Raw genomic sequence first — 115343 nt, forward strand, 5'->3', positions numbered from 1 at the left:
GTATAATATCAACGAAGCTGGGCACTTGTAGCCAATCTCATTAGGGGGAATATGATGAAAAAAGCGAATAGTTATTGTGGTTTATTATTTGGAGTAGGAATTTTTTTGTTAATTATTGGTATTATTAACGTGGTTGCTTTTAATATTAATGAATTTTTCGAAGGTTTTAATAAAATAATGCTATATTTCGTCTTTTCAGTTGGTAGTTTGCTATTATTTTTAAGTTTTGTCATTAGTAAAATTCTTGACAATATCGAGGGAGAGATGACCCAACTAAGGGACCGTGTGTTAGAGCTAGATATAAAGGTTAATGAGCAGAAGAGGAAGTATTAGTTCTTACCTTTGAAAACAAGAAGATAAAAATAGAGGCTGTACCAAAAGTGTCTGACACTTTGTTTTTTGGACAGCCTCATTGCATTATTTTCTCGAAGTAACCTCATAAATTGCAAACTTTAAATAGTCACCTTCATCGGCACCAAGTAATGTGGGGTGATCAATGCCTGCGCCGCTCCAGTGAATTTTCCGTAAGATCTTCTGAGCATCAAAAGCTGCATCCTGAACCATTTGGATAAACATATCAGGATGTACGTGATAAGAACAACTTGCTGTGACAAAATAGCCGCCTTCTTTTACAAGCTTTAAGCCATTAAGGTTTACATCTTTATATCCACTATACGCTTTGTCAACGGTACGTCTTGATTTTGCAAATGCAGGAGGGTCAACGATGACAACGTCCCACTTTTTCTCTTGTTGTACTGACTCACGTAAATAATCAAAGGCATTGGCAACAACAAAATCAATATTTTCAGTAAAACCATTTAACTCGGCATTACGTTTGGCTGTTTCAATGGCATGTTCAGAAATATCGACGGCAGTCACATGTTTAGCTCCATAAGAATAGGCATTAAGCATAAATGAGCCTGTATGCGTAAAGCAGTCTAGTACGGTCGCATCAGGTGTAATTAATGGTTTGATAGCAGCACGATTTTCCCGTTGATCAAAGAAAAACCCTGTTTTTTGTCCACCTTCAATATCAACAACATATTTTACACCATTTTCTTCGATTTCAATTTCAGTAGGAGATTCCCCGTACCAAAATCCTTTTTCTTGTTCTAAGCCTTCTAATTCACGAACATAAACATCATTTCGTAGATAAACGGCTTTAGGATTGAAGACTTCAAGAAGTCCTTTTAAGATCCAATCTTTTCGAACTTCCATTCCGAGTGAAACGATTTGAACAACAAGGACATCCTCGTATTTATCAACAACGAGTCCAGGTAAAAAATCAGCCTCACCATAAACAGCACGACAAGAACGTACTTCAGGGATAAAGCGTTCGCGATGCTGCCACGCCTTGCGAATTTTTTCAATAAAAAATTGCTCGTTAATTTCTTCATCTTGATATGTTAAAAGTCGGACGATCATTTGCGATTGCGGATTGATATAGCCTTTTCCTAATAAGTGATTTTGGTGGTTATAAACTTCTACGATATCACCAGGCTCGTACTCTCCCTTAATTTTTGCTACTTCACTTTGATATACCCAAGGATGACCTTCCTCAAGGCGTTTTTTTCTTTGTCTGTTTAAAATAACTTTTGCCACATGCTCAACTCCGTTTATTAATGTAGAATGTAGAATAAATTAATTAATCACATTTACTTTGAATTCCTATGTATTTTAGTATAACCCTCTCATCATACAGAAATAAGCATTTGTTGGCAATATTGGTAGTGTATAATTTGTCCTTCATTTATGGTAAGATAAATAATTATAAAATAGGAGTGGAAAACTATGATTCATGAGAAGTGGTTGAATACACCAACAATTAAGTCTGTTAAATGTGTACATACAAACGCTAAAAAATATACAGTGAGCTCTGCGTTAACTGTAGGGAAAATGTATGATGTGAAAAATGAAACTGAAGAGTTCATCTTTGTCATCGATAACACAGGAAAAGTTGGCGCTTATTACAAGGATTATTTTGAGCTGTAGGGTGGTGTTTTGCCACCTTTTTTTATAGGAGGACTAAGGAATGAAAACTGCTTTATTAATTGGAGCTACAGGGTTAGTAGGTAAAGAATTATTACATAAGTTATTGGAATGTGATCAATATGAAAAAGTGATTACAGTTACCCGAAGACCAATAGAGGTAGTGAATGATAAGCTAGAGCAACTTGTAATTAATTTTGATGATTTAGATAAGTGTAGAAAACTTTTTGAAGTAGACACTGTATTCTGTACATTGGGTACTACAATGAAAAAGGCAAAAACGAAGCGGAATTTTGTCAAAGTTGATTTTGATTATCCTGTGAATGCTGCCAAATTAGCTTTGGACCGTGGCGCTTCCCAATTTTTTATCGTTACCGCCATGGGTGCTAATCAACATTCGCCGTTTTTTTACAATCAAGTCAAAGGAAATGTTGAAGCTGCCATTGAACAGCTAGGGTTTCCAACCCTCTATATTATTCGCCCTTCCCTGCTAATTGGTCATCGAAATGAGGGACGATTTGGTGAAGATGTTGGGCAGTTTATCACAAAAGCTTTACCTTTTCTATTTAAAGGACCATTGCAAAAATACCAGCCGAACGAAGCGCGTTCTGTAGCGAGTGCAATGCTCAATCTTTCTTTAAAAGAACAAACTGGTACATTTATTGTAGAATCAGAATTAATTGAAGAATACAAATAAAATGCCAAGCCATGAAAATTTCCAATAGTAATTTTAGAAATAGCAGTTTTGCTATTTCTTTTTTTTATGGAAATTTAATGTTGACAATTTATTCAAGAGAAGTTACGATAAAAGTGTATTAACTGTACTATTTTAATTAGTACGGATGATACGCGAGTAAAGGCTGGAGAGGGGTATTTAAGTGATAACAATAAATAATTTAAATCATTCTTTTTTCATTGGTAAGAAAAATGAAGAAAATGAAATGAATGTCTTAAAAAATGTTTCAATGACAATCAAACAAGGTGAGGTTGCTACGATTGTAGGAAGAAGTGGTTCAGGAAAATCAACTTTACTTAATATAATTTCAGGCTTTCTAGCGCCTACATCTGGAAACATAAAAATAAATGATATAGATGTTACGAATTTTAACGAAAAAAAATGGGCAAAGTTTCGCCTCGACCATTTAGGATTTGTCTTTCAAAGTTTTCAATTGATACCTAGTTTAACGACCTTTGAAAATATTGAGCTACCACTAACGCTTAAAGGAATATCACCTAAAGAAAGAAAGCAATTAGTCATTAATATGCTTGAAGAAGTTGGCTTGCAAAACCACGGTAACCATTTTCCGAATGAGTTATCTGGTGGACAGCAACAACGTGTAAGTATCGCCCGTGCCTTAATTACAAATCCTTCAATCATATTGGCTGATGAACCGACTGGTAGTTTAGACTCTGAGACTGAGAGGGATATTCTCCGGTTAATCAAAAAGTTAAACCGTGAGAAGGGCATTACGTTTTTTATTATTACTCATGATGATCATGTAGCATCTATTTCAAGTCGAACTTTCCAACTACATGACGGTGTACTAAGCGAAAACGGAGGCGTTTTATATGAGGCTAAATGATCAAGTAAAATTTATCCGTAGAAATATGAAAAAAAATAAAATGCGTGTGTTTATGACAGTGTTAGCGACGACAATGGGCTGTGCTTTTTTAATCGTACTGGCTTCAGTAGGGTTTGGTGTTCATCAAAGTATTACGAAAGAAATGACCGACTATCAAATCTTAACTGAACTTCGTGTGCATGGAAAAGAAGTTGGCGGTGAATTTTCAGGGATAAAAGAAGACGACATTGAAAAGTTGAAAAAATTAGATCAAGTAAGTGCGGTTGTAAGTAGAGTGCACGTTTATGGGAATTTGAGCGCAGAAGTTGATGGAATATTAACTCAAACGAATACGATATTGACGAATATGGAAGAAGAAATGAAAGCTAATTTTGAACTCTCAGAAGGGCGAGTTCCACAATCGAAAAATGAAATTATCGTAGGCTCCCATTTTGCAAAAGGGTTGTTAACCGAAGAGCAAATCAAGCAACAACAACTTTTTTATGAAAAGGGTGAAGGTGAACTCCCTTCAGGCTACACTGGAGATCTTCTTGGGAAAGAACTAACATTTACGATGACGAAAGAGGTAGAAGGGAATTTCACAACTGAACAGCTTCAATTTACGATTGTAGGGATCTCCAAACTTCCATCAAGGGACTGGATGGAGGATAGAGCCTTGTATATAAGCAATGAATATAATCAAGAAATCCTTACGAATACTACTGTAATGGAGGAAGAGTTAGAGCATAGAAAACGCCATCCATTTGATGAAGTAAAGGTGTATGCTGCGAGTTTGAATGAAATTGAAGATTTGAGTAAATCGTTAAAGGATGACGGTTATCACGTTTACTCAATCTCTGATGAGTTAAAGGGGATTAATTTATTTTTTACTGCACTAAAGGCAGGACTAATTTTTGTAGGTACAATTACGGTAATCATCGCCTCGATAGGTATATTTAATACAATGACGATGGCAGTTACCGAACGTACACAAGACATTGGAATTATGAAAGCGATTGGAGGATGTCCTTCGTTTATTCGTAAAATGTTCTTATTGGAATGTGCGTTTATTGGGATCCTCGGTTCGATTATAGGTGTAATTATCTCTTATGTAATCAGTTGGGCTGCAAATTTCATAATTCCTCTTATACTAGAAGCTGTTACTGACAGCGGCCCGATTGATTTTACGTTTTCAGCTATTCCGCCTAGTCTTGTGTTAATAGCCGCCTCTATTAGTATTGGCGTAGCCATACTATCTGGGTTACGCCCTGCAGTTAAGGCAACGAATATCAATGTATTATCAGCATTGAGAAGAGAAGTATAGAGATATGAAATTTAGTAGGAAGGCTATAATTACTAGCATTGTGATTGTAAGTTTGATCCTTATCTTCGGATTGTTTAAGGAGGACTTGTGGGAAGTAAACGAGGCTTTGTTAAAGAAAGAAGTTCTTTCTATTGATGAAAACATTAAACATATAAATTTACAAGAGGTTACACCATTTGAGTGGGATGTTATGTATTCCTTTGCCCCATATACGTCGAAGGATCAGATATATGATGTTGTAGGATATAAATGGGATAAAATTACGGAAACAGTTAGTGAAGGAATGAACCAAATTGTTTTTTTGAAAGATGGAAAGGTAGTTTGTTATCTTTATGGGTATCCAGAAAATAACGGATACGGTATCTATTTTTTAGGGGAAAATTTTAAGGGTGTTGCATCGAAGTTAAGTGTAAAAGAGGATTTGGATTTTCAAGTAACTCGAAGTAATGGTGTCATCTATCTGCAGGCAAATAAATAACTTTAGATGGTAGACACTTGTGAGTTCCCCTACCTTTTTACATTCAATTAATAAATGAGCCTAGAGACAATTCTCTAGGCTCATTTATTGTTTAAGGTGAACAATTTATAAAAGTTAATACGATTTTGTAGTAACAAAAGATACATTAGATAGGATTTTTATCCTCTAAAAGAGAATTTATTATTGAAGCAATGCGGCTTTAATGAAACGGTTTTCATCTTCAACGAGTCCGCAGCTAGCACATTGTACCCTTTTATCAGGGCCAGTATATCGTAAGTGGTAAGGTTCAAGATTATCAATTGGATTGTAACTCCCAGTGTTCGCATCCATTTTCACAGCAGTAACAACTTGATCAATGATGTTAAACCTGCTTCTAGCTTTACAAGAAGGACAACGATAAGCAGTCATAATGGTAACTCCTTTCAATAAGTTGTTATATTTAGTATAACTAACAATATTTACATTATGCGGTGGAATGTTTGTACGGTAGACGTTTTAGAGTTGAAAATGATTGAGGAGGAAAATGCTATGCCATATGTAAACATTAAAGTAACGCGGGAAAATGGGAAGGGGATTACCATTGAAGAAAAAAAACAACTCATTCTTGGGGCAACAAAACTGCTTCAAGACGTATTAGGGAAAAATCCAGCAACAACAATCGTCATCATTGATGAAATTGAAACAGATAATTGGGGTATCGCCGGACAAACCGTAACAGAAAGAAGAAAAGAAGGCAATTGATCCTTAAAATTGGACAAAAACATTCGAAAATTAGTAAAGTAGTTTAAGGAAATGACCTATTTACTAAATGTTTTTTAATTTGGAACTTATAGAGGATCATAGAAGGGAAGCTGTTGAAGAGATGAAAAAAGCACTAATTTTAGGTGGAACAATGTTTTTTGGAAAAAAGCTAGTTAAAAACTTACTAGCAGCTGGAGTAGACGTCACAATTGCAACTCGTGGGAGAACGGATGACGGATTTGGAGAACAAGTAAATAGAGTTACGATTGATCGTGGTGACCGTAGTTCTTTAGAGCAATTGGCCACACAAAACTGGGACGTTGTCTATGACCAGAGCTGTTATTCTCCACAAGAAGCATTAGATATTAGTGAGGTATTGGCTAATAAAGTTGGCCGTCTTGTTTTTACCTCGACAGCAGCAGTGTATGAAGGTGGAAAAGGTTTAACGGAAGACCAATTCGACCCTTATCACTTTGAAATAGGGGAACTTAAAACGAGAGAGCATTATAAGGGAGTTTTAGGTTATCAACTTGCAAAACGACAAGCAGAGGCAGTGTATTTTCAAAAAGCAAATTTCCCTGTCGCTGCTGTTCGTCTACCATTTGTCGTTGGCGAAGATGATTATTCTGAACGATTAAAATTTTACGTCGAGAAAGTGAAAAATGCAGAAGAAATGTATATTCCTGAACTGAATAATGTGTTAGATTTCATCACCTCTGACGAAGCCGGCCAATTTTTACATTGGCTTGGTAATAGTGATTTTGCTGGACCAATTAATGGCGGCGCTAAAGATGAGATTACCTTTAAAGAATTTATTGAAATGATTGAAGAAATCATCGGCAAAAAAGCAGTCCTTACGAAAAATATAGAAGCCGCTACTCCTTACGTATTATTTACAGCATTTGCGTTAAGTGTTGAAAAAGCTGAAGAACTAGGCTACCATTTTCCTGAAGTTAGAGAATTTTTACCAAAGTTAATTAGCTACTACTCGTAAGAAGGAGCTGGCTTTCCAGGATATTTGGAAGCCAGCTCTTTCTTTTCTTAACTTTCCAATGCAAAAATAGTATAAATAGTTTACAATAGGTAAGGTTGATTGATAGAGATTACGGAAGGGAAGAGTTGAAGCAAATGACGAAACATTCAGTCGAATTGTTAGCACCAGTAGGTAACTGGGAGTGCCTTCGTGCTGCAGTAGCAAACGGGGCAGATGCAATTTTTTTCGGCGTCGATAAATTTAATGCGCGTGTACGTGCGAAAAACTTTCAAATGGATGAATTACCAACAATCATGGCCTATTTGCATAAATACAATGTAAAAGGCTACGTGACTTTTAATATATTAGTTTTCGAACAAGAATTAGAAGAGGCGCGTATCTTAGTTAATGCTTGTATTGATGCAGGTGTTGATGCCTTAATTGTTCAGGATATGGGATTAGTTGAAATGATCCGTGAAATTTCTCCTGACTTTCCAATTCATGGTTCTACACAAATGACGGTGACTTCTACAGAGGCAGTTGAATTTTTAAAGCCGTTTGATATTGAAGTAGTCGTTTTAGGGCGGGAAAACAACCTAAAGCAAATCAAAACAATTTCCGATAAAACAAAGGTACCTCTCGAAGTATTTGTTCACGGGGCACTTTGTGTATCTTACTCAGGACAATGCCTAACATCAGAAATGTGGGGTGGCCGTTCTGCCAACCGTGGAGAATGTGCACAAGCATGTCGTCTTCCCTATGATTTAATTGTTGATGGTGAAAGAAAAGAAATGGGGAACATTGCTTACGTATTATCACCAAAGGATCTAGCAGCGATTGAGCTAGTTCCTGAATTGATAGAGGCTGGAGTATCTTCGCTAAAAATTGAAGGCCGCATGAAGTCTCCTGAATATGTAGCAAACGTAGTAAGTAAGTACCGTAAAGCTGTTGATGAATATATATCTGGAAGAGACTATACACCTTCAAAAGAAGATTTACGAGAGCTTGAGCAAAGCTTTAGTCGTGGTTTTACGTACGGATTTTTAAAAGGAACAAATCATAAAACGTTATTGGACGGAACATTTCCAAAAAGCCGAGGTGTTTTATTAGGAACTGTTAAAAAGATTTTAAAAGATGCAGTCGTATGTGACATTCAAGCTCCGCTAAAAAGAGGAGATGGAATTGTTTTTGATGCAGGACGACCGGATCTAAAAGAAGAAGGCGGACGTATATATGATCTTCGTAAACAAGGTCGTAAGCTTGAAGGTGAAGTACAGGAAGGCGTAATTGAAATTGTCCCTGGACGTCATGATGTCAATTTAACGAAAGTTCATGTCGGTGATAAAATTTGGAAGACGAGTGATCAAGAATTAGAAAGACGCCTCCAGAAGACATTTGAAACAGAATTAGCATTTCGCGCCTTTCCTATCAAGGTGAGAGCAACAGGAAAAGCTGGTCAACCTTTAGTTACTCAATGGATCGATGAAGAAGCTGGTATTTCTGTAGCTGTTCAATCGAGCATAAACTTAGAAGAAGCTCAAAAACGTCCATTAACTAAAGACTTTTTATTAGAGCAATTTGGTCGACTTGGTGGAACCATCTATGAGTTAGCTGACCTTCAGTTGCAGGTTAGTGGCGATGTCATCGTACCTATGAAAGAATTGAATAAAATGCGACGTGATGCAGTAGAAATGCTTATAAGTAAAAGACTAGAACCAAGAAAATACACAAAGAACGAAAATGTCTCAGTTGCAAAGAAAAGAGTAGCAAAAGGCAAAGTTGGAACGCAACTAATTTCTTTATGCCGTTCGTTAGAGCAAATTGAAGCATCTTGTAAAACAGATGTAGACTATATTTATGCTGATTTTGAATTTACAAAAGATTATCCTCAAGCTGTAAAAGTGGCTCGTCACTATGGTAAACCGATTGCACTAGCAACACCGAGGGTGCATATGCCAGGTGAACAAGGAATTCTAAATCAAATCTTACGGGCTGAACCAGATGCAATTTTAGTAAGGAACCTTGGATCTGTACAATATTATCTTGAACAGAACATAGATTTACCATTAATCGGTGATTTCTCGCTTAATGTTGCGAACCATAAAGCTGCGGAAATGTTCTTAGAAAGAGGGTTAGAAAGAATTACTCCTTCTTACGATTTAAACATTCAGCAAATGGTTGACTTGCTAGGGGAAGGACCTGCGCATGAAATGGAAGTTGTAATTCATCAGCACTTACCGATGTACCACACAGAGCATTGTGTATATTGTACGTTTTTAAGTGAAGGTACTGACTATACAAATTGTGGAAGACCTTGTGAAGAACATCGAATTTCTTTAGAAGATCGTGTAGGCTTCTCGCATCCTGTTCGAGTAGATGTTGGTTGTCGAAATACAGTCTTTAATGCAATTGAACAATCGGGAGCAGAATATCTTTCTCATTTTCAAGATCTAGGCGTAGGACATTATCGTGTTGAATTCTTAGAGGAAGACGCTAAAAAAGTAACAGAAGTTCTTTCTTTATACCGAGAAGCTCTTCAAGGGAAACGTACTGGGACTAGTGTTTGGAAAAGCTTGAAAGCAACCAATCAATTAGGGGTAACAAGAGGTCAGTTGGTTAAATAAACTAGGGAGAGCCGAATTGGCTCTCTTTTTCTTGATCTAAGAATGTAAATTCTGGGGAAACACCTTTAATTAAACGGATGCCCAACACCATTTGGTCTTGGTTACATAAGCTAATATTGACTTGTACGTTATTAAATAGAAGGGAAGTTGCTATATGATGGAAAACGGAGAGAACCACCAAAAACTAATGGAGTTAGTAGTTGATAAGGTGTTACAAAAACATGGGGTCAAGAATCAAAAGCCTCGACTTGATCAGAATGATAAAAAGAGAATTGCAGAAGTTGTAGAAAATATAAAAGCTGATGTAGAGAAATTTTTAGAAAATGCAAATAATACAAAAACTGAAAAAGATTTTTCAGGAAATAACTTTTCTGAAAACACCGTGCAACCAGTTATAGAAAATGTTGTAAAGAAAACTCCTTCGTTTTCGAGTAATAACGATGTAAAAGCAGTGAAAACATTTTTTAATAGAACTAAGAAATAAGACCTCATTTTTGAGGTCTTATTTTTTTAGGGCTAACATAAATGTGCGTTTAACTTAGGATATTTGTCCATTCGTAGAACAACTACCTAACATATAGTAATAATGTAAAAATAAAAGGAGGTATTCTTCATGAACCAAGAAGTTTTTCGTTCAAAGGGAAAAAAATCAAATTGGTCTGCATTAGATTGCAAACCTCACCCGTTATGTCCACCGAAACAAGAAGATGAGACTCAAGCTGCGGATCAAGTAAATAAAACATTACAATTATCAGAAGAGTATATTATCATCAAAGATTCCTGTGATGTTACAGTAAGTACAACAGATACAAAAGCTGCTGTTTCGTTACAAGCTTCTTTACAGGCGGTCATTGCGATCATCATCTCAATCTCGATTGCAGATAGCTCAAAAGCTGAAAAAATTACTCAGGAGTTGCTACAATCTTCAAAGATTAAACAAGTAACGTACCAAAAAACAATCATTGAAAATTCTAAAGATGTTGATGTAACAACAACTGATACTCAAGTTGCTGTTAACATTCAAATCTTGCTTCAATTATTGGTAGCGTTAATTGCTAGACTAGATATCCTTTAAGTAAAACGGGTGTCTTTTCAAGGCTGACTTTGGGTCGGCCTTTTTTTGCGTGAAAGCTTCGGCTTGGAAAACATGTTCTCCTTGAGAAAATAAGCTATAATATTTTTATAAAGGATGTTTTGGCATAGGTTGTTGTTTTTCAATATGTAGACAGGGCATTGCATCAAGTTTGGCTGGCATCTTTTCTAACTTATGCGGGTAAGTAAGGCAAGTGACCTGATGTAACTCATAAAGTTTGAAAATAGCAACAAAGTTTACGAAAAGAGCCTTTATACAATGAAACGCTGGAGGGGAAAATGAGGGACCATAAAGATGATGATTTAGATGAATTAGAGGATCCTAATTGGGAGCCTTCGCCTGAAGACTTTTTATTTGAAGAAATTGATGAAGAAGAACAGAAGCAGAAAGACGATAACCGTAAAAAATGGGTAAAAGGCATCTCAATTGTCGTTGCCGCAATGTTAGTTTTTCAAATTGCAGGTGTATTTTTTAGTACGTTTAGCATCGATGCGATTCGCTTTTTACAGACATCTTATCGACTTTCGCAATTAGAGGAGGTTAAAGAATATAAACAGGCTGTTGTCACTGTTCAAGGTGAACGTTCAAGGGGAACGGGGTTTTCAATCTCCGATGATGGCTTAATTGTCACCAATCACCATGTTATTGAAGGACAGAACAAGATTATGGTCGGTTTCCATCAAGGGGAACTGTTTGAGGGAGAGGTAATTAGCAGTTATCCGGAAATCGATATTGCCTTTTTACGTGTATCAGGAAAAGACCTTCCTTATCTACCGCTAAGTGAAAACGCTGGTTTGAAAAACGAAAATATCTATGTCATTGGAAATCCATTATCATGGACTCAAATTGCTAATGAGGGTGAGATATTAGAGAATGAGGATCTAACCATTATTTCTGCGCCAATCTATCGCGGGAATAGCGGTAGCCCTGTTATCAACATGGAGGGTGAGGTTGTTGCTGTGGTTTTTGCCAAACGACGAACAACTGCATACGGAGGAAAGTCCGTGGGATTAGCAGTGCCGATTGAAATCGTTTTACGCCATATGCCAAACGGAGATTACTCTCGCTGAGTAATTTCCGTTTTTTTAACCTTTATATCCTTTAATGAAGTTCATAATTTATTATTTTCGCTACTAAGCTCGATTAAGGTAATGATGAAATTCACCCACTTACATCAAATTGTGTTTCTAACCACTCTAAAAGTTGATCCTCACTCTCAAAAACAATTGGATCAAAGTTGTAATTGGTATCGACTGCTTTGAGCTTGTTATTTTCAATAGTAAAATCCCAACCAACTTCTTTGGCATCTTGCGTGAGGATAACTATTTGCATTACTTGTTCAAGATTCATACCTAATGCCCCCATATCGTTTTACTTTGTATTAGTATGCACCTTCATATGAAATTTTTATCAATTTATATGTGCTATTTAGTGTTCGATTAACATATTTCATTACTAGCGGGACTTATAAATAGGGGTGTATTTATGAAGAAAAAAAATACATTGAGAGTTGCTTTAAACGGGAGTAAAGTTCTTAATCAAAATGTAACAACCTTATCAGATGGTCGAAGTGTGAGTATTCAACTATGGAGGGAAGCAGGAAGTACGTACGTTACGTATTTTTTTTCAATGGAGGGGTTGGAAGAAAAATCAAAGGAAGAACTCTATTTGTATTTAGCTAATCAGGGAATAAATCTTGAAATACCTTTTTCAAAAGGGAGAGTAACTGTTCAAAAATTCCTGAATGAAAGTAAAGAGCAGTGCTGGGGAATGACAATTGCTGGAGGTCGAAATGAATGATAAAAAGAAGTAACCCCCTTAAGTGTTCACTTAAGGGGGTTATCACGCTAGGCGACTCAACCATGCCATCCATCATATTATTATTTTAGAAAACACAACCCATTTATTATTAAATTGTTAGACTAATAAGCAATTTAATCAATATGATGTTGTTGTTTCCTTTTGTTAGGGTATTACATTTTCGCTGTTCAGTATGGAAGCATTCCGCAAGCTTTTAACTATTTCCTTTCAATTAGTTTCTAGCTTATCGATGTGCTACAGGAGTGAGAGCAGAACAATTAAATTTCCAGGGTTTAATTGTTAACTTTGCACTTCTACATGTTAAACTAGGTTAGCTAACTAGATCAGTAAAGTTTCCTTAAAAGTGTTTCTCGGTAATTGCAAGGAAACTTTGTTTCTTCTTGCTCATAGCGTGCGCACTTTTTAAAGCAACTTTTGGATGCTTATTACTTACTTAGCGTACGATAAATCTTTTTAAAACAGGTAAGCGGTTTCAAGGAAACCAACGCGTGGAATGATTGAGTCACCTAGGGTGATAACTTATTTATATTGTTCTCCTTTCTTGACTTTAGTATAACACGGTTTTTACAAATAATGTATGAAGAATTTGTGAAAAAATGGTAATAAAATCCAAGCTGAAAAGTATGGGTTTTATTACCATTTTGTTGTTAGACTAGCTTAGTTGTCCAAGATTCACAGTTCCAAATATCATTAACTACGTCTTGGTAAAATTCCGGTTCGTGACTAATAAGCAAAATACTACCTTTGTAGTCTTTTAATGCTGCTTTTAATTCAGCTTTTGCATCTACATCTAAATGGTTTGTTGGTTCATCGAGAACAAGGATATTTGTTTCTCGATTGATTAGTTTGCAGAGACGAACTTTGGCTTTTTCCCCACCACTAAGGACAACTATTTTACTTTCAATATGCTTCGTTGTTAATCCGCATTTAGCTAGAGCGGAGCGCACCTCGTACTGGGTAAGGGAAGGGAACTCATTCCAAACCTCATCAATACAAGTATTGTTGTTGCTAGTTTTTACTTCCTGCTCAAAGTAGCCAATATGTTGGTATTCACCAAGTTCTACACTACCACTTAGTGGTTTGATTTCTCCCATAATGCTACGTAGCAATGTCGTTTTACCAATACCATTAGCGCCTACTAACGCAATTTTTTGACCTCGTTCCATCCGAAGGTTTAGAGGCTTAGATAGTGGACTATCATAACCAATCACTAGGTCTTTTGTTTCGAAGATAAGTTTACTAGTTGTTCGTGCCGGTTTGAAACGGAACTCTGGTTTTGGTTTTTCCTTGGATAATTCAATAACATCCATTTTATCTAATTTCTTTTGGCGTGACATCGCCATGTTTCTAGTTGAAACACGAGCTTTGTTACGGGCAACAAAATCTTTAAGTTCAGAGATCTCTTGTTGTTGACGTTTGTAAGCTGACTCGAGCTGTGATTTTTTCATTTCATAGACACTCATAAAGTGGTCATAATCTCCGACATAACGGTTCAATTCTTGGTTTTCCATATGATAAATTAGGTTTATTACGCTGTTAAGAAATGGAATGTCATGTGAAATTAGAATAAATGCATTTTCATAATCTAATAGGTAGCGTTTCAACCATGAAATATGCTGCTCATCTAAATAGTTCGTTGGCTCGTCCAATAGTAAAATATCGGGCTTTTCTAAAAGTAACTTCGCCAGTAATACCTTCGTTCTTTGACCACCACTAAGATCTTGAACGTCTTTTTCAAGACCAATGTCGTCTAAACCTAGACCACGGGCAATTTCTTCAATTTTTGCATCAATAACATAGAAGTCATTGTTTGTAAGCATGTCTTGAATCGTACCCATATCATCTAATAGTTTCTCTAACTCCTCAGGAGTCGCCTCAGCCATTTTGTCGCAAATTTCATTCATTTGTGCTTCGAGATCAAATAAATACTTAAATGCAGTTTTTAGGACGTCACGCATTGTCATGCCACGCTCTAATACCGTGTGCTGATCAAGGTAACCAACACGAACGTTCTTTGACCACTCAACTTTACCTTCGTCAGGCTGCAACTTCCCAGTAATAATGTTCATAAAGGTTGATTTACCTTCACCGTTTGCACCGATTAATCCAATGTGTTCACCTTTTAAAAGACGGAAGGAGACATCATTAAAAATAGCACGATCACCAAAGCCATGACTTAAATCTTTCACTGTTAAAATACTCATGATCTACACCCTTTATAGTAGGGGATTGCCCCCAGTAAATTTTTTCGCATACTTTATAGATTATAAACGAGAATGGCTTAAGTTTCAAAAGGATAATTTGTAAGTTCACGTGTTTATAGGGAAAAAAGGCAAGTATCTAAGAAAAAGATAGAGAAGCAATTTGTTGTTTTCTATCGAGAATATAGGTAATTGGTATCCTTTAGCTTTAGAGAAAGTTTACAAAAATAGACAATAAAATTAAAGCAGTATTCAGGCAGCATTCGAAGAGATTCTAAGAAACACTGTTAAGCATGTTTTTTTAGGTCTTTTTTTGTTTGTAAACGTCTTTAACATAACACTTTTTTTATGGAAAATTAATGTAAACTTTTGTCCGAAAAATAGTTCAATTTATAGAACAAAATCACTATTAACATTATGTTTCGTTTCCCTTAATATTTAATTGTGGATAATCTTCTGAATATTCCATAAATTAATTTTTGAGGAGGAGTTATATGAAAAAGATTAGTAAAAAAGTTTTAGCGTTATCATTAACAGGTTTGATTGCTTTTGGTGCTATGGGTTTGCCAGTTGGAGCTGTTGGGAACGGCCCGAACTACAACGGAAATGAGTCAATTCAAACATCTATCCTCGTTACATATGATCAGATGGTTGATTTTCTTAAAAAACAAGAGGCTAAACAAAAAGCTTTAGAGCTTGAGGTGATTGGTCAATCGGTTAAAGGAAGAGATCTATACCTTGCGAAATATATATCAAATGAAGATAATCCAACGATTGCGTTTTTAACACAGCAGCATGGAAATGAGCAACTGGCAACAGAAGGGGCTCTAGAGTTTCTTAAGCATTTGGGGACAAACAAAATGAAAGGTGTCTTAGACAATGTCAATATTCTCATCATTCCAATGCTTAATCCAGATGGTGCGATGGGTGATGTAAACTTCTCCACTGATAGATATATAGCAGATGGTGGTCGACACCTTACTCGTACAAATGCATATAATTATGACTTAAATCGTGAGCATGATAAAGCATTTGAAGATATGCAACCGGAAGCACGTGCATTACATGAAAATGTACTAGATAAATACGATATTGATTACTTGATTGATTTGCATCACCAAGGAACTCAAAGTGCAATCGATGGTAAGTATGTTTCAGGGTCAATTTTATATCCGACCAACAGTAAGGTAAGTTCAGATGTTTTAGAAAAGTCTAAAAAGTTAGGTGCTGTCGTTTATCATGCAATTGAAGCAAAAGGTTGGGGACTCCTTGGCAAGTACAATGGAGGTAATACTGAAAATATCGGCAGAAACGGAATTTCAACACGTTATGGCGTTGCGACCCTTTTATTTGAAATGCGAGGGATGTCTGACCACACCAGTTCATCATCTGTCCTTGGGCAAAAAAGTAACGGATATCTCATTCAACAGTCAATTTTAACACTTGAATCTACTGTTAGAGCCATTTCTGACGGGTCGATTGCAACAGCTGACACTAGTTTTTGGGATACGCTTCCATTTCAAAGAAATATAAATTCGTGGGAAGAAGCAGATGAGGAAGGTAATGAGTAATTTGTAAAGAAAAGGCTGTCTCTTGTATTAGAGACAGCCTTTTAAAAGTACTTATTTTTTCACAGTTTCTAAATATTCATCATAGGTCATTTGCTTATCAACTAAACCATTTGGCGTAAAGTCCATAATTCGGTTAGCAATTGTTTGGATGAACTGATGGTCATGTGAAGAAAAGATCATTGAGCCTTTAAATGCTGTTAAACCGTTATTAACTGCTGTAATTGACTCTAAGTCAAGATGGTTCGTTGGCTCATCTAAAACTAACACGTTCGCACCACTTAACATCATTTTCGAAAGCATACAACGAACTTTCTCTCCTCCTGATAGGACACTTGCTTTTTTCAGTACTTCTTCACCAGAGAAAAGCATTCTTCCTAAGAAGCCACGTAAAAAGCTTTCGCTATCATCTTGAGGGGAGAACTGACGTAACCAATCAACTAGATTTAGGTCACAGCCTTCGAAGTATTTGGAGTTATCTTTCGGGAAGTAAGCTTGAGAAGTCGTTACACCCCATTTGAATGAACCACTATCAGCTTCCATTTCACCCATGAGAATTTTGAATAGAGTTGTTTTCGCAAGTTCATTTGGACCAACGAGGGCAATCTTGTCGCCTTTGTTCATGATAAAAGAAACATTGTCTAATACTTTTTCGCCATCAATTGTTTTCGTTAAGCCGTCGACGCGAAGCAGGTCATTCCCAATTTCACGGTCAGGTGTAAAACCAACAAATGGGTAGCGACGTGAAGATGGACGGATGTCATCTAAAGAAATTTTGTCTAGTAATTTCTTACGAGACGTTGCTTGCTTTGATTTTGATGCATTAGCACTAAAGCGAGCAATAAAGTTTTGAAGTTCTTTAATTTTTTCTTCTTTTTTCTTGTTCGTATCCGAAGCCATTCTGCTCGCTAACTGACTTGATTCATACCAGAAGTCATAGTTCCCAACATAGATTTGAATTTTACTGAAGTCTAGGTCCGCGATATGCGTACAAACCTTGTTTAAGAAGTGACGGTCATGGGATACAACAATAACCGTATTTTCAAAGTTGATTAGAAATTCTTCCAACCACTGAATCGCTTTAATGTCCAAATGGTTCGTCGGCTCATCTAGTAAAAGAACATCAGGCTTACCAAAAAGTGCTTGGGCAAGTAACACTTTTACTTTTTCTCCACCAGATAAATCAGCCATTTTTTTATTGTGTAAGTCTTCACCAATCCCAAGACCTTTTAAAAGGATGGCAGCCTCAGATTCAGCTTCCCAACCGTTCATTTCAGCAAATTCGCCTTCAAGCTCAGCAGCCTTCATGCCGTCTTCATCAGTAAAGTCCGCTTTCATATAAATGGCATCTTTTTCTTGCATGACTTCGTAAAGACGAGCATGTCCCATAATAACTACCGTCATTACATCGACATCTTCGAACTCATAGTGGTTCTGCTTTAATACTGCAAGACGCTCACCAGGGCGCATATGAACATCGCCTGTTTGTGATTCGATTTCACCTGATAAAATTTTTAAAAACGTTGATTTACCCGCACCATTGGCACCGATTAATCCGTAGCAATTTCCAGGTGTAAACTTAATATTTACATCTTCGAATAATTTTCTATCTCCATAACGTAAGCTAACATTTGAAACAGTAATCATGTATTATTATTCCTCCATCAGTCAATATCCTTAAAATTATACCAGATAAATAGACAGAGGACAAAAAAGTTTACAAAAATCGCGTTTCATTGCTATAGTGGAGATATATTTAGAATTGCGAAATAATATAGGTGGTGTTTAGTTTGAGTGAATATTTAATTGTCTTAAACAAAGATGAAGATACGATTTCGTTTGTGAATTTAGCGACGAATAAGGTTGAAAAAACAATTGAAACTGATTTTAATCCCCATGAAGTGGTAGTAACACCTGACGGAAAAAAGACGTATGTTACGTGCTCCCTTGGCAATAAAATAAACATTATTAATAATGAAAGTTTTGAAATCGAAAAACGTCTTGAACATCCTGATTTTAATTTTCCGCATGGGTTAGGAGTAACGCCTGACGGGCAAAAAGTATATATGGCCTCAACATACAGCGAAAAAATATTTATCATCAATACTCAAACAGATGAAATTGAAAAAGTATTTCCTACATATCAAAAGCTCTCACACATGATTTCGTTTTCACCAGATGGAAAAACGGTTTACGTTCCAAACATCGGTAGTCATAATGTGACTGTTGTAGACGTAGAAAAAGAGGAGATCGTTAATCATTTTCCAGTGGGACATGGTCCAGAAGGGGCAGCTGTACACCCGAATGGAAAATATTTATACGTGGCAAATCAAGAAGACAATACGTTGTTTGTCATTAATGTCGAAACCCTAGAAGTTGAGCATAAGCGTAGAATTGGATCTGTTCCGATCCGAATTGTATTTTCACCAGACGGCAAATATGCGTTAATACCAAATCGAGAAAGTGGGGACCTTTCTATTATCGAAACAGAACATGAATTAAAAGGGAAGGTAAGACCTTGGGAAGTGAAGCGCATTCGTGTAGGTGTATGGCCAGGTGGTACGGTCTTTAACGAAACGGGCGCATATGCGTATGTCGCAAATAATAAAACAAATGATATTTCAGTGATAAATATGACGACATTGAAAGAAGAAGGAACCATTGAAGTTGGTGTGCATCCAGACGGAATTGCTTATTTGAAAAAGTAATGGCTTGTAAACTCCAACCAGAATATAAATGAATAAAAAAGATCACTAAGAGAGAAGCTTTTCTCTTTGGTGATCTTTTTTACTTTTCAAATCAACTTAATCCTCCTCATTAAATCTAATTACTTCTCCCCCTGGCATGAGCATTTGTCGCTTTAACTGCTGCGCCTATGAGTTCAGAGAATTTTCCATCTTCTAATACCTTCAAACCTGCAGCTGTCGAACCGCCGGGTGTTGTCACTTGCTTTCTTAACTCACTCGGAGAATAACCAGCCTCTAGCATCTTAGCAGATCCAGCAACCATCATTGTTACGAGCTTACGAGCTTGCTCGTTGCTAACACCATACTGAACTGCAGCCTGCTCTAGTGCCTCGCAAAATAAATAGACAAAGGCAGGAGCACTTCCAGTAATCGCAGTTAAATCATGCACTTGTTCTTCTGAAAGTTCTTCGTACTCACCAATTGCTGCTAAAATCATCGAAATGAATTCACGGTGTTGGCTGTTTACAAATTTTCCACACACATACGTCGATATCGAGGCTTGAAGCTGTGCAGCTGTATTTGGCATGATCCAACACACAGGTGTTCCTTTAGGGAGCTGAGCTTCCATGAAGGTTGTGTCAATGCCAGCCGCAACGGTAATCACAAGTTGTCCACTTAAAAGAGGGGAAAGGTCTTGAAATAACCTTTCGTGGACACTTGGTGGAGCAGCTGAAATGACGACATCTGCTTGGCCTACCGCATTGCGCCAATTATCAGTTGTGTTAACTCCATATTTTTCCGCTAGTTTCAATCGTCGCTCGGAATCAGCATTATTTGAAACTGTAATAACTACTTTTGTATCGGTTTGTGCTGCTAATCCAGAAATAATCGCTTCTGCCACTCTTCCAGCACCAATCATTAAAATATGCATCGATCCACGTCCTTCCATCATCTACAATAGCAAAATGGAGCAGTGAATGAAAGGATAGTGGTCCTACGTGACTATATCTATCGCAGAGCTTGTAGCGATCATTTTGTTTAAATCGCGACAATATCTTCGAGATAGATCGAAGGAACTAGGAACATGAAGCGGCTTGAAATAGGGACGGAAATCTGTTCTTTCTTCAAACCAATCGTGAGTATCTGTATAAGAATGGCTAACGTCTGCCCATGCCTTCTCTAGACTAGGGCTATAGACAGTGGGCTTGGTTGGCTTGCATGAAAGACTTGCTGATTGTAATGGTTGACTTTTTTTGTTCGTAAACATTTCTGGCCAATAATCATTTCTTGATCCAGTATGGGGAACAGATGTTGCAAACGAGAAGATATCCTCATGCAAATTTTTTATTCCAAATAATAGACAATAAAGCTTTTTACCAATCTCGACTCGGTGATGAACATTCGAAAAGTCTGAGACAGTTTCCCCTGCTAAGCGATTTTTCTTCCCTTTGATCGTAAAGGGGAATAAGACATAGGTGAATTGGAGCCATTCTTGAAGTTTAAAGAGAATATTATCAAGTACCTTTTCCTTATAGATGGGGTGTTGGATAATACGCTTTTCAATATAGTTTTGTTCATTAACGATTAAGGCAACAGTAAGTAGCTGGCTATCTTTTTTTTCTAAAAAATAGGCCCAGAACGGTTGCATAAACCTTGAAACATGAAAGGTTGGAAGTAGGTAAAATAAATTTTTGTTTTTTAATTTGCTAGCTTCATAGAGCAATAGCTGCGGATAAACATCATGGAAAATTAAAGCATTGGCCCGTTCCAAGAAGGAAAAAAAGTGATTGCTCGACTCCGTAGCGATTATTTTTGGTAATATGCTTCCCTTTAAATCGGTCATATTCCAGCCACCATTCCTAGAGACAAGGTGGGCAAGGAAAGCCCAGTGAACTTCTGGATGCTTTTGATAGAAATTGAGGTAAGCTTTTGTTCTAGTTACATTGTTTCGATTTAATACCTTTGTCTTATTCTTAATATCGCTTATAATCATTCGATCAAATTGAGTTAAAGCGGTAGGTGTAGGTTGCGTCAACGCTAATTTTTTTTGAATGTTTTCTAATAGGGTTTCGTTGAAAGTTAAACGATCCCACGTTTGCTGACTATTTTTTTCGTATTTGGTAGATTCATAAGAATCAAATAAAAAGTCTAGACCGTATTTTGGAAGCTGAATTGCTTTTGTCAGTAAATTTTTCACTTGAAATCCCTCCATATTGTAAATTATGAAAATTAATCTTGAATGTTCTTAGAGGGGCATTTGTTTAAAACGTACATAGAATATGGTGATATTGAAAATGGAGGGGAGTAATGGAACCGATTTTTCATTTTAATCCACCAATTGCGGAGGCGACATCTGTTAGCGAACCTACTATTAGTACAGATGCTGTGATTGGAAAGGGTTCAATCATTGTAGGGGATGTAAGAATTAGTGAACATGTTTTTATTGGGTTTCAAAATCTAATCCGCGCAGATTCTTCGGACGCTTTTTACCTTGGTCCATATTCAAACATTCAGGATACAGTCGTGATTCATGCATCGCCAAATGAATATTTAGAGTTTGCAGGTCAAAAGTGGGGGGCTTATTTAGAAGGCTACAATACGGTTTTGCATCAAAGTGTTGTTCATGGTCCCATTTTTCTAGGGTTTAACACATACATCGGCCAAAGTGTCTCGCTAAACCATGTGATTATTGGTAGAAATTGTGTCATCATGCATGGGGCAACAGTTGCAAATGATGTAATAATTGCCGACCATAAATATGTGGCACCGGGACAAACTGTGCGTGAACAAAGTGAGGCCGACGTTCTACCAGAAGTTCCAGAGAAATATAAAGATTTAAATAGGAGAATTGTTGATCATTACTTTCGGTTAGGCAAGTCGTATAAAAAGCACACAAAATTATTTAAGTAATCAAAACGGGAGTCCCTCAATTGGACTCCCTTCCGTGTTTTAACTAGCCGGTCGCTTTTCAAGCTTTACTAGATGTGTGCGTTTGAATAATTTTGTTCTTGAGAGAGAGTAAATGGCTAATGCAACCCAAATAAACGAAAATGCTAGTAAGTGAATGCCGCTAAAGGATTCCTTAAATAAGAATATACCAATGAATAATGTAATCGTTGGTGCTAGATATTGTAAAAAGCCAATCGTGGCTAGGGGAATACGCCTTGCACCGATGGCGAATAAAAGCAACGGTATCGCAGTTGCAGCTCCAGCGCCTACTAATAATCCGAAAGTAGACAAAGAGTGTAAATAAAGAGCGTCAGTAACACTAGAATAGAGAAACGTTAAGTAAATCAGTGCAATTGGTGTAACAATCATGGTTTCAACTGCAAGCCCAGTTAATGCTCCAATTTCTACTTTTTTCTTAATGACTCCATAAAAAGCAAAGCTAACTGCTAGCAATAATGATATAAACGGTACTCCGCCTGTGTAAAGTGCTAGAATAAACACTCCGACTGCAGCGAAGGCAAAAGAGATCAATTGAGCCCGCGTTAATATTTCTTTAAAAAGACCATTGCAAATACGACGCTAACTAAAGGATTAATATAGTAACCGAGGCTGGCTTCCACTAAGTGCCCATTGTTTACAGCCCAGATATAGGTAAACCAATTGATACTAATAAAAAATGATGCGAACGTAATAAAAAGCAACTGCCTTTTATTTGCGAAGATTGCCTTTAACTCAAGAATAAAGGTTGGTACTTTTCTCACAACTAGTAAAATGGCAAACATAAATACTAATGACCAAATTATTCGGTGCGCTAGGAGAACATCAGCTGGAACCTCACTGACTAATTTCCAATAAAGGGGCAGAACTCCCCATAAAACGTAAGCACTAAAGCGGCTAACATTCCAACTCCATGCTGATCTAATTTGTTTTTCACGGCAAGCCCTCGCTTCTTCAAGTTTCCTACACACATTTTACCGAGTGAAAGTGAAATAGTAAATGAAAAAATTTCGGAATTCGAAAAAAATAACAACTTTACGTAAATTAGTTTAAGGTATAAACTGTTTAGGGGGTAAACTACTTTAAGGAGCATTTAAATGGACCAGCAAAAAATGAAAGAGCTCATTGAGCAATATGCGAATGTGTATTTATTCGCCACCAAAAAATTAGAAACATTGATTTCTGATAAGGTAATCCCAATGTCGATGGAACAATTTGGGATCCTTCGTTTCCTTTATTTAGATGGGGAGCAGACGTTAAAAGAAATTGCTGAAAAATCTGGCGTACATAAAAGTGCGATAACTGCAAAAGCAGTCCGACTTGAGGAAAAGGGGTTGATTGTTCGAAAAAACCACCCTGAGGATCGTCGTTCTGTTTTTTTAACGTTAACTAAAGAAGGAGAGGATGTCTATTTACATTCTGAAGAAGCGATGATTACCTTTATTTCCGGCTTCTTTGAACAATTGGAACCAAGTGAGGTAACTGTCTTTTTAAACGTATACGAAAAAATCAATAATCTGATTAGAGAGAAAGAGGAGACTGACAGATGATAAGAAATTATCGGTGGGTTTATATTTTACCGCTATTGTGGATTGTAATTGGTGTGTTACTGCATGTGAATGCTCCTAATCTAGAACAACTTGTGCGGGAAAAAGGACAGATTTCTGTACCGGATGGTTACCCATCCAAGATTACGGCAGATATCTTGCAAGAGCATGGCGGAGCGACAGGAGAAGCTGTTCTCGTAGTTTACCACGATGAAAAGGGATTAAATACAGAACAACTAGAAAAAGTTGAACAGCAAATGGAAACGATTGGTACCCATTTAGGTGGTGCAAAAGTAGAAAATATAATTACACCATTTGATACCGATGAGCAAAGAGAAATGCTAATTAGTGAAGATGGGACAACGTTAATGGTTATTTTAATGGTGAAAATGGGCGTAACCGAAGTAACCTATGTGCGACCGGAAATTGAAAGAGCTGTTCAAATAGAAGGTGTTTCTTCATATTTAACAGGTTCAGCAATAATTGCTGAAGACGTTATTATAAGTTCTGAAGAAGGTTTAGCAAAACAGAAATTATTACAGTGGTATTTGTCTTAGGAATTTTACTATTTGTATTCCGTTCTTTATTAGCACCACTTGTCCCACTCATTACTGTAGGGGCTTCCTATTTGGTAAGTGTTCCAATCGTTTCGTATATGATTGAATTCTTAAACTTTCCAGTTTCAAACTTCACGCAGATTTTTATTGTAGCGGTATTGTTCGGAATTGGAACAGATTATTGCATTCTTTTGTTAACTAGATTTAAAGAAGAACTTATTTTAGGGAAAAACCGGGTCCAAGCTATGGTAGATACCTATAAAGCCGAAGGGGCAACTGTTTTTTACAGTGCATTAACAGGATTTATTGGCTTTTTTGCGATTGGATTTGCTGACTTTGATCTATACCGTTCAGCCGTCAGTGTTGCGGTAGGAATTGTCGTTCTGATCATTGGACTTTGGGTCTGGGTCCCAACTGCGATGCTATTATTAGGTGAAAAACTTTTCTGGCCGGCCCGCGGGAAATTATCGAGTAAGAAAAGTTGGCTTTGGGATAAACTTGGGAACTTCTCGGTTTACAAGCCAGGATGGACATTAGTTGTCTTAGCATTATTACTAGTTCCAGCCTTGTTGTTCTATCGCGGAGCAACCTCGATGGATACCTTAAATGAAATTGGGAATGAATTTGATTCGGTCTATGCTTTTGAACTAGTTTCTGAGAATTTTAGTGAAGGTCAAGCGTTTCCTGTTAATGTCGTTTTGGAAAACGATGAGGAGTGGAATCAACAGCAGTGGATGCCTTATATTGAACTCGTCACTCAGGAGCTTGTAAAAATAGAAGGTGTGAAAGAAGTTCGTAGTGCGACTCGGCCAAGAGGTGAGAAGGTTGAAGAGTTTACCATTCCGTACATTGTAGGTGAAGTAGATGACGGTTTAGAGGAAATCGTAGAGGGGCTAGAAGAGGTTCGAGAGGCGCTCCTTGAAATAGCTGATGAGCTTACAGGAAGTCAAGGTGATATGAGGACTGCTCAGCAAGATGTCGGTCAGCTTGTCAATGGGACGAAGGAACTTCAAGGGGGAGCAGAGCAACTTCAGCAGGAAATGGATAAAGTAAGTGCTGGAACCAAGCAATCGGCAGCTGGCTTAGCGCAGATAAATGAAAGTGTTGTTGGTATTGCAGCACAAATGGGGCAGTTAACCGCAGGTGGTATGCTTCCACCTGAGCTGACTTATGCTATAAATGCTTTAGCAGATGGTTTAGGTCAAGTTAGTGGAGGATTAGCAGAAGTTCAAGGCGGTTTAACAGAACTTGGTGCAGGTCAAGACCAGTTAGCTACAGCGAGCGGTGACTTAGCCTCTGGTATTGGTGAAGTACGTAAAGGTCAGGGTGAAATTGCTGGTGCTTTCGGTGATATTGAAGATGCTTTTGGCGAGTTAGCGGATGGCATGATTGAAATCGCTGATGGAATTGAAGAAATTGAAGATGGGTTAGTGGAAGTTCGGGAACTCTTCCAAGAAATCGCAGCGCAAAGAGTAAATCCATTATCCGGATTTTTTATTCCAGCCTCAGTGTTTGAGGATGGAGACTTAGACCCGCTTTGGAATACATTCACAACGCCGGATCGAAGAATTGCTAAGTTTGATGTGATTTTAGATATTTACCCTTATAGTAACGAAGCAATTCATGTTGTTAGTGAGATTGAAGAGAGAATGCAGATTGCCTTAAAAGGAACGCCATTTGAGGATAGGCGTTTTTCAATCGGTGGCTTAGCCAGTGTCAACCGAGATTTAAAGACTATTTCTGATGAAGATTTCAATCGAACTGCACTCATTATGCTGTCAGGTATTTTCATAGTTCTTGTCTTTTTGTTACGTTCCCTAGTGATGCCTCTATATATTATGACATCATTAATTATCACATATATTGCATCAATGACATTTACGGAAATCATCTTTATCGATATTTTGGGTCACGCAGGAATCAGCTGGGCAGTACCGTTCTTCGGCTTTGTAATGCTGATGGCGCTTGGTGTTGATTACTCGATCTTTTTGATGGGACGCTTTGGTGAATTAGTCAGGGATTTGCCGCTAAAAGAAGCATTGGTTAAGGCCATGGGACAAATCGGAACTGTGATTTTGTCAGCAGCGATTATCCTTGCTGGTACATTCGGTGCGATGATGCCTTCTGGTGTGATGTCGTTACTACAAATTGCCACACTTGTTTTAACAGGATTATTGCTGTATGCCTTTGTCATGTTGCCGTTATTCATTCCAGTCATGGTACAAATGTTTGGAAGTAAAAACTGGTGGCCATTTAAGAGAAAAATATAATTATAGAGAGGCTGTCCCAAAACAAAGTGTCAGACACCGCTAGGCACCGAATATAGACATATGAAAAATCTGTACGTCTATATTTAGTAGGATCCGCGTGGTGTCAGACACTTTTGGGCCAGCCTTTTTTGATGCTACATAAAAAAAGATGTTTAGGCTTGGACGTTGTCGGGAAAAGAAAACTACACTACTTCTTAGGAGGGTGAAGAAAATGAAACAAGAAAAACAAGAAAAACAACAAATTGATGAAATGATCAATGAAGGACTCGGTGGAGGAACGATTGATAATGAGAAAGATAGAAAACAGTTAGAAAATCCAATTTCCAAAAAGAATACTGAGGACACTGATAAAGATCTAAATACAATGACGGCTAATTTTGCCGATATGAAAAAGCTAGGTAAGGAAATGGAAAGTATGGAAACAAAAAAAGAAATCAAAAAACAGGGATTAACGTCTGATCCAATCCAAGAATAGCATCCGCTTTTGCGGGTGTTTTTCTTAAAGATAAGAATGTATAAAATTTCAACGTAATAACTGTCTAGCTCCAAGACACATCGATGAAGTTACTTCATTGCAGGTTTTGCGACGAGTAAACGTAGTGACGCAGGAGCACCGCCCAGCCCCTCGAGGTCAAATAACCTTCGAGAATAAAAGTGAAAGAGCACACTTTTTTTCTCGAAGAACATTTGCTAGTCGGGGCTTAACAGGGCGCTTGCGCTTTTCTTATTACCGAATGAATTGAACGTAATGGTTTCTAAGTTTTACTCATAGTGTTTTCTAACGAAATAACTACAATCAACTCTTTTGGTAAAGTGCCTAGCATGGAAACATATGTTATAGTAATGGGTAGCGAAAGTTTGAAAGGATGTTTTTCATGAAAAAGTAGTTTTATGTGAGAAGCCCTCTGTTGGTAGAGATATTGCCCGAGTGCTTAACTGTTCCAAAAAAGGTGACGGATATTTAGAAGGTCAGGAATATATTGTAACGTGGGCGCTAGGTCATTTAGTGACGTTAGCAGATCCAGAAACGTACGATGATAAATATAAAGCATGGAAGTTAGAGGACTTGCCGATGCTTCCAAAGGAATTAAAGCTTGTAGTAATTAAAAAGACAGGAAAGCAGTTTCAAGCAGTTAAAACACAATTAAATCGCAAAGATGTCAGTGAAGTGATCATTGCGACCGATGCAGGTCGTGAAGGGGAGCTCGTTGCTAGGTGGATTATTGAAAAAGCAAACGTTAAAAAGCCACTGAAACGACTTTGGATTTCTTCAGTTACCGATAAAGCGATAAAAGATGGTTTTAAACAATTAAAGAGTGGTAAGCAATATGAAAACTTATACCATTCAGCAGTGGCCAGATCAGAAGCGGATTGGTTTGTTGGGATTAATGCTACTCGTGTGTTAACAACCAAACATAATGCGCAACTATCATGTGGGCGTGTACAAACGCCAACCATTGCGATGATTGCAAAACGAGAAGAAGAGATTAAGCAGTTTAAGCCAAAAGATTTTTACGGCATTACAGCTCAAACAGATCAAAAACTGAAACTTGTGTGGCAAGACCAAAAATCAAATGATTTGAAAACTTTTGATAAAATGCAAAGTGACGAGCTTTTAAAACAGTTAAAACATCATAAAACAGCTCAAATTATTAGCGTGGAAAAAACAGCAAAAAAAAGTTATGCACCACAACTATATGATTTAACAGAGTTACAACGGGATGCGAATAAAGCTTTTGGCTATTCAGCCAAAGAAACCTTGTCCATCATGCAAAAGCTTTATGAGCAGCATAAAATTTTAACTTACCCAAGAACCGATTCTCGTTTTATTTCTACTGATATTGTTGCAACCTTAAAAGATCGTGTCAAAGCCTGTGGCATAGGACCGTATTCCAAGCCAGCTGCGAAAGTGTTACAGTCATCGATTAAAACAAATAAGTCGTTTGTCGATGATAGTAAAGTTTCGGATCACCATGCAATCTTACCAACTGAGGAGTTTGTTAATCTTACAAAGCTTACGGATAAAGAATGGAAAATCTATGATCTAGTGATTAAACGTTTTTTAGCGGTACTTTCTCCGCCATTTTTATATGAACAAACGAAACTGAAGGCGAAGATTGGTCAAGAAATTTTCATAGCTAGCGGAAAAATCATTCAAGCCCTTGGTTGGAAAGAAGTCTATGAAAATCGCTTTGATGATACTGATGAAGAGGATTTAAAGGATCAACAGCTTCCTGATATCTCTAAAGGGGATCAGCTACCTATCCTTTCAATTACTCAAACGAAAGGGCAAACGAAGCCGCCGGCACCGCTTAATGAAGCAACGTTGCTCTCAGCAATGGAAAACCCTGCAAAATACATGCCTTCTAATGATAAAGAGCTTGCTCGTATGCTTGGGAAAACAGGTGGACTAGGTACCGTAGCGACCAGAGCAGATATTATCGAAAAGCTATTTAACACATTTTTGATTGAAAAAAGAGGTAAAGATATTTTTGTAACATCCAAAGGAAAGCAGCTTCTTGATCTAGCCCCTGAAGACTTAAAATCACCAGCCTTAACTGCTGAATGGGAAATGAAGCTCGAGGCAATTTCTAAAGGTCAGCTTAAAAAAGATACATTTATTAATGAAATGAAAAGCTACGCAAAACTGGTTGTAAATGAAATAAAAAATAGTAAGGAAAAATTCAAGCATGACAATCTAACTGGAAGTAAATGTCCAGAGTGTGGCAAGCCGATGCTTGAGGTGAATGGAAAACGTGGCAAGATGCATGTTTGCCAAGATCGTGAATGTGGCCATAAAAAAACAATCTCACAAACAACGAATGCTAGATGTCCAAACTGTAAGAAAAAACTTGAACTTCGTGGTCAAGGTGAAGGACAAATTTTTGTCTGTAAGTGTGGTCACCGCGAAAAGCTATCGACGTTTACAGATCGAAGAAACAAAGAGAAGAATACAAAAATCTCGAAAAAAGATGTTTCTAAATACTTAAACCAGCAAAAGAAGGCAGATGATGAGCCGTTTAATAATCCTTTTGCTGAGGCACTAGCAAAACTGAAAAAGTAATTATTTAGATGAGGATAGGGGAGTGAAGCTTTGATTCGAAAATGGCTACTCGTTAATGCGCTAACGATTTGTTTAATCGTGGGGTGGAGTTTTTATCAAGGCTCCGACTCCTACTATATTTTATCTGCAAAAATCATTTCGCAAGTAGCATTTGTTTTGTTTTTGGTGAATATCAACATGTATTTCGTTCTACTTTTAATTCGAAAAGGAAAAGATCGAACCGTAAAGGTTAAGCTTGCTAAAATTACAAAAGTGATGATGAAGTACCACATTCCAATTGCAGTTACTGCTGTAGTGCTTATCGTTTTTCATGCGGTGCTGATGATGTCAATCCATACTCTAGGGTTGCAAAACCTGAAAGTAATCAGTGGTGTTTTAGCCTTTATAGTCCTATTGATTTTGCTTTTTAGCGGTGTATTAAGAAAGTTAAAATCTTCAGGGTTTAGAAGGAAATTTCATTATCGTATGGCGTTTATCTTTTTCGGTTTTATCATTGTTCATATTTTTATGATCTAGATTTAACGGATAGAGACATACAGAAAGAAGAAGCAACCATTTGTATACGGTTGCTTCTTCTCTTTTTTTGTAACGCTCTTTTCTAAAATATTGTTGCTACTAGCTTTAGGTCGTAACCAAGCGAATGCTTGGTTCTTCACGCTTAGCGTGAAGCTTTTGAGAATAAATAAGCCATTGGGACAAATAAATTTGTCCCCAAAAGCTTATTTATTCTCAAAAGACGACCTGAAACCAACAAAATTTACGAAAAACAGCCTTTTGTAGACATTTGCTCCTGCGATTACTCGTCGCACAGAAAACCATTGCTCCTGCGGTTACTCGTCGCACAGAAAACCATTGCTCCTGCGGTTACTCGTCGCACAGAAAACCATTGCTCCTGCGGTTACTCGTCGCACAGAAAACCATTGCTCCTGCGGTTACTCGTCGCAAGGAAAACCATTGCTCCTGCGGTTACTCGTCGCACGGAAGAGTGACTGCACCAATTATGAATTCTTCAGCTAAACAGATTATTGTGGTTCATGCTGCATAAGTGAAAAACGATTTATGCGAACCTCCCCCTAATTTAAAAACCTCACATGGCAAATTAAGCCATTTTCAATTTTATAAACAGCAACAACATGTCTTTCTTCAGTAGAACCTCTTGATCCTGTTACCCGTTCTTCGTCAAGAACGTAATTTTCTAAAACAATTCGAGAAACTAGGCGGCAATGTAGATTTGGACTTTCTTCAAAGAGCAGTTCATAACGCTTTCGCATTGCTTCTTTGTTTTCCATTAACACATTCCCCGCACCATCTTCTACAAAACATGTTTCTGCGTAACAGGCCATGAACGCTTCTAGGTCTCTGTTATTGTATGCTTCTAATTGTTTTTGTGCAGGACTTGCAAAATCGATCATATGATAACCCCTAATGTATGTAATCACACTATATTATACACATTCAAGAATAGTTTGTACTAAGAAGACAAAAATAGAAAAAACGAAACAGGAGTTGGCCATGAAAGAAAAGGTAACCAGCCTAAATCACCCTGAACTAGAAGAGAAAATCGCAAGAGAACTTGCAGGTATGACGTTTACTAAAAATTTTCGTTCTCACACTGCTGAGGAATGGTATGTATTCCTCCCTAGTTATTCAGATCCTGAAACAACTGGAGCTGTTGGAAAGGTAATTATTCATTATGACCTACTAGGAAATCGTGATATTTTTATTAACACAACTATTATTTTTGATGACCCTACACTGTATGAGCCTTCGGTATATCCACTTGTTTATGCGATTGCTGACGAATTAGTTAACCGTTTGGTAGGTTTTGCAAATACCCTTCTTTCTGTTCATGCAGGAGCGAACTCTTTTCAAGCTGAATATGTCCGTTAGGAGAAAGATAGCACTTAATTCCTAGTTTATTTCACCATATAACTAGCTTTTTTGTACATACTAAATTTGTGTTTTAGATTCATTTAAATATCGTTATTTTAGGAGTGTTTAGCAATGTACCGTTTATATACACACAATGATTTAGATGGCGTTGGTTGTGGCATAGTGGCCAAGTTAGCTTTTGAAGGGAATGTTGAAATTCGCTACAATTCAGTTATGGGATTAGATTTTCAGGTATCACGATTTTTAGAGAAACCGAAGAAGGATGATTTACTTTTTATTACCGACTTATCAGTAAATGATAGTAACGAAAAAGGGTTAAATGATTATGTAGGAAAAGGTGGAAAGGTCCAATTAATTGATCACCATAAAACAGCTATTCATTTTAATAATTATAGCTGGGCAAATGTTCAAGTTAAATATGATGATGGTCGATTAGCCTCGGCTACAAGTTTATTTTATGATCATTTGAAAAAGGAAGGTTATATCAAACCATCAAAATCGGTTGAAGAATTTGTAGAACTAGTACGTCAGTATGATACATGGGAATGGGACCAAAACGGAAATACACAAGCTAAGCGTTTAAACGATCTATTTTTCATGCTTTCAATTGATGAGTTTGAAGAACGGATGGTTGACAGGTTGAAAAAGAATGAAACGTTTGCTTTTGATGACTTCGAAGAAAAAATGCTAGCGTTAGAGGAAGAAAAGATCCAACGTTATGTTCGCAAGAAGAAGCGTGAGTTAGTTCAGTCGTTTATTGATAATTATTGTGTTGGAATTGTTCATGCTGAGTCGTATCATTCAGAGCTCGGGAATGAATTAGGAAAGGATAATCCTCATCTCGATTACATAGCAATTGTCAGTGTCGGGGGGAAACGGATGAGCTTACGCACAATTCATGACCATGTTGATGTCTCGGAAATTGCTGGAGTGTACGGCGGGGGAGGACATGCCAAAGCTTCTGGTTGTTCATTAACCCCTGAAGCCTATGAATTTTTTGTCGCAGAGCCATTTAAAATAGAGCCAATGAGAGCCGATGCTTTCCGTAATCAATACAATCTAAAGAACTCTTTATACGGCTCTCTTTATGAGAATCGAGATGATGATCAATTTTTTGTTTATTCTTCCGAGGAAGAGCAATGGGTTGTAGAACTAAATGGATCACCTCTAGATGAGGAGTTTTTATCTTTCCAGGAAGCGGAGAACTTTATTAAACGCCATTATTCAGCATGGCTTGTAAGAGATGAAGTCTTTGTCCAATTCCTAATGGAGAATGTCATTGAGCTTAAGCTTTATGCTGCTGAACAAGGCGATATTGCTCCTTATCTCTTAAGTGGGGAAGGAGATCAGGAATTATACTCTCATTAAAAAGATCGAGGACGATATATCGTCCTCGATTCTTTGTACGTACCTATGACAGGCATACTATAATTCGATTTATATGTCTTAAATACCACGAATCATCACAGTTTTTGTTTCCCGTAACTGATGCTGTGCCTCTTCTAATTGATCTCGTTGTTCAGGCGAAGCTTGTGCTAATAACTCATTAATTTCCTCATCTAATTCCATAATCTGATTCATGATAAAAGGATATTCTGTTGGGTCATTTTGCTGAATTAATTTCACATCTAGTAATTCTTTATGAGCACTTTCAATTGTTTCATGTGCTCTGGATAAATAGCTATCAATTTGATCTTTTTGTAGCAATGTGATCGCCTCCGTTTGAACTTCATACCTTTTCATTATTTGTTCACTTTGAAGCTTTTATGCAAGGCTGTTTACGAAAAGAGCCTTATGCAAAAAGGCTTTTCACAAATTATGTAGCTTTTGTGTTTGCACGTCTTACGAAAACCTTGCAATATAATTAATTGGTAAGAGAGATACAAGTGTTTCTTTTTTTTGATCTGCCAGTTTACAGTAGCAACCTAGCAAAACAGGTAAAGTCACCACCAAAGGTGAATTTTTGCGAAAGATGTTTTATGAAAAATGAATCGGGTATAGCTTACTAAGGGCAACGATAAAGGAGGAACTCGTTTTCAGGTAAGGGAATAGCAAAATGGACAAGTCTATAACACTATAACTTTACAAGGAGTGATGATATTGGATAATCAAAAAGGATTAATTATCGGGACATTAATTGGTAGTGCGGTTGGGGCAGCAGTCGCCGTACTTACAACACCAAAATCAGGACCAGAGTTACGAAGTGATATAAATGAACAGCTTGAATACGGTAAGTTAAAGGCCGAGGATGCAGCGATATTATTAAAAGAAAGAATGGAGGCATTTACTGAAATAATTGAAGAGAGCTCATCAAATCTTTCTGAAACGGTAGTAGAAGAAGCCAACCAGATTGTTCATGAGGTAAAAAGAGCACTAGAATTACTCCGAGAACAAGATGACCTTGATGCGACAGAAATTAAGAAACTGGTGAAGAGTGTGATATGAGATGAAGTTTCATCAGGTAAAGAAATTGGAAAAGCTGTAAACAAAGAGCTAGAAGTTATGAAGAAAGAAATTGATATGTTAGCAAAGAAAATTTCATAACAAAATTCAACATTTAAAGGAGTGTTAGTTTTGTTGCACAATATTAAAGAGTTGAAGAAGTTTGATATTACAGCCATGGATGGGCCAATCGGAACGGTTCACGACTTTTTGTTAGATGAAAAGGACTGGGAAGTGCGTTATGTAGTCGTTGACACCATGAAGTGGTTACCAGGGAGAAAGGTATTAATCTCGCCAATGTCAGTTACAGAATTTGATTTCGTAAATGGAAACATCAAGCTTTCACTGACTAAGGATAAAATTAAAAGTAGTCCACCGCTTGAGACAGAGTTGCCATCAAAGCAATACGAGGCAAATTTCGTTCATTATTATGGTTTAAGATCATATTGGAGTGGAGATAGTTTTCAAGGAGAATTTACAGATTCAACGGAACTAACAAAGCAGCTTTCAGAAATTGGTGCTGAAAGAGAACTTGTAGGAAATCAGACGTTACGGAGTTTTGTAGAGGTCTCAGGATATACAATTGAAGCTGTTGATGGACCAATTGGTCATGTTGAGAACTTCGTGATCTGTGATGAAACATGGAAGTTGCGCTATCTAGTCGTCGATACAAAAAATTGGTGGATCGGCAAACATGTACTTATCGCTCCACAATGGATCACTTATGTGAACTGGTCGGATCAGGTAGTTCGAGTAGAGTTACAAAAAGAAGCAATCAAAAATGGTCCTGAGTATGACCCTGAGAAGGGAATTACAAGAGAATTTGAAGATGAATTATTTACAAAATATAATAAGTCGAAGTTTTGGCTATAAAAAGGAAATGGCGAGGAGAAACTTCCTCGCCATTTGATGTTCATAAACTATTTATGAACATCAGTGTAAATAGCTAGTTAATTAAAGCCTGAAGTGGAGCCGGAATACGCCCACCTCGTTTAATTAACTTGTCAGAGTTGAAAGGATTAACACCCATAACTGGTGCTCGACCAAGAAGGCCACCGAATTCAACCATTTCTCCTTCTTTCTTACCTGGGACAGGAATAACGCGAACTGCAGTCGTTTTTTTATTGATCATTCCGATGGCTGCTTCATCAGCGATCATCGCTGATAAAGTCGCAGGGGAGACGTCGCCAGTTACAGCAATCATATCAAGTCCTACGGAACACACGCATGTCATTGCTTCAAGCTTTGATAATGTTAAAGCACCATCAGTAATCCCACGAATCATGCCGTTATCTTCGCTTACAGGAATAAAGGCACCACTTAAACCACCTACATAGGAACTGGCCATAGCACCACCTTTCTTTACAGCATCATTCATTAACGCCAAAGCAGCAATTGTCCCATGTGTACCAACGCGTTCAAGACCTATTTCCTCCAGAATTTCCGCCACACTATCGTTAACAGCATTTGTCGGGGCAAGTGATAAGTCCATAATTCCAAATGGAACATTTAACCTTTCCGCAACAACTCTACCAATCAATTCACCAGCCCTTGTTATCTTAAAGGCCGTTTTCTTGATGATTTCGGAAACACCACCGAGATCAACGTCAGGAAAACGCCGGAGAGCATTTAGAACGACCCCTGGTCCACTAACACCAACATTCAATACGACTTCACCTTCACCAGAGCCATGAAATGCCCCGGCCATAAACGGATTATCTTCAACTGGGTTACAAAACACAACGAGCTTTGCACAAGCCAAGCCATTTTGTTTTTTGGTTCGCTCTGCAGCATCTTTTAATATGTACCCCATTTGACGAACCGCATCCATATTAATCCCTGTTCGCGTTGTCGCAACTGAAATAGAAGAACAAACACGTTCAGTTACGCTTAATGCCTCAGGGAGAGCATCTAGGAGTGTCTGATCTCCTTTAGAAATGCCTTTATGAACCAGTGCCGAATAACCACCGATAAAATCAACGCCTAGTACTTTTGCAGCTTTATCAAGAGTTTTTGCTAGTTCAATTGCTTGTTCTTTTGTTGCATTTCCTAAAATTTCAGCGATAGGAGTAATTGATATTCGCTTATTAATGATCGGGATTCCATACTCTTTTTCAACTGTTTCAGCAACGGTTTTTAAATCCTTAGCGTAAAAGGTAATTTTCTCATAAACGCGGGTGTTCATTTTTTCAAAGTCTGAGTCAGCACAATCGCGTAGACTAATACCCATTGTCACTGTACGTATATCAAGGCTTTCCATTTGAACCATTCTAATTGTTTCTTGCATTTCTGCTAGTGCAATATTCACTCGTAACGCCTCCTCTTAGACTCGATGCATAGCTTTAAATAAATCTTCGAGCTGAATGTTAATTTTCAAACCCATTTCATGATTAATAGGTTCGAATTGTTCTTGTAGCTTATTAAGGCTATCAGTTTCTGATACATCTACTAGCATCATCATTGTAAAAAAATCTTGGAGGATCGTTTGACTAATATCTAAAACATTCACGTTATTCTTGGCCAAAACATTCGTTACCTTTGCAATAATACCTACTTGATCTTTACCAATCACACTTACAACTGCCCGTTTCATTCATTATCACCTCAAATTTTAATGGTTACCACAAACTTTAATGAATTAACTCGATAAAGTTTCTAAATACAAAAAAGATTGGATCTCTCCAATCTCACGGGCAATCGAATAACGTACACAAAAATATGTAGTGGTTACTCTTCTGTCCTTTTGCCTGAGATTGTGAATCCTTCGGCGCCGCATTACTACGGACTCTCCAGAAGCTGCTCCTACTATAGTTTGATCCATAGTATTCATCGCCTGCTTTTTTAAGATAGTATCAAGATATTGTGAAATAGTCAACAAATTATTTTGAATTTTTAGGGAACTAGGATAAAGTTCATAACACCTAAATAGCCATATTAAGCTTCCTAATGACGATAAATTGCATTATTAAGAAAAAGAGCACCCAAATGGATGCCCTAAATTGTTATTGGTTTATTTCTCGTATTTTTTGATCTGATGGGAGGAAGAAGGTTAGCAGTCCAAGTAAAGGTAACGCGACAACAAAGAGCATTGTATTCGTTAAGCCGATCCAGTCTGCGATAGCTCCTAAAGCAACTGAACCAATCGCCCCCATTCCGAAAGCTAAACCAACAATTAACCCAGATACCATACCAATTTTACCTGGAACAAGCTCTTGGGCATACACGACAGATACCGAGAAACTAGACAAAATTATAAATCCGATCGCGCCAAGCAATAGATAGGACAAAATAGGTCCAACATGTGGTAAAAGCAACGCCAATGGAGCGGATCCTAGCATCGATAACATTAACACGTTCCGTTTTCCATAACGGTCGGCTAACGGTCCACCAGCAAATGTTCCAACAGCTCCAGCGGCCAAAAAGATGAAGATATAAATTAGTGCCCGGTCGACATCAATATTAAACTGTTCCATTAAATAAAAGACGTAAAAGTTTGAAATACCGGCATGGAACCATGAACGAGCAAAAACAAGAAATACAAGAAGAGTAATCGCATATACAATAATTTTCTTCGTTTCAGGGCTACGTGCAACTTGGGCTTTCTGGGCAACCTTTTTCTTTGCTATTAATTGAACTTGCTCTTGATACCATTTAGCAATGTAGATTAATAGTCCAATAGCAAGAGCGGCAACTAAGGTAAACCAAATCGCCCCAAACTGCCCAAACGGGACAATAAGTAATACGGTGATTAATGGGGCTAATGCTTGACCGGCATTACCACCAACCTGATAGATGGATTGCGCAGTACCTCGTCGTGGCCCAGCAGCCATATAAGCGACACGTGATCCTTCAGGATGAAAGGTTGCTGAACCTAGACCGATAAAAATAACCGAGAGAACGACAAGCCAGAATGACGGTGCATAGGCAAGACCTAATACTCCGAAAACGTAAAACCTAGGCCAATGGGTAAGGCGAATGGTGATGGTCGTTTGTCCGTATAGTAGCCGACGACTGGCTGGATCAGTGAAGATGTTAAGTTTAGCGCAAAAGCAATTAAGCCGAGTTGGGTAAAGGAAAGTCCCATTGATTGTTGTAATATCGGGAACATAGCTGGAACAACCGCTTGAATAGCGTCGTTAAGTAAATGAACAAAGCCGATAATTAAAAGGATGTTATACATCGTTTTTTGTTCGGGTAAGGCAGTTGATAATTGTTTTTGTTGTATGGCCATATGTGTTTCTCCTTATTTAGATAGTCTAAATATATCTTACCATTTTATGAAAAATCTTTGAACAGAAAATAATGAATATTAGTATTGAACTATCATTCTAGTGCTATTTTGGTAAGATCGTATTTATGAGTGTAGAGTGTAAAGTGTAGAGTTTGTAGATAATGCTTCGGAGCAATCTTACATTAACTTTCAACTTTACACTCTACCCTAGTAAAGGGAGTGATTTTCTTGTCAAACAAAGAGACTTTAATGATTATTGATGGTATGGCTCTTCTTTTTAGAGGGTATTATGCCACTTCATATAGCGGGTATATAATGAAAACATCCAAAGGTGTCCCAACGAATGCCATTTATGGCTTTGTGAAGTATATGCAAGATGCGATTCGCACATTTGGCCCGACTCATGTTTTATGCTGCTGGGATATGGGAGCGAAAACATTTCGAAATGAGCTTTACCCAGCTTATAAGGCAAATCGTGGCGAGGCACCAGAAGAGCTAATCCCACAATTTGATTTAGTAAAAAAAGTCGTCGAGAGCTTTAATATTCCAAACGTTGGAATTGAAGGGTTTGAAGCAGATGACTGTATCGGTACGATTGCTAAAAAATATAGTCAAGAGTTGCATATCCAAATCCTAACAGGTGATCACGATAGTCTACAGCTTATCGAGGAGAATATCCATTCCATTATCATGAAAAAGGGTATGTCAAACTATGAAGTCTACACATTAGAAAAGCTGTTAGAGGAAAAAGAACTAACACCCGCACAATTCATTGACTTAAAAGGATTAATGGGAGATACAAGCGACAATTTTCCTGGTGTTAAGGGAATTGGCGAAAAAACCGCGATTAAATTGTTGAAAGAATATCAATCAATCTCTGGTATCCTAGACAATTTACCAAGTCTTTCAAAAGGAATTCGCACTAAGATTGAAACCGAATTGGAGATGCTTCATTTGTCTCGTAAATTGGCGGAAATTCATTGTGAAGCTCCTGTAGATATTGAACTAGAAAAATGTCTTCGAAACATTGATGAAAACAAAGTAACAGCGATGCTTGAAGAACTAGAATTTAGTCGCCTTCTTAAAGATAAATCGTTTATTGAAGGATTAAAAATGGATATTCAGCCACTATGTTAGTACAAAAAATGGGTCAACACTTCAAGTGTTTTACCCATTTTTTTCTATACTTTTTTAAGGGAAAATCATATAGTATTGAAACCAATTATGTTATGATCATTTTGTTGCTTTTTAGAGAAAGCTGTTTTCGAATAGAATGTTGCTTTTCAACCACATAAAGTTAGTGAATAGCCGCAAAGTTTACGAAAAGAGCATTTGAGCAATACAAAACAAACGGTTATAGAGGGGGTTTTGATATGAAGATGCGCGTTTCGGCTGTTCAATATCATTTACACACAATTTCTAGTTTTCAGGAGTTCGAGGATCAAGTAACTCACTATGTGAAGACTGCTGCAGAATTTAAATCTGATTTTGTCCTTTTTCCAGAGTTTATTACAACCCAGTTAATGTCAATTAGGGGTGCTTCAGAGGAACCAATGACGATCCAAGACTTACCACAGTTTACGCTGAGTTACCACCAGATTTTCAGTACACTAGCTAAACAATACGGAATGCATATTATTGGTGGCACACATGTTATTGAAAAAGAAGGAAAACTATATAATGTTGCCCACATGTTTTATCCAGACGGGAGAATTGTTGGTCAACCAAAGCTTCATATCACTCCTACTGAGGTTGAAGAATGGAATATTCATGGTGGCGATGGCTTACAAGTGTTTGATACTGACAAAGGTCGAGTGGCAGTATTAACGTGTTATGACATTGAATTTCCTGAAATTGTTCGAATGGCCAAAGCTATGGGCGCAGATGTTATTTTCTGCCCATCTTGTACAGATGATTCTCACGGTTTCCACCGAGTTCGTTATTCTGCACACGCTAGAACAATTGAAAATCAAATATATATAGTTACAACTGGTACAGTAGGCTCACTGCCAACTGTTGATTTTATGAGAATGAACTACGGTCAAGCAGCAATTATTACACCAAATGACGTCCCTTTTCCTCAAAAAGGTATCCTCAATGAAGGGGATATAAATAACGATATGATTATTACTGGTGATCTTGACCTATCCTTATTATACGAAGTACGTGAAGCAGGTTCTGTGACAACATGGCGCGATCGTAGGACTGACCTATATCCTGATTGGGAACAATTGACAAACAAGGGTGAAATGATCGGTTAGTTTTAAAGTGTATAGTGTAGAGTGTAGAGTTGAGTTAGTAAGGCTTCGTTGCTTTACGGTCAAAAACTCTACACTTTACACTCTAAACTCTACATAGGAAGGGTGTCATTCTTGTACAGAAAGGAAATATTTCATTTTCACGAGGGGAAGCCGTTTAAGGTTGTTGTAAGAAACTATCAGAAAAATGATTCTGAAAAGTTAATCGAAATTCAACGAGAAAGCTTTCCACCGCCTTTTCCGTCAGAGCTATGGTGGAATGAGGAGCAGTTAACTAACCACGTAACACTTTTTCCAGAAGGAGCTTTATGTATTGAAGTAGATGGAGTGCTGGCTGGATCAATGACAGGCTTGGTTGTCACATTTGACCCAAGTCATCCACAACATACCTGGGAAGAAATAACCGATAATGGCTATATTCGAAACCACGAACCAGATGGAAATACCTTGTATGTGGTGGATATCTGCATACGACCTTTGTTTCGTAAGTATAAATTAGGAAAAATTTTAATGGATGCTATGTATGATGTCGTTGTCCATAAACGGCTGGATCGCTTGTTAGGTGGCGGAAGAATGCCAGGTTATCACAAGTTTTCTTCTGAATTGACTCCTGAACAGTATTTAGATAAGGTTGTTAAAGGTGAAGTGAAGGATCCAGTTATTACATTTTTACTTCAGTGTGGTCGAACTCCTGTAACAATCGTAGAGAATTACCTAGAAGATGAAGAATCTCAAAATTATGGTGTGTTGATGGAATGGAAAAATCCATTTAAACGAGTATTTAGCTTGCCTAAAGGGTAGGCTTTTTTCTTTGGTTTTTCATATAGACATTTTGTATAGGTAAACTTCACATAAAGGCTACCAGCGATGAAAATGATTTTTTTGAAACTATTTACTCAAAGGAATCGTCTATATAAGAAAAGGGTGGGTGTATTATGAAAAATATAATCAGAGTAATCGTTTTCGTTTTCATCATCTCAATGTTATTTGCATGTAGTGGGAGAGAGCAATCCCAGTCTTCGTCTGATTATGCGTCAGAAGGCCCGATGGAATCATCTGAGGAAAAAGCCTCAGATGGTTATGGTGGTCAAGCTGACGATTCGGTTCATAATCGAAGCTACAACGAAACAGAAAGAATGGTTATCTACAACGCAAACCTTTCTTTAGAAGTAAAAGATTTTCAAGTGACCGAGGCATTTATCCAAGAAAAAGTGGCTACTTTAGGAGGATATATTATCGAATCTTCCATTTATCATACTGGTACTGACCAAATGAGTGGTAATTTGGTTGTGAAAATTCCACAAAAACACTTTCACAGTTTTATAAACGAAGTAGAAACGGCGAGTGTAAAGGTAATCGATCGAACCGTGAGTGGGAACGATGTTACAGAGGAATTTGTTGATTTAGAATCTCGACTACGTTCAAAACGAGTGGTCGAGGAACGCTTGCTTAGTTTCTTGGAAAAAGCAGAAAAAACAGAAGATCTCCTAAAAATATCGAGTGATCTTGGAAGAGTTCAAGAGGAAATTGAACAATTGCTCGGTAGAATTCAGTACTTAAAAAATAATGTTGACTTCTCAACGGTTTCTATTTATTTGAATGAAAATAAAATCAATGTGGCTACTCTGCAAGAAACGGAAAATCTAAATACGTGGGTTAAAGCGAAAAGCTTATTTATGGACAGTGTTAACGGGATTATTTCGTTTTTCTCAGTGATCATTGTTCTAATGATTGGTTTAAGTCCTATTTTGGTATCGGTGTTTATCGTAGGCTTTGTCATATTGTTACTCCTAAGGAAAAAGAATAATAAACCTTTTGAAGGCTAAGCCGTTCAAAAAATCATGCCACTTTTTCATGTGAGGAAAAAGTGGCATGATTTTTTAGAAGATAAGAAAAAGTACTCGATGTCTAACTTCAAGCACCTTTTGCTTTTCTTATCTGCATTGGGGCAGTAGATGATTGTAAAATACCTAGGAGTATTATTCAAGAGATGAAGCTACATCAATTAGGGTTTTTAGTTCTACAGGCTTTTGATGCCAAGATAATAGTTGAAATCATCTTTCTCTATGAATAAGAAATCAAAGCCTGAACCAATATCAGTCCGATAAATGGCTTTACTTCCATCCTTTAGTTTAACGGTTTCTCCTGAGATCCCTTTTGAGATAGGTTGATAAAAAGTGTCAATCTGCACCTTTGCTTGTGAATGTTCATTATAATAAGTAACTGTAATATGTTTTTGTGCTTCGCTATAGCTACCACCGGAATGAGTAACTTCAAATGGGAGATACCTCGGTAATAAGACTTTCTTATGAAATTTCCCCTCAAACTTAGAAACGGCTTCCTCTATTGTATACTCTTCTCCTAGTGGGTTATCAGGAGTAATTCGTTTTATCCCATCTAACAATTCATCAGCTTGGACAAGGTTTATAGGTGTAGCGAGTATACATAAAAACAAAAAGAATATGTTACTTATTTTCATGATCATGGCTCCTTTCGTTTTTTTATTGTAGTGTTATTAAATTTTGTTTAACAAGCAGATTTATTCCAACGATTAACGTAGAAAGATTTTTGATTTTGTAAGTCAAGTGACAAATATCATCATTTTCAAAAATATTTATTACCTATTATTAGTACTAGGTGACAAATGTAACTTGTGTTTATAGTCGTAAATTTGGTAGGATTTTATTTGTATAAGAGAATAGAGAATGCTTTCTTTGAGAAAATAGAAATACTTGGTAAAAAGTTACTATTTTTCTTGAAAAAAACTGGTTTTGAGGAAATAAATTTTGAGGGGGAGCTCAAATGAATATACCACAATTAAAAATTGCTCACATGACACCAAAGGTTCCAATTATGCAGGGAGGAATGGGAGTTGCCATTTCATTAAGCGGTCTAGCTTCAGCTGTTGCTAATGCAGGTGGAATAGGGATCATTTCAGGAACTGGTATTCCAATTGACGAAATGAGAGCGCAAATTCGTAAAGCTAGAGAATTGACAAATGGTGTTGGCTATATCGGAGTTAATGTTTTGTTTGCCATGACTGATTTTGCTAATACAATTAAAGCTGCTATGGAAGAAAAAGTTGATTTTATCATCTCAGGAGCAGGGATTTCTCGCGATATGTACCAGTGGGGCAGAGAATACGGCGTTCCAGTTATTTCAATTGTATCGTCTGGAAAGCTCGCAAAAATTTCACAGAAATTAGGTGCAGCGGCGGTTGTTGTTGAAGGGTTTGAAGCAGGTGGACACCTAGGAACAGATCGCCCGTTATTTGATATTTTACCGGAGGTTGTGGCGGCTGTTGATATTCCGGTCATTGCAGCTGGTGGAATTATGAATGGAGAAGATATTGCAAGAGCCCTAAAAATGGGAGCGTCAGGTGTTCAAATGGGAACTCGTTTTGTCGCTAGCGTCGAATGTGACGCGCCAGAATCTTACAAACAAAAATACATTGATTGCCAAGAAGGTGACACGGTATTAGTAAAAACAACGGTTGGTTTACACGGTCGAGCGATTAAAATGGATTTGTTGAAAGAGTTAATAACCTAGAAAAAATTAAAATTGAAAAATGTCATTCTTGCTTAAAACAATGTAATTATCAATTTTGTACACTTGACTCGTTAGTTCAAGCTGTCAAAGGGAATGTTGAGAATGGAATTGTATTTGCAGGAGCAAGAGTTAGTGAAATAAAAGAAATTTTACCGGTTCAAACAATCATTGACGATTTAATGGACTCATGTGAAAGATCGTTTGCACTAAAGGCAGTTCAGTAAAGATAGAAACGAGTAGAGGAAATAGCCTCTACTCGTTTTTTTTACTAGGTAAGAAAGTATAAAATTTCAACGTAAAAACTGTGCTTCATGTAGTAACTCTAGGAGTAACACACGTTGTGAACGAGGTCAGTAGCTTTTGTCGGGGCTACCCAAAGAAAAAGGACTACACTTTTTCCCTGGGCGCTTGCGCTTTTCTTACTCTTTTGCAAATGTAATTGTAGCAATCGCATCATGGACATGGATTGATTCTTCATTTCGGCATTCTACCGTAAATTCCTTTACAAGAGGGTTCTCATAAAGATCAGCGGCAACAAGGCGAACCATGTCTTCAACAAATCTTGGATTCTCATAAGCTTTTTCTGTAACCATTTTTTCATCAGGGCGTTTTAACACTGGGTGCAATTTGGCACTAGCGTTTGATTCGGCTGCTTCTAAAAGGAACTTCTTCCAATCTTGATTAGCAATACTGTCTGAATAAAGAACAGTATCGATCCTTACATAGCCGCGTTGATTATGAGCACTATATTCGCTAATTTCCTTGGAACATGGACATAGTGTTGTAATTGCTGCAGTTAATCCAGTTTCATAGATACATTGATCCGTTTCAACGTCATACGTAACAGTAATTCTCGCGTCAGCATGCATTAAACCTATTTTTGCTAAGGCTGGACTTTTTCTTTCAAAAAACCATGGGAATGTAACTTCAATCGTTGCCGACGTTTGTTCCATTTTTTCAGCTAATTCCTTCGTGAAACTTCTTAATTGTTCAAATGATAGAACAAAGCCAGCTTCGTGATATTGGTGTAAAAGCTCAGTTAGGCGACTCATGTTAATTCCTTTTGACATTTGCTTTAAACTTGTTGTTAACGCAAATGTGGCGATCGTTGTTTGAACTTTCGGTTCTAGTTCAGAGTGGACAATTACCGGATGCTTTACATTGCTAATTCCAACTGAATTAATGGCAAAAAGAAAATCATCTGGTTTATTTTGCAAATCAGGCATCTCGGCTTTCTCCGTAGGCTTTGTACCCTTTATTGGTGGAACAGATCCGAAACGCTTATGTCTTTCTGCTTTCGAAGGCAGATCTACTGTTTTTATCATAAGTATTAACCCTCACTTTTCTTTCTGAAGTTCAAAATAATTCATTTGCTTTCATTATAGTAACAATCTTCGTATTGTACAAAAGATATGAACTGCCACTATAGGTTTTTACCTAAGCAAATCTTTCAATTCTGTTTCAACTGTTCTCTATACCCCTTTTTCTGCATATTTTAAATCAAAGGAAAGTTAGGGGGTAAATATTGTGAACCGGTTTGCATATTATAGCGAAGATCCTGAGCAGGTCGAAGAATATGTAAAATCAATCTTGCCGTTTATCTCTGATATTCGTGAGTTTGAGATGTATTATATCGAACAAACGCCATATATCGAAATAATTGAAAAAAGCGGATACTTGCACCGTCGGGTATTTTATAGCCGAAAAGAATATGAAGCAAGTGTGAAAAATTCATACCGGAAATTCGTTAAAAAGCTCAGCTACACGTTTATCTTACGGGATGATACGTTAAATGAAGTTTGGTTAAATACGAGTGGGAAAATGATTGAAACGTTAAATATTCTTCACATGCTTGGGATTAAAGAATTCCATCATTATCGAAATAAAGCTACTTATAAAGCTACGAACCTTGTTCCTAACCATGATTTTAATGTCCTTGTCGAAGATGTGGATGAAAATAAGCTTTTTCTAGCAAAATTTCGATTTCCATATGCCTGTAAACGAATTAAGGCTGTGGAATATATTCAACAATTTGGCTATCTAAAGCCGTATGCGACGAAATTTGAATACGGTGAAAACCTGACCTATTTTGATAAAAATTCAATTCGTGAAGCTGAAGCTTATGAGTATGCAACGAACAATTTATTTTTATTTGAGGATGAGGAAATTAATTTAAAAACAGGAATGATGATTATTGAAGAGGTGGCAAAGTTGTCAGGAGGAGATGTAAATATTGTTTTAATATCTCCGTAGATAATCATAGGCCTGTATTCCTTTTCATACATTGTATTAATGCAAAGGTGAGGAGGAAGGAAGTTGCGAAAAGTAATTCAAAGTTTAAAAGTGAATGAGACAATTAAAGAACACTTTTTGCTCACTAGTCTACAAACGAAGCTTGGTAAAAATGGAACCTATTTTGAAATGACATTAGCCGATGCTTCAGGTGAAATTAAAGCAAGAAAATGGGATCTATCCGAAAAAGACTATCAGCTGTATGATATTATTCACAAAGAGCTTCCCCAAGTTGTCCTTATCAAAGGATTAACCCGACAGTTTCAACAATCAATGGATTTGAAAGTTTTTTATATCATTCTTCCAGACATTGAAACATCGATTTCCATATCAGAATTTCTACCATCTGCACCAATACAGGTTGAAGAGACGTTTCGAGAACTAGAAGAAACGATAACAAGCTTACAAAATGAGACGCTACGAAGAATTGTAAATGAAGTGTTTTATTTATACAAACCTTTTCTCGCGCAATATCCTGCTTCAATACATGGGCATCAAGGGTATGGGGGATTACTTTGGCATACGATGAACACAGTGAGAGTTTGCGAGACAGTTGTTGGTCTATACCCAAAAATGTTAAACCGTGACCTCTTAATAAGTGGAGCCATCCTACATGACCTAGCTAAGATAAAAGACTATAAACTTGAAAAAGGGATCGTTACAAAAGTCACCGACAAATCAAAGTTTATAGGCCACATTGTTACAATGGCTCACGATATAAGGGAAACAGCACGAATGTTAAATATTGATGTTCACTCTCAAGAGGTCGAGTTATTAGAACATATGGTATTAAGCCATCACGGAAAAGCAGAGTATGGCAGTCCAGTTGAGCCGACAATCCCAGAGGCATTCGCGCTTCATTTAGTGGATGCGCTGGATACAAGACTAGGTGTTGTTCACCATTTGTGGGAAAAAACTCCGCAAGGGGAATGGTCTGACTGGTCGAAAGTACTTGAGAAAAGATTAAAGAAGGTAACGTTAGAAGGATGACTTTTCATAAGTCATCCTTTTTCTTATAATAAGGTGAGGTGAAAAAAAATGGCAAAAGAGAAGAAAACGAACGCGATGCGATTATTAGATAAAGAGAAAATCACATACGAGACTTATACATACGATAGTGAAGATGGGAAAATTGATGGTGTGTCTGTTGCCCACAAAATATCGAAGGACATTCACCTGGTCTATAAGACATTGGTAGCCAAAGGTGCTAGTAAGGAATACTTCGTCTATATTGTTCCTGTCTGGCATGAATTAGATTTGAAGAAAGCAGCCAAAGCCGTTGGCGAAAAGAAGATTGAGCTGATTCCGGTAAAGGATATATTAGGCATAACAGGGTATATCCGTGGTGGCTGTTCGCCAGTCGGTATGAAAAAGCTTTTTCACACAGTCATTGATGCTAGTGCTGAGAGTTTACCATCCATTATTGTAAGTGGCGGCAAAATCGGAATTCAAATCGAGCTAGCCGTAGAGGATTTGTTGAAAGTTACAAAGGGTGCTTTAGCAGAGTTAGTTATAAAGTGAATATAGAAAAAATGTAGAATGTAGAATTATCGAAGGGGCATCGAAGAAGCGCTAAGGCTAAAGACTACATTCTTTATTTTACTTTTAAGAGCTGATAGTTGTGTTTAGGCTCTTTTTCTTTGTGTTCAATTAGTACCATTTTGAAGGCGAGTAAGCTCGTAGTTAATAAAACTAGCAATGTTCCGGCAATTACACCTGGCCAATGCCAGTAATGCCAAAAAAATCCTAAGTAGAAACTGCCAAGGCTCCCACCGACATAATAGGATGTTAGGTATAAGCCTGATGCGGATGCCTTTGCGAAGAAAGCACGTTTACTTACCCATGCATTTAAAGCTGAATGAGCAAAAAAGAAACCAAAGCTTAGTAGTAATAACCCAGCGATAATTGCCGGTAAGTTAATAAAAAGCATGATCACAGTGCCGGTTACCATGAGGATAATCCCTAGTCCAATCGTTACACTTTGCGACCATAATAAAGCCGTTTTTCCTGCTAGTGTTGAACTAATCGTACCAGGCAAATAGGTTAAGAATAACACACCAATAAAAACGGTCGGAAGTAAAAATGGCGGAGCAGTCAATAAATATGTGACATAATTATAGAGTCCTACAAAGATAAAGAAATGTAAGCCTCCAACCAAAAAGGCAAGTTGGAGATTTTGATTTTTTAAATGCTTAAAATAGTCACCGACGGCCTTATGACGCTCGAATTTTCGTGTTTTAAAATAGCTTGAAGGCGGCAGCAACTTCATAAATAAGACGAAAAAAACCAGGCTGATCAAGCCAATCAAAATAAATGAAATTCTCCAATTAAAGATCTCTGTGAATACCCCGCTTAATACTCTACCACTCATTCCCCCGATGGAGTTCATGCTAATGTAAATGCCAATAGCGACACCTAACGCTCTTGGAGAAAATTCTTCTCCTATATAAGCAATGGCAATTGTTGGTATCCCAGCAATAAACGCTCCTTGTAAAATGCGTAAGACTAAAAGACTATGAAAGCTTTGAACAAATGCAATCGCAAACGTAGTAAGTATCAAAAGAATAGTTGCCACCATCATTACTTTTTTTCTTCCGAGAGCATCTGAAAGTGCACTAAAGAAAAAGAAAAATAGTGCGACACTAAGCAAAGCTGATGAAACAGTTAAACTAGAGGCTAAGGGAGATACAGAAAATTCTAAACTAATTAATGGTAATATGGGTTGTGTGTAATATAAATTGGCAAAGGCGATGAAGGATGCTAGGCCAAGAGCAATTGAAGCTTGCCAAAATGCTTTTGATTTTAATTCGATCAATTTTATCACCTCTTCGTAGTTGATTCTAATCTTACAGTCGCTAAAGAGATAAATAAAATATATAATATTTATAAATAACATAAATATTATTTATGGAGGCTGGTATGGAAATTCGTCAGTTACAATGTTTCTTTGAAACAGCAAAATCGAATAGTTTCACAAAAGCAGCGGAAAAGCTGTATATCGCTCAGCCAGCTGTCAGTATGGCTATAAAAAAATTAGAGAAAGAGCTAGGGATTACCTTGTTTCATCGACATGATCGGGCTGTCCGATTAACTGTGGAAGGCGAGCGCTTTCTTATTCATGTTCAAAAGATTTTTGATCAATTAGAAGAAGCCAGGCTAGAGATGGAAGAATTACGTGGGTTAGAAAGAGGTGAAGTGAAATTAGGGTTACCTTCAATGATGGGGTCGTTTTACTTCCCAAATATTATCGTAGCCTTCAAAAAAGCTTATCCCCATTTAAACATCTCGATTATTGAAGATGGTACAAAGCAAATTCAAGCGAATATTGAAAATGATACAATTGATTTAGGTGTTATTATTTTAGACGAAACGACAAAGGAACTTGAATCAATTCCAATTATTAATGAGGAAATGGTTGTTTGTGTTCCGGCAACACACAAACTTGCTCAGGGGAAAAGTATAACCTACGAGCAATTGGCAGGAGAAGCTCTCGTTTTGTTTAAAGAGGGCTACTTTCAAAGAGACATTGTCATCAACCATATTCAAGATTTGGGACTCGTTCCGAATATTGCCTTTGAAACGAATCAAATATCGCTAACAAAGTCTTTAACAAGAAAAGGGTTAGGGGTAACGTTATTTTTGAAAATGGTGATACAAGATGATAAGGACTTTGTCCCGTTATCGTTGACGCCACCTATTACTTTGTCCCTTGGCCTTGCATGGAAAAAAAGGACGTATCTATCAAAAGCTAACGAAGCTTTCGTAGATTTCGTCCGTAATGAAAAATGGGTTCTTTAGTTTTGAGGTATGAGTTTAGAGTTATGTTTGGATTTGCTAATCACCAATACTGAAAACTTGTACCTATTTTTTCGAAAGTTTCTCAACGATTTCGTGCAAATCTCCGGGTTTTAAAAATTCAATTGGAGAAACATTCTTCTCAAACTGAAACATATCGCCTTCGATGAGAACGACATAGCGGTCATTTACTTTTGCTATGTGGATAGAGTCACCGAAATCGGCAAGAAGCCCCTTCACTGACATATGATCCAGTTTTAACTTCAGCTCAATTTCCGGAGCATGCTCGATAATTCGGGTTGTTGCCTCAACAACTTGCTCTTCGGACCATCTTTCTTGAAGTTCTCGCTTTGGGCTCGTTGCCCATACTTCTAAGTCACTTTCCGCTTGAACACGTTCCTCAGAAGGTTCAGTAAAAACATTGTCAATATCTTCGTAAACTAAATCGACCATTTGCTGCTTTACAATCTCAGGCATTGATTTTTCATACGTGACTCCTTTTAAGAAGTCCTCAAAGTAACGAGAGTGGGAAGCTTGATGGATTTTTAGCTCACCTGGCTCTAACATTCCTTCCTCAGGCATGTAAGGATATTGAATTGATTTCATATTTTTTGTTGTAATGGCCATCTCAACGTTATTAATCAGTGTCTTATCATCAGTGATTGATGCAACTTTTGGCTCGAAATCACATTTCATAACGAATACAAAAGGCTCATCAAAGTACTTGTTTAGTTTTGCTGTAGCAATGATTAATACGCCGCCCCTAACTGCGGTTGTATCGGTATAGGTTTGGATGAGTTCACGGCATCCTTTTGAAAACTCGTCAATCTGAGTAGCGTTTCGGATACGGTTGAACAAGTTATAGTTTGGATTAGAGGCTAAATCATAACCAGGCTCAACGATAAACCGTCCAATTTTTGTTGGCACTTGCTCGGATTTTGGATGGCGCTCAACTTTACGCTTTGTAATTTTCATCAGCTCACCATTTAAGAATGGTTTAAGCGCGCTTTCTGAATACTTGTAATCATCTAGTGTTGCCAACTGTTTGTAAGATTTATTTGCTTGTTCACCAGTACCTTCTATATTAATAATTGAAAATGAAAGGTATTGAATATCAAAATCCATGATTTTTTTCACCTCTTAAAAAATAGAAAAGGACGATTGTCAATAGACAAAGTCCTTTATAACAAGCTTAGAAACTATAAACGTTTTTAGTATATGATGTCTAGCGCAAGCACCCAGCCCCTCGAGGTCAAATAACCTTCGAGAATAAAAGTGAAAGAGCACACTTTTTTCTCGAAGAACATTTGCTTGTCGCTGCTCCTGCGGTTACTCGTCGCAAACAAACCATCTGCTCCTGCGGTTACTCGTCGCAAAGCAGAGAAGTAACCCGAGGAAGTTCCTTTGCTACCCAGGGTGCTTGCACTCTTCTTAACTATAAAACTTCTTTTAATTGATATTGTTGGTAGATAAATTGTATCGAAGCGGCATTAAATTTTTCAGGCTGGTCAATGTTACATACATGACCTGAATCCTCAATACATTCTAATGCCAACTTGTCGTTTTGACCAACCAACTCTTTTACTGGTGGAAGGAATAAATAATCTTCTTTGCCCATTACAAATAATGTAGGGATATTAAAGAAGTCTCGTTGAAGCTTACTTAAAAATGGATTGATCGCTCTTGTGACAGAGAACCATTTAATAAATTCTTTTTGACACATTTTTTTTGCTTGATCAACAAAGGCATTTCGAGATTCCGTATGGGTCGACCTAGGCATGATAATCCATGCAAATAAGCGATAGAGCCACATGTAAGGAATGAAGTGCTTCCCTAAATTCCCGACTGTTATAAGGAAATTGGTACGAATATCAAGCTTAATTACTGCGCCACCCAGTATCATTGAGCTAATCCGCTCTGGATGTTTTTGAGCCATTGTTTGAACAACAATAGTTCCTAGTGATATCCCAACAAAGTGTGTTTCCTTTATGTTTAGATAATCTAACACTTCAATTACATCATCAGAAATTTGGACAAAAGAATCTCCTTTTTGCCAACGGGACTTCTTTGATTTACCGTGACCTCTTAGATCAATCAGGAGGACATTGAAGTGTTTTCGAAAATCTTTTATTTGTTTAAAAAAAGTGTTAGAGTTTCCGCCTGCACCATGAATAAACGTGACCCAAGGCTTTTCTTCGCTGTTAAGGTATTCACGATAATATAGCACGTAAACAACACCTCGCTTTTCAATAAAATACTCTAGCTATTATAACACGACTTTACTAGAATAGGGGAATTGTACAAACTAGTAATATTTAGATGATCAATGATGTAGTAATAGCAAGGTAGAATGGGTGTTAGTAGGGAAGCGATATAGAGGCAGTCAGGTAGGAGGGCTCTATGACCGTTTTTTTAATAAATGTAAAATATTATCGCGTAGAATGGTTTTGCGGACCGCATTCTCCTAATAAATGTAAAATACAGTCTCGTATAATGATTTTGCGGACCGCACCCTCCTAATAAATGTAAAATATAGTCTCGTATAATGATTTTGTGGACCGTATTCTCCTAATAAATGTAAAATATAGTCTTGTATAATGGTTTTGCGGACCGTATCCTCCTAATAAATGTAAAATATAGTCTCGTATAATGGTTTTGTGGACCGCACCCTCCTAAAAAATGTAAAATACAGTCTCGTATAATGGTTTTGCGGACCGTGTTTTCCTAATAAATGTAAAATACAGTCTCGTATAATGGTTTTGCGGACCGTGTTTTCCTAATAAATGTAAAATACAGTCTCGTATAATGGTTTTGCGGACCGTGTTTTCCTAATAAATGTAAAATATAGTCTCGTATAATGGTTTGCGGACCGTGTTTTCCTAATAAATGTAAAATATAGTCTCGTATAATGGTTTTGTGGACCGTGTTCTCCTAATAAATGTAAAATACAGTCTCGTATAATGGTTTTGCGGACCGTGTTTTCCTAATAAATGTAAAATACAGTCTCGTATAATGGTTTTGCGGACCGTGTTTTCCTAATAAATGTAAAATATAGTCTCGTATAATGGTATTGCGGACCGCGACATCCTAATAAATGTAAAATATAGTCGCATATAATGGTATTGCGGACCGCAAATCCTAATAAATGTAAAATGCAGTCACGTAGAATAGTTTTACGGACCATGCTCTCCTAAAAAAATGTAAAATTCGGTCGCGTAGACCTAATCTACCCGTTCCCTTTGAATTAATGTTAAACCAGATCTCGAAGATGGGTTCTACTTGACCCTGGTAACCAAAATGGTAGTAAGCTAATTGATAATATGGTACAAGTAAGTAATGATTTACTTTTTTTGAAAGGTATTTTTTTCAAATAAGGCGAAATATAATGAATAAAGTATGTTACATAGAGAGGAAGAGGTTCATGAATTTTCAGGATTATGAATATGTAAGACCAGATCTTAACAAAATGGAGGTTCAATTTAACGAGTTATTTGAGAAATTTTCCAATGCGAAAACGTTTGAGGTGCAGGACGAAATAATGGCAGGTATTAATGAGCTGCGAAACGAATTTGAATCAATGTCGCAACTGGTTTACATCAGACACACGATTGATACAAATGACGTATTTTACAAAACAGAGCAAGATTACTTTGATGAGGTAGATCCGCTATACCAAGGTTTTGTAAACAAGTACTATGAGGCATTATCGAACTCGACTTTCCGGGCGCAGTTAGAAGAAAAGTGGGGAAAGCAATTATTTGCGATGGCGGAACTTTCGCAGAAGACATTCTCACCTGAGATCGTTGAAGATTTACAGCTTGAAAACAAGCTTTCAAGTGAGTATACAAAATTGATTGCGTCTGCAAAAATCGATTTTGAAGGGGAAGAAAGAAATTTATCGCAATTAGTACCGTTTCAATTGTCGACTGATCGCGACATGAGAAAAAAAGCGATGGAAGCAAAGTATAATTTCTTTTCTGAAAATGAAGAAAAAATTGATAATATTTATGATCAGTTAGTAAAGGTCAGAACAAAGATCGCGCGTAAACTGGGTTTTAACAATTTCGTTGAGCTTGGCTATGCAAGAATGAACCGGATTGATTATAACGGTGAAATGGTTGCCAACTTTCGTAATCAAGTAAAAGAATTTATCGTACCAGTTGCTAGTCAGCTAAAAGAAAGCAGCGTGCGAGAATTGGCGTTAAAGAATTAAAGTATTATGATGATCGTTTTGCTTTTAGTACTGGAAATGCGACGCCAAAAGGTGATCCAGAATGGATTATTGCAAATGGAGAAAAGATGTACCAGGAATTATCTAAAGAAACAGACGAGTTTTTTACATTTATGAGAGAAAAACAGCTACTAGACCTTGTTAGCAAAAAAGGCAAAGCTGGTGGTGGATACTGCACGTACATTTCTAAGTTTTCATCTCCGTTTATTTTTGCGAATTTTAACGGGACAAGTGGAGATATCGATGTATTAACTCATGAAGTGGGGCATGCGTTTCAAGTGTATTTAAGTCGAGGCTTTGCTGTTCCTGAGTATCACTTCCCGACATATGAAGCTTGTGAAATTCACTCTATGAGTATGGAATTCTTTTGCTGGCCGTGGATGGAGCTATTCTTTAAAGAAGATACAGATAAATACAAGTTCCATCATTTAAGTGACGCTTTACTATTTATTCCATATGGCGTTAGCGTAGATGAATTCCAGCATTTTATTTATGAAAATCCGGATTTAACTCCAGAAGAACGTAAGCGTGGCTGGAGAGAAATTGAGAAAAAGTACTTACCACATCGAAACTACGCTGAAAATGATTATTTAGAGCGCGGTGGTTTTTGGCACCAACAAGGTCATATCTTTAATAGTCCATTTTATTACATTGACTACACGCTAGCGCAAATATGTGCGTTCCAATTTTGGAAGCGCGCTAATGAAGATCAAGATGGAGCATGGGCTGATTATGTGACATTATGCAAAAAAGGTGGTAGTCAATCATTTACCGAACTTGTAGCAGTGGCGAACTTAATCTCACCATTTAAAGATGGTTGTGTAGAGTCAGTTATAGGTGAGATTGAAGGATGGCTTAATGGGGTTGATGACAGTAAACTATAAAGCGATTATTCTTTTTGATGGGGTTTGTAACTTTTGTAACAGCAGCGTGCAATTTATCATTAAGAGAGATAAAGATGCTTACTTTCAGTTTGCTTCTCTTCAAAGTGATATTGGACAAAAGTTAGTCAAAGAACACTCAGTGCCAAAAGAGATAAACAGTCTTGTTTTAATTGAAGATGGGCGTTATTTCCTAAAATCGACTGCAGCTTTAAAAATTTGTAGAAATTTAAATGGATATTGGCGTCTATTTACGGTTTTTTGATCATTCCAACTCCAATTCGTGATGTGGTTTATGAATTTATTGCAAAGAATCGTTATAAGTGGTTTGGCAAAGGAGATAGTTGCTCGCTCCCGAGCGCTGACATTCGAAAAAGATTTTTAAGTTGATTTCCAATGTGGGATAACTTAGGTCTACCTTGTAAATAGTTTTTACTTCGAAAGTTCACTTTCTATATCAAGTGAAGTTTGCGCAAAATAATTTATTTTGAAAGTGAACTTCCATTAGGGTTCTACCCTTTAAATAGGTAAACATCGAAAGTTCACTTTCTCTTATCAAGTTTAGGTAGCGCAGAATAGATTTATATTCTTAATGGTGAAAGTGAACTTTCTTAGGTCTAACCAAAAATGGTTAGGCCTTTTTGTGGGGCAAATTTATTGGAATGAAGTTTAAATGGATAAAAATAACTTTTTTTGCAAATGATACTCTAGAATTTAATAGATAGGAGTGATTTAAATGAAGAGATTATCAGTTAGTTTTTTCATAGGTTTTTTATTATGTATGAGTATAGTGACAACAACCCATGCTCATATGGATTGTGAGGGTATTAATGAAGTTGAATTAACTGAAGCTCAAAAACAAGAGCTAGAAACGCTAATGAAAAAAATTTTTTCTGATAAACAAGAAGTAATTAACAAGTACGTTGAGTATGGCGTTTTTAATGAAGAAACAGGACAAAAGATGGTCGAGAAATTTGATAAACGTTTCGAAATATTAAAGGAAAACGGCTTTATACCAAAGTGGGATAAATATTGTAAGGAAAAAGGAAAGCGTAGTCACAAAGACCATTAGGATACGATAAAAGCTTGGAGTAAACCCAAGCTTTTATTTTTTTAAACATTTAGCCGAGAAGACTTCTGCATAAAGTCATAGGGCTTGTGAAAAATAGGGATAACTGAAAGAGGAGAAGGAGAGAGATAAATAAATGGCAGTAACATTGGCAGACGTAAAAGAAGCGCGGGAGAAGATGAAGGGAATCGTTCATGTCACACCACTTGATTATTCGAGTACGTTTAGTGAACTTGCAAATAATGAAGTTTTTCTCAAGCTAGAAAACCTTCAGAAGACAGGATCATTTAAAGTAAGAGGTTCTTGTAATAAGTTGTTTTCGTTAAGTGACCACGAGCTCCATAGGGGGGTAATTGCTGCTTCTGCAGGTAACCACGCCCAAGGAGTCGCATATTCAGCGAAAATGTTAAAAATACCTTGCTCGATCGTTATGCCTAAAGGTGCTCCATTAAGTAAGATTGAAGCAACAAAGCGATATGGGGCTGAAGTTATCTTAAAGGGAAGTAGTTTTGATGAGGCATTGCATTTTGCGCTTCAACTGCAAAAGAAAACGGGAGCTTCATTTGTCCATCCATTTGATGATGAGGCAATCATCGCTGGGCAAGGAACAATAGGATTAGAACTTATTGAACAACTACCAACTACTGAGGCAATTATTTGTCCTGTTGGTGGTGGAGGCTTGATTGCAGGGATAGCTTTCGTAGCTAAGCAACTAAATCCAAACATAAAAGTCTATGGTGTTCAGGCATCAGCATGTCCTAGTATGAAACATTCATTGGTAGCGAAAGAGCCCATTGAAATTGAGGCGGACCCGACAATGGCAGACGGTATTGCAGTAAAAAAACCAGGTGTACGAAACTTTGATATCGTTCGTAACTATGTCGATGATATTTATTGTGTTGATGAAATGGAAATTTCTCGTACGATGTTAATGGTCCTTGAACGAAACAAGTTGCTTTTAGAAGGTTCAGGAGCGACCGCTTTAGCTGCATTACTTTATAAAAAAATTCCAATCGAAGGTAAAAAGGTTGTAGCGATCTTAAGTGGTGGGAATGTCGATGTGAATTTTATTTCGAGAATAATTGAACATGGAATGGTGGAAGCTGGTCGCTTTGTCCATTTTTCAACAATCCTAAAAGACAAACCAGGACACCTTCAGGAAGTATTGGGACTAATTTCAGAGCTCGGGGGCAATATACTATCTATTTCCTTACAACATGTTGGTGAGAAAATATTCCCGGGTTATGCTCAACTACTATTATCTATGGAAACTAAAAATCGAAACCATATAGAACAAATACTGACTCAGTTGAGGGAGAGGGGCTATGAGTTAGACGTCTTATTGTAAGCACTTTTCTTTGTTGCATATTACGTTATTAAGAAATTCACTCATATGAATAAATATAAAAATGTTGCGCATACTTCTTTCGAGGTGAACAATATGAAAAAATTATTAATGGTAGGAATTCTTTGTTTTATGATGGGAATTCAATTAATCGAAGTTGAAAACGTATCGGCAAATAGTGACGACGATCTGGTTATTCATATTATTACGACTGAGTTTGAATCGGAAACTGAAGATGGAAAAGAAATTGAGGTATATCGTTGGGATCCAGGTACCATTTTTGTACCTAAAGGAAAAGATGTTACGTTAAGTTTTATGGTGTAAAAGGGAAATCACATCCGTTTTATATTGAAGGAACTGATGTAAAAGGAAATGTAAAAAAAGGCGAGGAAACAAGAGTAAAGGTTAACTTTTCTGAGGAAGGCATATACCGAATTGTCTGTACCGCCCATGAAACCTTGCAACAGAAATGGACCAATGATTGGATATATCGTCGTAAGATAAGTAAATTAATGGTGAAAAACAGGAAAAACCGAGCGAAGATTCCTCATCTTGGCTCGGTTTTTAATACTTTATATGGAATTAAAGTATAAGAAAAGGTAGGCGGTTCCTCGCCAGTTTTTCTAATCTTATGATAATAATAACTTAAAATTTTGCCGCGATAATGTCTCTGTATCCTCTTAATTCCTTAAAAAACAAAAGCCCTACCTCTCTTTTATCATTACGGCTCCTTGGCCGTGCACTTATAATAAGGCTAGCTAAGCGTTAAAAGATGCCAGACGATTTTACTCGTAAATATTAAATATGGTTTATATATGTCATGTAATTAATTTACGTAGGAAAGAAAATCCAATAACTTTAAGTGTGTTCATAAGCAATAGAGTTAACTATAACATATTCATATAAATAAAGCAACTAAATCAAGTCTGTTTTATCTCTGACGCCATTCTATCTCACCAGATTTAGTTCTTTATCTATGTTCACTTTAAAATTGTGCTTTTTATAAAAGTGAACAAGGCGCTCTTTATGATCCCAGTCGCGTTTCACAATATCACCTGTAATAGATGCAATATTTTGGTCTTTAGCAAGTTCCTTTAAATAATTTATGCAAATTGAGCCATAACCCCTATTTTCCTGGACCTTTAATATCACCTATATGAATGGTGTTTTCATCGGCATAGGAGGCCTGAATTGAAAAGTCCCAGTTTCCACGAAAGGCACTTTCACAATCATTGAGCATTATTTTGCAGTTATCACCGTCGTCTGCAGCATAAATAATCACCCAATTATTTTCCTTTGTTTGTTCAATTCCGATTACCTGCCACTTCTTAGCAATTTCCTTTAGGTTATCCTGAATCCGAAACATTTGAAACTCAAGATCTTCAATTTCTTCCTTTAATTCATCTTCATTTTTGGTTTCTCGCTCATCAAGAAAAGCGGATTTGAAAGACATTTGGTATTGCTCCTTCCTTATTGTTCTTGATCCACTAAGGGGAGTGTTTAAAGTATCGTTATGCCAAAAGTAGTGAAAATGTTCTTGTAATTAGCTCTAACTACAAACAACAGTTATCTATTATACTAGAATATATGTAATTTAGCAAACGTTTTATAAATTACATGAGTGTTGAATTATATTTGAAAAACCGATAAAATAGGTATGAATAATAAGTTTTAGGGGTGTACAATATGATTAAAGAAATTCCGATTTCCTATGTAAGAACAAACCAAGTATTTTTAGTTGCACTAACGGGAAGTTCGATCGTTTTCCAAAGCAGTTGGCTTTTAGTAATAGCATTCCTTTTTGTAGTTTTTCCTTTAATGTTTGGTCAAAAGGGAAATCTAGCTTTTCAAATAGCCAAACGAATGTTTCCAAAACCTTCGAGTGGAAAAACAGAGGCAGCAGAACTCCAGAAGTTCAACCAAACAATTGCTGCTGTATTACTTACAATCGCCCTGATTGTCCATTTTTTATTTGATAGCTGGATTGCATGGCTTTTTGTAGGTATGGTTACAGTTGCTGCAACGATTGCATTACTCGGTTTTTGTGTAGGTTGTTTTTTATATTTCCAATTTAAGAGATTTAAATTTAAAGTAAAGAAAGTTTGATCTGATGTTTAGTAATAGCAAGAAGTAAATTAACGGAAAAATACAAACACCTCTTTTCTCAGGCGAATGCTTGTCTTTCTTGAAGTGCTTTAGAGAGGGATTGAAGCAAAAAAAATTATTTACCCAAATCAAAAGGGGAGAAGTTTTTTATGGGAAAAATCTATATAATTCACGAAAATAGTGAATGGACTACTCATTTAACAAAAAGATTAGAAGAACTTGAGTTGCCTTATGAAGAGTGGCATCTCTCAAAAGGAACAGTGGATTTGGGTTCGGTTGCACCTGAAGGGGTTTTTTATAACCGGATGAGTGCGTCATCACATACAAGAGGCAATCGCTTTGCTCCGGAACTAACTGGAGCTATGTTAGCTTGGTTAGAACGAAATGGAAAAAAAGTGTTCAATGGTAGTCATGCTCTTCAGTTAGAACTTAGCAAAGTAAACCAATATATGGCCCTTAACTTAGAAGGGATTGAGACACCGAGAACCATTGCAGCAGTAGGGAAAGAACAGCTAATAGAAGCAGCGAAAACATTTGCTGGTCAGAAATTTATTACGAAGCACAATCGAGCTGGTAAAGGTTTAGGCGTCCAATTATTCATAGTATTGAGAGTTTAAGAGATTATGTTTATAGTGAACAATTCGATGAGCCGGTCGATGGTATTACACTTATCCAACAATATATTGAAGCGCCTGAACCTATTATTACAAGGTGTGAATTTATTGGTGGGAAGTTTTTGTATGCAGTGAACGTAAATACAACAGAAGGCTTTGAACTTTGTCCGGCTGACGCTTGTCAAATAGGCGATTTGTTTTGTCCAGTAGGTGAAGTACGGGAGAAAAAGCCAAAGTTTGAAATTGACTCAGAATTTCATCATCCAATCATTAAGAAATACGAACGATTCCTTTCTGCCAATCGAATTGATGTAGCAGGAATTGAATTTATCCGTAATAAAGAAGGAAACATTTTTACGTATGATGTGAATACGAACACGAACTACAATCCTGAAGCTGAGGTAATAGCCAATCGATATGGTATGCTAGAGTTGGCAAAGTTTTTGGGCTCTCAGCTTGCAAATGCTGCAAAGAAGAACTAGAGAAAAATTCTCTAGTTTTTTTGTTGAAATCTTCTGGAAATTTAAACTTAAATGCTATAACGTTAAGGAGAGAAAATCTTTCGTAGGGGGAGAATAGATGGGCATTCATTTTCGAAAAAAGGAAGAATGGTTTCACTTTTTTGATGCATCGGGAAATGAAATAAGACGGAAAACAGAAATTCGCTTTGATCCACTAACACAAGAAACTTCAAGATTAGTTTTTGATCCAGGAATGAAGGTAACTCCTCCTGATTATTTTGAGGAAGCAGAAAAAACAGGAGGAGCTAATTGTCCTTTTTGTGCGGACAATGTTTTAAAGCTCACACCAGTATTTCCAAATAGAATTTCTGAACAAGGAAGAATTGCTGTTGGGGATGCATTACTATTTCCAAATCTGTTTCCATATAGTAAACATAATGGAGTTGTCATATTTTCCAAAAAGCATTATGTACAATTAGAAGAATTTACGGAAACGATGATCCGAGATGCCTTCATGGCTGCAAAACAATATATTGAACGAGTAATGGCTAACGATGAAGACGCCAGATACGCTTCGATAAATTGGAATTACCTACCTTTAGCCGGTGGAAGTATCCTCCATCCCCATCTACATATTATCGTGTCAGAAACGCCGATGAATTATCAGGATAAAATGAACAAGTATACTTCTAGCTATGAAAAAGAACATGGTGAAGATTTTCTTGAAAAGCTGTATGTTACAGAGAAAGCTTTAGGAGAAAGATGGATAGGCGAAAAAGGGAACGTTGCTTGGATGCATGCATTCGCACCGAAAAGTCATAATGATTTTATTGCTATTTTTCCGCGTGTATCTACAGTGTCGGAACTTAGTGAACAGGATATTTTCGATTTTGCCAGTAGCTTAAAAGGGATTTTTGCTACATTAGCTAGTCAGGGGTTTGCTAGTTTTAATATGGCCCTTACCTTCACTGAGCATAGCCAAATTCATGCGAGACTAATTCCTCGTCTAACAGTAGGTGCTCTTAGTACGAGTGACATGAGTTTCTTTCAGGCGTTACAACAAGAACCACTAAGCTATAAAGTTCCTGAAGAAGTAGCAAAAATAGCGAGAGAATCCTTTAAAAATATCTAAGGGTCGTTTCAAAACTGCAGTTGAGCCTGCAGTTTTTTTTGTTTAGGATTTTTGAGTTTTCCTACCTGTGGATAAATTTAATTACAGTAATAGTCTAGCTCCAGCGCTTTGTTCTTTCGCGAAACAATTCTTCATATCATTTTGATTGTAAGTTAATATTTGGTAGGATAGTAGAAGTGGTTATACAATAACTCGATAAATTGTAAAAATAAGGAGTTTTACTGATGGCAAAAGTAATTTTATTTGATTTAGATGGAACATTACTCCCGATGGATACAGATGCTTTTGTAAAAAGTATTTAGGGCACTTAGCACCGAAAGTGGCACATATTATTGATCCAGAGCCTTTCTTAAAGGCATTGTGGGCTGGAACGGAAGCGATGATGCGTAATCTTGATCATGAAAAAACAAATGAAATGGTATTTGAAGAAACATTTTTACAACTAGTGAACTTAAAGAAAGAGGATATTTGGCCAACGTTAGACGATTTTTATACGAATGTCTTTCCGACCCTATCCCATCTTTCTTCACCGACACCATTAGCTAGAAAAGTAGTCAGTACTGCGTTAGAACGCGGGTACCGAGTTGCAGTAGCTACAAATCCGGTGTTCCCTAAAGCGGCTATCCACGAGCGTTTAAACTGGGCAGGAATTGCAGATATGCCTTTTGAGGTTGTGACTGTTTACGAAAATAGTTCGTTTACAAAACCTCATCCAGAATATTATCAAGAAATTTGCGATCGATTAGAAGTCAACCCAAAAGAATGCATTATGATCGGAAATGATAAACAAGAAGATTTGGCAGCATCTAAAATTGGCATGAAGACTTTTTTAGTAGAGGATTATGTCATTGATCGTGGTGAGCCTGTTTATCCAATTGACGATCATGGCACGCTCGAACAGTTACATGAAAAACTAGTCAATAGAGAAGGGTTATTCAAGGAATAAAAATCGTATGAAAGGTGGGTTTCAAGATATGGAGAAAGGTTTAGCTGTCATTCCTAAATTAGAAACTGATCACTACCTTTTAAGAGGAATGACACTTGAAGATACTCCAACCATGTTCGTTTTTATGAGTGACCTAAACACGATGAAATATATAACATCAAATCCCGTTCGTACAGTTGCTGAGCTAGCCTCGAACATTGAACAAAGTTTAAAAAACTTTAAAGAGACGAAAGAAATTCCATGGGTGATCGTTGATAAAGCTAATGGAGAGACGATTGGGATGTTTCGCTTTCATAAATTAAATTTATGGCATAAAAAAGCAGAAATGGGAGTTGTGATTAGGGAAGATTATCAAAAAAAAGGGGTAATGTCAGAGCTTTTAAGCACAATCCTTCCCTTTGGTTTTCATAATCTTGGCTTAAATCGAATTGTTGGCGATATCTTTGCTGAGAATCAAGGCTCTGAAAAATTGTTACATAAGTTTGGCTTTCAAAAAGAAGGTCAATTTCGCCAAACGGATTTTGATGGTAGTCGTTTTCACGATACAGTGGTATTTTCGTTATTAAAAGACGAATTTATAAAAATAGAGCGTTCTTGACTACATATTTTGCCGAATACCCACTTCTTTTTAGAAGTTTTGTCACATAGGAGGAAAAGCAATAGCTTCATATTTAATAGTATAGAAACAGCGGATTTTTCCTGGCAAACTTTGAGAAGAGGTGGAGGTAACATGTATACAATTAAAGATGTTTCGAAACAATTAAAAGTTTCGGTAGGTAATTTAAAGACTTGGGAAAATGTATTTGCAGATTTTTTTCAAGTGAATAGAACGAAATCTGGTTCAAGGATTTATGGTGAAACAGAAATTACGATTATAAAGAAAATTAAGCTCATGAAGGATAAGAATTTGAGCGATGAAATGGTTAAATTTATTTTAGAAACGAATGATCAATGCGAAAATCGTGAAGTGCCTGAGGAAATTCAAACCGAGTATGACTTGAAGTATGCAGATATCGTAGCTTTGCAGACTGAAACCGTTCAGGCTGTGAAAAGTATCTCAAATTCTATCGATCAATTCAAAGGTGAATTCATTAATGAAGTCAAAGAAAAATTGACGAATGAAGTAAAAAAAGAAATAACAAAAGGTAATTCGATTACAGAGGGCCTCGTACAAACGTATTCAAATGAAGTGCTTGATACGTACAAAAAAACTTCTGGACAAATCACAAGGCTAAAACGCGAAATCGAAAGAGAACAAGAAGAGAAGCTCTTTTTACAAAAGAAAGTTGAAGAAAGGGAGGAGCTCTTCCAAGAGTTTGTTCAAAGTTATCGTCAATCAGCTGCAGCGATTGAGGAACGAAATGAAAAAAGAAAGCTGTCCTATTGGTTAAATTTAATTACCAAAACAGCAAAACCGAAAATGTAATGTAGAGATGAGTCGGGCGTTGAACGCCTGGCTCATCCTTTTTTGTGAAAATGAAAACCCTAGGCTCGGCCTAGGGTTCCAAAAAGCTTCCAGCGAGGTATTAAAAAAACTCCACCGTGGTGCTAAAATATATTTGGTTCGCCAACCAATATATCAAGCAAACGGGGGAGTTTTATGTCAAAAGACATTAACAGTTTAGCACATACAAAATGGAATTGTAAGTATCACATTGTATTTGCACCAAAGTATAGAAGACAAGTAATATACGGAAAATTAAAGAAAGATATAGGAGAAATATTAAGAACATTATGCGAAAGAAAAGGAGTTGAAATAATCGAAGCAACCGCATGTAAGGATCATGTACATATGCTAGTAAGTATTCCACCCAAAATAAGTGTGTCCTCATTTGTTGGGTATTTAAAAGGAAAAAGTAGTTTGATGATCTTTGATAGGCACGCAAATTTGAAGTATAGATATGGAAATCGGAAATTTTGGTGTACTGGCTTTTATGTAGATACGGTAGGAAGAAATAAGAAAGTCATTGAAGAATACATTAAAAATCAAATACAAGATGATATAGTCGCAGAACAGTTAAGTTTATTAGAGTACGTTGATCCATTTACAGGAGAAGAAGTGAACAAAGGAAAGAAGAGGATAAAATAGGCCTTTGAGGTCTGGCCAGTAGAAGTAGTACAAATGGCGAACCGTTCAGTAGCCCTTTAGGGCCTGGTCAGTAACAAAGGCTTTCAGCCGCAGAACAAACCACCCGTTGTCACGGGTGGTTTTGATTGTTTTGGTTAAGAAAAGAAAGATTATTGTACTTAGTTAGTATAACTTTCTACATAGATCCTTGCGATTTTTCCTGTCTTCCTTTAACGTCCAACCCCTCGAGTCGAATAACCTTCTAGAACGAAAGTGATAAGCGCACTTTTTCTCTGGAAGACATGCAGTTTTAAATTGCAGACTTCATGTTCCAAGGATAGCTGTTGGAACGCCACAAGGCATAAAAGTGCGAAATTCATGTTCCAAGGATAACTGTTGGAACGCGACAAGGCATTTCGGGTTAACCGGGAGATTCATCTTGTCTTATTTCCTATCAAGCATTTCCTTCGTTAGATTGGCGATTGTCTTGCCAGTTGGGAGATTTTCGAGTCTACTTTTTGGATCGTAAACCTTTTGTGAAGGCCAAAGTCCGTGGTGGCCTGAGAAGATGAAACTAATTAAACAAGCGAGAAAAAAGTATTCGGCTCCTTTACCGTCAAACATTTCAACTGCTAATATAAGGCAAGCAATTGGAGTGTTTGCTCCACCACAGAATACAGCAATTAGGCCAATCGCAGCGAGAAAAGACATTGGTAGTCCAACAATTGAGGATAAAGTATTGCCGAGCGTAGATCCGATAAAAAATAATGGAATTGCTTCTCCCCCTACGAATCCAAACCCCATTGTCACTGCTGTAAAAATAAGCTTGCCCAGAAAGGCAAACGTGGGAACAGTTTCTGTAAACGATTGTTCAATCATATCTAAACCACGTCCGTTATAATCATAAGAACCAACGATGAGCGTGAAGGCAACAATGAGAATTCCACCAACAAATCCTCTTAGCATATGGGACTTTAAATGTTTTTCAGAGAAGTTTTGTAGATAATGCCTTAGTTGACAGTAGAGGATACTCACGAGACTAAATAATAAACAGACAAAGAAAAACTTTCCGAAAGTAACTATAGTTAGCTCTGGAACTTTTTCTATGATGAAATGTTCATGTCGATAGCTCCAAAACTGGGTTGCAACTAGGTGCCCAACAAAACTGCCTGTAAAACATGGGACAATCGCTTCATATCTCAACCTGCCGATAGAAGCCATCTCCATTCCGAAAACAGCACCAGTAATCGGTGCTCCAAAAGCAGCCCCAAATCCACTGCTTATACCCGTCATCATTAAAAGGTTTGTATCAATTGGCGTCACCTTAAATAGTCGATTTACCGTTTCAGAGATGCTGCCCCCCATTTGAATCGCTGCACCTTCTCTTCCAGTGGAGCCTCCAAATAAAACAGTAATAAAAGTACCGAGATAAACAATCGGTCCCATTCTTCGATGAACCTTACCATGACTATGAATTTGATCTAGAATGAGATTGTTTCCTTTAGCGGATGATTTACCGTATTTTTGATAAATATACCCTATTAGGACACCACCGAGAGGAAGAAGATAGATTAATCCTGGGTGAGCCATTCTGGTGTTACCTAAAAAATCATTCGTATTTAACAGAATTGCTGTTGTGGAACCGGTAATCGCCCCGATCATACTGCCGAATATGATCCATTTGAAAAGGAGCGAAAGAAACGTAAGGTAATTTGTTTTCTTTAACTTCAAAGCAAGCACCTCATTAGGACTAAGTCTCCTGTTCTTTTGGATTGGCTGCTTTCTCTATTTACTAACCAAGTTGTTTGAAAATGCACGATTTATGTGCTTTGAATAAAATCAATACGTCTATAGAGTCTCCTTGATTGTTATTTTTAACCAAAGCTTTTATGTTGATTTGACCATGGAAGGCCAATAAACGCACACTAGACTTTTTTCTAGATTTTTTCGTATTCCGTTGTTCATATTTAGTTCATATTCTCTTGTTATAATGTGAGGGTTAAAGGATGTGATCACAATCAACAAAGGATGGTTGAAAATTACTTTTGCAGTCGCCATTTGTTTCGTCATTATCTTGTTAATTATGAATAAACAACTAATTCCGGTGTTCATGGCAGGAGATCTAGAACAATTTATTAGCAGTGTAAACGAACAGTTTCTACCCATGTTCATCATCACGTTTATTTTAATGATCATTCATAACGTCATAACAGTTATACCACTAATATTGATACTTACCGTTAATATCAGTTTTTACGGGTTTGTTTGCGGTTTAATTTGGAGTTGGTTAGTTAGTATTTTAGGAGCAACATTAATTTTTGTAGGTGCCCGCTATTTCTTTAGAGATTTTCTAGAGAAAAGAATTAGTGACTCAGTGAAAAGTAAGGCAGAAGAGAATGGTTTTATGTATGTGTTATTGGCACGGATTTTCCCTTTTGTCCCAACAAATCTAGTGAATATTATTAGTGGAGTAAGCTCGATTAGATTTAAAGATTTTTTTATTGCGACGAGTATTGGTAATTTGATTTACTTTTTCACTCTTTCATTAGTACCACTTGGTCTTGCATCTGGAAATAGTGATTTGATTATTTTAATTTCAGTATTTCTTATTGTAGCTGCTTTTCTTTATAAAAGACGAAAACAGAAAACAGAAGATAATCTCAAGAAAAAACAATTAGTTTAATAGATTAATTGTTTTTTGTTTTTCTTCTTAATGAATTTTATATTCATTATTATTGCTATTATGTTTTATATGAAGTTGTGTTAATACCATTCGCAATTCAAAATAGTTTGATATAGCTTATTAAGATAATTATGAAATTCACTCTTCGAGTAAAAATTTAATATGATGTTCATATTTAGTTCATATTGAAATGATAAGCTACAAGAGTTAAAGAGCACAGGATTGATAATGATAAAGTTAGGATTTCTACATTTGTCAGAATAGATAGGGGAACTTAAATGAAGAAGGAAAGAGATAACCTGTAGTAGTAGCGCTTTTTAGGAAAGATAAGAACTACTTTACTCATGTAAAGGAGCAATCAACATGAAAAAGTTAACGTTATTAGTTATTGATGACGATCCAAATATTTGTGAATTAATTCGATTATATAGTGAGAAGGCTGGATATGAGGTGCGACATGCAAATGACGGCTTAACAGGAGTAGAGATTTTTTACGAACTAAGACCTGATCTAGTCGTCTTAGATATTATGCTACCTGGTTTAAGCGGTTGGGAAGTTTGTAAGGAAATACGTTCGGACTCCGAAGTGCCAATTATCATGTTAACTGGGAAAGGTGAAAGCTACGATAAAATAAAAGGATTGGATTTAGGTGCTGATGATTATGTGGTCAAGCCCTTTGATCCCAAGGAGCTCTTAGCTCGGATGAAAGCGGTATTGAGAAGGTATAACATTTTCAATGGTGATCAAGATATTATCACCTTGCCCCATCTGATTATTAATATGAAGCAGTATCAAATCACTTGTTATGATGAAACAATGACAGTGCCTCCAAAAGAAATTGAACTGCTTTTTTATTTGGCAACGCATGCAAATCGTGTATTTACGAGACAACAATTATTAGATCAAATTTGGGGCTATGATTTTGAAGGTGACCCTCGAACCGTTGATGTTCATATTAAACGTATTCGTGAAAAGTTAGGAAAAGCGAATACAGACTGGGAATTGAAAACATTAAGGGGCATCGGGTATAAATTTGAGGTGAACACACCATGAGAGTGAAGTCGAGTATTTTTACAAAGTTATTTTTTACACATGTGGTGAGTTCGATAGCAGCATTTCTCATTTTTAGTACCGTATTTTATCTCTTGTTCAAAACGATTTAAAGCAAGAATTTCTTACTACATTACATGGGCAGCATGAACAGGTGGAGAAGACGCTGCAATTAGCCTACGAAGATGTAGATAATAAAGAAGCAATAATCTCAACTTTGGGGTTTATGAATGACAAAGCTCATAAAAGTATTTATTTATATGGTGAAAATGGTGAATTGCTTAACGTCTTTTCAGACGCAACAGAAGTATTAACCATTGATCAAGAGTTTATAGAGACAGCACTTGACGGTAGCACAGTTCATGAATTTGTTAATGAAAAAGGGCATCGAATATTTTTAATGATTTCGCCATTAGCTAGTGGAAACGCTGAATTTCAAGAAAAAGTCTTGGTGATTGCTTTACATGGATATGATCCGGTGGCTAAAAGTATTAAAGGGATGTTTTTATTAGCTGGCCTTATTACAACGATAGTAACGACTTGTTTCTTATTTTTATTATCAAAGAAGTTTTCAGCCCCATTAAGGAACATGAACCATGTCGCCATGGAGTACGCGAAAGGAAACTTTGGAAAAAAAGTGAAAGTAACAAGCATCGACGAAATCGGTCAACTAGGGGAGACATTAAACCATATGGCCAAGGAATTGGCAAGCTTAGATTCGATGCGAAAAGAGTTTGTTGCGAATGTTTTCTCACGATATGCGTTCACCTTTAACATCAATAAATGGCTTTGTTGGAGCCATGTTGGATGGAACAATTCCAGAAAATGACCAGAAGCGATATTTGCATTTAATGAAAGATGAAACTGAGAGATTAATTAAACTTGTGAATGACTTGTTGGATATCGCTAGAATTGAAGCCGGTCAAGTTTCCATTCACCCAAGAAACTACAATGTCTCAGAACAAATTCGTAAATTAATTGCTAAACTTGAACCGCAATTATCAAAACAGAAAATTGACATTGAAATCCAGTCAAATGAGGAAGACGATCTTTATATATTTGCTGATAGAGATCGCATTGATCAGGTTCTTGGAAACTTAATTGAAAATGCAATTAATTTTTCAAACAATAAAGGTCTAGTGGTGATCACATTGTCTAAAATCGAAAAAGAAGTGCAGATCTCCATTGCAGATCATGGTCCAGGTATTCCAAAAAAAGAGCTAAAGTTCATCTGGGATCGATTTTTTAAAGTAGATAAAGCTCGTAGTCAAAAGGTTGGTACCGGTATTGGTTTATCAATTGTAAAACATATCATTGATTTACATGGAGCAAAAATTGAGGTGCAAAGTGAACTTGGAAAAGGAACTGTGTTTTCAATTTCATTACCAACTGCAACTAATAACACTAAAAATGGAGGATTAAACGTATGATAACAATTTATACTACCCCAGGGTGTTCGTCATCTAGAAAAGCGAAAGCTTGGTTAATAGAACATAATATTGAATTTATCGAAAGAAATATGTTAACACACCGACCGACAATCGAGGAAATTAAAGCGATGGTTGGGAAAACAGAGGATGGCGTAGATGAGATTATATCGACGAGATCACAAATATTCAAAAAGTTAGGATTGGATTTAGAGACGGTTTCTATCCAGAAATTATTTACTTTTATAAGTGAAAATCCGTGTTTTCTTCGTAGTCCAATCATCATCGACGAAAAACGGCTATTGGCTGGCTATAGCGAAATTGAAATTAGACGTTTCATTCCAAGGAAGATGCGTAGATTTAATTTACAACAGGCACAGCTCTCTATTAATTAATAAAATCAAATGCTTAACAAGCGGTAAGTTTTAAACAAGTGAGTGAATTTCATAATTATCATTAGTAGCCTAAAATATTGAATTATGTAATAAAATAAAGCTTCACGCAAAGCGTGAAGAACCAAGCGTTCGCTTGGTTACGACCTAAAAGCTAATAGAATAGCAACAATCTTTTAGAAACGTTTTTTTCTCAAAGATTGTTGCTTTCAATCTAGTTTGTAAATTAAATAGAATATATATAAAGGTCTCAGGGACAACATTTCTAACATTAGATGTTGTAAGCGCAGAAATATCGATTATATATTGAATTTGTTCATAAAGCACCATTGTTTACGAAAAGAGCGTAAAATAAAACCAATAAACATTAAAGTATCTCTTTAATGTTTATTGGTTTTTATTTGTCTATGGTAAGCAGTTTACAAAAAAATTATAAGAATGTTCTCTTGATAAATACCCATCCCATATAGGAAATAAAAAGAACAACGGTAATGATTGCAGATTTACGAAAGCGTCTTTTGAATACTGGTTGATCAGCTTTTGGAGCGAAAAGCATTCGGACTACGAAGAAAACAGTCGTTATGATACTAATAGTCAAAATACTACCAAGGATAATATGGGCTAAAATAGTTGGATCCATAATTTTAGCTCCTTTCAGGATGAATTTTTATAAATAGTATCACGGTAAAAGTATTTGAACAAGCGAATTTATAAAAAAATACGGTTAAAACAGATTAGTTCACTTTTTTGTAAATTTCTTTATATAGACTTTTTGCCGTATCGCATTTGAGCACTTTGCCATTTACGACAGAAAAAGGACCTTGCTTGCAGGTTTTACATTCACCAATACAGCCTTTACGCTTCACTTTAATATCAAGATCGAGTTCTTTTATTTTTTATAAACCTTTTTTGTTTTAAAGTCATTCTCTTTGCAAAAATAGACTTTTTCCATTTGTGATTCACCTCGGTATTCGTTTAAATGAAAATGATTATCACTTGCTTTGATTATAGCAGATTTTTTCCACGAATCACACGGTTATTTTCTTGTTGTTTGTATGTAAAATTATGTAGTGCTTATGCGGGTGTAAACGCTACCATTTTCTTAGAATTTCAACAAGGGGCTAGACTTAGTTTAGCCAACCTTTCACAATTTCAATTTCTTGTTCATGAGTAAAGTTTTCATCATCTGGAGTTTCTAAGATTAGTGGAATGCCTTTAATTACAGAAGAGGCGAAAAAGTTTGACCATTGAGTTTCTTTGATAAAGCCATCTTTAAGATTGGCATGGCGATCTTTCCGTTTCCCGGAAGGGTATTTAGAATTGTTTAGGTGGATCGCTTTTAAATGTTGAAAGTAGCCAAGCTCAAGTCCTTTGTTTGCGATTTCATCCCAATTATCACCATTCCACAAGCCACTTGCAAAAGCATGACAGGTATCAAAGCAAAAACCGACTTTTTCAGGATAGTCGGTAAGTTTTCGAACATGAACATTTCCTCCAGTGTAATTCCCATGTTCGTTCCTGCTCCAGCATTATTTTCAATTAATAATAATGCCTTTCCGTGCCAATCCTGTAAAACAGTATTTAAAACATGAATCATTTTTTTATATCCTTCTACAGTCGCCTCACCCTTCATGGCTCCAAAGTGTACGACGATTCCGATAGAGCCACACGTGTAAGCAATCTCCAAATCGTTTAGAATCGAGGTGATTATTTCGGCTTCAAGTTCCTTATTTTCCGAAATTAACTTAGTTGGATAGGGTGTATGAGCGATGGAAACAATCCCTTTTTCCTCGCAAAATTGCGCGCAACTTTGAGCAGAAGCCTTATCAAATTGCTTTATAGAAATACTTCTGGGGTTTTTAGGGAAGTACTGAAAGGCAGTTGCACCGATTGATTTTGCATTTTTAGCTGCATGTTCGTAGCCATTTCGAATACTAACGTGACTACCAATAAACATGGTTTTCACCTCCTTATTAGTGCTGACAATTAGGACAATAATATGTCTTTTTGGAAGAAACAGTTTCTAAAATAATCTTTGAACCACATTTATTGCAAGGTTCGTCCTGGCGATCATAAACAAGTGTTTGATAGTTTCCAGTAAGAGTATCCCCTTCAAAAAATGGATGATCCATATAGCCGCCTTGGTTGATGCCCCGTTTTAACGCCGTGTTAATTCCTTTATATAAATTGTTAATTTCCAGATCATTTAGCTCGTTCATTTTTCTAGTCGGAAGTAAACCGGCATCATAGCAAATCTCATCAGAATAACAATTTCCAATCCCAGAAATGAACGACTGGTTTACTAACGTTGTTTTTCAAAACTCCCCGTCTTTTTTTGATTAACTGAAGGAAGGAATGCAGTGAAAAGTCTTGATCTAATGGTTCTGGACCTAGCTTTGTCAATTGCTCATTTAATTGTTGATCGTCTATCAAATGTAAATAGCCGAGCCGAAGTCCTATAAAATATAAATGTCCTGAAGGAAACGTAAGGATCACTTGTTTGGTTCGATTTGGGCTAGTTTCATCGGACCCGAAAAACATCCAGCCGCCTAGCATTAAATGAAGAATTAAGTTTTTGCCGGAGCTAAGCTTAAAGATAAGGTATTTTGCTCGCCTTTCAACTGCAACAATAGAACTATTGGTAACCTCCTGCAAAAACATTGGAGCAGAGATGTTAATTGACTTTTCCCGGTTGATTTCAATGTTTGTAATCTTTTGCCCACTGATTTTTGCAGTTAGCAACTTTTTGTAGGTTTCCATTTCTGGTAATTCAGGCATGTAACAAATCTCCTCTCAGTAGTATAGGTTAAGTATTTAGTTAAATTAGGGAATTTATGAGAATTTCAATTTTAGATCGTGTAGTTTTTGACTATCTATAGAAAAAAGGGAGCGTCAAGACAAATGATGTTGTCTTGATGCTCATTTTTTTGCAAGTATACCTGTTTTTAGTGCTTTTTGTTTGGGAAATTATTAAATTGAAATGCTAAATAATAGAGAAAATACGTGTTTTTGTATAAGTTTGGCGACTTGTGAAGGATTGTGGAAGTTTATGTAGAATTATAGTAGTAGTGTTTTACAAGACTAGGAAGACTAATCATTTTTGGAGGGGAATTATGAGTAGCTTAAGAGTAGCTGTGTGTGACGATTCATTGTTAGTTAGAAAGAAATTAAGAGCGAGCTTAGAAGAACTTGGGATGAACGTAGTTCTTGAAGCTACTGATGGTGCTGAAATCATTGAAAAATTGAAAGGTACTAACGATATTGATGTTCTTTTTCTAGATATTATCATGCCAAACAAGACGGGAATTGAAGCCTTAGAAGTAATAAAAAACGACGAACGAACGAAAGCAATCAACGTCGTAATGGTTACATCTGTAGGGACATCAAAACATGTGAAAGAGGCTGTTAAGTTAGGTGTCTATGATTTTATGCAAAAGCCTGTTGACACTAGTGTGTTAAAGACAATCTTACAGAGAGTGAAAGGGGAGTAATCGACGAATGTTTAGTAAATATTTTGGTAACTTCCTATTAAATAAGGGTATCATCACAAGTAACCAGTTAAATGAAGTTTTTCAAGAAGAGAAGCAAAGTCATGTAAAGTTGGGAATACTGGCATTAAATAAGGGCTTTATGACTTTAGAGCAAATCAATGAAGTAAATGAAGCTCAACGCGCTACTGACCGTAGGTTTGGTGAAATCGCCATTCAAAGAGAATACTTAAGTATTGATAAGCTCGAAGAATTATTGACAGATCAAAAAACGAGTTATTTATTAATCAGTCAAATCTTACTTGATAAAAATCTTGTTACAATGGATCAAATTAGTAAATTGTTGTTCTCTTATAAAAACGAGTATGGTTTGACGAATGAAGATCTTCAAGAATTAACAAATGATAATGTCGAAAAGATTATAGAGAGTTCACTAAATTTGGAAAAACCGTTGAGCGACTACATCGTAATGTTAGTAAAAAATATTGAGAGGCACTTTCATGAAAAAGCTTATGTGCAGGAGCTAAAGAACGGTATCGACCGATATCCATTAGTAGCGTATCAGCAAATTGTCGGTGAATATAATCTCGATACCTATTTGATGTTGTCAGAGCCTGATTTTCTTAAAGTAGCTTCTATTTTTGCTGAAGAGGAGCTAAAGGAAATCGATGAACTATCAATTTCAGCAGTATTAGAGTTCTTAAACCTTCATAATGGAATTTTTATTGTTAATGAAGTTGATAAGGGCTTTGATCTAAGTTTACTAGTACAAAAACTAGTTGAACCAAGCTTGGCTCAGGAAGAAGTATCTTATTTTACAATTTTGTTTAGCGATATAGAGCTAATTGTTGGACTACAAAAAAGGTAATGAAGTTAGATTACCGAGCTTGGTTGATAACCAAGCTCGGTTTTATGATTTTATTCATTTGGAGAGTCCGAAACCAACCGTTGGATTCCTTTTTTGTAGGTAGTAAGGGCATGATTATTCCGTATTGATCCAGCTTGGAGTGAAAATTTTACTTGCTTAGGAACATGTTGATAATTCCAACTACGTTTTGTAAAAGGACAATAAATTTTTTGTGGTGGAAGCATGGGAATGATGTCATGACTATTGATAAAGCGAATACAATCAGGCACTCTTGTAGAAAATCGGTGAGTGAATTCTTTATTTCCTACCCGGGGACTTGCGTAATTATACATCGTAACCTTTGGGAAATGGCCGTTTTCAACCACATCCATAGCGTGTAGTGTTGCTAACGCTCCCCCTAAACTGTGACCTGTAATATAGAGCCGCTTGTACGGAGCAATTCTCGCATATGTTTTAAATATTTCTTCACGACATGATTGGTAGATAGATAAAAACCCATGGTGGATTAGCCCCTTACTTTCGGAATAGGGAAATATGTCTTGAAATGCCTCTGCGTCAGCGATCCAATCAGGATCTGAGAGAGTTCCACGAAATGCAATAACAACACAATCCCAGGTTTCTAAGATGAAACCAAACCACTCTTCACGGCCGAATGCCATTCCTTTAAAAGATTTTACAAGCTTCACACCAAATGGTACTTGAAAACGTCCATTGTTCTCATACTGTTCATAGGTTAGGTTACACATGTGGATTAAGTGCATAGCTAATCCTTTATTAAAGTGAGGGTTTTTAGTCAATGGAGCCAACTCCTTGAGACATTTTTGATATCATATTCAAAGTGATGAAATATAGTGATATATTTTGAAGTAGGTCATAGTTACATAAGTAAAACTTTAAACGTCTATTTGCTCGCTTTCTTTGCTAACAACCGTTGAAAGATTTGTAAAACGGATAGGATAGGAGGAGCCTAACTCTTGATATGTGAATCGATTGACAAGTTTACGCTTTAGGTTTAGCAATTTGTCCTTCGAGTAAGTTAGGAGCCACCTGCTTCAAATAGTGAAGTCGTTAACTAATTTGCTCGGTACACAAAAAACTTTTTATTGATGATAACTATTAAAATTAGATAGGACAGTAAAAATCGCGTTTGTACAATCTCATTTTTCTGAACAGTTTAGCGCTAAAACAAGACTCAATTCATAAGATGTAAAAATAGGAGGGGATATTTTGGCTTTTATAGGAAATGTATTATGGTTTATTTTTGGTGGTGGCCTTGTTTCTTGTATCCTGTGGTTCTTATTTGGGGTACTCATGGCAATTACGATTGTTGGGATTCCTTTTGCCAAGGCAGCTTTTACGATCGCACGTTTTTCAGCCTTTCCCTTTGGTAAGCAATTAGTGGATGTTCGAACACTTGGGGGGACTAGAATTTTCGGAACAGGTTTGGCAAACTTTCTCTGGATTATTTTAGCAGGGGTATGGCTGTTCATCGCGCATTTAACTGCGGGAATTGCTAGCTGTCTAACAATCATTGGAATTCCTTTTGGACTCGCTCACTTTAAGCTAGCCTTTATCTCGTTTGCTCCTCTAGGGAAAAGGGTTGTTTAGGTTTTAACTTGTCTTTTGTTGATATCACGTTAACAATAGGTTCTTTAACTTAATTGATGAAAAGTACATTCTTCATTGGGGTCGTTTTAATCGTTTGTTCGTTTGTTGTACACATTCTTTATCAAGTTTAACTTGATATTAAGTGTTGAGCCCTAAAGCTTAAACTTTTAATTATTGGAATAAAGTCAATTCTAGTTAGATTGGATAAATATGGAATGCTCAACAATTAAGAAGATAGGCATAATAAACATGTAAAACTTTGAAAGGGTGGAATGTTTATATGTCATTAGAATGGTTTGATCGAGTATGTAGCGAAATGCAAGATAACTTAGAATCGATTTGTGAGGATTATGATGAAATAGGACATATGCGGATTGACAGAGCTGCTAAACACCCAAAGATTGAATTTTATGTCGAGTTCGAGGACGATGACCGTGAAGTTTTCTGTACATTGTTTTTCGACCCCCACAATGAAGAATTTTATATGGAAGAGTTTGATTTAACCTTGGGGGAAACGTACCGCCAAATTCTTCCCGACATCGAAGAAATTCTTGATGCAGTTCATGAAGTATTCCATAATTTCATGGATACAGAAGTTGAAGATGAAGACGATGATGAAATGGATGATGAAGAAATTTTCGAAGAGGATGATGAGCAAGTATTTACAGATGGCGGGGAGTATGATGTTGTAGTTGATGTTGAATGGACAACTCCTGAGGTATTAGCCTATTCATACTTAGATGAGGTAGAAGTAACTTATAGATTTGGAGTTGTAACTGAAACAGGTGATGGCATCCTTCACCGCGTCAACCGCATTTTTACAGATGACAACGAAACCATTGAAGACGAAACTAATTTCATCTTTAGTAAGGAAGAAGCAGGAGCTATTATTGAGTTAATTGAAAATAACATGGATGCTATGGAAGGCTTTGATCCTTCTTAATAGTTTAGAGTGTAGAGTTTTGAGTTGTTGAAAGCACAATTCGATGCTGCTGTGAAAGAGCCTCTTATGTAGAGAGGCTCTTTTTATAGTAGTACGTTGAATTCTCTCAGAGAAAACTCAGCATTCAAAACTCTAAACTTAAAAAAGGATATTATTTGAATATTTCTGCGATTAGATTTAAACTTATAGAAAAAGTTATACATATAGATTTAAATGATGAAATTCATTAGAAATGAAGTTATTCTGAAAGACTTCTCTGGGGGAGCTTATGTTAAAAGTACTTTCGTTCTTAAAACCTTATAAAAATCCTATTTATATTGCATTATTCCTCATGCTTGTAGAATTATTTGTTGAGCTATGGCACCCGTTATTAATGGCAAAAATTATTGATGAAGGAATTCTAAAAAATGACCTCTCAGTAGTAATGCTATGGGGTGGTGTAATGCTTGGCTTATCAATGATCGGTTTTGCAGCAGGGATAGTGAATTCTTTTTACTCTGCCCGTGTTAGTCAAGGCTTTGGCTATGATATTCGAAAGAGCTTGTTTGATAAAATTCAAATGTTTTCATTTGCTAATTTAAATCGATTTCCAACTTCCTCTTTAATCACAAGGTTAACGAACGATGTCAGTCAGGTTCAGGGTCTAGTCTTTATGGGTCTTCGTATTATGGCTCGGGCACCTCTACTTGTGATTGGTGGAGTTGTAATGGCGTTAATTGTAAATTGGAAGCTTGCTTTAATTTTAGTTGTTACGATGCCGTTATTATTTATCTTCATGGTTTGGTTAATGGGTCGAGGAGTAACGCTATTTCGTGAGGTTCAGGATAAATTAGACTCAGTAAACAGTGTGATGCGAGAAAATTTGACAGGTATGCGTCTAATCAAAGCTTTTTTAAGAAAAAATCACGAACAAAATCGGTTTGCTAAGTCAAGTCAAGAATTAAAAGATAATACAATAGGTGCCTTGAGATTAATAGAATTAACGATGCCTGTACTGTTGTTAGTTATGAACATCAGCATTTTATTTGTTTTGTGGTTTGGTAGCTTTCAGGTAAACACGGGTGAAGCCAATATTGGTGAAATCGTTGCGTTAGTCAATTATGCTACGCGAATTATGTTTGCTTTCTCGGTTTTCTCTTTTATTTTGATGAACCTAGCTCGTGCGAAAGCTTCTTCTAGTAGGATAGAAGAAGTCCTTGAAGCGGATATTGACCTAGTCGACGCTGATGAGTTATTACCAGATGAAAAATTTGTCGGGAACGTAAAGTTTGATCAGGTTTCCTTCCAGTATCCTGATACTGATGTAGAGGTGTTAAGTGATATAAGCTTTGAAGTAAAGCAAGGAGAAACCGTTGCGCTTCTTGGAGCGACTGGTTCTGGAAAAACATCGTTATTGCAGTTAATTCCTAGACTTTACGATGCAACTGGTGGGGTTATTACCATTGATAATCTTGAGATAAAACAATTAAAGTTAACTCATTTACGGAATCAAATTGGATTTGTACCACAGGAAGCGCGACTTTTTTCAGGTTCAGTGCGCGAGAATATCTGTTGGGGAAAAGAAAATGCCACAATGGAAGAGATCATTGAAGCTGCAAAAGCTGCTCAAATCCATGACACAATAGTTAAACTTCCTAATCAATACGATACAATTATCGGACAAAGGGGAGTCAATCTCTCAGGTGGACAAAAACAGCGCTTGTCAATTGCAAGAGCCCTCATCCGTAAGCCGAAAATCTTATTGCTAGATGATAGTACAAGTGCCTTAGATTTAAAAACAGAAGGAAAGATACTTGAAGCAATCAACCAACTTTCATGTACAACTTTTATTATTACACAAAAAATAAGTACGGTTATGGTTGCTGATAAGATTTTACTCCTTGAAGATGGAAGGGTAATCGGTGAAGGGGATCATCAATTATTATTAGAAACTAGTTCAATGTATCAAAAAATTTATCATTCTCAACAACATGAGGAGGTGGTAAGCAATGGCTAGACATGCTACTTCTACCAACAAAGCGAAACCACCGAAATCAAAAGATGTATGGGGGACAATTAAGCGAATTTGGGTCTACTTATCGGAGAAGAAGGCGCTAATATCTCTTGTATTATTTTTAGTTTTGATAAGTGTCGTGTTATCTTTGTTAGGACCATATTTAATTGGCTTTGCTTTTGATGAGTATATTGAAACTCGCAATTCCGAAGGCTTATTAAAGTTATTAGTATTTCTTTCCCTAATTTATATTGTAAACTCGATTGCTATCTGGCTATATAACTATTTGATGATTAGTATTGCACAAAACACGGTTTATCGAATGCGTAGGCATTTATTCCGCCATCTTCATCGTTTACCAATTAGTTATTTTGACAGGAAGCAACATGGAGAACTGATGAGTAGGCTAACAAATGATATGGAAAATGTCAGTCGTACGTTGAACAGTTCGGTCATTCAAGTTTTTTCTAGTGTTCTGACGCTTTTCGGAACGGTTGCCTTTATGATTTACCTTAGTCCTTTGTTTACGTTAATAACGTTGACAATTATTCCGTTATTATATTTTGGAATGAAGTGGATCACAACGAGAACGCGAAAATATTTTCGTGAACAACAACGTAATTTAGGCGATATGAATGGGTATATTGAAGAAACGATTTCGGGGCAAAGCGTAGTAAAGACTTTTTCACAAGAAGAGAAGGTTATCAAGCAATTTATGGAGAGAAATGAACGCCTGAAAAATTCCGGTTATTATGCACAAGCATATTCAGGCTTTATACCAAAACTCATGAATGTCTTAAATAACTTAAGTTTTACAATCATCGCGTTTGCAGGTGGGATCCTTGCGTTAAACGGTTTGGTTTCAATCGGAATTATCGTAACGTTTACTCAATTTTCAAGGCAATTTACGAGACCGTTAAATGATCTGGCAAACCAATACAATACACTACTTTCTGCGGTTGCGGGGGCTGAGCGAGTTTTTGAGGTTATTGATGAAGAAAAAGAAACCGATCAGGACAATGCCATCGAGCTTCAAGATGTAAAGGGAGACGTCGAGTTTAGTCACGTATCATTTTCTTATGAAAAAAGTGGGCAAACGATTCATGATGTGTCTTTTAAGGCGAAGGTTGGTGAAACGGTTGCCCTAGTTGGTCCGACCGGCGCTGGTAAGACAACGATTATTAATTTACTTAGTCGTTTTTATGATCCTGACCAAGGAATTATTACAATTGACGGTAGAGATATGATGTCTATTACTCGTGAAAGTCTTAGACAGCATTTAGGTTTTGTGCTTCAGGACCCTTATTTATTTGAAGGTACGATTCGTGAGAATATCAGGTACGGAAAGCTTGAAGCTACGGATGAAGAAGTAATAAAAGCTGCAAATTTTGCAAACGCTCATTCATTTATTGTAAAACTGCCAAAAGGTTACGATACCGTGTTATCACAAGACGGTGCTGGGATTAGTCAGGGCCAAAAACAACTTCTCTCCATCGCTAGGGCCATTCTTTCTCGACCGAAAATATTAATTTTGGATGAAGCTACAAGTAGTATTGATACTATCACAGAGATAAAAATTCAAGAAGCACTTACTAGGCTTATGGCTGGCCGTACCAGTTTTGTCATTGCCCATCGTCTGAATACCATTCAGCAGGCCGATCAAATTTTGGTGCTAAATGAAGGGGAAATTCTTGAAAAAGGAACGCACAATTCATTGATGAAAAACAAAGGCTTTTATTATGAGCTATATCATGGTCATCTAAAAAATGATGCGATCTGACAGTCTCCGCTCAGGAGACTGTTTTTACAAGCTTAAAAACGAGACTAAAGATAGAAAGTTGGATGAAATAGATATGTGGCAAACAAAAACATTCCTTGAATTAACCAATATAGAGCTATATCAAATTATGAAGGAACGAATTAACATTTTTGTTGTTGAACAAAATTGTCCTTATCCTGAGTTAGACGACTTAGACCAAGAGTCGTACCATCTTTTTTATGAGGAAGAAGGGGAAATAAGAGCTTATTGTAGAATTCTGCCTAAGGCTTTGAAATACAACCAAGTATCAATTGGTAGAGTGATTGTTAAAGAAGCTTATCGACGGAAAGGAGTAGCCTCAGAGCTACTTCGTAACGCAATTCATTTTATCAATACAGAATTATCAGAAACAGCAATTAAAATTCAAGCTCAAGACCACTTACGAGATTTTTATGGATCATTTGGCTTTAATCCGATATCAGAAACATACCTAGAGGACGGAATTCCTCATGTTGATATGCTAAAAAGCTAAATTTCTACTAGAAAGCGAAGGTGGTTCGATAAATGGCTAGAACCAAAATGAGAGAACTTGGTATACAGATTGGTAAATTGCGTACTGGTGAAAAAAATTGTATTACCGATGTTAAAGGTGTTCGTGTTGGTCACGTAACTTTACAAAAGGATTTGCCAAATGGGGAAGCTATTCGTACTGGTGTCACAGCGATCTTACCACATAGTAGAAACGTGTTTCGGGAAAAGGTAATCGCAGCAAGTTACGTGATTAATGGTTTCGGTAAAACGACTGGACTCGTTCAAATCGATGAATTAGGGCAATTAGAATCACCGATAATGCTTACAAATACATTCGGGGTACCAGCCGTGTCTCAAGGTACCTTGCAGTACATGATTCATCAGAGTCCCGAAATTGGTGATACAACTGGAACAATCAATGTTGTCGTCGGGGAATGTAATGACAGCTATCTAAATTCCATCCGCTTATTTCCGATTAAACCTGAACACGCAGTGGCAGCGATTGAAAAAGCGACAGACGAGCAAGCTGAAGAAGGGGCGGTTGGTGCAGGAACTGGGATGGTTTGCTTTGGGTTTAAGGGAGGGATTGGCTGTTCATCAAGGATGATTAACTTTGAAACAAAAACATATACAATTGGTTGCCTTGTTCTATCAAATTTCGGCAAACAAGAAGATTTTCGTTATTGGCAAAACGAAGGATTAGAACAACCAACTGAGTATTTGACAGATGGTTCAATCATCATCGTTCTGGCAACCGATGCACCATTGAGTGACCGTCAGCTGAAACGGATTGCTAAGCGAGCGACCATTGGCTTAGGAAGAACTGGAAGCCATATTAGCCATGGGAGTGGTGATATTGTTATTGTTTTTTCAACAGCAAAAACAATTGACCATTTTACGGATCGTTTTTTCGAGACAAAACTTGAGCTTAGGGAAGATACTACTTTGATGAACCAGGTGTTCGAGGCTGTATCAGATGTTACTGAAGAGGCAATCTTAAACTCCCTTACTAAGGCTAAGACGACCACTGGTCGAAAAGGGCGACTTGTAAAAGAACTGCCATATAAGTTTAACAACGATTAAAATTCGTCCTAGCAATGTGATTCTATCTATCATCTTCTTTTTACGGACATTGGTTCCCTTATTTTGCTGTTTTTGCGATTTTTTGATTATTAGGGACATACGATCACTTATTTTGCCTAAAATCATCATAAATGACCATAAAAAGGTGGAATAGAGGAACGTATGTCCAAAAAATCCAATAAACATTATTTTTTGCAGAAATAGAGGAACGTACGTCCGCTTGATTTTAATTTTTTTATTATTAAGTACCTTGCTGTTTTTTTAACTCCTTAAGCGAGTAAAACGTACCGCGCCAGACAATACCACCGCGCTTTATTGTTAAAAATGTAGCTCGAACAATGCAGTAAATGAAAAGTAGTGCAGAAAACGGGAAAACTATAAAGTATACTATTGCTCCTTTTGCCATTACATTTGCTGTTTGTTGATATACTAAAAAAAGCAGGAATATCGAAAGTAAGTATAGCACTTGAGTAACTCCATTTGTCAAAAACAGAGCAAGAAAGGGCCAAATTTGTGAAATGAAAATGCCACTTATTGCAAATAAGACCATGAAGTAATTATAAAAAGACCAGCAAACGTGTTTTTTTCGAGTCCGATTATTGCCTCTCTTAATGAAGGATACCATTCCACATCTAAATGTGATTGTCCTTTCACAATCCGTTGCTTTCTCCCCATTTTTTTTATACTTACTCCAAGCATCAAATCATCGTCAGGGCGCATCGCAATATTTTGATGGGTACCAACGGCTTCGTAGGCTTCTCTAGATAAGAGATTGAAAGCACCTATTCCAATAGCGACTTTACTTTTATCATCATTTGCTTTCCATGGACGTTTAAAGTAAGAAAATCCAAAAAGAAAAAATGTAACAAACGCCTTCGCCCAAAAAGGTTTAACACTCATGTCGGGTGTAAGTGTTAAATGATCAATGTTATTGTCAATAAAATAAGTGAGTGACTTTTCAATCGTATCTTCTTTAAAGTAAACATCGCCGTCAGTAAATAAAAGGTACTTTCCATTTGCTTTTAAATACCCCTGATATAGTGCATGGTTTTTGCCTAGCCAACCATTAGGTAGGGTAGTAATGTGTATTGGTTTTACCCTATTATCAATTTTTGCTAAGTTCTCAATGAGTTCTGCGGTTTGATCCGTAGAGCGATCATTGACGACAATCCATTCAATATTTTTATACGTTTGTTTTAATTGAGATCGAAGACTACCTTCTATATGTTCTGCTTCATTTTTTGCCGCAACAACAATGGAAACTAACGGATTTCCAAGATAACTAATTGGTTGAACGTCGGCAAGACTATCTAGTTTTTTCATACCGATGTAGGAATCGATGAATACAGCGAGCCAAAACAGACAAGTTATAATTGCTAGTATAAGCATGAGACAATCAACCCTTTTTTCTTCAAATTTTATATGCTTTTAGCCACAATCATCTTCTCAAAAGGCGAACAGAAAAACAACCATTTATTCCTTTCAATTTAACATAATAGTAAACTAGTGGAATGGAAACATTTGCATACTAACTATTCTAACTATTCTAGTATAATGAAAATAAAGATAATTTGAAATGAGGAGCGATTTTAATGAAAAACCGCTTTTGGACCATCTTTGTTACTTTATTTTTACTTTGTATATTTGTTTATATGCATGAGCAGTTTCGGTCGGTATATACATGGCAAAGTGGAATAGCTCACGATTTCAATGATGAAATGACGGTTGTTACTTACAATATTCGCTACGGAAAAGGAATAGATGGCAAAGTTGATTTAAATCGAATTATTGATATTTTAAAAGAGATCGATGCAGATATCATTTCTTTGCAAGAAGTTGAACGGTATAGTTTTCGCTCTAACTTTTACGACCAAGCAAATCGTATTGCTTCGGAATTAAAGATGGATCTATTATATTACCCATCTTTAGCATACCCAGGTTTTTATTATGGGAATATTATTTTATCAAGATTTCCGATCGTTGACTCAAACATTATTCCCTTTTTTAATAGTGGAGAAAACCGTACCGCAATTATGGGTAAATTACTTCTTCCAGACGGTGAAGAGATCTATGTGATAAATACTCACTTAGGCTTAGACAAAAAAGCACGTTTAGAGGCGATTGAGCTGATTAAAACCTTTTTGGCGGGAATAGACAAGCCGATTATCTTAACTGGCGATTTAAATTCGACACTGGAAATGAATGAATATCAACACTGGAATGAATATTTAATAAAAACAAATCAAGGAATTGCGTTACAAACGTTTCATAAAGAAGACTGGCAGATCGACTACATTTTTCATAGTCCACATTTTAGTGTAAAAGATGTAACAGTTTTTGAAAGCGTTGCCTCGGATCATTTTCCAGTAGTCGGTGTTCTACAATTGGTAACCGAATAATTTTCAATTTTTTTCTACACATAGAAAGATAAGAACTAGTCAAACTATAATTGGAAGAACAACTGTTTCTTTCAATAAAAGTTATGGAGGTCCCAATGTTAAAAAGAATTTTAGTAGCAGTGTTACTATTTACTTTCTGTCTTCCGGTAGTATCTCATGCTCAAAATATCCAATTTTTTAAAGAGCCACCATTTGAGCACTACAAAGTTTCTAGAGGAGACACGTTTTGGTTTATAGCAAAACGTTATGGTCTTGATTACAGAGAACTAATGAGGCTAAATCCTGAAATTGTACCTACGAATATGCATGTAGGTGAAGTTATTCGATTGAAGGCATCTGCGGAACATTCAAGTACATTCGAAGACCAAGTTGTTTCATTAGTGAATCAAGAGAGACGTAAGGCCGGATTAAGTCCACTTACACATAGAGCTGATGTAAAAAATGTTGCACATAAAAAAGCTGAGGATATGATTAAGTCAAATTATTTCTCACATAATAGCCCTAACTATGGGTCGCCATTTGATATGTTAAAAACATTTGGCATTAGCTATTCAGCAGCAGGAGAAAATATTGCGAAAGGGCAAAAAACTCCTGAAGCTGTTATGAATTCTTGGATGAACTCTCCAGGACATCGTGCCAATATTTTAAATGGTCAATACGATACCATTGGTGTTGGTTTTTACCATGGAGCATGGGTACAAATGTTTATTAAAGCTCGCTAATAAAAGTAAAGAAGACCGTCCTAAGTGACGGTCTTCTTTGTACCATTATCGGTTCCTAGCTTAAATCACACCATGTGCGATCATCGCATCTGCAACCTTCTTAAAACCAGCAATATTTGAACCAACAACTAAGTTTCCTGGTTGCCCAAATTCTGCAGCTGCTTCAATACTGCTTCTGTAAATGTTTTTCATTATTTGATGTAGCTTTTCATCTACTTCTTCAAATGTCCAAGCAAGCCTCATACTATTTTGTGCCATTTCAAGTGAAGAAACAGCTACGCCACCAGCATTGGCTGCCTTAGCAGGGCCGAAGAGAACTTTATTTTCTAAGAATACGTCAATCGCTTCTAAAGTTGAAGGCATGTTTGCACCTTCACCAATTGCTTTTACACCATTTGCAATTAAAAGCTTTGCCGCTACTTCATCTATTTCATTTTGGGTTGCACAAGGAAGAGCAATGTCACAAGGGACCATCCAAATATTAGTACAACCTTCATGATATTCGGCTTCCGGATGATATTTTACATATTCACTAATTCTTTTTCTTTCAATTTCTTTAATATGTTTAACTGTCGCCAGGTTAATACCATTTTTGTCATATACGTACCCATTTGAATCACTACAAGCAACAACTTTTGCCCCAAGCTCGTGTGCTTTTTCGATCGCGTAAATAGACACGTTACCAGATCCGGACACAACAACTTTCTTTCCTTCAAAGCTATCCCCTTGATCCTTTAACATTTCTTGAACGAAATAAACTGTGCCGTACCCAGTTGCTTCGGTACGTCCTAAACTTCCGCCGTACCCGATACCTTTTCCAGTAAGGACACCGGCAGGGTAGCCACCTCGTAAACGTTTATATTGTCCAAATAAAAATCCGATTTCACGAGCGCCAACTCCAATATCACCCGCTGGTACATCAGTATCAGGGTCGATATATTTTGATAACTCAGTCATAAAGCTTTGACAAAAACGCATGATCTCGTTATCTGATTTCCCTTTAGGGTCAAAGTCAGAGCCACCTTTACCACCACCAATTGGTTGGCCAGTAAGAGAATTTTTAAAGATTTGTTCAAATCCTAAGAATTTAATAATACTCTCGTTTACTGAAGGGTGGAAGCGTAATCCACCTTTGTAAGGACCGATAGCACTATTATATTGAACACGAAATCCACGATTAACCTGAACGCTTCCTTGATCGTCTACCCATGGGACACGAAACGAAATCACTCTTTCAGGTTCGACAATTTGTTCAAGGATATTACGTTGAATATACTTAGGGTCTTTAGCAAGGATCGGAACTAAAGATGCAAACACCTCTTTTACCGCTTGGTGAAATTCCGGTTGGCCTGGGTTACGTTTTTTTACTATTTCAAAAACGTCATTTACGTATTGTTTCGCAATTTGAAGCTGGTCTTGAGTTCTCTCTTGTACAGTAGCCATTAAATCCACTCCCCTAATCGTAATTAATTGGTATGATATGTTAGATTTTTTATTTAATATTCAGATAATTAAATCAGTTTTGATAGGTTTTCTGACAATCTCCTTGTGTAATATGATACAATTATGGAATAATCTAAAACAATACGGATTCTAGATATAATCTATATCAAAATTAGATAAAGAAAAAAGAGGTTGGTCTTTATGGAGTTAAGGCAAATACAGTATTTCATAGAAGTGGCGAAAAGGGAGCATGTTACTGATGCTGCCAATGTTATGCATGTAGCACAATCCGCTGTAAGTCGGCAAGTATTTAACCTTGAGAAAGAACTAGGGGTAGAATTGTTTATTCGTGAGGGGAGAAATGTCAAGCTTACTCCAATTGGAAGAGTCTTTCTAGAACACATGAAGGAAGCAATGCAGGTCATTGATAATGCTAAAAGGGAAGTTGAGGAATTTTTAGATCCTGAGCGAGGAACTATTCGGATTGGGTTTCCGAGCAGTTTAGCAAATTACACGCTTCCTACCGTTATTTCGGCGTTTCGAGACCGCTATCCACAAGTGAAATTCAAGCTCGTACAAGGAACGTATTATTATTTAAAGGACGCAGTTGTTTCTGGTGAAATTGATATTGCAGTTCTAGGACCAGTTCCTAAAGAAGAAAAAAAGTTAAAAAGTGAGGTATTATTTCAAGAAAGGTTTGTCGCATTATTACCAGCAAATCATCCGCTTTCTGGTAATCGATCCATTTCACTTAGTCAACTACGCGAAGATCAGTTTGTACTGTTTCCACATGGGTTTGTTTTACGAGATATCGTAATAAATGCGTGTAAGCAAAATGGATTTCAGCCAGAGGTTTCCTTTGAAGGTCATGATATTGATGCTATAAAGGGGTTAGTTTCAGCTGGGTTAGGTGTCACGCTTATTCCTGAGATCACGCTTATTGATAATCGCCCAAGATCTACGGTCAAGGTGCCGGTTACAGAACCAGAAGTCACAAGGTCTGTTGGTGTTGTTATTCCAAAGGAACGTGAACTCTTGCCAACAGAAAAGTTATTTTATGAGTTCTTAAAGGATTTTTACTCGATGCTTGGTGGATTTAGTAAATAATGGGTGAAAAATTAAATCACAAAGAATTGGCGTTGAAACGGAAAACAGTTTTAACGCTTTTTTTTGTAATATCAAAGTATTTATAGGAAAGGCATTAAAATTTTCTAGTAAAAGGCAGTTCTTCTTCAGGTGGAAAGAGATAAAATGAAGCCATTTCCTGTGTTAATTCTTCACCAAAATGATCTCCAATTCTCTTTATAGGTGATCAAAAGAATTCCAATGATATTGGTAATTGTTAACAGTAATTGTCAATTATACGTTAAAATAGAAATAGGTCAATATGGAATGTCGCTTTTGTTACTATTGAAGCAGATGACTTAAAGAAGCTTTATGGATTCATGTATCAATGTTATACAGGAGGAGAGTAATGTCTAAGGTAGTAGATATTTTTAAAAATATGTTCTTAGATTTGTTTTCAATGGTGAAAGGTTTAGTATATGGTTTTGTAATGGTTGCTTTATTTATTTCAATTTGTACTGCATTAATATATGGATTTTTGGTCATAAAAAATTTTATCTTTTAATTACTATAAAAATAGTTTTACGTAACGGAAGGGATAGCGAAAAAGGCTGGCGCTCCTATTTTTTTCAGTACTGAGCAGTAATATAAATATAAGGTCTTATTTCTAGATTTGGAGGTTAATAATGCACAGGAAAATTAATATTATTCTAGTAGTTACAATTGCCTTAATCGCTTTGTTTTAGTAGGATGTGGGACAAATACATCTAAACAGACTGAAAGTGATGAAGAGAAATCAATTGAGGTGCTTGAAGATTATTTGGCACATATGAAGGCAGGAAATGTTGACAAAGCGGTAGAGCATTATTCGGTGCATCTACCTGAATTGCATAATTTCTTCGGGGTATATATGTATGACTACTTAAAAACAGTCAGTCATGAAAGAGTGCCATATGAAGTGCTGGAATTGGGAAGCAGACTCGTTGAATCATACGATCGTTCAAATGATTACACCGTTGAAAGAAAAGAGGACGAAGGAAAGGCATACATCTATAAACAAGATGAAATACGCAACCAATATGTCTTCTCATACAACATGGAAATCTCTGATCCTGATGGAGAAAAAATAACTGTTCCAGTCAATTTTACTGTTGGTTGGGAACAACGAGACAGATTTGGAAATTTGGTAGACGGCAAATTTGTTATTAAGGGTATTTTAGTTAGGTTTGACTTGTACGAAGAACAAAGTGACATGTAAAAGTGAGGCGAAATAAGGGCTGTGTGAGGGGTTTACTCAAATTAACGAGAGGTTTAGTGGGACAGCCGCTTTAACTCCTTTGTTGAAACATTAAGGTAGAAATGTTCAACAAGAGTATAAATAAGGGGAGAAGTTAATGAGGGACAATAAAGAAAAACCAGAGGATATGCGAGAAAGATTAAGACAAGAAGAAATCAAAAGAAATCTTCCAAGCAATATAGGAGACGGGTTTAACCGTGCTCAAAGTGGTAGTCTTGTTGATTTAGTCGGTAGCTTTGGATGGAAAGGCACAGGGATTTTAATTATTTTAATCATAGTTGGATATATAATTTTATCCTTGTACTTCAACTAATGTAGGCTTTATTTGCACAAGTAAAATTCGACTCAAATTCATTAATCCTGGTACAACATGAAATCATCGAGAAGTATGTTAAAACAACTGTTTATTAACTAAAATGAAAATTGTCCAACCAAGTGAGCATTAGTTGAACAACGTTTTTTCCATAAATGTAAAAAAGATGGCAAATGCTTCTTTTTTATAGTTTAAGAAAGTATAAAATTTCAACGTAATAACTGTCTAGCTCCAGCGCCCAGCCCCTCGAGGTCAAATGTTCTTCGAGAATAAAAGTGAAAGAGCGCACTTTTTTTCTCGAAGAACATTTGCTTGTCGGGGCTACCCAGGGCGCTTGCGCTTTTCTTAGTTGTCAATTTAATGAAAATTAGTGTCAAAACAAGTTGTGCACCTCTCAACGGAACCTGTTTCGGTAGTCCATACTATTTTCATCTATTGATTAATTACTTCATTAAGATAATCAGTTGCCTGTGACTCTTCCATGTTTTTCACAAGGACAAGCTCGCTAATGAGAATTTGTCTAGCATTATTCAGCATCAATTTATCGCTAGTTCCTAGAGATTTCTTTTTGCTAATATGACTTAGGTCGCGAATCACGCGAGCCCCTTCGAAAATATCGCCTGTTTTCATTTTGTCCATATTGTTGCGATATCTTTGATTTGGATGACTGGGTGAATCAACTTCGGATTCATTAGAAAAGAGAGTGAGAACATTTTCCATAACACTAGAGTCTACAATTTCCCTAATCCCAAGCCTTGTTGTTTTTTGTGTTGGAATCATGACGTTCAATTTTCCAAGAGATAGATTCATAATATAATAAAGCTGTTTTGTTCCCAAGACTTCCTTCTCCTCAATGGCTTCTATAATTCCTGCGCCATGCATTGGATAAAAAATCTTGTCACCTATTGAATACATAAGACCACCTCCTGAAATCAGTTATCTTATTATTATAACACATTTAATTTACGAAGTAAAATATTTTATAATAACATGAATTAAATATTCATGTCAATATCCATAAAAAGGATATAGCTAATAAATTTTTTGACAATTTTCTACAATAGGATTGAGTTATGTAGTTTGACAATAGATTGGATCTCTTGTAAAATAATCTTGAATTCAAGATAAATAAAATTAAGGGAAAAATAGAAGGAGATATAATAATGAACATTCAAACTTATACACCTATACAACAGGGAACGGGGCAATTTGATGGAGGGAAAATTACTGAACAAAAACCTATTGGCTTTCATGGTGAGGGTGCACATGTAAAAAGAGTTGGACCACTTTTTTACTGGTCTTGGGCGAAGGCTGAAACAGCGGGGTATATACCACTACATCCACATCAAGCGTTTGAAATCATTACGTATGTGATCAATGGTAAAGCAGAACATGGAGATACATTAGGAACAAAAAGTACGGTTGGGCCAGGTGGAATTCAAATTATGCAAACAGGTTCAGGGGTTTCACATGAAGAAGGATTTGTTGGTCCTAATATGGAAGGCTTTCAAATTTGGTTCGAACCTTTCGTTAGAGAAGCTTTGAAACGAAAGCCAACGTATCACCAATTTAATCATGAACAGCTACCAGTCGAAGAGACTGATGCGTATCGGATTAAAACAGTAATTGGGGAAGGCTCGCCTGTAGAGTTAGTGGCTAATGTACAATTATTTGATATCGAAATTAAGCAAGGGCAAAGCCTGACTTTTCCGTTACAAGCAAATTATAGCGTAGCCATCCTAGCTATACGGGGAAATGGGAAAGTCAACGAACATGAATTTTTTCATAAAGAGTTTATGGTTATTTCGACAGATCAGGGCAGTGATCTTAATATTGAAGCCAATATAGGCGAGAATGCCCGATATATTGCAATTGTTGTTCCAACTGAGGTTGACTATCCTTTATTGAGAAAGTAGTGAGTAGCGCTAGAGAATTCTAGCGCTACTTTTTTAGGATTATTTCTTTTAACCAATTATTTTTTTGGACTTCCTACCATACATATAACATTGGAAGTTAGAATGTGTCTTCTCAAAAGAGCCATCGCGGTCCTTTTGAAAAGAGCGTCAGAAAAAGAATGGACGGTGTTCTATGAAAAAAAGAGATATTCTTATGTTTGGATTATGTTTTGCGTTTGTTGCATCAGGATGTAACTCTATTTCTACAACAAATGATAGTACAAATGTAAAAACAATAGAGCGAACGCGACCTCAAATTGAAAAAGCTAGGAATTACAGTATTTTCAATCATGATTTTCAAAAGATATTCGACGTAGAACCTGGAGATCTTTCATTAATCAATTACGAGATTCAGTCCCAGGGCAAGAGTGTTGAGACCTATCATTCTGAAGGTGTTGCATCCTTTCCGGACTTGTATACTGAAGTAGAGGGGATCTTAACCTTCCGGGGCAGCCATTTACGAGATAGACCAGCATATGGGTTAATTTATTCAGGTCAGAGCTTTAAGTTAGAGGAACGTTGGAGCTTTCAAACAGGCGCAAGCCCAAGATGGGGCGGAGGTTCCGGTTGGACCGGTCAACCAAGTATTGTGAAATGGTCAAATGAAGTAAGAGAAATGATGGACATTAAGGAATCGTTCAAAAGGAATGACGATTTTGTTGAAATTATCTATGGTTCACTTGATGGGAATATATATTTTTTAGACTTAAATACGGGGGAAAAAACTCGCACACCGATTACAATTGGTAATCCAATAAAAGGTAGCGTTTCCGTCGATTCGCGGGGGTATCCGCTTCTTTATGTCGGTGATGGTATTAATCAGAAAGCACCATTTGGACAACGGATTTTCGACCTAATTAATCGTACTGAGTTGTATTTCTTAAAAGGGGAAGATCCTTTTGCATACCGAAATTGGGGGGCTTTTGACAGCTCTCCGTTAATAAACCGTCTAACTGATACGCTAGTCGGCGCTGGTGAAAACGGCATATTTTATCAAACGAAACTTAATACAAACTTTGACCTGGCTAATCAGACGATATCAGTTAATCCAGAACCTGTGAAATATCGTTATAAAATAAAAGGGAATAATCATCAAGGAATTGAGAATTCAGTGGCAGTTTACGGGAACCTTGCATTTTTTGCAGATAATGGTGGTAGCATTCAAGGAATTGATTTAACGACAATGAGTCCATTTTTTGCGTTAGGCCCTTTAGATGACACTGACTCGACGATTGGCATTGATAGCAGTAATGGCACGCCATACCTGTATACAGGAACAGAAGTAGATATCATTGGCAAAGATGGTGATGCTCATATTCGAAAAATAAATGCTTTAACAGGAGAAGTTGTTTGGGATGTAAAGTATCCTGCTTTTTATTACGATGGTGTCAATGGTGGGGTATTAGCAAGTCCTGTTATTGGCAAAAAAAATATCGATGAGCTCGTCATCTATACACTTGCAAGGTATAAACAGCGTTACTCAGGACTAATGGTCGCTTTGCATAAAGAAACCGGTGAAGAAATTTGGCGATGGGAAATGCCTCATTATGCATGGTCTTCTCCTGTAGATGTTTATGATGAACATGGGAATGCTTTTGTTGTTCAGTGCGATTCGATCGGGAATATGTATTTTTAGATGCCTCTACGGGTGAGATCATTGATACAATTAATTTGGGGGCAAATATTGAATCATCGCCAGCTGTTTTTGAAAATATGATTGTCGTTGGGACTCGTGGTGGTAAATTTTATGGAGTAGAAATTCAATCAGTTAAATAAGAAAGGCGCAAGCGCCCTAGGTAGCCCCGACAAGCAAATGTTCTTCGATAAAAAAGTGGGCTCTTTCACTTTATTATCGAAGGTTATTTGACCTCGAGGGGCTGGGCGGTGGAGCTAGACAATTATTACGTTGAAATTTTATACATTCTTATCTTTTAAAAAAAAGCGCAAGCGCCTTCGTATGGCGCTTGCGCTTTTCTAATTATTTTGCAAATACATGGTTTCCGATGGTAATCGTGTGTTGTCTAGTTGCAATCCAATGACTTGTAGCAATCGCAGGATTGTAGAAAAATAATGATCCTCGTCCTTGACCTCTAAAGGCAATCGCTTCGTCAACAGCACGAATTGCAGAAGCAGTCGGTGTTTGGTTAATCGAACCTGTACGGACTGGTGTAAATTGTCCTGCTTGATAGATGACGCTATTAATTGTGTTCGGGAATTGTGAACTATCTACGCGGTTTAAAATAACTGTTGCTACGGCAACTTGCCCAGCATATGGTTCACCTTTTGCTTCTGCTGTTACTAATTGAGCCATTAGGCGCTTTTCAGCCGCTGTAACAGAAGAAGGAATAGTTAAACGCTCACCGACGAAAATAGTATCTCCCGTTTTATTATTTACTGATTTAATTGCATTTACCGATACACCGTATTGGTTGCCAAGTAGCCATAAGGTGTCACCACTTTTAACAGAATGCACTGTTGAAGCATCTGCTTGTTGGCCTCCGACAAAAAATAACGACAACGCTAGTGAAAAAGTCATAATTAGTTTACGCATTGTATAATACCTCCGCTTTAATCTATTAGTTTTTTTCTAGCTCGTTTACTAGACTAACAGATTAATAGGGGAGATTCATTAGGTAAACACTGGTTTAAATTCCAGTCGAAAAATGAGAAAGAAAAAGGTGGCGTAGTAAAAACGCGTCAAATCAATAAGTAAAACGCTTACAAAGTTATTGTAGGAAAGTAGTTTGTTAGATTAGTTACCAAGTTTGTTGTAGTGAAAATTCAGAAATATATAATAACACTTAATAAGCGGTGTTAACGAAAAGTTAACTAGAAAAAATTAAAGGGGTGTTGAATATGGATCCAATTTATTTAATGAACAATGTCTGGATTATCATTTGTTTTACACTAGTTTTATTAATGCAAGGTGGATTTATCTTACTTGAAGCAGGTTCAACCCGAATGAAGAATGCTGGACATATTGCGGGTAAGACGATTTTTACAGTGGGTGTCGCTTCTCTTGTTTTTTGGGCAGTAGGGTATGGTTTCATCTACGGTGAAGGAAATACCTTTATTGGCTTGTCTGACTTTTTCTATGGTGATTTCACAAGCGTAGTCGATGGATTAGCTGGCTCAGTAGACTTTATGTTTCAGTTAGCATTTGCGGCCATCGCCTTAACCATTGCTTTTGGAGGCTTTGCAGAAAGAGGAAAGTTATCAGCTTATGTAATCTTTGCAATCCTTTTCTCAGCTTTTGTCTATCCAGTTGTCGCTCACTGGATTTGGGGTGGTGGCTGGTTGGCTGATCATGGTAAACAAGACTTCGCTGGTTCGACTGTTGTACATTTAACAGGTGCCATGGCGGCTTTAGCTGCAACAATGATTTTAAAACCTCGTATCGGAAAATACAACAAAGATGGTTCAGCAAATGATTTAGCTGGTCACAACCAAGTATATACAGCTTTAGGTGTTTTAGTTCTTTGGGTGGGGTGGTTTGGCTTTAACGCAGGTAGTACGCTAGGTGTAGAGGATGCATTCTTTGGTTATGTGGCCCTAAACACACAGTTAGCAGCAGCAGCTGGAGCAATTGCCGCAATGTTTATCGTTTGGGCTGTTGCTGGAAAAGCTGACATCCCAACCACTCTAAATGGGGCATTAGCAGGGCTTGTTGCAATTACAGCATCATGTGCGTTTGTAGCGCCATGGGCAGCAGTTGTGATTGGACTGATCGGTGGGTTAATCGTATTCTTCAGTATGAAATTTTTTGAAAAGGCAAGAATTGATGACCCTATTTTCGCACTATCCGTTCATGGCGTAGCAGGTGTCTGGGGAACAATCTCAACAGGCTTTTTTGCAACACCAGAACTGGCAGCGTTAAATGGAGGTTCTGCAGGGTTACTTTATGGTGGTGGTTTCGGTCAATTAGGAGTACAGATTATGGGGGTAGTTGCCTGTGGTGCGTTCGCCTTTATCGTATCTTACCTTATCTTAAAAGCAATGGATAGAGTTATGGGTGGGATCCGAGTGACGGAAGAAGAGGAAATTATCGGCCTTGACTTAAGCGAACACGGAAGTTACGGTTATCCTGAAAGCATGCCGGAAAAAACGAGCAAAGGAGCTTAATATAAGCCCATTTGTAAGGAGAATGATTTTCTTGAAAAGTTATTCGCACTTAAAGGATTGGCGTAAAAAAACGATTCAGACAGTTTCTTGTGATTTTCAAAAGTTAAATACGTTTCATGATGATTTGATGAAGCGAACAGTTCAAATCGCATTAGAAAAAGTAGAAAGTGAGTGGGGAAAGCCCCCTACTCACTTTGCTTTCTTTGTTATGGGTAGCGCGGGAAGAATGGAACAATCGGTCTGGAGTGACCAAGATCATGGTCTTGTTTGGGAGGGTTCTGGCGATTTTCAAGAATATTTTTAAGATTAGGAGCAGAGATTACGAAGGGGTTAACGATCGTTGGTTATGAACAATGTGAAGGTAACGTGATGGCACAGAACCCACGTTGGTGCAAATCAACAATCTCTTGGCAACAGCAAATTCAAGCTTGGTTGCATGAAGCAGACTGGGAATCGCTGCGATATTTTACAACTTTCTTTGATTCACGTGTTTTGATAGGTGAGGATGAACTACTGGTCAACTTAAAAAAAGTCGCTTTTGCACAGCTGACTTTGGCGCCGGCATTATATAAGAGATTGTATGAGAATGTTGGTTTTATCAAAAAAGGAATGGGCATATTTGGGCAGCTTTTACCCGAAGAAAAAGGAGACGCAGCTGGAACGATTAATGTAAAACAAACCATTTTTTTTCCTTATGTAAATTCACTTCGATTATTAGCTATGCTTGAAGGCATCTTACATTCTAGTACGATTGAACGATTTAACCTTTTACCGGATAATTATCAAGAAATAAAAGCGTATCAAGATGATTTTTTTAAGCTTTTGAATTACCGTTTATATTATCAGAAGAACGCTAGTAGTTATCAAAAAGTACATTTACTGCCAGTAAAATCGATGAATGCAAGGGAAAAAGAAGCCTTAAAAGAAATGATGAAACGAGGACGTAGGCTATTTTTAAAAACAAAGGATATCATTAATCAAAGGTGTTCACGATGAATATGAACCAGATGATGCAATTTTTACGGCAAATTCCAGGAAAATTAGGGTCTAATTCTTATTCATCTCTTGCGAACCAAAATGAACTTAGGAATGTTGCTTTTTGAGACAATTACAGAGAGAAATAAAGAAGCAGGATGTTCTTGCGATACCTTTTTCAAACTTAAAGCTCGTTGTTTTTGATATCGAAACAACAGGATTTTATCCTCATAATGGTGATCAGATTTTATCAATTGGTGCAGTGAAAATACAAGAGGGAGAGGTACTTGAGGAAGAAACATTTTATTCTCTCATTTACAATGAACAGGGGCCGCCGGAAAAAATAGCCGACTTAACTGGTCTTTTAAAAGAGGAGTTGCTTAAGGCACCACCAATAACTAAGGTATTAGAAGATTTTTTTGCTTTTGTACAAAGTGATCCCCTTATTGCCCATCATGCAAATCATGAGCGAAGTTTTATGCAGCATGTGACTTGGGCAATCTTAAAAACACGCTTTGAACATCGAGTTATTGATACTTCCTTTTTAACGAGAATTGTTGAGCCACATTCACCAAATATTACGTTAGATGACTGGTGTGTTTCCTATGGAATTCGTATTAAGAAACGTCACCATGCGCTACATGATGCAATAGCCACAGCGAAATTGTGGGTGGAGTGCGTACGTTTGGTAGAGGAAAAAGGGTATCAATCTTTACAAGATGTATACTCTTACCTTGCTAAACTTAAATAATAAGTTCATTCGGTAAGGAACTGTAAAAAACGGGGTTCAAATCAGGGGGAATAGCGACTTTGATATGTAAGAAACTGTAAAAACGGTATTCGAATCGGACAGAATAGAGCATCAATCTGTAAGAAACTGTAAAAACGGTGTTCGATTCGGACTGAATAGATCATCAATCTGTAAGAAACTGTAAAAACGGTGTTCGATTCGGACTGAATAGAGCATTGATCTGTTAGAAACTGTAAAAACGGTGTTCGATTCGGACTGAATAGATCATCAATCTGTAAGAAACTGTAAAAACGGTGTTCGATTCGGACTGAATAGAGCATTGATCTGTTAGAAACTGTAAAAAACGGTGTTCGATTCGGACTGAATAGATCATCAATCTGTAAGAAACTGTAAAAACGGTGTTCGATTCGGACTGAATAGAGCATCGATCTGTAATAAACTGTAAAAACGGTGTTCGATTCGGACTGAATAGAGCATCGATCTGTGAGAAACTGTAAAAACGGTGTTCGATTCGGACTGAATAGAGCCTCAATCTGTAATAAACTGTAAAAACGGTGTTCGATTCGGACTGGATAGAGCCTCAATCTGTAATAAACTGGAAAAACGAGGTTCGAATCGTCTGAATAGTACCTTAAACTGTTAGAAAGTGTGAAAAGCGACGACATTGCGAATTCCCTGTGAATGCTAATTAATTGGTATTTTTTGACATCGTTTTTTTCACGTAAAACGGTAGGCAAAGCAGTAAAAATAAAACAATAGCGATAACTTCAAGCCAAAGAATATACCAAGGATAGGGGCCGAGCCAATCAAGGATACTTGGTGTAGTTGGTTTTCTAGCTAAATACATATAGTTTGCACCTGTGAGTAGATTTACTATAAAGGCAACTACAGCGAGGGCGTTTAAAACAAGAAATGCCTTAATGGCTGACCGGAATGTTATTGAAAATTTACAAACCCAAATCATATAAAGAATCGCTAAGATAATGGCAAAATGTGCAATGAAATAATGTAAAAAACGAAAATGTGGAAAGGTGTAGAAAAGCTCTGGTGTAATGATTGCTTGAAACGCACCACCAAGGCCGAAAAAATAAATAACTTCAAAAACTTTAGATGAATTGGTAACCAACATAAAAGTGCTTGAAAAAATACTAATCGTGCAGAGATGTAGAGGTAAATTATATTGAATGTCCCATAGTCCAGTTCTAACGGTCCAAGTTAGGAGACTAACTTCCGAGAGAACAAGGGTAGCGAATAAAATCCACCGAACGTGTTTCATGATTTGATGATGGCGATATAGAAATAGTAAGCCAACTAAGCAACCGAATATATACAAGGTCATTAGGTGTTCAAAAGATAAAAAAAGATTTCTATCAATATGTGTCCCAGGGTCAAAAATGAATGGTTTCAATAGTCTCACCTCTAGGTGTAGTGTTCCTCTTTTTTAAGCTTAATCCTCTCTTTTTTTGGGTATTAATATAGAGACAAAAAAGAAGAGGTGAATTAAGGTGCAATTACGAGGAAAAAAGTCATTCAATTGGTAAGTGATGATTTTGAGGATTTGGAATTATGGTACCCAGTATTAAGATTAAGAGAAGAAGGAGCAAAAGTGGATATTGTTGGAGAAGAAGCTAATGTGAAATACATTGGAAAATACGGTGTCCCAATTGAGAGTGACTTAGCTTTTCGAGATATTAATCCTGATGATTATGATGCGTTGTTAGTTCCGGGAGGGTGGTCTCCAGATAAGTTACGTCGCTATGAGGAAGTTCTCCTCATGACAAGAGAAATGGACCACGAAAAGAAGCCGATCGGTCAAATTTGTCATGCAGGCTGGGTATTAATTTCAGCAGATATCTTAAAAGGAAAGAACGTTACGAGTACTCCAGGCATTAAAGACGATATGATCAATGCCGGAGCTACCTGGTTTAACGAAGCTGTAGTTGTTGATGGTCATCTAGTTTCAAGTAGACGACCACCTGATTTACCTGATTATATGAGAGAATTTATTCGAGTTCTAGCTGCAAAATAATCAGTAGTCTCACTTCCTAATGGTAGGAGGTGGGATTTTTTATCTGGCCATCACTCGGCCAATCTTGGTCAAAAAAGTAAGACGCTCTTATTCCTTGATAAAACACAGCTTGTTGGCGTGGTCCCAGTTCCTTTTCGGTAGTTAGTGCTTACTATAATCAACAAAACTCCCTTCATTGAAAAACATTTCAACATTGCAAATAAATTAAAGTATAATAAAAATGAACTTGTTAAAAAGTGGAATAAAAGGAGTGGGAAAATGAAAAAAGGCACGATAAAGTGGGGCAGGTTGTTCTCCTACATGCTTACATTCTTATCTTTTTATATCGTTTACCAAAGAGAGTTTTATCTATTTGAAGATCTGGAGCTAGAAGCTATTTTTGCCTTCACAAAAGAAGTAGCTATGCAAGCCATGATTATTACAAGCATCATTTTTTTCGCTGATCTATTTGCCTCATTTCAAAAGCTTAAAATTTTAGCAATCCTATTGTTTCTTTTTGCAGCGGCTTATTTGATTAACCTTGGATACAACGTATTTCAGCATGAATTAGGTGACTGGACAGTTTTACTAGCGACAGGATTACCTCGATCATATGTCTAATTGTTGCAATTAAATTATCCGTAGATTATATGAGGTATCTACTAAAGGAAACGGAGGTGTAGTTTTTGATAGAAAAAATTCTGACGAAAATTCCTTATTTAAGCAATGCTAAAACCATCGAGGAGCTTACCAAGGGATTTTCGTTTGATAAAAAATATGTTGTTGATCATCAGTACTTATTACGAATATTCTCAAACAGAGAAGAAGCACGAAGGACAGAAGAGTTTACCTGCCTTGGTCAGTTAGCCGCTTATTCAAAGTGTGTTCCAAGGGCGATAGACTTCGGTCGTGTTGAAGGAACAGAGAACTGCTATATGCTCCTTGAATTTCTCCCCGGAGAAGATGCTGAAACTATCTTGCCACGCTTACCAAAAGAAGAGCAATATGTAGTTGGTTTTCAAGCGGGGAGAGAACTAAAGAAGTTACATCAGCTAGCAGCGCCTAAAACTATGCAAGATTGGTATACGTTAAAAAAGCGGAAGAGTGACAACTATTTACACGAGTTAGAAAATGTCCCATGTGACATAGGCTTAAAATACTTGCTCAAAGATTACATAAAAGAACATGAACACCTCATGAAAAATCGGCCGTCATCATTTCAGCATGATGACTTTCATCCGGCTAACTTATTAATTCATAACAATCAATTTTCTGGAATTATTGATTTTCAAAGAATGGACTGGGGAGATCCTCTTCACGATTTGACAAAGTTAGGCTTTTTTTCGAAACGGATAAGCATTGATTTTACCAACGGTGTCGTAGATGGGTATCATGAAGACAAGAAGGTAAGCACTTCGTTCTGGGAGTTATACGCCCTTTATAGTGCTATGCATGTTGTCTCATCACTTGTATGGGGACTAAAGATGAGTCAGGAACAGTACGACGTGTTATTAGAATACTCATTAGAGGTGTTAGCAGATCATGATCAATTTAATCAAATCATACCGAAGTGGTATCGAAAGGAGAACTGAATTGGATAGTATCATTTTTGATTTAGATGGAACGTTATGGGATTCAAGTGAGCAGGTGTTAATGATTTGGAATCAAGTAATAAAGAAATACGAAGGTTTAAATGAAATTACGAAAGAACAACTAGCGGGGTGTATGGGACTTCAAAGTAAGGAAATTGGTGTAAAACTATATCCTTCGCTAGATATAGAGAAACAAGCTGAAATCTTGCGAGAGTGTCACGAACTAGAATGTCCATTTTTAGCAGAGCATGGAGCCACTTTGTACCCAAATGTAGAGGAAGTACTTCAAGTATTATCCGAAAAGTTTAAGTTGTTTATCGTTAGCAATTGCCAAAATGACTATATTGAAGCTTTCTTCCAAGCACATAAACTTGAGAAGTATTTTATCGATTATGAGCATCCAGGGAGAACAGGTCTTTCAAAAGGCGAAAATATAAAGCTAATTATTGAAAGAAACCAGTTAAAGAAACCAATTTATGTTGGGGATACAGAGGGAGATCAAACTGGAGCAAGAGTAGCTGGAGTTCCTTTTGTCTATGCAAGCTATGGATTTGGAAAAGCTACTGAGTATGATTATATCATTAATCATTTTCTAGAATTACCAAGGGTTTTAGAAAGTATGGAATAATCCCACCGACAAAAATTCATCATTTTGTTGAAAATACCTTTAAAAACAGGATAAAAACAGAACCCAAAATTGATAAAATGGAGTTAATGGGAAGTGTAGAAAAAGTTATCAAAGCAACGGGGGAAGGGGAATAAATATGAATACAAATACAAATGAGCCAAATTCAAACCTTAAATCACTGTTAATTTTATCGGGGATTGGATTTATTTTATTAGCTTCTGTTATAACAGGATTTTGGATCTATTCACTTAGCTAAATATAGACTCACAGGGTGGCTTTCATAAGTCATCCTTTTTATTTGCTCAAATAGGTTTCAAGATTATATATCTAGCCAACTAATTGTTATAATATTGTATAAACCTAGGTGAGGAGGAGTGCAGGATGATACTAAGTGAGTTAAAAACTTCGATAGAGCGTGTAGAGTTACTAAAAAATATCGTACGTCCTTTTGCAGAACGTGCATCGAAGCATGATCAGGAAGCAACATTTCCAGTCGAGAATATTGAGGATTTAAAAAAGAGTGGGTACCATACCCTTACTGTACCAGCCCAGTTTGGTGGCTTGGATATATCTCTACTAGAGCTTGTTCAGCTTCAAGAAACAATTGCCAGAGCTGACGGCTCGACAGCACTTGCGATCGGTTGGCATATGGGAATTGTTAAGCACCTTGGAGAGAAGCGCTCTTGGGAACCGGGGATGTTTCAAACTTTTTGTGAAGAGGTTCTTCGGGATGGCGTTCTTATTAACAATGCAGCTTCAGAAAGTGGTACCGGTAGTCCAACAAGAGGTGGGAAGCCTGAAACGACTGCTTTTCGCAAAGGAAATGGTTGGGTAATTACTGGGAGGAAAACATTTACGACAATGTCACCGGTTTTAGATTATTTCGTTGTTAGTGCTAGCATCGAAGGAAGCAATGAGATTGGGAATTTTTTAATACATAAAGATCGAAAAGGATTATTAATAGAAGAAACATGGGATTCCATTGCAATGCGCGGAACAGGAAGTCATGATTTGGTTTTATCAAATGTAGAAATTCCTGATGCGAATTTAGTTGAATATATAACACCTGGAAAAAAACAAGCGACTGGTTGGTTACTTCATATCCCCGCCTGTTATTTGGGAATTGCTAAGGCTGCACAAGAATATGCAATCCGTTTTGCAAGTAGTTACTCACCAAATAGTATTGAAGGGACCATAGCTGATCTACCTTTTGTGAAACAAAAAATTGGTGAAATGGAGTTATATATCCAACAAAGCCAACACTATCTCTACTCAGTAGCCAGAAAGTGGGATGAAAGTAACGAAGAGGATCGGCAAAAATGCGAGCGGAACTTGGGGCAGTTAAACATTCAGTGGTAAATCATGCCATAAAAATTGTGGACCTTGCGATGCGGGTAACTGGAGCACGTAGCCTATCTGAAAAAAATCCACTTCAACGCTATTATCGTGATGTCCGAGCAGGACTTCACAACCCACCAATGGACGATGCTACCATTCTTTTATTAGCCGATGATGCCATTCAATCAAGAGAGACTTTGTAAAATTCAGTAGGGTATTTCTACCAATGATTAGGTGAAGAAAATAAAGTGTTAATTTGCCTAAAGAAGTATTAATATTAATTGGTTTTTATCTTAAGCATTACAAAAAATAGCTACTTTTCCCCATGGGTAAAAGCTAGGCTTTTAATGAAAAGGCTCTTTTCTAAAACCTTGCTCCTGCGGTTACTCGTCGCACAAAAAAACTTGTTGCTTTTTAACTTAAAATAATTGGAAAAATTTCTCAGATGAAGATATCACCCAATAAATTGAGTAAGAAAAGAGCAATACTTACTAAATAAGCAGTGAAATTTTGATATTTTGTGTAAAAATCCTACTTCTGGGATTTTTACGAAAGTAACAAACTTTGCGAAAACAGCCAATGAATAAAATAAAAAATGTAAAATTGACAAATTTTTACGAAACTGTTTCAGGATGAAGAACCATCAATCACCAAATAATAAAATGATTAATTTCAATGGTAAAGGGTGATTTAGAATGAAAGCAGTTACTTACCAAGGGAAAAATTCAGTTGCTGTTAAGGAAGTGGAAGATCCCAAAATACAGGATAGCGAGGATGTCATCGTAAAAATTACCTCTACTGCAATTTGTGGGTCAGATTTGCATTTTATATCAAGGGAATTTTCCATTGCCGATAGGATATGTCATTGGTCATGAGCCGATGGGGATTGTAGAAGAGGTAGGTTCTGGTGTTACTGCTGTAAAAAAAGGTGATCGCGTTGTCGTTCCATTTACAGTAGGCTGTGGAAGATGTTTTTTCTGTGAGCATGAGTTAGAAAGTCAATGTGATAATTCTAATCCACATTATGATTCCGGTGGTTATTTCGGTTATTCTGAGAAATTCGGAAATTATCCAGGTGGACAAGCTGAATATTTACGTGTACCCTTTGGAAATTTTACACCATTTGTCATTCCTGAAAACTGTGAGCAGGAAGATGAAAAGTTGTTATTTTTATCCGATGTCTTGCCAACTGCATATTGGAGTGTCGTTAATGCAGGTGTCAAAAAAGGTGATACAGTTATTGTATTAGGATGTGGTCCAGTTGGGTTATTTGCTCAAAAATTTGCTTGGCTAAAAGGGGCAAGTCGAGTTATTGCGATAGACTATATACCTTTTCGCCTTGAACATGCAAAAAGAGTAAATAATGTCGAGGTCTTTGACTTTACTGAACATGAAGATATGGGTGAAGTACTTAAGGAAGTCACCAAGGGTGGGGCGGAAGTAGTGATCGATTGTGTTGGAATGGATGGAAAGAAATCTCCGCTTGAATATATTGAACAAAAATTAAAGCTTCAAGGCGGTACATTAGGTCCAATTCAAATCGCAACGAAGGCGATAAAAAAAGGTGGAACTTTGCAAATCACAGGTGTGTATGGAGGTTTGTATAACATGTTTCCACTTGGGCCGTTTTTTACAAGAAATATTAATATCAAGATGGGTCAAGCGCCGGCAAGACATTTTATGCCGCATTTATACGACCTCATCGTAAAAGGTGAGATTGACCCAACAACCATAATTACTCATACATTACCACTTGGAGAGGCAAGTGAAGGATACAAAAAATTTAATAACCGTACCGATGATTGTATTAAAGTTATTTTGAAACCGTAAGAAAAAAGGCTGACCAAAGTTGTATTTGGTCAGCCTTAACTATTTTTACTTGTTTTTATAGTTTCCAGTTTTCGTTTTACTCATTGTGCCATTCTCAACAAAACGCTCTAAAATATTCTTAATGCCCATCGTATTTTTGTCAGTGTCTTGTAATTGGGGATTATCTGTTTTTAACGTTTTAGCAGCATCCTCATAAGATATAGCCTTTTTTGAATTTTTTACAATCTTTAGTAGCTGGGTTGCGTAAGTTCTTTTACTCATTCATCATCACCCTTTTCGCTTAATCTTTTAATTATAACATAGTATGGTATAAAAAGTAACAATTCTAGGTGTGAAATGAATACTATATTGGGTTTTCCCAGTTAGAATAAGAACCGGTACCATCGCAACTATAGCACTTATAGTCAAACGAAGGCATATAAATATAGGCATTTGCAGCTGTTGCGTGATAACCTTTGCCACGACAATCTGGGCAAAGTCCTTGCTCTTTCATTTTTGCTAACTTCTTATCCGAAGTTGCTTTTTGCCATTCGAAAAAAGCATCAACTATTTTCATTTTCACCACTCCAAGATTTATTAACTTTAGTATGTGGATTTATTGGTATTTTATTCATTTATTATGAATTAGTGCTAGGCTTGATCGTTTAGTTCTGCTTCTATTTCGAAAATTGTGTATAATAGTGGATAAAGTAAGAACACCTACAAAGGTAATAAGGATGTGTTTGACATGATAAAGCTATTAAAAATGGTGAAGTCTATGCCCCGGAATATTTAGGAAAACAGGATGTCCTTGTAATCGACAATAAAATAGCACAAATTGGCGCTGTCAGTGATAAAATCTTAGAAGTGGATTTAGAGATTGAGGTAATTAATGCAGAGGGTTGCATTATTATGCCAGGGATTATTGACCCTCATGTGCATCTCATCGGTGGTGGCGGGGAAGGTGGCTTTGCAACCCGAACTCCAGAAATTCAGCTTTCAGATATTGTACGGTCGGGGATTACGACAGTTGTTGGTTGTTTAGGGACGGATGGAACGACAAGACATATGACATCGCTTTTAGCCAAAGCTAGAGGATTAGAAGAAGAAGGTATTTCTACATATATTTATACTGGTAATTATCACGTTCCAACTCCAACGATTACTAGTTCCGTAAAAGATGACCTTATTATCGTGGATAAAGTAATAGGGGCCGGAGAAATTGCTCTTTCAGACTCAAGATCAGCACAGCCTTCGGTTCATGAAATTGCAAAGTTAGTAGCAGAAGCAAGAGTTGGTGGGTTGTTAAGTGGGAAAGCTGGTGTCACTCATTTTCATATTGGTCCCGGAAAGCAGCGCCTACAATTCTTGCATCAAATAATGGAAGAGTACGAAATTCCAGCAGCAAAAATCTACTGTACTCATATTACTCGTAGTCCTGAACTTATGAATGATGCGATTGCCCTTGCCAAAAAAGGGGCTTTTGTCGATATGACAGCAGCAAGTGATACAGGAGAATGGTTTGGTTATTACATAGAAAACGGTGGGGATTTACAGCAATTAACCTTTTCATCCGATGGCAACGGCAGTTTACCTGTTTTTGATGAACATGGGAAGCTTATGGGGATCGGAGTTGCTAGTACCTACACTCTTTATGAGCAATTTGTGGCAACCGTTCTTGAGCGAGGTTTTACATTAGAAGAAGTTATCCCTGTTGTAACCTCAAATACAGCGACTGCACTTCATTTAACAAAAAAAGGTCGTTTAACTCAAGGAAATGACGCCGATATACTACTCCTAGAAAAAGATAGTTTAGCAATTAAGCACGTGTTTGCAAAAGGAAAACAGATGGTGAAAAATGGTGAAGTTATTATCAAAGGAACCTTCGAATAATATTGGCATACGCAAGAGCGTCGGATCTTGCGTGTGTTTTTGTTAAAGGCTCTTTTCTAATAGATTGTTGCTTTTACGCCTAAAGTAATTGGAAAAATACATTAGATGAAGATAGCACCCAATAAATTGAGTAAGAAAAGAGCTCTACATATAGTAATGAGATCTTAGTATTTACTTTAGAACGAACCTTGCGAAATCAGCCGAGTTTAGAAAAAATTTGGAGATAACTATATTTAATAAAATGAGGTGAGGCAATGGCTTTTGGTATAAAACGGGAGGAACTCAATGCTTGGAAGGAAAAAGTTAAACAAGGAGAAATCGCCTTTCTCACTCATTATTGGTATGACCCGCGATTTCCCGAGGTTAAAACAGTCACTAAAGTTGGTTGTGCTAATATCGACAGGTTAATTGATTGGGGGCAAAAATATCAAATTCCAGCAAAATATATCGATGACAGGTCTGACTATCCTCACTTTGATCTTCTTGGTGAGCGGCAAATTGAGATTTTGACGAAAGAGCAAATGCTAGCCCAGTTACAGCGGTTTAAACGCTAAGGGTTTTGAGTTTATCTTGGTATATGCGGTTTTTTTAAGGGAATAGCCAATAGATTAACAAAAAGAGGTGAATAGAAAATGAATGGACAAGTGCGTAGCGACATACAACAGGGGATTGAAGTTGAAATCGTTCTAAAGCAAGATCAACGAACAGGGAAGACAACAAGGGGCATTGTAAAAGACATTTTAACAAAATCAGCTAATCACCCTCATGGAATTAAAGTTCGTCTTATGGATGGACAAGTTGGAAGGGTTAAGACAATTCTAAGCAAATAGGTGCCAATAAATAACAGAGTAAGTGGTACACTACTGTGGTATAGATAAGTTAAACAGGAATTTTAGGAGGTAGATCAATGAGTTTCCAGCGATTTTTATTCCTCGTAATAGCCACTTTTTTATTTCTAGCAGGTTGTGCCAATGGGGATGGAGCAAATGGTAATCTAGAAGTAGACCCAGAAGCAGATCCAGTACAAGAAGAACCAAGTGAAACAGAGGCAGAAGAACCACAAGAAGATCCAGTTGATGAGGAGGAAGAAACACAAGCTAGCCCAGAAGAAGTAGCCGATGAAATCGTAATGGCCTTGCAAAAGAAAGAGATGGAAACGATTTCGGATTTTGTTCATCCTAGAAAAGGTGTACGTTTTTCACCATACGCTTTTGTTCAAGTAAATGATGATAAAGTTTTTACAGCTGAAGAAGTAGCAGATCTATTTAACGATGAAACAGTATATAATTGGGGATCGTTTGATGGGACCGGCGAACCGATTGAAATGACTTTTGAAGAGTATTTCGAGCGCTTTGTTTATGACCAAGACTATGTAAATGCAGAACAAAAATCAGTGAATGAAAGGTTGGGACAAGGGAACACCCTTGATAATACAGCCGAAGTTTATCCAGAGGCGAGCGTGGTCGAATATCATTTCGCAAGCTTTGACCCACAATATGATGGCATGGATTGGCGGAGTTTACGACTCGTATTAGAAAATGTAGATGGTACTTGGTACTTAGTAGGTGTCATTCATGATGAATGGACAATTTAAAATGATTTAAGCTGACCGAACTTTGGTCAGTTTTTTCTTTTTTAAATGAATTATGAAGTTGTTTTAACAAATAATAGCAAGGTACATAGTAGAGAAAGTGGGAATTTTCGTGGCTAATATTCATGAAGTTGACGTAGTAATTGTTGGTGCTGGTCTAGCTGGATTAACAGCAGCTATGGAATTACAAAAACGAAATATTTCCTTTGTCGTACTAGAAGCAAGAGAACGATCAGGAGGGAGAATTTTTAGTTTTAAGACAGCCGAAGATATTACAATTGATATGGGAGCACAGTGGATTGGAAAGAACCATTACCGAATAAAAAAGCTCCTCTCCCAGTTTCAGCTTAAAACGGTCTCAACATATGGGAGAGGAAAAACAGTATTTAGTTTAAAGGGAAAAACGACAATGAGTGGGAAGCCACCTCTGCCTGTTTATGCTTACATAGATTTCCTTCAATTTACCGCAAAATTAAATAAAGTTAGCAACCAAATCAATGCAAAGGTCCCTTGGAACAGTGCGTTAGCTAAAGAATTAGATCAAATGACAATGGATCAATATGTCCAAGCAAATATGTACACAACTAGTGGACGCAACTTTTATAAATTTTTAATTGAAGAAATGATTTGTTCAGCTTTACATGAGGTATCAGCCCTAGATGTTCTATGGTGTATCAAAACAGCAGGTTCAGTTCAAGATATCCGAAAATCGGAGGCTTTATGGATTAAAGAGGGGATCGGATTACTTCTTGAGAAGATGGGGGATCAAATCAGCGATAAGCTTGTTTATGATAGTGCTGTAACAGCAATTACCTACGAAAAGGGCTCCGCTCATGTATATACGAGAAAAAATCATATCTGGCAAGCAAAGCGTGTGATTGTCGCAATTCCACCGAATATGCAAGCGAAAATTCAATTTGAACCACCATTGCCAGCGAATAGAGCTCAATTACTAGAACGATCTGGCTTACCATCTGTAACAAAAGTGATTATCGTTTATGATAAACCATTTTGGCGTGATAAAGGACTTAATGGAGTCATCTATTCTGATCAAGGTCCAATTAATGAAACACTCGATAGTTCTCCGAGTGATGGGAGACGAGGGGTCTTAACGGTTCTAATCACAGGTGAATCAGCAAGACATTGTAAAGAACCAGAACATGAGGTAGTAAAAGCACTAGGGGAATTTTTCGGGCCTGAGGCTCTAAATCCGCTACAAGTATTTAGTAAGGATTGGTCAAATCAGCCTTGGACAAGGGGCGGCTATGGTGTTCATTTTGCACCAGGGGTGATTACAAATTATGGATCTTCATTATTAGAGCCGACCGCTTGCCTCCATTGGGCTGGGACAGAAACCGCTACAGAATGGCGTTTGTTTATGGAGGGTGCCGTTCAGTCAGGAGAACGAGCTGCCCAAGAAGTAATTGGCCATTTAGAACGAAACCGAAAATAAATTGGTTTCGTTCTTTTGCGGTTGGGAGTTTGCAGTGGTGGTTGTTTTTTATATGAGCTGTTTTCGGCACGTAGAAGAGTCCAGCATGCCCCAGACGATTGCAAAGTTCAATGGGGCTGACTCTAGGAAATTCTTTGGCTCGAGATCAAATAAACCAGATAATACAAAAACTGCCTTTGTAGTTCAGCGGGGCCTTGAGGCCAAGCTACGTAAACAACGCTTATTTTCCAAAAATAATTTTGTTTCTCAATAAAAACACATTATAATTTAAGTAAGAAAGTGGGGGGAAACATGGGATCTACGATAGAAATCATAAAGAAACGAAAGTCAGTTCGAACATTTGAAACAACGCCACTGACTAGTGAGCATTTAAAGCAAGTGAATGAATACCTAAAAGTAGCTGAAAACTTAGTTGGTCCATTAGGGAGAAAAGCTCGATTTGAAGTTATCCAAATACAAAATAATGTTTCAGATAAAGGCATTAAATTAGGTACCTATGGTTTTATTAAAAATCACCAAGGCTACATTGTTGGAATTATGGAAAATACAAAAATGGGTTTAGTTGAATTTGGCTATATTTTTGAGAAGTTTATTTTATTTGCTACAGAGCTGGGGATTGGTACATGTTGGATTGGTGGGACGTTTAACCGTAATTCTTTCGCCAAAGAAATAAATTTATCTGAAACAGATTTTATTCCTTGTATCACGCCGATTGGTTATGCGAAGGAAAAACAACGACTATTTGATAAGACTCTTCGCTATGTAACAAAGGCTGATAATAAAAAAGCCTGGCATGAATTATTTTTTAAAAGCAATTTTGAAAACCCTGTTTCGAAAGAGGATGTAGGGGATTTTGCTGTTCCAATCGAAATGGTTCGGCTCGGTCCATCTGCTTCAAATAAGCAGCCATGGCGAATTATATTTTCTGAGGATAAAAACGAGTTTTACTTTTATTTAGCACATACGCCTAACTATAATAAGCTTGGGTTTGATATGCAGTTGATTGATATCGGCATTGCGATGTGCCATTTTGAGTTGGCCTGTAAGGAAACAAAATTAGATGGAAGGTGGACTATCTCAGATCCTGGCCACAAACCCCAAAATGAACATACGGAGTATATCATTAGCTGGGTAGCGAACAAGTAGAACTAGAGTTTCCTGTTTTTACAGGTTTTCTGAACGAGTGTAAATGAGTAGACGCAGGTGCATGAAAACCTAGGGAGAATTATCCCTAGGTTTTTTTGTGGTTGTCGTACTAAACAATAAGCTGATTTTTCTCAGTTATGCGAATATCGATGGTGTATGCCTATACCACAAAATAAATAATTAATAAGTTATATTATGTCTTAATAAAGGAGGGAAAAAGATGTGTAATTGTTGTTGTCATGATTTTGCAGATGATTTCCACCATCATCATCACCACTGTAAAAAGGCTACAAAAAAACATCACCATTCATTATCATGCAAATGCTTTATAGATTGTGAAGTTAAAAAATCTCGGGATTTTGATTTTAATTGTTCTTTTTTTCAGATGCCAAAAACCAAGAAATGTCCTGATTTAAAAGATTTAATCTGTAAAATTGAATGTGAATGCTTCAAACGAAAACATTCAAAGAAACACGACCGTGTTTGTGATCACGATCATTGGGGCCATTGTGATGAAGAAAAACATAAAATACACCATAAATGTAATAAACACTCCCATTGTAAGAAACACCATTCTTGGAAGCCTATTTGCACGTGCTGTGGGAAACGAAAATAAATGGAAGATTGGGAATAGGATTTTATAGAACAAGCGAGAAGCCAAGTTAAAAAAGTGCTTATAACTACCACCACTTGTCTATGCCATCAAAATATCCTCGCATAAATTATAGAGAAATCACAGAAACTCTTAAACTAGCCTGATGCTAATTAGTGTTTCTGAGACAAAAAATAAAAGGAGTGAATTTAATGAAGAAAAATACTTGTTCTAACGATGGCTTCGGAATTGATCGCGGCCACGAAAAATGTCCAGAGCCAATGCCTAGTGACTTGGCGAAGACTAAACATTCTTTTTGTGAAGTAGTTGAAGAAATTGATCCAGCAGATTTAGCTAATGATGTCCCGACAGCTGTTGAAGCTGCTGTTCCTCTTGTCGATGTACTGTTACAAGTAGATGTTGAAGCAGATATTCATTTGCCTTTCCCTGCAAGAGAAATTAAGAATATAAGAAAAAATATCTCATTAACTCAGTGTAAAGCAATTCCATCATTTTACGATCCAACTGAAACAGTAAAACTTTTCATCACTGGTGTGATCCACAAAAATATCCAATATGTAGATAGTAATAGTGGTTTTGTCCGTGACTATAGTACAGATGTACCATTTAAATGTGTTCAGTCTGTAACGCTTGAAAATCCATTATTTTTCCCGATTGAAGGTTTTGAATATAGTGTTAAAAACTCTGTATTAGAGAGAAGACAATTAGCCAAAGATGGTCATGGTGCTGACCGTTGTGAGTCTGGATCATTAACATTCGAAATTTACAATGAGCCAATCAAATGTAAATTATTAGCTTCATCAGTGAAAAGCCATGATATTTACAAAGACTTTGATAACTGGGGCAGATTTAATCGTTTTACAGAGAAAAGTGAAGTTCTTCTGTTAGTTAAGTTGATACAAAAACAGCAGATTAGTACAGCTCTTGGTAACGCAGGTGCAGCTGCAGAACCTGGAACAGAAGCTGGAGCTGCAAATGCTGGAGCCCCAACAGAAAACCCAGCTTTAGAAAAGTTACGCCGAATTTTTGGAAGAATGCAATAGAAAAAAGCATAGGTGAGTTCCCCGTCTAGGGAGCTTATCTATGCTTTTTAATGCAAATCAAAATTAAGATCAATATATTGAAATTGAACTAGATTAAATGACAATAAGACACTTCCATTAATGGATAAGCGACTATCTACGAAACTAGGGTTAAAATCATGATACCAACTGGATTTTGTTTTACTAAGTTCACAGTTGATAGTCTCAGTGTACTCCTTTTCAGATTGATAATGATTACTTAACGTTCCGTCGGCTAGTTGAAACATAAATTCAGTCTCTTTACTTTTTTCCGTATCTGGTTTCTGGAGCCAGTGTATATTGGCCGTAGTTTCCCACGGAATTGAGAACTTTTTCGTATGATATGATCCACTTGTACTAGTAAACTCAACGTCAATCGTATATATTCCCTTTAAAAATAGAGTTTTAGCAGGGGGAATTACGTGGCCATTGTAGGACTTTACTGTTATGGACGTTTTTTCGATCTTTTCAGTAGGCAGTGATAATTGAAGCTTTTGATTTATTATATGGTCAACATTCACTTTAGCTAGTAGTATCGGAACTTTTATGATCGGTTTTTGTTTCCTTTTAGTCTCTAGATTTATTTTATTTTTCCAATCCAGATCAACTCTTTTTAAGCAAAATCTCGGTATATTCAAATTATTAGGCTCAAGATCAACACCTTTATTGTGTTGGTCTTTTTTAGTCGTTATTTTGGAAGCTTGAATACCTCCGTTTTCTTTCTCAAGCCAATTTCGTGAATAGGTGCGATTGACAAAAATTGATGAAATATCTTTTTTTTTACGATTTAACCTGATAGTAAAATCCTTTTTTGGTGGTTTAGTGTCACGAAAGGTTGTAGCTATAGTATCTAACTCTTCAGTATGTTCAATTGCGATTTTCTCATCCAACGGATAAAGAGGTTCTTCATTTTGATCATTCTCCATAGGTGGTTCTTTTCCTTCTTTATTTTCCTCTTCACTCTTTATAGTTGGTTCATCAATTACTAGTACAGTATCGGGAATTTCTGTTTCTATTTCTTTTTCAACTTCAATCTCTTCAATAAGTCCTTCTCGTTTACCTTCATTAGCTTCAAATGTTCCTTCTTGTTCGTCTTCATTGGTTTCCTTGAGAACTACAAGTTCCTTTTCATTTTCATTGGTTTCATCGAGTTTTTCTTTAGAATGGCTTATAACTGCGATGATATTTTCGTTGAATGTCTGCCCTTCATTTGAGGAAGCTTCAATTAATGGTTGTTCAAAATCTTTCATTAATTGCTCAGTAGGTTCCGTATTTTCGTCTATGTTTTCTGGAGTTGTTGTGTATTCTTCTACAAGATTATCTGTTTTTTTAGTTGTAATATCATCAAAATTACTTTCCTTTACCAGTCTTGTTGTTTCGTTTTCATCTTTAGTTTTAGTAAAGCCTAGACGAATGATTTTAGGTGAAGTTTGTGGAGGAGGAAAGATAACAACAGTTGCTTCGTTTATTTCTGTTTCTCGTCTGGTAGGAAGATATTTTGTACTTTTATTTTTAGGGTCAAATGGTAAATACGGTTGTTGAGTGTTTTTACGGCTCATAATGTTCCCTCCTCTCATATGTATAATCTTAATAGAAGCATTTTAATATTTTCTATTTCAACCATGATAGTCGAAATGTCAGCTCACCTCAGTTCGCTAAATTGGAACTTGAGGTGAGTGACAAATTCTTACTCGTTATACATTAATCACAATCACAATGACAATCGCAATCTAATTCGTATTCATCATTTGTTGTGGAACATACACGAACTTGTTGTTTTTGAAGTACTTTTAAGGTTAAATCAAGGACCATTTTTTCTACCATTGTTGTAAAATATCCTTCTTCAATTGGTGCTGCATGTGGAAGTGGTGTTCGGTCAATTGCCTCATCCCACTCAATGATATGACTAGAAATTAGTTCGCAATAAGGTAGTTCATTATAAAATTGTGTACTTTCTTGGTGGAATTGAGAAAGATCACTAGATTGGTATTCATCCTTTTCCGGGTATCCATTAGAAATTGGTTTTGCAATAAAGAAATCAAACTCTTGACGAGAATTTATTTCAGGCATAACGGGTTTCGTTAAGAATTTTTTAATTTCTGTTACACATTCAAATGGAATATCAACAGTGTAGGAATGTAAATCAGAGGAAACAGAAATGGCATTGCTTTCTGCGATATCTCTAGAGGGACTCGCGTACTGAATGTTCTTTCTGACTACTCCTTTAATAAACAGCTTATTTGTTGGCAGTAATAACCGACATTGAGTAAGTTTAACCCGCTTCTTTATATCTTTTATTTCTAAAACAGGCTCTGGAAAAGTAATTTTAGCATCCATATTTACTTGAACAGTTAGTTCGGCAAGAACAACTGGTACTTTAGTAATTATTTTCCCTAAAGTTACTTGCGTATGATTGTCCTTGCAATCAGAGTATAATATTGAAGATTTACATTCAGGTACTACGGTATTCTTTTTTTGTGACTCGTTCATATTGCTCCTCCTTTAGGCTCAAAGATAGAATTATCGTATGCGTGATAAATAACTATGTGACTTGGCTAGCTCACAAAGCTATTAATTTTTTCTTTC

The 115343-nt window shown here is 36.8% G+C and carries 115 protein-coding genes, 10 pseudogenes and 1 riboswitch; of the genes and pseudogenes, 87 read left to right on the top strand and 38 right to left on the bottom strand.

Going from position 1 to position 115343, the window contains the following annotated elements; genetic code table 11:
* Positions 1–54: 54 nt before the first annotated feature.
* Positions 55–333: a hypothetical protein gene (locus H1D32_RS10925; RefSeq protein WP_261178332.1), complete on the top strand. Its 279-nt coding sequence runs from the start codon at positions 55–57 to the stop codon at positions 331–333.
* A gap of 84 nt (positions 334–417) precedes the next feature.
* Here the strand turns inward: H1D32_RS10925 and H1D32_RS10930 are convergent, their stop codons facing one another.
* Positions 418–1602, bottom strand: coding sequence for a class I SAM-dependent rRNA methyltransferase (locus H1D32_RS10930; RefSeq protein ID WP_261178333.1), 1185 nt, complete (start codon positions 1600–1602; stop codon positions 418–420).
* 189 nt (positions 1603–1791) lie between these two features.
* Between H1D32_RS10930 and H1D32_RS10935 the strand changes: the two genes are divergently transcribed.
* The 5 genes from H1D32_RS10935 to H1D32_RS10955 all read left to right on the top strand — a co-directional run bounded on the left by H1D32_RS10935 (position 1792) and on the right by H1D32_RS10955 (position 5353).
* Complete coding sequence (locus H1D32_RS10935; protein ID WP_261178334.1) at positions 1792–1992, top strand: DUF6501 family protein; 201 nt, start codon at positions 1792–1794, stop codon at positions 1990–1992.
* 40 nt (positions 1993–2032) lie between these two features.
* The gene (locus tag H1D32_RS10940; protein WP_261178335.1) at positions 2033–2686 is read left to right on the top strand and encodes an NAD(P)H-binding protein; all 654 of its coding nucleotides are present in this window, start codon (positions 2033–2035) and stop codon (positions 2684–2686) included.
* Positions 2687–2867: 181 nt separating this feature from the next.
* On the top strand, positions 2868–3572 hold the full coding sequence (locus tag H1D32_RS10945) for an ABC transporter ATP-binding protein (RefSeq protein ID WP_261178336.1): 705 nt from the start codon (positions 2868–2870) through the stop codon (positions 3570–3572).
* Complete coding sequence (locus tag H1D32_RS10950) at positions 3559–4875, top strand: ABC transporter permease (RefSeq protein WP_261178337.1); 1317 nt, start codon at positions 3559–3561, stop codon at positions 4873–4875. Before H1D32_RS10945 ends, H1D32_RS10950 begins: the two co-directional genes overlap by 14 nt.
* A 4-nt stretch (positions 4876–4879) precedes the next feature.
* Positions 4880–5353, top strand: a complete 474-nt coding sequence (locus H1D32_RS10955; RefSeq protein ID WP_261178338.1) for a hypothetical protein — start codon at positions 4880–4882, stop codon at positions 5351–5353.
* Between the two features lie 180 nt (positions 5354–5533).
* Here H1D32_RS10955 and H1D32_RS10960 read toward each other — a convergent pair whose 3' ends face one another.
* Positions 5534–5761: a DNA alkylation repair protein gene (locus tag H1D32_RS10960; protein ID WP_396126172.1), complete on the bottom strand. Its 228-nt coding sequence runs from the start codon at positions 5759–5761 to the stop codon at positions 5534–5536.
* Positions 5762–5881: 120 nt separating this feature from the next.
* Between H1D32_RS10960 and H1D32_RS10965 the strand changes: the two genes are divergently transcribed.
* From H1D32_RS10965 to H1D32_RS10990, 6 genes are all read left to right on the top strand, one after another.
* Entirely contained in the window at positions 5882–6094 is a 213-nt protein-coding gene (locus H1D32_RS10965; RefSeq protein WP_261178339.1) for a tautomerase family protein, read from the top strand.
* 121 nt (positions 6095–6215) lie between these two features.
* On the top strand, positions 6216–7088 hold the full coding sequence (locus H1D32_RS10970) for an NAD-dependent epimerase/dehydratase family protein (RefSeq protein WP_261178340.1): 873 nt from the start codon (positions 6216–6218) through the stop codon (positions 7086–7088).
* A 134-nt stretch (positions 7089–7222) separates the two neighbouring features.
* Positions 7223–9691, top strand: coding sequence for a U32 family peptidase (locus H1D32_RS10975; RefSeq protein ID WP_261178341.1), 2469 nt, complete (start codon positions 7223–7225; stop codon positions 9689–9691).
* Positions 9692–9845: 154 nt separating this feature from the next.
* Complete coding sequence (locus tag H1D32_RS10980; RefSeq protein ID WP_261178342.1) at positions 9846–10175, top strand: hypothetical protein; 330 nt, start codon at positions 9846–9848, stop codon at positions 10173–10175.
* Positions 10176–10304: 129 nt separating this feature from the next.
* A complete protein-coding gene (locus tag H1D32_RS10985; RefSeq protein ID WP_261178344.1) occupies positions 10305–10766 on the top strand; it encodes a spore coat protein in 462 nt (153 codons plus the stop codon).
* A gap of 296 nt (positions 10767–11062) precedes the next feature.
* Positions 11063–11854, top strand: a complete 792-nt coding sequence (locus tag H1D32_RS10990; RefSeq protein WP_261178346.1) for a S1C family serine protease — start codon at positions 11063–11065, stop codon at positions 11852–11854.
* 91 nt (positions 11855–11945) lie between these two features.
* On the opposite strand, the gene H1D32_RS10995 is transcribed toward H1D32_RS10990, so the two are convergent.
* A complete protein-coding gene (locus tag H1D32_RS10995; protein WP_261178347.1) occupies positions 11946–12134 on the bottom strand; it encodes a hypothetical protein in 189 nt (62 codons plus the stop codon).
* A gap of 135 nt (positions 12135–12269) precedes the next feature.
* Between H1D32_RS10995 and H1D32_RS11000 the strand changes: the two genes are divergently transcribed.
* Positions 12270–12584 carry a hypothetical protein gene (locus H1D32_RS11000; RefSeq protein ID WP_261178348.1) on the top strand — a complete coding sequence of 105 codons (315 nt, stop codon included), beginning with the start codon at positions 12270–12272 and terminating at the stop codon, positions 12582–12584.
* Between the two features lie 668 nt (positions 12585–13252).
* On the opposite strand, the gene H1D32_RS11005 is transcribed toward H1D32_RS11000, so the two are convergent.
* Positions 13253–14809: an ABC-F family ATP-binding cassette domain-containing protein gene (locus H1D32_RS11005; protein WP_261178350.1), complete on the bottom strand. Its 1557-nt coding sequence runs from the start codon at positions 14807–14809 to the stop codon at positions 13253–13255.
* 491 nt (positions 14810–15300) lie between these two features.
* Here H1D32_RS11005 and H1D32_RS11010 point away from each other — a divergent pair, with 491 nt between their 5' ends.
* Positions 15301–16377 carry a M14 family zinc carboxypeptidase gene (locus H1D32_RS11010; protein ID WP_261178352.1) on the top strand — a complete coding sequence of 359 codons (1077 nt, stop codon included), beginning with the start codon at positions 15301–15303 and terminating at the stop codon, positions 16375–16377.
* Positions 16378–16428: 51 nt separating this feature from the next.
* On the opposite strand, the gene H1D32_RS11015 is transcribed toward H1D32_RS11010, so the two are convergent.
* A complete protein-coding gene (locus tag H1D32_RS11015) occupies positions 16429–18021 on the bottom strand; it encodes an ABC-F family ATP-binding cassette domain-containing protein (protein WP_261178353.1) in 1593 nt (530 codons plus the stop codon).
* A 143-nt stretch (positions 18022–18164) separates the two neighbouring features.
* Here H1D32_RS11015 and H1D32_RS11020 point away from each other — a divergent pair, with 143 nt between their 5' ends.
* Positions 18165–19082: a YncE family protein gene (locus H1D32_RS11020; RefSeq protein ID WP_261178354.1), complete on the top strand. Its 918-nt coding sequence runs from the start codon at positions 18165–18167 to the stop codon at positions 19080–19082.
* Positions 19083–19197: 115 nt separating this feature from the next.
* On the opposite strand, the gene proC is transcribed toward H1D32_RS11020, so the two are convergent.
* Positions 19198–19992 carry a pyrroline-5-carboxylate reductase gene (proC, locus tag H1D32_RS11025; protein ID WP_261178355.1) on the bottom strand — a complete coding sequence of 265 codons (795 nt, stop codon included), beginning with the start codon at positions 19990–19992 and terminating at the stop codon, positions 19198–19200.
* A 63-nt stretch (positions 19993–20055) separates the two neighbouring features.
* Positions 20056–21258 carry a DUF2515 domain-containing protein gene (locus tag H1D32_RS11030; RefSeq protein ID WP_261178356.1) on the bottom strand — a complete coding sequence of 401 codons (1203 nt, stop codon included), beginning with the start codon at positions 21256–21258 and terminating at the stop codon, positions 20056–20058.
* A 110-nt stretch (positions 21259–21368) separates the two neighbouring features.
* On the opposite strand from H1D32_RS11030, the gene H1D32_RS11035 reads away from it, so the two are divergent.
* The gene (locus H1D32_RS11035) at positions 21369–21971 is read left to right on the top strand and encodes an LbetaH domain-containing protein (protein ID WP_261178357.1); all 603 of its coding nucleotides are present in this window, start codon (positions 21369–21371) and stop codon (positions 21969–21971) included.
* A 39-nt stretch (positions 21972–22010) separates the two neighbouring features.
* Here the strand turns inward: H1D32_RS11035 and H1D32_RS24960 are convergent, their stop codons facing one another.
* Positions 22011–22541, bottom strand: coding sequence for an EamA family transporter (locus H1D32_RS24960; protein WP_314733396.1), 531 nt, complete (start codon positions 22539–22541; stop codon positions 22011–22013).
* Positions 22542–22552: 11 nt separating this feature from the next.
* The gene (locus H1D32_RS24965) at positions 22553–22978 is read right to left on the bottom strand and encodes an EamA family transporter (RefSeq protein ID WP_314733397.1); all 426 of its coding nucleotides are present in this window, start codon (positions 22976–22978) and stop codon (positions 22553–22555) included.
* Positions 22979–23104: 126 nt separating this feature from the next.
* Between H1D32_RS24965 and H1D32_RS11045 the strand changes: the two genes are divergently transcribed.
* The 6 genes and pseudogenes from H1D32_RS11045 (at position 23105) to H1D32_RS11070 (ending at position 29961) form a co-directional block, all read left to right on the top strand.
* Positions 23105–23557: a MarR family winged helix-turn-helix transcriptional regulator gene (locus H1D32_RS11045; protein WP_261178358.1), complete on the top strand. Its 453-nt coding sequence runs from the start codon at positions 23105–23107 to the stop codon at positions 23555–23557.
* Positions 23554–24575: pseudogene (locus tag H1D32_RS11050) on the top strand (MMPL family transporter); the annotation flags it as partial. The gene H1D32_RS11045 and the pseudogene H1D32_RS11050, both read left to right, overlap by 4 nt.
* A 921-nt stretch (positions 24576–25496) precedes the next feature.
* Positions 25497–26381 carry an MMPL family transporter gene (locus tag H1D32_RS11055; RefSeq protein WP_261178621.1) on the top strand — a complete coding sequence of 295 codons (885 nt, stop codon included), beginning with the start codon at positions 25497–25499 and terminating at the stop codon, positions 26379–26381.
* 211 nt (positions 26382–26592) lie between these two features.
* Positions 26593–26856, top strand: coding sequence for a hypothetical protein (locus H1D32_RS11060; RefSeq protein ID WP_261178359.1), 264 nt, complete (start codon positions 26593–26595; stop codon positions 26854–26856).
* A gap of 444 nt (positions 26857–27300) precedes the next feature.
* A complete protein-coding gene (locus H1D32_RS11065) occupies positions 27301–29445 on the top strand; it encodes a DNA topoisomerase III (protein ID WP_396126179.1) in 2145 nt (714 codons plus the stop codon).
* Positions 29446–29475: 30 nt separating this feature from the next.
* Positions 29476–29961, top strand: coding sequence for a hypothetical protein (locus tag H1D32_RS11070; protein ID WP_261178360.1), 486 nt, complete (start codon positions 29476–29478; stop codon positions 29959–29961).
* Between the two features lie 557 nt (positions 29962–30518).
* Here the strand turns inward: H1D32_RS11070 and H1D32_RS11075 are convergent.
* Positions 30519–30857, bottom strand: coding sequence for a nuclear transport factor 2 family protein (locus tag H1D32_RS11075; protein WP_261178361.1), 339 nt, complete (start codon positions 30855–30857; stop codon positions 30519–30521).
* Between the two features lie 100 nt (positions 30858–30957).
* Between H1D32_RS11075 and H1D32_RS11080 the strand changes: the two genes are divergently transcribed.
* Both H1D32_RS11080 and H1D32_RS11085 read left to right on the top strand, forming a co-directional pair.
* Positions 30958–31335, top strand: a complete 378-nt coding sequence (locus H1D32_RS11080; protein ID WP_261178362.1) for a hypothetical protein — start codon at positions 30958–30960, stop codon at positions 31333–31335.
* A gap of 114 nt (positions 31336–31449) precedes the next feature.
* Positions 31450–32706, top strand: coding sequence for a DHH family phosphoesterase (locus H1D32_RS11085; protein WP_261178363.1), 1257 nt, complete (start codon positions 31450–31452; stop codon positions 32704–32706).
* A 78-nt stretch (positions 32707–32784) separates the two neighbouring features.
* On the opposite strand, the gene H1D32_RS11090 is transcribed toward H1D32_RS11085, so the two are convergent.
* Positions 32785–33081 (bottom strand): YtzC family protein, encoded by a 297-nt coding sequence (locus tag H1D32_RS11090; protein WP_261178364.1) that lies wholly within the window; start codon positions 33079–33081, stop codon positions 32785–32787.
* Between the two features lie 357 nt (positions 33082–33438).
* Between H1D32_RS11090 and H1D32_RS11095 the strand changes: the two genes are divergently transcribed.
* The gene (locus H1D32_RS11095; protein WP_261178365.1) at positions 33439–33783 is read left to right on the top strand and encodes a YtxH domain-containing protein; all 345 of its coding nucleotides are present in this window, start codon (positions 33439–33441) and stop codon (positions 33781–33783) included.
* Positions 33784–33912: 129 nt separating this feature from the next.
* Complete coding sequence (locus tag H1D32_RS11100; RefSeq protein ID WP_261178366.1) at positions 33913–34653, top strand: PRC-barrel domain-containing protein; 741 nt, start codon at positions 33913–33915, stop codon at positions 34651–34653.
* A gap of 73 nt (positions 34654–34726) precedes the next feature.
* Here H1D32_RS11100 and H1D32_RS11105 read toward each other — a convergent pair whose 3' ends face one another.
* The 3 genes and pseudogenes from H1D32_RS11105 to H1D32_RS11115 form a co-directional block, all read right to left on the bottom strand.
* Positions 34727–36088: a PFL family protein gene (locus tag H1D32_RS11105; protein ID WP_261178368.1), complete on the bottom strand. Its 1362-nt coding sequence runs from the start codon at positions 36086–36088 to the stop codon at positions 34727–34729.
* Positions 36089–36103: 15 nt separating this feature from the next.
* On the bottom strand, positions 36104–36373 hold the full coding sequence (locus tag H1D32_RS11110) for an ACT domain-containing protein (protein ID WP_261178369.1): 270 nt from the start codon (positions 36371–36373) through the stop codon (positions 36104–36106).
* A 132-nt stretch (positions 36374–36505) separates the two neighbouring features.
* Positions 36506–36583, bottom strand: a riboswitch (glycine riboswitch).
* A gap of 199 nt (positions 36584–36782) precedes the next feature.
* Positions 36783–38011 (bottom strand): annotated as a pseudogene (locus H1D32_RS11115) (MFS transporter).
* Positions 38012–38260: 249 nt separating this feature from the next.
* On the opposite strand from H1D32_RS11115, the gene H1D32_RS11120 reads away from it, so the two are divergent.
* From H1D32_RS11120 to H1D32_RS11135, 4 genes are all read left to right on the top strand, one after another.
* A complete protein-coding gene (locus H1D32_RS11120; protein ID WP_261178622.1) occupies positions 38261–39148 on the top strand; it encodes a 5'-3' exonuclease in 888 nt (295 codons plus the stop codon).
* A 236-nt stretch (positions 39149–39384) separates the two neighbouring features.
* A complete protein-coding gene (locus tag H1D32_RS11125; protein ID WP_261178370.1) occupies positions 39385–40272 on the top strand; it encodes a carbon-nitrogen hydrolase family protein in 888 nt (295 codons plus the stop codon).
* A 111-nt stretch (positions 40273–40383) separates the two neighbouring features.
* A complete protein-coding gene (locus H1D32_RS11130; RefSeq protein WP_261178371.1) occupies positions 40384–41070 on the top strand; it encodes a GNAT family N-acetyltransferase in 687 nt (228 codons plus the stop codon).
* A gap of 134 nt (positions 41071–41204) precedes the next feature.
* Complete coding sequence (locus tag H1D32_RS11135) at positions 41205–42095, top strand: DUF4349 domain-containing protein (protein ID WP_261178372.1); 891 nt, start codon at positions 41205–41207, stop codon at positions 42093–42095.
* 194 nt (positions 42096–42289) lie between these two features.
* Here the strand turns inward: H1D32_RS11135 and H1D32_RS11140 are convergent, their stop codons facing one another.
* Entirely contained in the window at positions 42290–42748 is a 459-nt protein-coding gene (locus H1D32_RS11140; RefSeq protein ID WP_261178373.1) for a hypothetical protein, read from the bottom strand.
* 323 nt (positions 42749–43071) lie between these two features.
* On the opposite strand from H1D32_RS11140, the pseudogene H1D32_RS11145 reads away from it, so the two are divergent.
* Positions 43072–44042: pseudogene (locus H1D32_RS11145) on the top strand (NAD(P)H-dependent flavin oxidoreductase).
* Between the two features lie 195 nt (positions 44043–44237).
* On the opposite strand, the gene folE2 reads toward H1D32_RS11145, so the two are convergent.
* The gene (gene folE2, locus H1D32_RS11150) at positions 44238–45143 is read right to left on the bottom strand and encodes a GTP cyclohydrolase FolE2 (RefSeq protein ID WP_261178374.1); all 906 of its coding nucleotides are present in this window, start codon (positions 45141–45143) and stop codon (positions 44238–44240) included.
* A 202-nt stretch (positions 45144–45345) separates the two neighbouring features.
* Between folE2 and H1D32_RS11155 the strand changes: the two genes are divergently transcribed.
* From H1D32_RS11155 to ybaK, 3 genes are all read left to right on the top strand, one after another.
* Positions 45346–46071, top strand: coding sequence for a hypothetical protein (locus H1D32_RS11155; protein ID WP_261178375.1), 726 nt, complete (start codon positions 45346–45348; stop codon positions 46069–46071).
* Between the two features lie 63 nt (positions 46072–46134).
* Entirely contained in the window at positions 46135–47100 is a 966-nt protein-coding gene (locus H1D32_RS11160; RefSeq protein WP_261178376.1) for a 3'-5' exoribonuclease YhaM family protein, read from the top strand.
* Positions 47101–47148: 48 nt separating this feature from the next.
* Positions 47149–47631 (top strand): Cys-tRNA(Pro) deacylase, encoded by a 483-nt coding sequence (gene ybaK / locus H1D32_RS11165; protein ID WP_261178378.1) that lies wholly within the window; start codon positions 47149–47151, stop codon positions 47629–47631.
* Positions 47632–47704: 73 nt separating this feature from the next.
* Here the strand turns inward: ybaK and H1D32_RS11170 are convergent, their stop codons facing one another.
* Positions 47705–48925, bottom strand: a complete 1221-nt coding sequence (locus H1D32_RS11170; RefSeq protein ID WP_261178379.1) for an MFS transporter — start codon at positions 48923–48925, stop codon at positions 47705–47707.
* Between the two features lie 104 nt (positions 48926–49029).
* Here H1D32_RS11170 and H1D32_RS11175 point away from each other — a divergent pair, with 104 nt between their 5' ends.
* Entirely contained in the window at positions 49030–49908 is an 879-nt protein-coding gene (locus H1D32_RS11175; RefSeq protein WP_261178380.1) for a LysR family transcriptional regulator, read from the top strand.
* A gap of 63 nt (positions 49909–49971) precedes the next feature.
* Here the strand turns inward: H1D32_RS11175 and H1D32_RS11180 are convergent, their stop codons facing one another.
* Both H1D32_RS11180 and H1D32_RS11185 read right to left on the bottom strand, forming a co-directional pair.
* Complete coding sequence (locus H1D32_RS11180; RefSeq protein ID WP_261178381.1) at positions 49972–51030, bottom strand: DUF3900 domain-containing protein; 1059 nt, start codon at positions 51028–51030, stop codon at positions 49972–49974.
* A gap of 310 nt (positions 51031–51340) precedes the next feature.
* Positions 51341–52132 carry an alpha/beta fold hydrolase gene (locus H1D32_RS11185; RefSeq protein ID WP_261178382.1) on the bottom strand — a complete coding sequence of 264 codons (792 nt, stop codon included), beginning with the start codon at positions 52130–52132 and terminating at the stop codon, positions 51341–51343.
* 1194 nt (positions 52133–53326) lie between these two features.
* Between H1D32_RS11185 and H1D32_RS11190 the strand changes: the two are divergent.
* The 5 genes and pseudogenes from H1D32_RS11190 to H1D32_RS11210 all read left to right on the top strand — a co-directional run bounded on the left by H1D32_RS11190 (position 53327) and on the right by H1D32_RS11210 (position 57755).
* Positions 53327–55020: pseudogene (locus tag H1D32_RS11190) on the top strand (M3 family oligoendopeptidase).
* Positions 55004–55407, top strand: a pseudogene (locus tag H1D32_RS11195) (thiol-disulfide oxidoreductase DCC family protein). The pseudogenes H1D32_RS11190 and H1D32_RS11195 overlap by 17 nt, the downstream one beginning before the upstream one ends.
* 346 nt (positions 55408–55753) lie before the next feature.
* Positions 55754–56089, top strand: a complete 336-nt coding sequence (locus H1D32_RS11200) for a YckD family protein (RefSeq protein WP_261178383.1) — start codon at positions 55754–55756, stop codon at positions 56087–56089.
* A 133-nt stretch (positions 56090–56222) separates the two neighbouring features.
* On the top strand, positions 56223–57434 hold the full coding sequence (gene ilvA, locus H1D32_RS11205) for a threonine ammonia-lyase (protein WP_261178384.1): 1212 nt from the start codon (positions 56223–56225) through the stop codon (positions 57432–57434).
* A 93-nt stretch (positions 57435–57527) separates the two neighbouring features.
* Positions 57528–57755, top strand: a complete 228-nt coding sequence (locus tag H1D32_RS11210; RefSeq protein WP_261178385.1) for a hypothetical protein — start codon at positions 57528–57530, stop codon at positions 57753–57755.
* A 607-nt stretch (positions 57756–58362) separates the two neighbouring features.
* Here H1D32_RS11210 and H1D32_RS11215 read toward each other — a convergent pair.
* Positions 58363–58884: pseudogene (locus H1D32_RS11215) on the bottom strand (hypothetical protein).
* 233 nt (positions 58885–59117) lie between these two features.
* On the opposite strand from H1D32_RS11215, the gene H1D32_RS11220 reads away from it, so the two are divergent.
* The 7 genes and pseudogenes from H1D32_RS11220 (at position 59118) to tnpA (ending at position 64779) form a co-directional block, all read left to right on the top strand.
* Positions 59118–59537, top strand: coding sequence for a DUF4395 domain-containing protein (locus H1D32_RS11220; RefSeq protein ID WP_261178386.1), 420 nt, complete (start codon positions 59118–59120; stop codon positions 59535–59537).
* Positions 59538–59686: 149 nt separating this feature from the next.
* Positions 59687–60633: pseudogene (locus tag H1D32_RS11225) on the top strand (ATP-grasp domain-containing protein).
* Between the two features lie 97 nt (positions 60634–60730).
* Positions 60731–61744, top strand: coding sequence for a hypothetical protein (locus tag H1D32_RS11230; protein ID WP_261178387.1), 1014 nt, complete (start codon positions 60731–60733; stop codon positions 61742–61744).
* A 319-nt stretch (positions 61745–62063) separates the two neighbouring features.
* Positions 62064–62690 carry an HAD family hydrolase gene (locus tag H1D32_RS11235; RefSeq protein WP_314733398.1) on the top strand — a complete coding sequence of 209 codons (627 nt, stop codon included), beginning with the start codon at positions 62064–62066 and terminating at the stop codon, positions 62688–62690.
* 28 nt (positions 62691–62718) lie between these two features.
* Positions 62719–63288 (top strand): GNAT family N-acetyltransferase, encoded by a 570-nt coding sequence (locus tag H1D32_RS11240; protein ID WP_261178388.1) that lies wholly within the window; start codon positions 62719–62721, stop codon positions 63286–63288.
* A 132-nt stretch (positions 63289–63420) separates the two neighbouring features.
* Positions 63421–64116 (top strand): MerR family transcriptional regulator, encoded by a 696-nt coding sequence (locus H1D32_RS11245; protein ID WP_261178389.1) that lies wholly within the window; start codon positions 63421–63423, stop codon positions 64114–64116.
* 174 nt (positions 64117–64290) lie between these two features.
* Positions 64291–64779: an IS200/IS605 family transposase gene (gene tnpA / locus H1D32_RS11250; RefSeq protein WP_261178390.1), complete on the top strand. Its 489-nt coding sequence runs from the start codon at positions 64291–64293 to the stop codon at positions 64777–64779.
* Positions 64780–65202: 423 nt separating this feature from the next.
* Here the strand turns inward: tnpA and H1D32_RS11255 are convergent, their stop codons facing one another.
* Complete coding sequence (locus H1D32_RS11255; RefSeq protein ID WP_261178391.1) at positions 65203–66489, bottom strand: voltage-gated chloride channel family protein; 1287 nt, start codon at positions 66487–66489, stop codon at positions 65203–65205.
* Between the two features lie 277 nt (positions 66490–66766).
* Here H1D32_RS11255 and H1D32_RS11260 point away from each other — a divergent pair, with 277 nt between their 5' ends.
* The 5 genes from H1D32_RS11260 to spx all read left to right on the top strand — a co-directional run bounded on the left by H1D32_RS11260 (position 66767) and on the right by spx (position 70313).
* On the top strand, positions 66767–67441 hold the full coding sequence (locus H1D32_RS11260; RefSeq protein WP_261178392.1) for a TVP38/TMEM64 family protein: 675 nt from the start codon (positions 66767–66769) through the stop codon (positions 67439–67441).
* A 363-nt stretch (positions 67442–67804) separates the two neighbouring features.
* Positions 67805–68494 (top strand): response regulator transcription factor, encoded by a 690-nt coding sequence (locus tag H1D32_RS11265; protein WP_261178394.1) that lies wholly within the window; start codon positions 67805–67807, stop codon positions 68492–68494.
* Between the two features lie 151 nt (positions 68495–68645).
* Positions 68646–69320, top strand: a complete 675-nt coding sequence (locus tag H1D32_RS11270; RefSeq protein ID WP_261178395.1) for a HAMP domain-containing protein — start codon at positions 68646–68648, stop codon at positions 69318–69320.
* On the top strand, positions 69235–69921 hold the full coding sequence (locus H1D32_RS11275; RefSeq protein ID WP_261178396.1) for a sensor histidine kinase: 687 nt from the start codon (positions 69235–69237) through the stop codon (positions 69919–69921). The genes H1D32_RS11270 and H1D32_RS11275 overlap by 86 nt, the downstream gene beginning before the upstream one ends.
* Positions 69918–70313, top strand: coding sequence for a transcriptional regulator Spx (gene spx / locus H1D32_RS11280; protein WP_261178397.1), 396 nt, complete (start codon positions 69918–69920; stop codon positions 70311–70313). Before H1D32_RS11275 ends, spx begins: the two co-directional genes overlap by 4 nt.
* Before the next feature lie 427 nt (positions 70314–70740).
* Here the strand turns inward: spx and H1D32_RS11285 are convergent, their stop codons facing one another.
* From H1D32_RS11285 to H1D32_RS24985, 7 genes and pseudogenes are all read right to left on the bottom strand, one after another.
* A complete protein-coding gene (locus H1D32_RS11285; protein WP_261178398.1) occupies positions 70741–70950 on the bottom strand; it encodes a hypothetical protein in 210 nt (69 codons plus the stop codon).
* Positions 70951–71044: 94 nt separating this feature from the next.
* Positions 71045–71203 carry a DUF1450 domain-containing protein gene (locus H1D32_RS25390; RefSeq protein WP_396126180.1) on the bottom strand — a complete coding sequence of 53 codons (159 nt, stop codon included), beginning with the start codon at positions 71201–71203 and terminating at the stop codon, positions 71045–71047.
* 234 nt (positions 71204–71437) lie between these two features.
* Positions 71438–71719: a TIM barrel protein gene (locus H1D32_RS24970; RefSeq protein ID WP_314733399.1), complete on the bottom strand. Its 282-nt coding sequence runs from the start codon at positions 71717–71719 to the stop codon at positions 71438–71440.
* The gene (locus H1D32_RS11290; RefSeq protein WP_314733400.1) at positions 71650–72267 is read right to left on the bottom strand and encodes a TIM barrel protein; all 618 of its coding nucleotides are present in this window, start codon (positions 72265–72267) and stop codon (positions 71650–71652) included. Before H1D32_RS11290 ends, H1D32_RS24970 begins: the two co-directional genes overlap by 70 nt.
* A gap of 16 nt (positions 72268–72283) precedes the next feature.
* Complete coding sequence (locus H1D32_RS24975) at positions 72284–72442, bottom strand: zinc finger domain-containing protein (RefSeq protein WP_314733401.1); 159 nt, start codon at positions 72440–72442, stop codon at positions 72284–72286.
* Between the two features lie 63 nt (positions 72443–72505).
* A pseudogene (locus H1D32_RS24980) lies at positions 72506–72598 on the bottom strand (endonuclease VIII); the annotation flags it as partial.
* Positions 72570–73088: a DNA-formamidopyrimidine glycosylase family protein gene (locus tag H1D32_RS24985; protein ID WP_314733402.1), complete on the bottom strand. Its 519-nt coding sequence runs from the start codon at positions 73086–73088 to the stop codon at positions 72570–72572. The gene H1D32_RS24985 and the pseudogene H1D32_RS24980, both read right to left, overlap by 29 nt.
* Positions 73089–73423: 335 nt before the next feature.
* Here H1D32_RS24985 and H1D32_RS11300 point away from each other — a divergent pair, with 335 nt between their 5' ends.
* Together H1D32_RS11300 and H1D32_RS11305 are read left to right on the top strand one after the other, a co-directional pair.
* On the top strand, positions 73424–73801 hold the full coding sequence (locus H1D32_RS11300) for a response regulator (protein ID WP_261178399.1): 378 nt from the start codon (positions 73424–73426) through the stop codon (positions 73799–73801).
* Between the two features lie 7 nt (positions 73802–73808).
* Positions 73809–74666, top strand: a complete 858-nt coding sequence (locus H1D32_RS11305) for a cyclic di-GMP-binding domain-containing protein, MshE-related (protein WP_261178400.1) — start codon at positions 73809–73811, stop codon at positions 74664–74666.
* A gap of 50 nt (positions 74667–74716) precedes the next feature.
* Here the strand turns inward: H1D32_RS11305 and H1D32_RS11310 are convergent, their stop codons facing one another.
* Positions 74717–75463, bottom strand: coding sequence for a lipase family protein (locus tag H1D32_RS11310; protein ID WP_261178401.1), 747 nt, complete (start codon positions 75461–75463; stop codon positions 74717–74719).
* A gap of 430 nt (positions 75464–75893) precedes the next feature.
* Between H1D32_RS11310 and H1D32_RS11315 the strand changes: the two genes are divergently transcribed.
* The 6 genes from H1D32_RS11315 (at position 75894) to H1D32_RS11340 (ending at position 82583) form a co-directional block, all read left to right on the top strand.
* Positions 75894–76274, top strand: a complete 381-nt coding sequence (locus H1D32_RS11315) for a YccF domain-containing protein (RefSeq protein ID WP_261178402.1) — start codon at positions 75894–75896, stop codon at positions 76272–76274.
* 280 nt (positions 76275–76554) lie between these two features.
* Positions 76555–77217: a hypothetical protein gene (locus H1D32_RS11320; protein ID WP_261178403.1), complete on the top strand. Its 663-nt coding sequence runs from the start codon at positions 76555–76557 to the stop codon at positions 77215–77217.
* 268 nt (positions 77218–77485) lie between these two features.
* Positions 77486–79213 carry an ABC transporter ATP-binding protein gene (locus H1D32_RS11325; RefSeq protein WP_261178404.1) on the top strand — a complete coding sequence of 576 codons (1728 nt, stop codon included), beginning with the start codon at positions 77486–77488 and terminating at the stop codon, positions 79211–79213.
* A complete protein-coding gene (locus tag H1D32_RS11330; protein WP_261178405.1) occupies positions 79206–80990 on the top strand; it encodes an ABC transporter ATP-binding protein in 1785 nt (594 codons plus the stop codon). Before H1D32_RS11325 ends, H1D32_RS11330 begins: the two co-directional genes overlap by 8 nt.
* A 73-nt stretch (positions 80991–81063) precedes the next feature.
* Positions 81064–81501 carry a GNAT family N-acetyltransferase gene (locus H1D32_RS11335; RefSeq protein ID WP_261178406.1) on the top strand — a complete coding sequence of 146 codons (438 nt, stop codon included), beginning with the start codon at positions 81064–81066 and terminating at the stop codon, positions 81499–81501.
* Between the two features lie 32 nt (positions 81502–81533).
* On the top strand, positions 81534–82583 hold the full coding sequence (locus H1D32_RS11340) for a DmpA family aminopeptidase (protein WP_261178407.1): 1050 nt from the start codon (positions 81534–81536) through the stop codon (positions 82581–82583).
* 531 nt (positions 82584–83114) lie between these two features.
* Here the strand turns inward: H1D32_RS11340 and H1D32_RS11345 are convergent.
* A complete protein-coding gene (locus H1D32_RS11345; RefSeq protein ID WP_261178408.1) occupies positions 83115–83972 on the bottom strand; it encodes a glycosyltransferase family 2 protein in 858 nt (285 codons plus the stop codon).
* Between the two features lie 203 nt (positions 83973–84175).
* On the opposite strand from H1D32_RS11345, the gene H1D32_RS11350 reads away from it, so the two are divergent.
* Together H1D32_RS11350 and H1D32_RS11355 are read left to right on the top strand one after the other, a co-directional pair.
* Entirely contained in the window at positions 84176–84982 is an 807-nt protein-coding gene (locus H1D32_RS11350; protein ID WP_261178409.1) for an endonuclease/exonuclease/phosphatase family protein, read from the top strand.
* Positions 84983–85077: 95 nt separating this feature from the next.
* A complete protein-coding gene (locus H1D32_RS11355; RefSeq protein WP_261178410.1) occupies positions 85078–85704 on the top strand; it encodes a CAP domain-containing protein in 627 nt (208 codons plus the stop codon).
* Positions 85705–85764: 60 nt separating this feature from the next.
* Here the strand turns inward: H1D32_RS11355 and gdhA are convergent, their stop codons facing one another.
* Positions 85765–87147, bottom strand: a complete 1383-nt coding sequence (gene gdhA / locus H1D32_RS11360) for an NADP-specific glutamate dehydrogenase (protein WP_261178411.1) — start codon at positions 87145–87147, stop codon at positions 85765–85767.
* Positions 87148–87348: 201 nt separating this feature from the next.
* Between gdhA and gltC the strand changes: the two genes are divergently transcribed.
* The 4 genes from gltC (at position 87349) to H1D32_RS11380 (ending at position 89822) form a co-directional block, all read left to right on the top strand.
* Positions 87349–88254, top strand: a complete 906-nt coding sequence (gltC, locus tag H1D32_RS11365; RefSeq protein WP_261178412.1) for a glutamate biosynthesis transcriptional regulator GltC — start codon at positions 87349–87351, stop codon at positions 88252–88254.
* Between the two features lie 367 nt (positions 88255–88621).
* Positions 88622–88777: a hypothetical protein gene (locus H1D32_RS11370; RefSeq protein WP_261178413.1), complete on the top strand. Its 156-nt coding sequence runs from the start codon at positions 88622–88624 to the stop codon at positions 88775–88777.
* Between the two features lie 255 nt (positions 88778–89032).
* Positions 89033–89470 (top strand): hypothetical protein, encoded by a 438-nt coding sequence (locus H1D32_RS11375; RefSeq protein WP_261178414.1) that lies wholly within the window; start codon positions 89033–89035, stop codon positions 89468–89470.
* Between the two features lie 136 nt (positions 89471–89606).
* On the top strand, positions 89607–89822 hold the full coding sequence (locus tag H1D32_RS11380; RefSeq protein ID WP_261178415.1) for a DUF6366 family protein: 216 nt from the start codon (positions 89607–89609) through the stop codon (positions 89820–89822).
* Between the two features lie 432 nt (positions 89823–90254).
* Here the strand turns inward: H1D32_RS11380 and H1D32_RS11385 are convergent, their stop codons facing one another.
* Positions 90255–90737 (bottom strand): CarD family transcriptional regulator, encoded by a 483-nt coding sequence (locus tag H1D32_RS11385; RefSeq protein ID WP_261178416.1) that lies wholly within the window; start codon positions 90735–90737, stop codon positions 90255–90257.
* A gap of 248 nt (positions 90738–90985) precedes the next feature.
* On the opposite strand from H1D32_RS11385, the gene H1D32_RS11390 reads away from it, so the two are divergent.
* From H1D32_RS11390 to H1D32_RS11400, 3 genes are all read left to right on the top strand, one after another.
* The gene (locus H1D32_RS11390) at positions 90986–91738 is read left to right on the top strand and encodes a pirin family protein (protein WP_261178417.1); all 753 of its coding nucleotides are present in this window, start codon (positions 90986–90988) and stop codon (positions 91736–91738) included.
* Between the two features lie 172 nt (positions 91739–91910).
* Positions 91911–93413 (top strand): PQQ-binding-like beta-propeller repeat protein, encoded by a 1503-nt coding sequence (locus H1D32_RS11395; protein ID WP_261178418.1) that lies wholly within the window; start codon positions 91911–91913, stop codon positions 93411–93413.
* Positions 93383–93553, top strand: coding sequence for a PQQ-like beta-propeller repeat protein (locus tag H1D32_RS11400; protein ID WP_261178419.1), 171 nt, complete (start codon positions 93383–93385; stop codon positions 93551–93553). Before H1D32_RS11395 ends, H1D32_RS11400 begins: the two co-directional genes overlap by 31 nt.
* A gap of 202 nt (positions 93554–93755) precedes the next feature.
* Here the strand turns inward: H1D32_RS11400 and H1D32_RS11405 are convergent, their stop codons facing one another.
* Positions 93756–94328, bottom strand: coding sequence for a cell wall hydrolase (locus H1D32_RS11405; protein ID WP_261178420.1), 573 nt, complete (start codon positions 94326–94328; stop codon positions 93756–93758).
* A 305-nt stretch (positions 94329–94633) separates the two neighbouring features.
* Between H1D32_RS11405 and H1D32_RS11410 the strand changes: the two genes are divergently transcribed.
* From H1D32_RS11410 to H1D32_RS11425, 4 genes and pseudogenes are all read left to right on the top strand, one after another.
* On the top strand, positions 94634–95899 hold the full coding sequence (locus H1D32_RS11410; protein WP_261178421.1) for an ammonium transporter: 1266 nt from the start codon (positions 94634–94636) through the stop codon (positions 95897–95899).
* A gap of 127 nt (positions 95900–96026) precedes the next feature.
* Positions 96027–96286 (top strand): annotated as a pseudogene (locus H1D32_RS11415) (DUF294 nucleotidyltransferase-like domain-containing protein); the annotation flags it as partial.
* A 222-nt stretch (positions 96287–96508) separates the two neighbouring features.
* Positions 96509–96895 (top strand): putative nucleotidyltransferase substrate binding domain-containing protein, encoded by a 387-nt coding sequence (locus H1D32_RS11420; protein ID WP_261178623.1) that lies wholly within the window; start codon positions 96509–96511, stop codon positions 96893–96895.
* A gap of 103 nt (positions 96896–96998) precedes the next feature.
* Positions 96999–97625, top strand: coding sequence for an exonuclease domain-containing protein (locus H1D32_RS11425; RefSeq protein ID WP_261178422.1), 627 nt, complete (start codon positions 96999–97001; stop codon positions 97623–97625).
* A 688-nt stretch (positions 97626–98313) separates the two neighbouring features.
* Here the strand turns inward: H1D32_RS11425 and H1D32_RS11430 are convergent.
* On the bottom strand, positions 98314–99033 hold the full coding sequence (locus tag H1D32_RS11430) for a YwaF family protein (RefSeq protein WP_261178423.1): 720 nt from the start codon (positions 99031–99033) through the stop codon (positions 98314–98316).
* A 102-nt stretch (positions 99034–99135) separates the two neighbouring features.
* On the opposite strand from H1D32_RS11430, the gene H1D32_RS11435 reads away from it, so the two are divergent.
* From H1D32_RS11435 to H1D32_RS11460, 7 genes and pseudogenes are all read left to right on the top strand, one after another.
* The gene (locus H1D32_RS11435) at positions 99136–99654 is read left to right on the top strand and encodes a type 1 glutamine amidotransferase domain-containing protein (protein ID WP_261178624.1); all 519 of its coding nucleotides are present in this window, start codon (positions 99136–99138) and stop codon (positions 99652–99654) included.
* Between the two features lie 258 nt (positions 99655–99912).
* Entirely contained in the window at positions 99913–100254 is a 342-nt protein-coding gene (locus H1D32_RS11440) for a hypothetical protein (RefSeq protein ID WP_261178424.1), read from the top strand.
* A gap of 65 nt (positions 100255–100319) precedes the next feature.
* Positions 100320–101225 carry an aminoglycoside phosphotransferase family protein gene (locus tag H1D32_RS11445; protein WP_261178425.1) on the top strand — a complete coding sequence of 302 codons (906 nt, stop codon included), beginning with the start codon at positions 100320–100322 and terminating at the stop codon, positions 101223–101225.
* A gap of 1 nt (position 101226) precedes the next feature.
* Positions 101227–101853, top strand: coding sequence for an HAD family hydrolase (locus H1D32_RS11450; RefSeq protein WP_261178426.1), 627 nt, complete (start codon positions 101227–101229; stop codon positions 101851–101853).
* A gap of 381 nt (positions 101854–102234) precedes the next feature.
* Positions 102235–103212 carry an acyl-CoA dehydrogenase family protein gene (locus tag H1D32_RS11455; RefSeq protein WP_314733403.1) on the top strand — a complete coding sequence of 326 codons (978 nt, stop codon included), beginning with the start codon at positions 102235–102237 and terminating at the stop codon, positions 103210–103212.
* Entirely contained in the window at positions 103173–103394 is a 222-nt protein-coding gene (locus tag H1D32_RS24990) for an acyl-CoA dehydrogenase family protein (RefSeq protein WP_314733404.1), read from the top strand. The genes H1D32_RS11455 and H1D32_RS24990 overlap by 40 nt, the downstream gene beginning before the upstream one ends.
* A gap of 492 nt (positions 103395–103886) precedes the next feature.
* A pseudogene (locus H1D32_RS11460) lies at positions 103887–105021 on the top strand (zinc-dependent alcohol dehydrogenase).
* A 45-nt stretch (positions 105022–105066) separates the two neighbouring features.
* Here the strand turns inward: H1D32_RS11460 and H1D32_RS11465 are convergent.
* The gene (locus tag H1D32_RS11465) at positions 105067–105282 is read right to left on the bottom strand and encodes a hypothetical protein (RefSeq protein ID WP_261178427.1); all 216 of its coding nucleotides are present in this window, start codon (positions 105280–105282) and stop codon (positions 105067–105069) included.
* Between the two features lie 82 nt (positions 105283–105364).
* Positions 105365–105577 (bottom strand): methionine aminopeptidase, encoded by a 213-nt coding sequence (locus H1D32_RS11470; protein ID WP_261178428.1) that lies wholly within the window; start codon positions 105575–105577, stop codon positions 105365–105367.
* A gap of 182 nt (positions 105578–105759) precedes the next feature.
* Here H1D32_RS11470 and iadA point away from each other — a divergent pair, with 182 nt between their 5' ends.
* The 7 genes from iadA to H1D32_RS11505 all read left to right on the top strand — a co-directional run bounded on the left by iadA (position 105760) and on the right by H1D32_RS11505 (position 112739).
* Positions 105760–106893, top strand: coding sequence for a beta-aspartyl-peptidase (gene iadA, locus H1D32_RS11475; protein ID WP_261178625.1), 1134 nt, complete (start codon positions 105760–105762; stop codon positions 106891–106893).
* 254 nt (positions 106894–107147) lie between these two features.
* Complete coding sequence (locus H1D32_RS11480; RefSeq protein ID WP_261178429.1) at positions 107148–107447, top strand: hypothetical protein; 300 nt, start codon at positions 107148–107150, stop codon at positions 107445–107447.
* Between the two features lie 78 nt (positions 107448–107525).
* Positions 107526–107723 carry a YwbE family protein gene (locus tag H1D32_RS11485; RefSeq protein ID WP_261178430.1) on the top strand — a complete coding sequence of 66 codons (198 nt, stop codon included), beginning with the start codon at positions 107526–107528 and terminating at the stop codon, positions 107721–107723.
* Between the two features lie 77 nt (positions 107724–107800).
* Positions 107801–108487, top strand: a complete 687-nt coding sequence (locus H1D32_RS11490; protein WP_261178431.1) for a hypothetical protein — start codon at positions 107801–107803, stop codon at positions 108485–108487.
* Between the two features lie 97 nt (positions 108488–108584).
* The gene (locus H1D32_RS11495; protein WP_261178433.1) at positions 108585–109937 is read left to right on the top strand and encodes a flavin monoamine oxidase family protein; all 1353 of its coding nucleotides are present in this window, start codon (positions 108585–108587) and stop codon (positions 109935–109937) included.
* A gap of 291 nt (positions 109938–110228) precedes the next feature.
* A complete protein-coding gene (locus H1D32_RS11500; protein ID WP_261178434.1) occupies positions 110229–111083 on the top strand; it encodes a nitroreductase family protein in 855 nt (284 codons plus the stop codon).
* Positions 111084–111887: 804 nt separating this feature from the next.
* A complete protein-coding gene (locus H1D32_RS11505; protein WP_261178435.1) occupies positions 111888–112739 on the top strand; it encodes a CsxC family protein in 852 nt (283 codons plus the stop codon).
* A gap of 47 nt (positions 112740–112786) precedes the next feature.
* Here H1D32_RS11505 and H1D32_RS11510 read toward each other — a convergent pair whose 3' ends face one another.
* Complete coding sequence (locus tag H1D32_RS11510) at positions 112787–114316, bottom strand: hypothetical protein (RefSeq protein WP_261178436.1); 1530 nt, start codon at positions 114314–114316, stop codon at positions 112787–112789.
* 142 nt (positions 114317–114458) lie between these two features.
* Entirely contained in the window at positions 114459–115247 is a 789-nt protein-coding gene (locus H1D32_RS11515) for a CsxC family protein (protein WP_261178437.1), read from the bottom strand.
* Between the last annotated feature and the right edge of the window lie 96 nt (positions 115248–115343).

It is taken from the genome of Anaerobacillus sp. CMMVII, from assembly GCF_025377685.1.
Lineage (GTDB): Bacteria > Bacillota > Bacilli > Bacillales > Anaerobacillaceae > Anaerobacillus.

Excerpts from the sequence above, each read along its gene's own strand:
- H1D32_RS10955 (WP_261178338.1), top strand. The coding sequence starts at position 4,880 with ATGAAATTTAGTAGGAAGGCTATAATTACTAGCATTGTGATTGTAAGT.
- H1D32_RS11140 (WP_261178373.1), bottom strand. The coding sequence starts at position 42,748 with ATGAAAATAAGTAACATATTCTTTTTGTTTTTATGTATACTCGCTACA.
- H1D32_RS11455 (WP_314733403.1), top strand. The coding sequence starts at position 102,235 with ATGATACTAAGTGAGTTAAAAACTTCGATAGAGCGTGTAGAGTTACTA.
- H1D32_RS11060 (WP_261178359.1), top strand. The coding sequence starts at position 26,593 with ATGAAACAAGAAAAACAAGAAAAACAACAAATTGATGAAATGATCAAT.
- H1D32_RS11465 (WP_261178427.1), bottom strand. The coding sequence starts at position 105,282 with ATGAGTAAAAGAACTTACGCAACCCAGCTACTAAAGATTGTAAAAAAT.
- proC (WP_261178355.1), bottom strand. The coding sequence starts at position 19,992 with ATGCATATTTTAATGATTGGTGCTGGAAGAGTGGCAGAAGCGATTATT.
- H1D32_RS11015 (WP_261178353.1), bottom strand. The coding sequence starts at position 18,021 with ATGATTACTGTTTCAAATGTTAGCTTACGTTATGGAGATAGAAAATTA.
- gltC (WP_261178412.1), top strand. The coding sequence starts at position 87,349 with ATGGAGTTAAGGCAAATACAGTATTTCATAGAAGTGGCGAAAAGGGAG.
- H1D32_RS10925 (WP_261178332.1), top strand. The coding sequence starts at position 55 with ATGAAAAAAGCGAATAGTTATTGTGGTTTATTATTTGGAGTAGGAATT.
- H1D32_RS11470 (WP_261178428.1), bottom strand. The coding sequence starts at position 105,577 with ATGAAAATAGTTGATGCTTTTTTCGAATGGCAAAAAGCAACTTCGGAT.
- H1D32_RS11300 (WP_261178399.1), top strand. The coding sequence starts at position 73,424 with ATGAGTAGCTTAAGAGTAGCTGTGTGTGACGATTCATTGTTAGTTAGA.
- H1D32_RS11325 (WP_261178404.1), top strand. The coding sequence starts at position 77,486 with ATGTTAAAAGTACTTTCGTTCTTAAAACCTTATAAAAATCCTATTTAT.
- tnpA (WP_261178390.1), top strand. The coding sequence starts at position 64,291 with ATGTCAAAAGACATTAACAGTTTAGCACATACAAAATGGAATTGTAAG.
- ilvA (WP_261178384.1), top strand. The coding sequence starts at position 56,223 with ATGGCAGTAACATTGGCAGACGTAAAAGAAGCGCGGGAGAAGATGAAG.
- H1D32_RS24975 (WP_314733401.1), bottom strand. The coding sequence starts at position 72,442 with ATGGATCATCCATTTTTTGAAGGGGATACTCTTACTGGAAACTATCAA.
- H1D32_RS11355 (WP_261178410.1), top strand. The coding sequence starts at position 85,078 with ATGTTAAAAAGAATTTTAGTAGCAGTGTTACTATTTACTTTCTGTCTT.
- H1D32_RS10990 (WP_261178346.1), top strand. The coding sequence starts at position 11,063 with ATGAGGGACCATAAAGATGATGATTTAGATGAATTAGAGGATCCTAAT.
- H1D32_RS11090 (WP_261178364.1), bottom strand. The coding sequence starts at position 33,081 with ATGAAAAGGTATGAAGTTCAAACGGAGGCGATCACATTGCTACAAAAA.
- H1D32_RS11265 (WP_261178394.1), top strand. The coding sequence starts at position 67,805 with ATGAAAAAGTTAACGTTATTAGTTATTGATGACGATCCAAATATTTGT.
- H1D32_RS11340 (WP_261178407.1), top strand. The coding sequence starts at position 81,534 with ATGGCTAGAACCAAAATGAGAGAACTTGGTATACAGATTGGTAAATTG.
- ybaK (WP_261178378.1), top strand. The coding sequence starts at position 47,149 with ATGGCAAAAGAGAAGAAAACGAACGCGATGCGATTATTAGATAAAGAG.
- H1D32_RS10970 (WP_261178340.1), top strand. The coding sequence starts at position 6,216 with ATGAAAAAAGCACTAATTTTAGGTGGAACAATGTTTTTTGGAAAAAAG.
- H1D32_RS11210 (WP_261178385.1), top strand. The coding sequence starts at position 57,528 with ATGAAAAAATTATTAATGGTAGGAATTCTTTGTTTTATGATGGGAATT.
- H1D32_RS11085 (WP_261178363.1), top strand. The coding sequence starts at position 31,450 with ATGTACCGTTTATATACACACAATGATTTAGATGGCGTTGGTTGTGGC.
- H1D32_RS11285 (WP_261178398.1), bottom strand. The coding sequence starts at position 70,950 with ATGGATCCAACTATTTTAGCCCATATTATCCTTGGTAGTATTTTGACT.
- H1D32_RS24985 (WP_314733402.1), bottom strand. The coding sequence starts at position 73,088 with ATGCCTGAATTACCAGAAATGGAAACCTACAAAAAGTTGCTAACTGCA.
- H1D32_RS11035 (WP_261178357.1), top strand. The coding sequence starts at position 21,369 with ATGGAACCGATTTTTCATTTTAATCCACCAATTGCGGAGGCGACATCT.
- H1D32_RS11370 (WP_261178413.1), top strand. The coding sequence starts at position 88,622 with ATGTCTAAGGTAGTAGATATTTTTAAAAATATGTTCTTAGATTTGTTT.
- H1D32_RS10980 (WP_261178342.1), top strand. The coding sequence starts at position 9,846 with ATGATGGAAAACGGAGAGAACCACCAAAAACTAATGGAGTTAGTAGTT.
- H1D32_RS11490 (WP_261178431.1), top strand. The coding sequence starts at position 107,801 with ATGAGTTTCCAGCGATTTTTATTCCTCGTAATAGCCACTTTTTTATTT.
- H1D32_RS11055 (WP_261178621.1), top strand. The coding sequence starts at position 25,497 with ATGATTGAAATCGCTGATGGAATTGAAGAAATTGAAGATGGGTTAGTG.
- H1D32_RS11410 (WP_261178421.1), top strand. The coding sequence starts at position 94,634 with ATGGATCCAATTTATTTAATGAACAATGTCTGGATTATCATTTGTTTT.
- H1D32_RS11395 (WP_261178418.1), top strand. The coding sequence starts at position 91,911 with ATGAAAAAAAGAGATATTCTTATGTTTGGATTATGTTTTGCGTTTGTT.
- H1D32_RS11275 (WP_261178396.1), top strand. The coding sequence starts at position 69,235 with ATGTTTTCTCACGATATGCGTTCACCTTTAACATCAATAAATGGCTTT.
- H1D32_RS11080 (WP_261178362.1), top strand. The coding sequence starts at position 30,958 with ATGAAAGAAAAGGTAACCAGCCTAAATCACCCTGAACTAGAAGAGAAA.
- H1D32_RS11380 (WP_261178415.1), top strand. The coding sequence starts at position 89,607 with ATGAGGGACAATAAAGAAAAACCAGAGGATATGCGAGAAAGATTAAGA.
- H1D32_RS11110 (WP_261178369.1), bottom strand. The coding sequence starts at position 36,373 with ATGAAACGGGCAGTTGTAAGTGTGATTGGTAAAGATCAAGTAGGTATT.
- H1D32_RS11500 (WP_261178434.1), top strand. The coding sequence starts at position 110,229 with ATGGGATCTACGATAGAAATCATAAAGAAACGAAAGTCAGTTCGAACA.
- H1D32_RS11485 (WP_261178430.1), top strand. The coding sequence starts at position 107,526 with ATGAATGGACAAGTGCGTAGCGACATACAACAGGGGATTGAAGTTGAA.
- H1D32_RS11135 (WP_261178372.1), top strand. The coding sequence starts at position 41,205 with ATGAAAAATATAATCAGAGTAATCGTTTTCGTTTTCATCATCTCAATG.
- H1D32_RS11390 (WP_261178417.1), top strand. The coding sequence starts at position 90,986 with ATGAACATTCAAACTTATACACCTATACAACAGGGAACGGGGCAATTT.
- H1D32_RS11385 (WP_261178416.1), bottom strand. The coding sequence starts at position 90,737 with ATGTATTCAATAGGTGACAAGATTTTTTATCCAATGCATGGCGCAGGA.
- H1D32_RS11230 (WP_261178387.1), top strand. The coding sequence starts at position 60,731 with ATGGGCATTCATTTTCGAAAAAAGGAAGAATGGTTTCACTTTTTTGAT.
- H1D32_RS10995 (WP_261178347.1), bottom strand. The coding sequence starts at position 12,134 with ATGAATCTTGAACAAGTAATGCAAATAGTTATCCTCACGCAAGATGCC.
- H1D32_RS10975 (WP_261178341.1), top strand. The coding sequence starts at position 7,223 with ATGACGAAACATTCAGTCGAATTGTTAGCACCAGTAGGTAACTGGGAG.
- H1D32_RS11320 (WP_261178403.1), top strand. The coding sequence starts at position 76,555 with ATGTCATTAGAATGGTTTGATCGAGTATGTAGCGAAATGCAAGATAAC.
- H1D32_RS11220 (WP_261178386.1), top strand. The coding sequence starts at position 59,118 with ATGATTAAAGAAATTCCGATTTCCTATGTAAGAACAAACCAAGTATTT.
- spx (WP_261178397.1), top strand. The coding sequence starts at position 69,918 with ATGATAACAATTTATACTACCCCAGGGTGTTCGTCATCTAGAAAAGCG.
- H1D32_RS11505 (WP_261178435.1), top strand. The coding sequence starts at position 111,888 with ATGAAGAAAAATACTTGTTCTAACGATGGCTTCGGAATTGATCGCGGC.
- H1D32_RS11330 (WP_261178405.1), top strand. The coding sequence starts at position 79,206 with ATGGCTAGACATGCTACTTCTACCAACAAAGCGAAACCACCGAAATCA.
- H1D32_RS24990 (WP_314733404.1), top strand. The coding sequence starts at position 103,173 with ATGCGAGCGGAACTTGGGGCAGTTAAACATTCAGTGGTAAATCATGCC.
- H1D32_RS11245 (WP_261178389.1), top strand. The coding sequence starts at position 63,421 with ATGTATACAATTAAAGATGTTTCGAAACAATTAAAAGTTTCGGTAGGT.
- H1D32_RS11125 (WP_261178370.1), top strand. The coding sequence starts at position 39,385 with ATGAAGATGCGCGTTTCGGCTGTTCAATATCATTTACACACAATTTCT.
- H1D32_RS11420 (WP_261178623.1), top strand. The coding sequence starts at position 96,509 with ATGGGCATATTTGGGCAGCTTTTACCCGAAGAAAAAGGAGACGCAGCT.
- H1D32_RS11180 (WP_261178381.1), bottom strand. The coding sequence starts at position 51,030 with ATGGATTTTGATATTCAATACCTTTCATTTTCAATTATTAATATAGAA.
- H1D32_RS11045 (WP_261178358.1), top strand. The coding sequence starts at position 23,105 with ATGGACCAGCAAAAAATGAAAGAGCTCATTGAGCAATATGCGAATGTG.
- H1D32_RS11510 (WP_261178436.1), bottom strand. The coding sequence starts at position 114,316 with ATGAGCCGTAAAAACACTCAACAACCGTATTTACCATTTGACCCTAAA.
- gdhA (WP_261178411.1), bottom strand. The coding sequence starts at position 87,147 with ATGGCTACTGTACAAGAGAGAACTCAAGACCAGCTTCAAATTGCGAAA.
- H1D32_RS10985 (WP_261178344.1), top strand. The coding sequence starts at position 10,305 with ATGAACCAAGAAGTTTTTCGTTCAAAGGGAAAAAAATCAAATTGGTCT.
- H1D32_RS11335 (WP_261178406.1), top strand. The coding sequence starts at position 81,064 with ATGTGGCAAACAAAAACATTCCTTGAATTAACCAATATAGAGCTATAT.
- H1D32_RS11350 (WP_261178409.1), top strand. The coding sequence starts at position 84,176 with ATGAAAAACCGCTTTTGGACCATCTTTGTTACTTTATTTTTACTTTGT.
- folE2 (WP_261178374.1), bottom strand. The coding sequence starts at position 45,143 with ATGATAAAAACAGTAGATCTGCCTTCGAAAGCAGAAAGACATAAGCGT.
- H1D32_RS10960 (WP_396126172.1), bottom strand. The coding sequence starts at position 5,761 with ATGACTGCTTATCGTTGTCCTTCTTGTAAAGCTAGAAGCAGGTTTAAC.
- H1D32_RS10940 (WP_261178335.1), top strand. The coding sequence starts at position 2,033 with ATGAAAACTGCTTTATTAATTGGAGCTACAGGGTTAGTAGGTAAAGAA.
- H1D32_RS11480 (WP_261178429.1), top strand. The coding sequence starts at position 107,148 with ATGGCTTTTGGTATAAAACGGGAGGAACTCAATGCTTGGAAGGAAAAA.
- H1D32_RS11075 (WP_261178361.1), bottom strand. The coding sequence starts at position 30,857 with ATGATCGATTTTGCAAGTCCTGCACAAAAACAATTAGAAGCATACAAT.
- H1D32_RS11515 (WP_261178437.1), bottom strand. The coding sequence starts at position 115,247 with ATGAACGAGTCACAAAAAAAGAATACCGTAGTACCTGAATGTAAATCT.
- H1D32_RS11305 (WP_261178400.1), top strand. The coding sequence starts at position 73,809 with ATGTTTAGTAAATATTTTGGTAACTTCCTATTAAATAAGGGTATCATC.
- H1D32_RS11120 (WP_261178622.1), top strand. The coding sequence starts at position 38,261 with ATGATTATTGATGGTATGGCTCTTCTTTTTAGAGGGTATTATGCCACT.
- H1D32_RS11240 (WP_261178388.1), top strand. The coding sequence starts at position 62,719 with ATGGAGAAAGGTTTAGCTGTCATTCCTAAATTAGAAACTGATCACTAC.
- H1D32_RS11005 (WP_261178350.1), bottom strand. The coding sequence starts at position 14,809 with ATGAGTATTTTAACAGTGAAAGATTTAAGTCATGGCTTTGGTGATCGT.
- H1D32_RS10950 (WP_261178337.1), top strand. The coding sequence starts at position 3,559 with ATGAGGCTAAATGATCAAGTAAAATTTATCCGTAGAAATATGAAAAAA.
- H1D32_RS11345 (WP_261178408.1), bottom strand. The coding sequence starts at position 83,972 with ATGCTTATACTAGCAATTATAACTTGTCTGTTTTGGCTCGCTGTATTC.
- H1D32_RS11200 (WP_261178383.1), top strand. The coding sequence starts at position 55,754 with ATGAAGAGATTATCAGTTAGTTTTTTCATAGGTTTTTTATTATGTATG.
- H1D32_RS11440 (WP_261178424.1), top strand. The coding sequence starts at position 99,913 with ATGAAAAAAGGCACGATAAAGTGGGGCAGGTTGTTCTCCTACATGCTT.
- H1D32_RS10965 (WP_261178339.1), top strand. The coding sequence starts at position 5,882 with ATGCCATATGTAAACATTAAAGTAACGCGGGAAAATGGGAAGGGGATT.
- H1D32_RS11405 (WP_261178420.1), bottom strand. The coding sequence starts at position 94,328 with ATGCGTAAACTAATTATGACTTTTTCACTAGCGTTGTCGTTATTTTTT.
- H1D32_RS11290 (WP_314733400.1), bottom strand. The coding sequence starts at position 72,267 with ATGTTTATTGGTAGTCACGTTAGTATTCGAAATGGCTACGAACATGCA.
- H1D32_RS10935 (WP_261178334.1), top strand. The coding sequence starts at position 1,792 with ATGATTCATGAGAAGTGGTTGAATACACCAACAATTAAGTCTGTTAAA.
- H1D32_RS11010 (WP_261178352.1), top strand. The coding sequence starts at position 15,301 with ATGAAAAAGATTAGTAAAAAAGTTTTAGCGTTATCATTAACAGGTTTG.
- H1D32_RS11000 (WP_261178348.1), top strand. The coding sequence starts at position 12,270 with ATGAAGAAAAAAAATACATTGAGAGTTGCTTTAAACGGGAGTAAAGTT.
- H1D32_RS11175 (WP_261178380.1), top strand. The coding sequence starts at position 49,030 with ATGGAAATTCGTCAGTTACAATGTTTCTTTGAAACAGCAAAATCGAAT.